This is a genomic window from Pseudarthrobacter sp. TRD_SC_9 (genome assembly GCF_055361265.1).
This window is the reverse complement of sequence record NZ_CM143956.1, coordinates 1248240-1363582: the sequence shown is the minus strand read 5'-3', so window position 1 is coordinate 1363582 and position 115343 is coordinate 1248240. Positions and strand designations below refer to the sequence as shown.

Below are 115343 nucleotides of genomic sequence, written 5' to 3'. Positions count from 1 at the left end.
CGATCTACCAACGGGACGGACCCGCGGCAGCCTGACCAGCTTGGTAAGAGCGCTGCTGATCTGCAGACTTAGACCCATGGGGACAAAGCGCGGTCAACAGTCTGGTTCCATGGTTGCGGGTCTAGGGATCGGTCTCGGCCTGGCGGGAGCAGGCTGGTTTGCCATTGGGCCTGACCACTTGGTCTTCGCATTCGTTGCGCAAGGAGCCTTCCTCTTCATGGCACTGCTCGCAGGGCCCGCCCTGACCGACGTCGGCCGGTCCCGCTACCGGGTCCAACCTTACGAACCACGCATCTACGCAATATTAGGTACCGAGTTGGTTCGCCGCGTACTAAGTTCGCTGGGATGGAATCGGGTCATCAGGCAGATGCGTCACTCGGAGAGCGGCGCTTCGGGACTGTCCCGATTTCTCAGAGGTACTGAGCAGTCAGAAACCGGCCATCTTCTCGGCGTTGCTGCCACGGTGCTGCTAGCCGTTACTGCCGCAGCTACGACCCATCTCCAGGGGGCCGGCCAGATACTGCTTGTCGGACTGGTGCTACATGGGTACCCGGTCATGATCCAACGAGTCGTTCGGTTCAAAATCATCAGCCGCCGAACCGGCATCAACCCAGCGGCTCACTCCCACGTAACGGACCTCTGACTTTAGGCGCCAGCGCTTCTGGCATGGAGCCATCGCAGTCTCAACCCGCGCTTGCAGGTCAGCTGACTTCTCACAGCGGACCGAAGGCGCCGATAGGCAAATGTCACAGCACGTTAACAAACCGGGACCGTCCACGAAACGCCGGCTGCCTACCTTTGAGGAAACAACTTTTCCCCAATCAATCCTCAAAGGAGGGACACCGTGACTGTTGATCGTGCCACTGAGTCAGCTACCGCGCCAGCCACAGGCGCAACCGTAGGCCATGTCCCCGCACTTGAATTCCGGCCGGGACGCTGGATCGCCAACTGGAACGCGGAAAACCACGAACAGTGGGAAAGCGCTGGCCGCTCCATTGCGCGCCGGAACCTGAACTGGTCCATCTTCGCCGAATTCCTGGGTTTTGTCGTTTGGCAACTTTGGTCCATTGTTGTTGTCCAGCTTCCGGCGGCGGGCTTCACTCTGTCCACGTCCGAGATCTTCTGGTTGATCTCCATGCCAAGCCTGGTAGGTGCCACGCTGCGCATTCCCTACACCTTCATGGTGCCCCGCTTCGGCGGCCGGAACTGGACCATCGTTTCGGCGCTCCTGCTGCTGATCCCGTCCATTGGGCTCGCCATTTGCGTTTCCAACCCTGACACCCCCTTTGGCACGCTCCTGCTGGTCGCGGCTCTGGCCGGCTTTGGCGGCGGCAACTTCGCCAGCTCCATGGCCAACATCACCTTCTTCTACCCGGCGCGCGAAAAAGGCTGGGCGCTGGGCCTGAACGCTGCCGGCGGCAACCTTGGTGCCGCCGTCGCACAGCTCGCCGTGCCGATCGTCATCACCCTCCTGGCCGCCGGTACCGTCAACCTGCCAATGGCCGGGCTGATGTGGGTACCGTTCATCCTCCTGGCCGCTTTCGGCGCCTGGAAGTACATGGACAACCTCACCAGCGCCAAGGGTGACGTGGCCGGCTCGGTGGCGGCGCTCAAGGAACCGCATCTATGGATCATGGCCCTGCTTTACATCGGCACCTTCGGTTCGTTCATTGGCTTCGCCGGCGTGTTCCCCAAGCTCATCAAGGACTACTTCCCGGAGTTCTCCACCATCGGAGTGGGCACCGTGGCACTGTCGCTGGCGTTCCTTGGCCCGCTGGTCGGTTCCCTGGCCCGCCCCTACGGCGGCCGGATGGCCGACCGCATGGGCGGCGCCCGGATGACCGTGGCCGCCTTCGCCTCCATGGCAATCATCACGCTTACCATGATCTGGACCCTGCCAGTCAAGAACTTCTGGCTCTTCCTGTTCCTCTTCCTGCTGCTCTTCACCGCCAGCGGCTTCGGAAACGGTGCCACCTACCGCATGATCCCGGTTATCTTTGCCACGTCCAGCCGGGCAGCACGCAACGGTGCCGACTCAGTGGCCACCCAGCGGCTGGCATCATCTGCCCTGGGCCTGATCTCCGCGATCGGCGCCTACGGCGGGTTCGTCATCCCGCAAATGCTCAACGCCTCCAACACCGCCAGCGGTTCGTACACTCCAGCTTTTTACGGATTCGTCGGGGCCTACATCCTGATGCTGACCGTCTGCTGGGCCTGCTACATCCGCAATGCCGGCCGAAACGCGATGGGACACGTCTAACATGACCAAAAGCGCCGCCACGCACTGCCCTTACTGCGCCTTGCAGTGCGCCATGACGCTGACGTCCACCAAGGCGCTGACCCCGGCCGCACAGCCGGGGTCAGCGCCCGTTGCCGGAGTTTCCACCAGCGACGCTGTCCCCGCCGCGCCGCCCGCGCTTCCGGTGTTGCTGGAGGTCACCGGACGCGACTTCCCCACCAACCGTGGCGGCCTCTGCCGCAAGGGCTGGACCTCGGCCAGTCTGTTAAACCATCCCGGCCGGGTCACCGAGCCACTGCTCCGCGGCGCCGACGGCGTCCACCGGCCCATCGGCTGGGACCAGGCTCTGGCCCTGGTCACGGACCAGGTCAAAAGAACCCAGGCCTCCTACGGAGCCGATTCCGTAGGTGTCTTCGGCGGCGGTGGCCTCACCAATGAAAAGGCGTACCTCCTGGGCAAGTTTGCCCGTGTTGCCCTTGGCACCTCAAGGATCGATTACAACGGCCGGTTCTGCATGTCCTCGGCAGCAGCCGCGGGCATGCGCGCCTTCGGGGTGGACAGGGGCCTGCCCTTTCCCCTCGCAGATCTGGGAACTGCCAGTACCATTCTGATCCTTGGCTCCAACGTGGCCGAGACCATGCCGCCCTTCGTCCAGCACCTGCAGGGCGCCCGCGACAACGGCGGCCTGATCGTGGTGGACCCCCGCCGTTCCTCTACAGCCGCCTTCACGGCCGACGGCGGCGGCCTCCACCTGCAACCGCTTCCCGGAACTGACCTCACCCTCCTGCTGGGCATCAGCCACGTGGTGATCCATGAAGGCCTCAGCGACTCCAGCTACCTCCGGGAGCGTACCTCTGGCTATGACGCCGTCGTCCGCAGTGTGAACGCCTTCTGGCCGGAACGGGTGCAGTCTCTCACGGGGGTTCCTGCCGAACTTATCCGCGAGGCCGCGCGCAGGCTGGCCGCCGGCACCCGCCAAGGCGGCAGCTATATCCTCACCGGCCGTGGCGTGGAACAGCATATTGACGGCACCGACACCGCCACCGCCGCCATCAACCTCAGCCTGCTGCTCGGCCTTCCCGGTTCCGCCCGCAGCGGCTACGGCACCCTCACCGGCCAGGGCAATGGCCAAGGTGGCCGAGAACACGGCCAGAAGGCCGACCAGCTTCCCGGCTACCGGAAGATCACCGACCCCGCCGCGCGTGCGCATATGGCTGCCGTCTGGGGTGTTCCGGAGGAGAGCATTCCCGGTCCCGGCCTCCCGGCAGTCCAACTCCTGCAGTCACTGGGAAAGCCCGACGGCGTCCGTTGCCTTTTTGTGCACGCCTCCAATATCGCTGTGGCCGCCCCGGACGCCAATGCCGTAATCGCCGGACTCCGCAGCCTGGACTTCCTGGTGGTGTGTGACTTCTTCATGTCCGAGACTGCCGCTGAAGCCGATCTGGTGCTCCCCGTACTGCAGTGGGCCGAGGAGGAGGGAACCCTGACCAATCTGGAGGGCCGAGTGCTCCGCCGCCGCCGGGCCATCAAGCCACCGTCCGGTGCGCGCAGCGAACTCTGGATCATGGCCCGGCTTGCCGGGGCCCTCCAGGCTCCCTCCACCTTCAGCGAGTACCCCGAGGAAGTCTTCGAAGAGTTGCGCCTGGCTTCCGCCGGCGGGCTGGCTGACTACTCGGGCATCAGCTACGACAAACTTGATCGCGGCGAGGCTGCCTACTGGCCCTACCCCGCCGGAAGCACCGGCACTCCCCGGCTGTTCGTGGACTCCTTCGCCCACGCGGACGGCAGGGCAGTGCTCACTCCAGTGACACCCCGGCGTCGTACTGCCGTTTCCGTTACCACTCCCGAACCTGCCGCGGCTGCCGGAACCGCCTCCGGCACAAAGGCCACCGGCAAGTCCATGACTCTCATCACCGGGCGGCTGCTGGAGCACTACCAGTCGGGCTCGCAGACACGGCGGGTGGCCGATCTGCTGGCCGCGAGGCCCGAAGCCACCGTGCAGATCCATCCGGCTGCCGCAGCGGGGCTCGGCATCACCGAGGGGGCGTACGTCTCCATTGCGAACAAACGCGGCGAAGTCCTGTGCAAGGCCGAACTCAGCACGGCGATCCGCCAGGAAACCGTCTTCCTGCCCTTCCACTTCCCTGAACTGGAAAGCGCCAACCGGCTCACTGAGGCCGCCACGGATCCCATCTCCGGAATGCCGGAGTTCAAATTCAATACCGTCCACGTCAGGCTGGCAACCACTCAGTCAGCCGCACCGGACCGCGTTCCCGCAACAATGGAGGCGTCATGACCGAACAGATTGTGGTGGTGGGCTTTGGGCCTGTGGCCGCCCGGCTCGTGGACGAACTGCTCCCGGGCGTCCGCAACGGCAGCGTCACCCTCACGGTGATTGGTGAAGAACCAGTAGCTGCCTATAACCGGGTCCTGATCGGTTCCGTTGGTGTCGGGCACACCACCGCCGACACTCTGGCCCTTGCCGACGCCAAGGCCTTGGCTGCGGACGGTCTTGACGTTCGGCTGGGCGTCCACGTCCGGCGCATCGACCGTCCCCGGCAGCGGGTACTGCTGATGGATGGTTCAGAAGTACACTTTGACCGGCTGGTCCTTGCCACCGGCTCACGGCCCGTCATTCCGAATCTGACCGGCATCAACCCCGACCCCGCCCACCCGGTGCTCCCCGCCGGCGTTACGGCACTGCGTGATCTCCGCGATGCCGGGCAGCTCCGCCAGGCCGTCGAGGGCCGGAAGCGTGTGGTGGTGCTGGGCGGTGGCGTCCTGGGACTGGAAATTGCCCTGGCCGCCGCCGAGGAAGGCGCCACCGTCACCGTGGTCCACAACGGCCCCCACCCATTGGGCCGCAACATCGACCGCGGCGGCGGTTCCGTGCTGGCCAACAGCCTGCGCCGCTGCGGCGTACGGATGGCCGGCAACGCCCGTTCCACCGGAGTTGAACACAGCGCAGCCGACGGCGGCTTCTCAGCACTGCTGCTCGACGACGGTTCCGCCATCGACGGCGATCTCCTGGTGCTGTCGTGCGGGGTACGGCCCCGGACAGAGCTGGCCGAGGGCGCCGGGTTGAGCACCGGCACCGGCATCCTGGTGGACCACCAGCTCAAGGCCCACCACGAACCGCACATCTTCGCGATCGGAGACTGCGCCGAGGTCCGCTGCACCGACAAGTCCTGTATCGAATGCCGCAGCGCCACCGGGCCGCTGGGGCTTGTGGGCCCGGGGTGGCGGCAGGCCGAATGGCTCGCGGAGCACCTGCTGCTGCTTGCCGGCAGCGATCCGGCGGCGGCCGAGACCCAGCCTCCCCTGCCGCAGGAACTGCCCGGCGTGATCGTCCTGAAGGCCAACGGCATGAACCTCGCCGTCGCAGGCAGCAACAACGCCGAGCCGTGGGACGAGGAGGCACTCACCGCCGGGGTGGGAAATGGCCGCGAACGCCTCCAGGTGGCCCAGTGGGCCGACCCCGAGCACGGCCGCTACGTCAAGATGACCACCCGCGGCGGCGTGCTGGAAGGCCTGGTTGCAGTAGGCATGCCAAGGACTGCCGCAGAACTCGTTGGGTTGTTCGAACGGCGCTCGGAGCTTCCCGCTGACCGGTCCCTGATGCTGCGGCTGGACGGGCCGGACCAGCTTCCGGATAGCGGCCCCCGCGATCCCAACGGTACGGTGTGCCGCTGCGCTGGAGTCAGTGGTGCAAGCATCCGCAACGCCGTTGAAGAAGGTTGTGCCAGCGTTGCAGAAGTATCCAAGGCAACACGCGCCGGAACCGGCTGCGGCGGCTGCCACGACGACATCAAGGCAATGATCGAGCAGCACTTCCAGGCAGCCGTCGCCTGAACCGGCTGCTCAACCACTCGCTACTTCGCCACTCGCTACTGAACCACTCGCTACCGAACCACTTCGTGGTGGTGCGGATCCAACTGGTCGAACAGCGACGAACCGATCATGAAAATGCCCCGCTGCGGGATCCAGAAATCGCCCAGCCGGTCCTGCAGCGGCAGCGGTGCGGGCGTGCCGAGGTCCTTTCCATCAAGCCTTGCCGTCGAGGATGAAACGAACCACATGCGCTGGGGGCGGGCCTGGAACGATTGCCGGTTAGGAACCTTCCCAGTCAGCCCGATCTTTCCCGCGCGCAGCAGGGGCCCGGCCATCAGTCCCATCGCGCTGAGAAATACACTGTTTCGCCAGAGCTTCTCCGGTACGGCGCTGCAGACGGCAGACATCAGCCGCGTGACGGACGTTTCGGAGAGACCAACGTCCCAGGTAAGATCCACAGGACCTTCCGCGCGGACAGTGAACGACGCCGGCCCGTTCCAGCGAATGGACACCTGCGCCGCCGGTGACCGTTCAAGTCCGCTACTGAAATAGCGCGCACAGGAAAGCTCAGGTGCCACAGTGCTGAAAATGGACCATTTGCCTGCCGGGTCCCGGAGCCAGACGGAGGTGTAGGCGGGTCCGACTGAGGAGCGGTCAAAACGGCGCAGTGCCAGGATGTGACCGGTGCTGAAGGTTACGCCCATGATGCCGTAGCCGGCGAACCGCTCCCTGGGCCCTCCCGGCAGAACACCATCGCGCTCAGCAGCACTTACCGACGTTTGGGGACTCTCCATGGCCAACCTCCGCAGTTGGCATCAGTGTAAGCCTGCCAGGGGCTGAAAGAAATGCCCTATACCGGGGCCTTGGGGATCATGATCCACAGCGCGATGTAGACCAACTCGCCGATGCCCACCAAACCAAAGATAATAAAGCCCAGCCGCACCAGGAACTTGGGCAGCCCGAAGCGGGCCGCAAGGGCTGCGCAAACCCCTGCGAGGATCTTGCCGTTGCGGGGCCGTACCAGTGCTGTACTCATGGCCGCCCGCCTCTTTCCAGGCCCTGCTCGTTCCATTTCACATCGTTGAGTTCCATGGTTCCTCCTTGCCTCTTGCCTCAGAAAGACGGGCTGGTTCCGGTTCCCCATTGCCAGCCGGTCCTGCGAGGAGTCTATGCATGCGCGCCCCCGGGGTCCAGACTTTCGCCCTACAAGCGCACGTGCAGGCGCCTGGCCGCTTCCGAAATGGAGCCGGTCAAGGACGGGTAGACGGTGAAGGTGCTGGCGAGGTCGTCCACATGCAGTTTCTGTTTGACGGCGATGGCGATCGGGAAGATCAGCTCGGAGGCGTTGGGTCCCACCACCACGCCGCCGATCACCGTTCCGGAACCCTTACGGGCGATGATCTTGATAAAGCCATCGCGGTGATTGCGCATTTTGGCGCGGGCGTTGCTGCGCAGGGAAAGCTTGATGATGTCGCCCTGGTACCGGTCCGAAAGCACGTCGGCCTCCGAGACCCCCACAGAAGCGATCTCCGGCGACGTGAAAATGTTCGAAGCCACCTGGTGCAGCTTGATAGGGGTGACGGTGTCCCCAAGGATATGGGCGATCGCGATCCGGCCCTGCATGGCGGCCACGGAGGCGAGCTGCAGCACGCCGGTGCAGTCGCCGGCCGCATAGATGTTGGGGGCGGTGGTTCGGGAAACGCCATCCACCTTCACATGCCCGCTCTCGGACAATGCGACGCCCGCCTCTTCCAAGCCAATGCCGGCCGTGTTGGGAATGGAACCGACGCAGACCAGGCAGTGGCTGCCCGTCACGGTGGAGCCATCGCTGAGGGTAACCACAACGCCGTTATCGGTGCGTTCGACGGTCTCCGCGCGGGACTCGGACAGGACCCGCACGCCGCGGCGTTCGAATACTTCCTCCAAAACCTCGGCAGCATCCACGTCCGAGCCAGGCAGCACGCGCTCACGGCTGGAAATCAAGGTGACCTTGGAACCCAATCCGTTATATGCGGAGGCGAATTCGGCCCCGGTGACGCCGGAGCCCACCACGATGAGTTCTTCCGGCAGTTCGTCCAGGTTGTAGATCTGTGCCCAGTTCAGGATGCGGTCGCCGTCCGGCCGCGCGGTGGGCAGTTCACGCGGGTGGGCGCCCATGGTCAAGAGGATGGCGTCCGCCTCCACCGTCTCCACGCCGTCTGCGGTCAGGACCTCGATCGTGTGGTTGTCCAGCAGCTTGCCGGAGCCGATCAGGATGCGGACGTTCTGGAGCACCAACGCATCATGGATGTCGCTGGACTGCTTGCGGGCCAGGTTCAGCAACCGGTGGTTGATGTGCTTGAGGTCTGCCCTCATGACAGGTACAACGTCGCCGCCGTCGACGTCGAACTTCACGCCCAGCTCGCCGGCCTCTGCCACGCGGGTCATCAGGTCTGCCGTGGCAATCAGAGTCTTGGAAGGGACCACGTCAGTCAGGACAGCAGAGCCGCCCAGGCCTGCCCGTTCGATGATGGTGACCTGCGCTCCCAAGGAGGCTGCGACCATGGCTGCTTCGTATCCACCCGGGCCACCGCCCAGGATTGCGATCCGGGATGGGCTGAAATCAGGATGCGTAGTCACAATCATCCATTCTCTCCTATGGCCCGCCCAGCACCAAGAATCCGGGCAAAGGGAGTCAGGCTCCTGCTGGGCACAGCGGCGGCGGCACGGTAGCTTATACCCGTGAGTAATACAGAGTTCCTCAAAACGGATCCTTTCGAAGCCGCCCGTGCCGCTGCCGACCACATCGCCGAGGAAACGGGAGTGGACCGGCACGATGTCGCTTTGGTCCTGGGTTCCGGCTGGAGCGGGGCGGCCGGTCTCATAGGTGAAACCACCGCCACACTGTCCGCCGACGAAGTTCCCGGCTTCCACGCCCCTGCCGTGGCCGGCCACGTTGGCACCATTACTTCCGTGCTCACCCCCGACGGCAAGCGGGCCCTGGTACTGGGCGCGCGCACGCACTACTACGAAGGCAAAGGTGTCCGCGCTGTGGTGCACGGCGTCCGCACCGCAGCAGCTGCCGGTTGCAAGACCCTGGTGCTCACCAATGGCTGTGGCGGCCTGAACGAGCAGTGGGTGCCTGGTACGCCGGTGCTGATCAGTGACCACATCAACCTCACCGCCACGTCGCCGCTGGAAGGCGCCACGTTCGTGGATCTCACGAACCTGTATTCCTCCCGCATCCGCGCACTTGCCCGGGAAGTAGACCCCACCCTGGCCGAGGGTATCTACGCACAGTTCAGCGGTCCGCATTATGAAACACCTGCCGAGGTGCAGTACGCCAAGCGGATCGGGGCTGACCTGGTGGGAATGTCCACAGCGCTGGAGGCAATCGCAGGCCGCCACGCGGGCATGGAAGTTTTTGGAATCTCCCTGGTCACCAACCTTGCTGCGGGGATCAGCCCCGTTCCGCTGAGCCACGAGGAAGTGCTCGACGCCGGCAAGGCTGCAGGTGCGCGGATTTCCAAGCTGCTGGCGGAGATCATCGGCCGGCTCTAGCGTTTTCTTCAGCCAGCAACAGAACATCAGCAGACGGACGTCACCATGTGGCTGCCGGCGGTGGCCGGACGGCTGCCTGTCCCCAACGACGATAGCGTGGTCCCATGACTTCTTCCGATGCCGACTCTCTCCTGATCGGCGCAGCCCGCGACTGGGCTGCCCAGGATCCGGATCCGCAGACCGCCGCGGAGCTCCTTGAACTGATCCCTAGGGCGGAACGCGGTGAGCCGGCCGCCGCCCAGGAACTGGCGGACAGCTTCAACGGCACGCTGGAATTCGGCACAGCCGGACTCCGCGCCGCCTTGGGGCCCGGGCCCAACAGAATGAACCGCGTAGTGGTGCGCCGGGCTGCCGCCGGGCTCGCCGCGTTCCTGACCGATGCAGTTGCCGCCGCTGCACCCGGAAGCCGGCCGCGCGCCGTCGTCGGCTATGACGCCCGGTACAACTCCGACGTTTTCGCCGCGGAGACTGCCGCGATCTTCACGGCCGCCGGTATCGAAACATTCCTGATGCCTTCGGCACTGCCCACTCCCCTGCTGGCGTTCGCGGTACGGGAACTGGACTGCGACGGCGGCGTGATGGTGACCGCAAGCCACAACCCTCCGCAGGACAACGGCTACAAGGTGTACCTGGGCCGCCACGCCGTGGAGGAGAACGGCAGGGGTGCCCAGATCGTCACGCCGTACGACTCCCGGATTGCGTCAAGGATCAGCGCCGTGGGCAGCTTGGAGTCGATCCCGCTCGCCCGCGACGGGTGGACCGTGCTGCACCCCTCCATCGTTGAGGACTACCGGCTGTCGGTCGCCACACTGGCTATGCCATCCGCTTTCCCGGCCCGGGACCTGCGCATCGTGCTCACTCCCATGCACGGAGTAGGCGGCGAAACTGCGGTAGCCACACTGGCCGCGGCGGGTTTCAACGATGTCACCCTGGTGCGGGAGCAGGCCCTGCCGGATCCGGACTTCCCCACCGTAAGCTTCCCCAATCCGGAGGAACCCGGCGCCCTGGACCTGGCACTGGCCGAAGCGGAGCGGCTGGATGCGGACATTGTCCTGGCCAACGACCCCGATGCGGACCGAGCCGCCGTTGCCGCCAAGGACCCGGAGAGCGGCGAATGGCGGATGCTCCGAGGTGACGAGGTAGGCGCACTGCTCGGCGCCCATATTGTTGCGCGACTGGCCGCCCTCCGCGGCGAATCTGGTAATGGCGAGGCAGGCGTCTCTGGTGAGTCCGGGGTATCTGGGGTTTTCGCCAGTTCCATTGTTTCGTCCCGGCTCCTGGCCCGCGTGGCCGCGAATGCCGGCATCGCCCATCAGGAAACCCTTACCGGCTTCAAATGGATTTCCAGAGTTCCCGGACTGCTCTACGGCTACGAGGAAGCCCTTGGTTACTGTGTGGCACCGGATCTGGTGCGGGACAAGGACGGGATTTCGGCCGCTCTGCTGGTCGCGGAACTGGCAGCGGCGGCCAAAGCGGAGGGCCGGACCATGTTCGACACCCTCGACGCCCTATACCTGGTCCACGGCCTGCACGCCAGCGATCAGCTCAGCATCCGTGTGGGAGACCTGGGACTGCTGGATGCCATGATGAACCGCCTGCGGGTGAGCCCCCCGGAGTCCTTCGCCGGATCGGCCGTGGAGGTTTCAGTGGATCTCGCGGAGGGCAGCGGTGATCTGCCGCCCACAGACGGCCTGCTGTATGTGACGCGCGACCTGACCCGCGTCATCATCAGGCCCAGTGGCACCGAGCCCAAGCTCAAGTGCTACCTCGAAGTCATCCAGGGTGTGGAATCGGCCGCGGAGTTGCCAGCTGTGCGGCTAAATGCCAGGGCGTCGTTGGACGCCGTGCTCACCGATGTCCGTGAGGCCCTGGGGCTCTAAAGTCAGTCCCTAAGCCGCTACCTCAACAAAGCCGTCAACAACCCTGGTGCTGAACGTTGCCAGACGCAGGTCCGGCGAGTTGAAGCATTCGCCTGTCTGGAGATCGTAAACCTCTTTGTGCAGTGGCGAGGCGATAGTGGCCCGCTCTCCGCGCGAGCCGAGGATACCGCGGGCCATCACGTGTGCCCCGGTGGCGGGGCAACGCTGGTCAACCGCGTAGACGCTCTCGGAATTGCCGGAGACGATGCGGAACAGCGCCACCTGGCGGCCATCCACAAGGGCAGCTTCACCCCAGGCCGGCTCAAGGTCAGCTACTGCACACACGCGCTGCCACCCCATCGCTGCAACTGCTGCGACTGCTGCATTGGCGGTCAGTTCCCCGTGTTCCAGTGTTGCCGTCATGACGGCTCCTTCCCTGCAAATTCTCGTTAAAGTGCTAAGCCTGGCCGTAATTCCGGCAGTACCACCAAGGTAGGCGCCGGGTGTTTCACACTGATACTGCCAATGTGTCCATTGCGTAAAAGACACCTCACTCGGCCGGAAATGCGTTCGTGATGCAGAAGTTAAGTTCACGAAACAAAAGGGAAACTGAAGCGAAACTGCGGCTGCCTAGTCTGGATTGACAAGCTCGAACAGAGAAGGCTGCGGCGCACCTGCCCGCATCCGTTGCGAAAGGCCCACAGTGACCGAACAGACACCAAGCACAGAGACACCGCGCCGCATCGTCGTCGCCGGCGGCGGCCCCGCGGCCCACCGTTTTGCGGACGCCATGCATGCCCGGGGCCTCGACGGCTGGCATGTCACGGTTCTCACGGAAGAACCGCACCTCCCCTACGACCGCGTGGCATTGAGCAAGGCCTTGACGGACATGGAGTACGACCTCACCCTGGGTGCGGCAGCCATGTGGGACCACGAGGCACTGGAACTTCGCACCGGCGAGCGCGTGGTCAAGATCAATCATGAAGCCAAGTGCGTGGAAACCGCGGCCGGCAACACCTTTGCCTACGATGCCCTGGTAGTCGCAACGGGTTCCAACGCGGCCCGCCTGCCGATCCCGGGTGCCGAGCATACGCACGTCTACCGCACGCTTGAAGACGTCTGGGCAATTAACAAGGCTATTGCCGGCCTTACGGAAAAGCTTGGCCGCAAGGTCAAGGCAGTCACCATCGGCGGTGGCCTCCTGGGCCTCGAGTCCGCTGCCGGCACCGAGCAGCTCGGCGCCACACCGATCGTCATCGACGGCAGCAAGTGGCTGATGGCTACCCAGCTAGACGAAGGCGCGGGCCAGGCAATGGGCCGGCTCATCAAGGCCAAGGGCTTCGAAGTCCACAACGGCGTGTTCCCCTCCGAGGTTCTTTCCGACGACGACGGCCAGGTCACCGGCGTCCTGATGGCTGACGGCCGCGTCATCGACGCCGATATGGTGATCGTTGCGATCGGTGTCAGGCCGCGGGACGAACTCTTCCGCGCTGCTGAGGGCGAGGAGCAGACCTTCTCACTTGGTGCGCGCGGCGGCGTAGTCATCAACGACTTCTGCGAGACCGAAATACCCGGAATCTTCGCCATCGGTGAAGTGGCCAACTTCGGCGGCATGTGCCTGGGCCTGGTAGCCCCGGCCAACGCGATGGCAGAGATCGTGGCGGACCGCCTGCATGGCGGCCAGGCCCAATTCCCCGGCTTCGATACAGCCACCAAGCTCAAGCTCTCCGGCGTGGAGGTGGCCAGCTTCGGTGATGCCTTCGCCAAGACCGAACATGCCTTGGAAATCGTCTACGCGGATCCCGCCCGCGGCGTGTACCAGAAGATCGTCACCACTGACGATGCCAAGACCCTCCTGGGCGGTATCTTCGTCGGCGACGCCGCTCCCTATACGAGCCTCCGCCCGCTGCTGGGCCGCGAACTGTCCGCAGAACCCGGGGCCTACCTCACGGCTGCCGGCGGCGGGGACGCCCCGGACACCGAACTTCCGGATGACGCAACGCTCTGTTCCTGCAACAACGTCACCGCTGGAGCCATCCGTGACGCCGTCAATGGCTGCGGCGCCTGCGAGGGCAACGCCCCGGTCCAGGAACTGGGCGAACTGAAGGCCTGCACGCGCGCCGGAACCCAGTGCGGTTCCTGTGTGCCGATGCTCAAAAAGCTCCTCGAAGGCGAGCTCACCAAGTCCGGCGTCGAGGTTTCCAAGGCCCTCTGCGAGCACATCGCCCTGTCCCGCCAGGAACTGTTCGATGCCATCCGCGTCCTGGGCCTCACCTCCTTCGAAGAGATTATGGCCAAGTACGGCACCGGCCACGGCTGCGACATCTGCAAGCCCACCATCGCCAACATCCTGGCCAGCCAGAACAGCGCCTACGTACTGGACGCCGGCCGGGGAACTCTGCAGGACACCAACGACCGCGCCCTGGCCAACATGCAAAAAGACGGCACCTACTCGGTGGTCCCGCGCATTGCCGGCGGGGAGATCACCCCCAAGAAGCTTGGCGTAATCGCCGCTGTGGCCGAGAAGTACAACCTGTACACCAAGATCACCGGCGGCCAGCGCATCGACATGTTCGGGGCCCGCCTGGAGCAGCTTCCGGAAATCTGGAAGGAACTGGTGGACGCCGGTTTTGAGTCCGGCCAGGCCTACGGCAAGAGCCTGCGCACCGTGAAGTCCTGCGTCGGTTCCACCTGGTGCCGCTATGGCGTCCAGGACTCGGTGGCCATGGCCATCAACCTTGAGCTGCGCTACCGCGGGCTCCGCAGCCCGCACAAACTCAAGATGGGCGTCTCGGGCTGTGCCCGCGAATGCGCCGAAGCCCGTGGCAAGGACGTCGGCGTGATCGCCACCGCTGACGGCTGGAACCTCTACGTTGGCGGCAATGGCGGAGCCACCCCGGCGCATGCCCAGTTGCTGGCCAAAGACCTCGACGATGAAACGCTGATCAAGTACATCGACCGCTACTTCATGTACTACATCCGCACGGCGGACCGCCTGCAACGCACCGCACGCTGGCAGGAAGAGCTCGACGGCGGCATCAAGCACGTTGAAGACGTCGTGGTCAAGGACACCCTCGGTATTGCCGATGAGCTGGAGGCTGCGATGGCCCGGCACGTGGACACCTACGTCGACGAGTGGGCCGACACCCTGAAGGATCCCGAACGGCTCCGCCGCTTCCGGTCCTTCGTCAACGCCCCGGACCAGAAGGACGACTCCATCACCTTTGTCTCCGACGAACGCGGCCAGATGCGTCCGGCCACGCCTGAGGAAAAAGCCCGCATCAGCCAACAGCCGGTCCTGATCGGCGCATCCATCCCGATGCGGCCCAGCACCAACGACGGAACAGAGGCATAACCATGCAGCTCAGCATCGATCTCTCCGGCCGCGACGTCCTGGTCACCGGTTCAGACCTGGCTGCCCGCCAGGCCGTGCGCCGCTATGAGGCTGCCGGGGCGGTCGTCTACCGGCTGAGCTCCCCGAACGGCGGCGAGCACGACGGCCCGTTTCCCGAACGCCCCTTCCTGGTTGCCGCCGTCGACGACGGCCAAACGGGGTGGGAGACGTTGCTGGACCGCTGCCGTACGGCCGGTATCCCGGTCGCCGCGGAACCTGCGGCCGGTTCCGCCGGCCAGGTCACGCTGGTGGGCGGCGGCCCGGGTACTGCGGACCTGCTGACCGTGGCGGCGGTAGCTGCACTACGCGATGCCGACGTCGTTTTCTACGACCGGCTGGCCCCGTACCAGGCACTGTCACGGCTTACGACGGCGGAACTCGTCGACGTGGGCAAGCGCCCCGGCCACCACAAGGTGGGCCAGTCGGACATCGAAAAGCTGATGGTGGAAAGCGCCCTTTCCGGAAATAACGTAGTCCGGCTTAAGGGTGGTGACCCCTATGTCTTCGGTCGCGGCGGCGAGGAAGTGGCAGCTTGTGTCGCCGCCGGCGTCAAGGTCCGGGTTATTTCCGGTGTCACCAGCGCCATTTCGGTTCCCGCCGCCGCAGGCATCCCGGTGACGCACCGCGAAGTCAGCCATATGTTCACGGTGGTGTCCGGCCACGCCCCGCTCACCAAGGACGAGCTCCACCACCTCGCCGGCCTGGGCGGCACCATTGTGGTGCTGATGGGCATTGGTACCCTCCACCAGCTGGCAGCCGGCCTGCGGAAGGCCGGCATGCGCGACAACATGCCGATGGCTGTGGTTGAACGCGGTTACCGGCCGGGCCAGCGGACCACCATTGCCAACCTGGGCACCATCACCTCCGCGGCCGCAGGCTGCTCCAATCCCGCCGTCCTGGTGATCGGCGAGGTAGTACGGGTTGCCGAAGCAAATCGCGAACACGCGGACAGCTCAGCAGACTTAGACAGGCTTGCCGCCTCCTTGCTCGGTGCGTGAATAGATTGGACCCGATGAACGCCATTGCCCCTCTTGACCCCGCTGCCGGATCCCCTGTGTCCGACGCCCCTGCCTCCGCACTCGAGGCCGCGGATGCGCCGCTGGAAGGCTTCCGCATCGGCGTCACGTCCCACCGGCGCTCCCGGGACTTGATCGAAGCACTCGAACGCCGTGGCGCCGAGGTGCTGCATGCTCCGGCCTTGAAAATTGCCCCAGTCCAGGAGGACATCAGCCTCATCGAGGACAGCAAGGCCGTCATCGCTGCCCGCCCGGACATCTGCATCGCCACCACGGCCTACGGGATGCGCCGCTGGTGTGAAGCCGCGGACACCTTCGGAATCGGCGAGGAACTCCTCGAAACCCTGGGCGCCTGCCGGATGTTTGTTCGGGGGCCCAAAGCCCGCGGGGCTGTTCGCGCGGCCGGCCTTGCCGACGTCGGTATCAGCAGCGACGAAACCACCGCCACCCTGGTGGACATGCTGCTGGCGGAAGGTGTCCGGGGAAAGACCGTAGCCGTGCAATTGCATGGCTACACGGACGTCAGGCAGCTCGAGCGGCTGCGGATGTCCGGTGCGAACGTCCTCACCGTCACGCCGTACCGCTGGGTCAAACCCGACGGCGAAGACCGCCTGCCGCGCCTGATCGAGGCCGCATGCAACGGCAGCCTCGACGTCCTGACCTTCACCAGCGCTCCCGCCGTGGACGCGCTCTGGAGCACTGCGCACGAGATGGGCATGTATCAGCAGCTCATCGAGAGCCTGAAGACCACTGTGACCACCGCAGTCGTAGGTCCCGTCACCGCGCAGCCGCTCCTCGGCGTCGGCATCAAGCCGCTGGTTCCGGAACGGTACCGGATGGGCGCGCTGATCCGGCTGGTCTGCGAGCATCTGGCCCTCAACCACGTCCGCCGCCTTGACACCCGGTCCGGCAGCATTGAACTCCGCGGCCGCAGCCTGCGCATTGATGGTGAGCCGGTGGACCTCGCGCCTGCGCCACTACTGCTCCTGCGCGCCCTGCTCGGCGCAGGCGGTTCCGTCCTGTCCCGGGAATCATTGTCGGAACTGCTCGAATTGCGGGGTTCAGTACACGCACTGGACATGACGGTCAGCCGGCTTCGCTCCTCGCTGCCTGACGGCAAACTGGTGGAAACCGTGGTCAAGCGCGGTTACCGGCTCCGCGTCTGAGCCGCTCTGCCGGCGGGCGTCACGCCCAGTGTTACCGGTGGGTAAATACTGGCGAACGCGGCTGCCCAGAGAAGCAACACAAGCGAAACACCCCGGAAAAAGCTGTTCCCTACGCTGGAGCCATCGCGTTCCAAGGCCACACGATGGCTGCACCAGTGAAAGGGCCAACCATGTCCGTCCCAACACCCTCCCGTTCTTCAATTCCTTCGACTCGTGCCACGGTTTCTACTTCTGTTTCTGCTGCCGGAACAAACCCGCGGATCGTGATCGCCGGCGCAGGTCCCGCCGCGCAGGCCCTGGTGAGCCACCTCCACCGGGCACAGTTCACCGGCACCATCACCATCCTCAGTAACCGGGACGACGCGCCGGAGGCGCTGTTGGAGCTTGCGGTGTTCCCCGGCGTCTCCGTCCGGTTCGGGCAGCCGGCAACGCACATCGACCCGGCAACGCAGCGTGTGACCACCGAAGGCGGGCTGGAAGTCGGTTACGACCAACTGGTGATTGCTACCGGTTCCGCACCCGCGCATACCCCAATAGAGGGCGCCGGACGAGGATTGAGCTACTCAACCATTGACGACGCCGCCGCGATCGGCGATGCCGTGAAAGAGGCCACCAGGGTCCTGGGCCGGCGCCCGCTGGGAATCCTCGTCGGAACCGGTGCCGCAGCCGGGCAGGCGGAGGCTGTACTGCGCGCCCGTGGTGTACGTCCGGTGCGCACCAGTGCCCGCCCGGCCGCCGTCGTTGCTTCCCTGGCAGGCTCCCCGCTGGAAGCGGCAGGGATCCGCTTTGATGACGGCAGCACCATGCTCGGTGATTTGGTGATCATCGCGGAGGACCGGCTTCCCCACGATGCGCTGGCGGCGTCCGCCGGACTTGAAACCGCCGCTGATGGCGGTATTGTGATCGGCCACGATTTCCGCACCTCGGTTCCGTGGATCTGGGCCATCGGCGATGCCGCTGCGTTCGACGGCGTCCGGCTGGGACTGCTGGTTGCCGCAGATTCCGCGGCAGGAGCCTGCGCCGCCCAACTGATGGGCACAGTTTCGACGCAGCGGATTCCGGCGGCTGCCTGATTACCCGACTCCCGGGCCCCGTTTAGCGGTGCCTCTGCAGCCTCTGCGGGAAGCCCGGTCCGGAGCGGCCCTATGGCAAGATGGTCAGCGGAACAGCCACGTGACCCGTGGTTTGCAAACCATCCGGCCAATCTGGCCCATCGGAAAGGAAGCCATGAGCGATCCAGGCGCAGCCGCGGGAATTGCCACCTATATTGACCACACCCTCCTCAAGCCGGAGGCCAGCGAGGCCGACGTCCTTAAGGTCTGCGCAGAGGCTGCGGAGTATTCGTTCAAGTCAGTGTGTGTCAATCCGATCTGGGTCAAGACCGTCAAGAATGCCCTGCGGGGCAGCAGCGTACTGACATGCTCCGTGGTGGGCTTTCCGCTGGGTGCCACGCCAACGGACGTCAAGACGTTTGAAGCCCGCGGCGCGGTGCTGGACGGGGCTGACGAGGTGGACATGGTCATCAACATCGCGGCGGCGCGGGCCGGCGACAAGGGCGCCCTGGTGGATGACATCTCCTCCGTGGCGGACGCCGTGCACTCCAGCAACGCAATCCTTAAGGTCATCATCGAGACGGGCCTCCTGACCGACGAGCAGAAGGTCCTCGCGTGTGAGGCGGCAGTGGAGGCCGGGGCGGACTTCGTCAAGACCTCCACGGGCTTCAACGGCGGCGGAGCAACGGTCGACGACGTCGCCCTGATGCGCCGTACGGTAGGGCCGGAGCTGGGCGTCAAGGCGTCCGGCGGAGTGCGGTCCCTGACGGACGCTCAGGCTATGATTGCTGCAGGTGCAACACGTATTGGCGCCAGCTCCGGCATTGCAATCGTCAAGGGTGAACAAGGTACATCCGCGTACTGACAGCAGCCGGTTAGGCCAGATTTTGAGCCCCGCGGGGCCAAGGAGGAAAGCATGTCCCACAACACCACCGTCCAGACCCCTGAGAACGAGAACAAACTGGCGCCCACCGTCGTGTCCTTTGTGATCATGATGGCCCTGTTCCTGGCCGGCATCTACGTGCTGACATTCCTGACGCTGGACAACGTCTGGCCGATGGGCGCCTGCCTGGTCCTGGTGTTCCTGGCCTTCTGGATCCCGCAGACCATCATGGGGCGCTCCGACTCCGCGGGCGAGCACTAAGCCCACAGGCCACGGGTCAGCTCCCATCCGGCCATAGCCATCCCCACCATGGCGTAGGCGCTGACTGGAATGAGCAGCAGCCATTCCCTCCGGGAGCCTGCCCTGCCCAGCACCGGCAGGGACAGCGCGCCATTTGGCCGCCAGACGCGACGCAGCAGCGGAACTTTGCGGAACAGGCGCGGCGGCTTGATGACGATGGGCCACAGCAGCGGGGCGCCGCCGGTGGTAATCAAGTCGCCGATGATGTGCACCCCTACCCCGATCAGCATGGACAGTGGCAACCAGGTCCACTGATCCGGCGCGTACCAGGTGACCAGCCCTGCCATTAGCAGCGCGAAGACCCAGTTGCTGATCCACCCTGATTTGGGAAACAGCTTCAGTGCTTTGGCGGCGATGTTGATCATGAACATGCACAGCAGGCCGGCTCCCACGGAGAGCAATCCCCAGCGGGTGTGCAACTGGAACTGTCCGGCCATGGTTGCCAGGAGGACAAAGCCCGCCGCCCCCAGGATGGAGTGCGTTCCCTGGCGGTGCCCGCCGCTGGCATTCTCGATCCCCACAGCGATCATGTTGGACAACGGCGGCAGCGAATGGGCAACGGTGCTGGAGCGGTGGTCCCAGTCGCAAACCAGAGCCGCTCCGGCGGTGGCCATCGCACCGATCACGATTCCCGTAGCGTCCAGCGGGTACCAGCCCAGCGTGTACGGCCCCGTCGAGGCAACAGCAACCCACGCCGCGGCTCCCGACGCGGCGTGGTGTCCACCCATCACGGGCTAGGACTCGGACTTCGTGCCGGAGGCAGCAGCAGCGGGAGCCGGCGCCCCGCTGAAGATATTGCTGATGACGTTGTTGGCCCACTCCAGGATTTCCGCGTCCTGCAGGTCCCGGCCGCCCACCCGGGCTGTCTTGGGTTTTGGCACCAGCACGGCATCCATCGCCGGCTTGATCTGGGCTCCGGGGTACATCCGGGACAGCCGCATGACCTTCGATTCCGGAAGCTGTGCCGGGGAGAAGCGGACAAAGTTGCCCTGGAGCGCAACGTCCGTGAGGCCGGCTTCACGGGCACCTACCCTGAAGAGCGCGACGGCAAGGAGGTTCTGCACGGGAAGAGGCGGCTCGCCGTACCTGTCCACCAGCTCCGAACGCACTTCCCCGATGGCTTCCAGGGTCAAGGCGGCGGCCAGCTTCCGGTAGGCCTCCAGCCGCAGCCGTTCTCCCGGAACATAGTCGTGCGGCAAATGCGCGTTGACCGGCAGCTCAATCTTCATTTCAGCAGCTTTTTCCTCGGCTTCCCCACGATATTCGGCCACAGCCTCGCCCACCAGCCGGATATACAGGTCAAAGCCGACGCCCTGGATGTGGCCCGACTGTTCGCCGCCCAGCAGGTTGCCGGCCCCACGGATCTCAAGGTCCTTCATGGCCAGTTGCATGCCGGCACCAAGTTCGTTGTGCGCTGCTACGGCCTTGAGCCGTTCCAGCGCCACTTCGCCCAGCGGCTTCTCGGAGGGGTACAGGAAATAGGCGTACGCGCGCTCACGTCCGCGGCCCACTCGGCCGCGCAACTGGTGCAGCTGGGAAAGGCCGTACTTGTCCGCGCCGTCCACGATCAGCGTGTTCGCATTGGAGATGTCCAGTCCGGTCTCAATGATGGTGGTACATACCAGGACGTCAAAGCGTTTCTCCCAGAAGTCCACGATGATCTGCTCCAGTCGGCTCTCGGACATCTGCCCATGGGCAACTTCCACCCGGGCCTCGGGAACCAGTTCGCGGATCTTCGCGGCCGTACGCTCAATGGTGGAGACGCGGTTGTGGACCAGGAACACCTGGCCCTCGCGCATGAGTTCACGTCGGATGGCGGCGGAGGTCTGCTTGTCCGTGTAGGGGCCAACATAGGTCAGCACCGGATGGCGTTCCTCGGGCGGCGTAGCCAGGGTGGAGGTCTCCCGGATGCCGGTCAGGGACATCTCCAGGGTGCGCGGGATGGGCGTGGCGCTCATGGCCAGGACGTCCACATTGGTGCGCATCTTCTTCAGCGCTTCCTTGTGTTCAACACCGAAGCGCTGCTCCTCATCCACAATCACCAGGCCAAGGTCTTTGAACTCGAAGTCCCTGGACAGCAGCCGGTGCGTGCCGATCACCACGTCGACGGACCCGGTCTTGACGCCCTCGGCCGTCTCCTTCGCTTCCTTGGTGCTTTGGAACCGGGACAGGGGACGGACCCGCAGCGGGAAGCCGGAGAACCGCTCGGTGAAGGTCTCATAGTGCTGCTGGGCCAGAAGTGTTGTGGGCACCAGGACCGCTACCTGCTTGCCGTCCTGGACCGCCTTGAATGCCGCCCGGACCGCAATCTCTGTCTTGCCATAGCCGACGTCGCCGGACACCAGGCGGTCCATGGGGATTTCCCGCTCCATGTCCGCCTTGACCTCGTTGATGGTGGTCAACTGGTCAGGGGTTTCGACGTACGGGAAGGCCTCCTCAAGTTCACGCTGCCAGGGCGTGTCCGGGCCAAACGCGTAGCCTCTGGAGGCCATCCGCGCCGAATACAACCGGATCAGTTCCCCGGCGATTTCCTTGACGGCCTTACGGGCCTTGGACTTGGTGCTGGCCCAGTCCGCGCCGCCCATTTTGCTGAGCACCGGTGTATCTCCGCCAACGTAGCGGGACACCTGGTCCAGCTGGTCCGTGGGCACAAAGAGCCTGTCCCCCGGGGCGCCGCGCTTTGACGGCGCGTACTCCAGCACCAGGTATTCGCGGACGCCATCGCCACCACCAGCAACCTTGCGCTGGATCAGTTCCACGAACCGGCCGATGCCGTGCTGCTCATGCACCACGGAGTCCCCCGCCACCAGCTGCAGGGGATCGACGGCGTTGCGCCGCTTTGAAGGCATCCGCCGCATGTCCTTGGTGGAGCCTGAAGACGTCCGGCCCAGCAGGTCCGCTTCAGTGAGCAGACCGGTCTTGAGGCTGTCCAGGACAAAACCGCGTCCGACGGCGGCTGTAGTCACCTCGATGATGCCGGGCTGTGGCTCCTCGGTGAGGGCGTCCACCCGTGCACACGGAATATTCGCATCATGAAAAAGTTCCGCCAGGCGCTGGGCGGGGCCGGGGCCTTCGGTTGCCACCACGATCCGCCATTGGTCCCGGACATGGGACCCGATGAACTCCATCATTTCCGCAACGTCACCCTGGTACCCTCGCGGTTCGCGGGCATGCAGGTTCAGGACGTCAATCTCCGGCAGCAGTTCCTCGTCGCTGGCGAGGCTGGTGATGGACCACCAGGACACACCATGTTCCAAGGCAGTGCCCCGGGTCTCCCCCAGGGTGCGGAAACTGGCGGAGTGCAGCGCCTCTGCGGCGTGGGACCCCAAATCAGTGGAAAGGTCAAGAGGTGCGGTCCCGCCGTCGGACGCTGTTGACCAGGCCGCTTCCAGGAATTCCTCGTTCGTAGCGGAAAGGTCGTGGGCGCGGGTGCGCACCTTCTCCGGCTCGATGACGACGGCGATGGATCCGGCCGGGAGCTGGTCCACCAGGGGCACCATGGCGTCCACCAGGACGGGAGCCAAGGATTCCATGCCTTCGACGGCGATGCCGCCTGCGATTTTGGTCAACATGTCCGCGGCGGCGGGCAGTTGGGTCTTCAAAGCGGCCGCACGGGACATCACCGAAGGCGTGATGAGCAATTCCCGGCAGGGCGGGGCATGCAGCTCCGTGGGATGGACCATACCGGGGCCGGACAGCGAGCGCTGGTCCGCGACGGCGAACCAGCGCAACTGGTCCACTTCGTCGCCGAAGAACTCAACGCGGATGGGATGGTCCTCGGTGGGCGGAAAGACATCGATGATTCCGCCGCGCACCGCGAACTCGCCACGGTGCGTCACCATGTCCACACGTGCATAGGCGGCATCGGCGAGGCTGCGGACCACGTCAGAGAACGGCACCTCCTGCCCGGTCTTCAGGGTGACCGGCTCCAGGTCCCCCAACCCGGCAACGATCGGCTGGACTACGGCGCGCACCGGCGCAACCACCACCCGCAGCGGATCGGTTCCGGCCGACGTCGGGCCTTCCGGATGTGCCAGCCGCCGCAGGACCGCCAGCCGGCGGCCCACCGTGTCCGACCGCGGCGACAGGCGCTCATGCGGGAGGGTTTCCCAGCTGGGGAATTCCGCCACCGAGCCGGACGGAAGGTAGGCGCGGAGTGCGGCGCTGAGATCCTCTGCTTCACGTCCCGTAGCCGTAACGGCCAGAACCACTCCGGGTTCGCCGTCCCGGAGGCCATCGGCCATTTCAGCCAGCAGCGCGGCGCGCAGTCCCGGGGGTGCGCTGATCTGGTAATCCTGTCCGCGGACGTCGAATCCACGGCTGGCCTCTGCGCGGACCCGGGCGAAGGTCCGGTCCGCAGCGAGAACGCGGCGCAGTCCATCCAACGACGGAACGGTTGAGGGCGGGCCGGCAAGGCTCATGGCAAAGCTCCTGGTAAGTCAACTGATCGCAGGCAACGCGAAAACCCGAAATTCTCTTCGAATCCCGGGTCATCCCAGCCTACCCCCGCCCTGCGCGTCGCCGGAACGGTTGCGCCGTGGGCTGACGGACGCTTATTGCTAAGGTTGCCGTACGCGCCTGCCCTAGCGGCATCCGGCGGTAGAAGCGAGGAATTTGCCATGAACACCACCTCCGGTAACGGCACATCCAGCGACGCTGAGTCCGCAGAAAGCGGCCGGACCGTCCTCGTCACCGGCGCCACAGGCTACATAGGCGGCCGGCTGGTGCCGAAACTCCTTGAGGCGGGGTACCGTGTCAAAGTCCTGGTGCGCTCTCCGGACAAAATAGCCGGTGTTCCGTGGCGTCATGACGTAGAGCTCGTCGAAAGCAGCCTGGACGATTCCGATGCCCTGCAGGAAGCACTGAACGGCGTCGACGTGTTCTATTACCTGGTGCACTCGATGGCCACCGGATCAGGTTTTGAAGCCCGTGAAAAGGCCATGGCGCTGACGGCAGCAGAGGCCGCTTCCGCTGCCGGAGTGGCCAGGATCGTTTATCTGGGCGGGCTGCACCCAACCGGTGTGGAACTGTCCACCCACATGCGGTCCCGGGAGGCCGTGGGCACAATCTTCCTCGATGGCCCCGTGGACGCCATCGTTTTCCAGGCCGGAGTGGTCATAGGTTCCGGATCGGCTTCGTTCGAGATGATCCGGCACCTTGCCGAGGCCTTACCGGTAATGCCGGCACCAAGTTGGGTGCGGAACCGCATTGAGGCCATCGCCGTGCGTGACGTGTTGTACTACCTGACGGCGGCTGCCACGGTCCACGGCCCCGTCAACCGCACGTTCGACGTCGGCTGCCGGCAGGTGCTCACCTATGCCGGCATGATGCGCGAGTATGCAGCAGAAGCCGGCCTGCCCCGCCGGATGGTGCTGGCCCTGCCGGTTCCGGCCCCTAAGCTTGCCGGCCTCTGGGTTGCCCTGACCACTCCCATCCCGTTGTCCATGGCCCTGCCGCTGGTCCAGTCCCTGCAACACGACGCCGTCTCCGATGAGCACGACATTGACCGCTACATCCCACAGCCCGACGGCGGCCTGACCCCTTACCGCGAGGCCGTTGCCTTGGCCCTGGACAAGGAACGCGACGCACAAGTGCAGACCACCTGGGCCAACGCCGGTGCTGCCGCAGATCCGCTGCCCAGTGATCCGGACTGGGCAGGGCACAAGGTCTACACCGATGAGCGCACATTCCATGGCGATGTGGACCCTGCCAAAGTCTGGACCGTTATCGAGGGCATCGGCGGGCGGAACGGGTGGTACTCCCTGCCGTTGGCGTGGCATATCCGGGGCTGGCTGGACAAGCTGACGGGCGGCGCCGGCCTCCAGCGCGGTCGCCGTCATCCCGGCACACTGGCCGCCGGTGAAGTCGTCGACTGGTGGCGGGTGGAAAGCATCGACAGGGGAAGACTGCTCCGGCTGCGTGCGGAGATGCGCGCTCCCGGCCGGGCCTGGCTGGAGCTGTCCGTGGAACCGGACGGGAACGGCAGCCGCTACCGTCAACGCGCCATCTTCTTTCCCAAGGGCCTCAGCGGCAGGCTGTACTGGCTGGCGGTCCTGCCGTTCCACAGCCTGATCTTTCCCGCCATGGCGCGCAATATCACGACAGCGGCGCAGCGGCTTCCGGATTCCGGGCAGAGCCCGGACACGCCGTAGGATATGGGGAGCCGAAACCGTTCCCGACGTCCCAGGAGGACTCCATGGCCCTGAGCGCAACCACCAGCATCCCGCACCCCGTCAACGATGTAACGGCAGTGCTGGTGAACGAGGACTTCCAGCGCCATGTCAGTCAACTGGTGGGCGGGGTCCTGGATTCCTTCACTGTCTCCGGTGACACCGCCGGAGCGTTCACCGCCACCATCGTCCGAACCCTGCCTACCACGCGCCTTCCCGAAATGGCCCGGAAGTTTGTGGGCGAGCATCTGAAGGTGACCCAGGCAGAAAACTGGGAGGCCCCTGCTGCCGACGGTTCACGCCAAAGCAGCATCACGGTGAAGATTGCCGGCGCTCCTGTGGACGTCTCGGCAGTTCAGCGGCTCGTGGCCGAGGCCGGCGGTACCCGGGTGGATCTGGAGGGCACCGTGAAGTCATCGGTACCGTTCCTGGGCAGCAAGATTGCTGATGCTGCCGAGCCCATGGTTGCCAAGGCACTGAACCTGCAGGCCAAGCAGGCCCAGGCCTGGCTCGAAAGCCACTAAGCCGTGACTATCCCCGTATTTCCCGCGGTTGTCCTCATCCTGGCAGGACTGTGGTCACTGATCGTCTGGCCCCAGTTCCTGCGCCGGGTGATGAAGGATCCGCGCGCCAGGGATTCGGCCGGCAAGGCCACAAAATTCCTCACTGTGCACCTGGTGCTGGTGAGCGTCTCCATGGTCCTGGCGGCGGCCGTCCTGGCCATCGGAGTGATTGGCCTCCTCTGACGCTAAGAGGCTTGGTTGAGCGCATCCTCTGCGGCGACCCAGGAGATCATGGCGCACTTTACCCGGGCCGCGTAGCGGGCCACACCTTCGAAGGCCGCGGCATCGCCCAGAACCTCCGGATCGGCAGCCATCTTCCCGCGGGATCGCAGCACTTCACGGAATGTTCCGATGACGGACTTCAACTCCTCGACGGTCATTCCTTCAGCCATGTCACTGAGGACCGAAGCCGAGGCCATTGAAATCGAGCATCCGGCACCGTCCCAGGAGACCTGGGACACCACGCCGTCCTTGACCGCCACGCGCAGCGTCACCTCGTCCCCGCAGACGGGATTAAGCTGGTGCGATTGCCCGCTGGAAGTACCGGCGGGGACGTCCACACCCGCCAGGCCGCTGCCGTGACGGGCTTTGGCATGGTCAAGAATTATCTGCTGATACAGCTGGTCCAGGCTCATACAGGGTCCTTACACGCGGAAGTAGGATCGGACGCCGGAAACGGCATCAAGGAAAGCGTCGACGTCGGCAGTGGTGTTGTAAAGGTACGCGCTGGCCCGCGTGGTGGCAGTCAGCCCGAAGCGGCGGTGCAACGGCTGGGCACAGTGGTGCCCCACCCGGACGGCGATACCGCGTGAGTCCAGGAATTGCCCCACGTCGTGTGCGTGAACACCGTCGACGTCGAAGGCGGCCAGGCCGATCCTGTCCTGCCCTGCCGAGGGGCCAAGCACACGGATGCCGGGAATGTCCTGAAGCCCGGCCACCATCCTTTGTCCAAGCTGCGCCTCCCACCGATGGATGCGGTCCAGTCCGGTTTCGTTGAGGTAGTTGGCAGCTGCGGCCAAAGCCACGGCCTGTGAGATCCGCTGGGTGCCGGCCTCAAAGCGCTGTGGGGCGGGAAGATACTCCGCCCGCTCCATGGTGACAGTGGTGATCATTGAGCCGCCGGTCAAGAAGGGCGGCAGGACATCCAGCAGTTCCTGCTTGCCGTAGAGCACGCCGATTCCGGTGGGTGCCAGCATCTTGTGCCCGGAAAACACCGCGAAATCGACATCAAGCGCCTTGACGTCCAGGGGCAGGTGCGGAGCGGACTGGCACGCGTCCAGAACGGAGAGCGCCCCGGCGTCCCGGGCCAGCGATACCAGTTGCCCTACCGGGTTGATGGTACCCAGGACGTTGGACGCGTGGGTGAAGGCCAGGACCTTGGTCCTGGGCCCCACAATGCGGGCGGCCTCATCCATGAGCAGGGCACCGGATTCGTCCACCGGAATGTAGCGGAGCGTTGCCCCGGTCCGGAAAGCCAGTTCCTGCCAGGGAATCAGGTTGGCGTGATGCTCCATTTCCGTCACGACGATCTCGTCCCCGGGGCTGACCGCCAGCGAGCGGAGCCTCTCGTCTCCCCTGCCCTGCGCCGCCCAAAGGGCAGCGTTGGACAAGGCATATGAAATCAGGTTCAAGCCTTCGGTGGCATTGGAAGTCCACACGGTTTCTTCATAACCGGCGGACATGAAATCGGCGAGGGTCTGCCGGGCATCCTCGAATGCGTCCGTTGCTTCCACAGCCAAGTGGTGAGCGCCACGGTGGACGGCAGCGTTTCGCTGTTCGTAGAATTCCTGCTCCGCTTCCATCACGCTGATGGGGTTCTGCGATGTGGCGCCGGAATCCAGGTAGACCAGAGGCTGGCCGTCAATAGTCTGCTGCAGGGCGGGAAAATCGTTTCTGATCCGCAACACCTCGGCGTCGTCAAGATCGGCGGCTGCGTGCGAAAGCGTGACGGGGGTGGTAACGAGGGCCAAAACGAACTCCTTGGTGCCGTTGGAAGACACTCAATTGTCCCACGGGAAGGCAGCGCGGGCTCCGCCGTCGGGCTCGTCGGGAATAGCTGAAGCAAATGATGGTGACTGCAAAGATCAAGGGGCCGACGACGGCTGGGGGGAGAGTCTCGGTCTCAGAAGACTCTGACGCCGCCGGCCCCGTCCAGATCCCGGCCCGCAAAGGCCGGGGAACTAGTGCGCCCGGGTACTCCTGACGTACCGGACGGGTCCGCACCTACCCGTACCACCCCGTGCCTGGGGCACGCGTCGGTGCTCTTCCAGTCTTCCGTGCTGCGGTCCACACGGCACGAGTACCCGGTACTCGTTTTTGGGGTCCGGAGACGACGCAATACTTGGTTTCCTTGGCGCCCGGCGAGGGACCGGACGGTGTGAAACGGTGCACTAGCGGCCGTTCACTGGCAGCACAGACGAAAGTTCGTCGCGGCTCCGCACCCCGAGCTTGACGTAGGCGCGATACAAGTGACCTTCCACCGTTCGGACAGAGACCATCAGGCGGTGCGCAATATCCTTGTCCGACAGCCCCTGGGCGGCGAGTGCGGCAATGTCGCGTTCGCGCCGCGTCAGCCGGATGCGGGGCGCAGGAGCGCCATCGTCCTCACGGAACTTCAGGCCCAAGATGTCGTCGCATTTCTCGCGCAGGCTCACTGCCTGGCGGTACCGGCGGGTGTCACCGGTTCCAAGGAACAGCGTCCCGGCGCGGAGGTAAGACTCGCGGGCCAGGTTAACAAAGCCTGCGGCGGCCAGCCGTTTGGCTCCTTCCAACAACGCGTTGGCATCGTCGCTGACCCATTGCCCGGCCAGCCCGGCTACTGCTGCCGCCCAACGGCCATCCATGCTGGCAGCCACCCCCGCAATCTGTTGCATCACGGACTGATCACCCAGCTCGGTGCACAGGAGCAGGCATTCGAGCAGCACCGCCGGCCGGGCTGAAACCTCCGGCCTGGTGCAGAGTTCGCGTAGTGCGGCGAGCCCCTTGCCGTCACGGTCGAGGTACTCGTTGCCGGCGCTGAGATAGGCCTCCGCCCTAAGCCCTATACCGGGACGGTCCAGATGGCCGATGCCGGCGATGTCTGCGGCCAGGCGGCGTGCCTGGCCTTTGTCCCCCACCCGGGCAGCTGCATAGAAGACAAGCGATGCGGAGAACCGGTACAGCTGCAGGGGATCCGCGTGCCGTAACGACTCCGCCCCAGGCAGGAGCACCTGGCGGCCCTGCTCTATTTTTCCCTGGCGTATGCAGGAGTAGCCGCGGAGGGCATCCATGGTTCCGTCGAAGAGCCCATGCGCGCTGCGGTGGCGGTTGCTATAGCCCTCCAGTTCCCGGTCAACAGCCGCCCACTCGCCCATTCCCAGATAAACAAAGACGGCACGGAACACCACGAATTCTTCAAAAAAGTACAGTGTGTTATCGACCGTCGGCGCAGCAGCCGCAGCCACGACCACGTGCTCCAACGCCTCCTGGAGCCTCCCGCCGTCAGCCAACTGTTCCGCCGCGAGGGCCTGCTCCAGGACGTTTGATGCAGGCTCCTGCCTGGGTTCCTCTTCGGCCGCTACGGCGCGGCCTGAAGCCAGTGCCATGGTGCGGGCCTGGTCGGGGTCCACTCCGACCGGAAGGTCGGTGGCTGGCTGCAAAACCTGTTCGGGGGGCAGGCCACCAGCCATGTACGACGCCGTCCGCAGCATGGCGGCAGCCACAGTCTCCCCGGGTCCCAGGCCGGTCCATGCATGCTCCAGCAACGTCCTCGCCGCCGCATAATCCCCCATATTAAACCGGGCCCTGGCTGAAACGGCGCGGGCCAGCGGGCCCTTATGACCGGTGGTAATCCTGCCCGTCAGCCGCACGGCTACGGAACTCTTGTTCGACTTCAGGGCGATGATGGCTGCCCGCAGGAGGGCAGGGTCCGCGACGGACTGGCCGCATTCAAGGGCCCATTCGACGCTCCTGAGGTGCGCGTCATCACTTCCTTCAGGAATGCCCGGTCCGCGCTGCAGCTTCAGACGCAGGTGCAGGCTTCGGGAGACGTTAACCTGTTTCCGGATTGCCTCGGCAACGATGGGATGGCGGACCTGCAGCTCGGCCGGGTGCCCGCCGTTGTCCGTCACCAGATGCTGGTCGATCAGCTCACGTACCACCTCCGGACCGTAAAGTTCCTCAATCGAGCGCCGGTTCACGGGTCCGGCCAGGGCAATCAGCCGCAGCGCTTCCTGTTCCTCAGCGGAACGCCGGGCCACATCCCTTGCCACATGCGAAGTCAGTTCCGGCCCGTCGGCCGGCAGTGGTCCCTGCAGATGCAAGAGTTCGTTGCGCCTAACGAGGATTCCTGCGCTTCGGGCGTCCTTCAGCAGGCAGCCCGCCAAGAGGGGATTGCCTTCCGTGGCCTGCCAGAATGCTTCAGTGATGGAAGCCGGAACGGTTGCCTCGAGAGCCGCCGCCAATGCCTCACCCAGTTGCTGGTGGTCCAACGGATGAAGGTCTATCCGCTCCGCGAGGCCGTCGTACCACAACTGGTTCAGCGGCTGTGGGAGTCCGGGCCGCGGACGCGCAGCGACCATGACGCTCGACCAGCCGGCCGCTACCATGTCCACCAGTATGGCTGCGCTGGATTCATCGATGTAGTGTGCGTCGTCCACCACAAGGACCAGCGGCCACTCACGTCCGCCTTTCAACTGCTGGAAATGTGCCCACACCGATCGCAGCACAGCCACTGGCGAAGCAGCATCCTCGCCCGTGAGTTCTGAGGTGTAGGGGGCCAGCACTCCGAAGGGAACATGCTTCAATGAGGGGCTGCCATGGATGCGCTCGACGATCGTCGCGGCCCCGATCCGTTCGGTCACGGCGTCAAGGAACATGGACTTGCCGATGCCGGGACCGGCCATCACCAAGACAGCCTGCGGGATGCGTCCTGCCATCAGTCCGCCGGCACGGTCGATTGCCTCCCGCCTGCCTGCTACTGTGCGCCAGGCAGCTCGGGCGGCATCACCGGATGTCCTGCCCCTAGACGAGTCCAGGCAGATCACCCCGTGAAGTCACACCAAGTTTTGTGAAAACCTGGTACAAATGCCCTTCCACGGTCCTGACGGAGACGCCCATTTCCTCGGCAATCTCGCGGTTGGAGGCTCCGTTCATGGCCAGCCGAGCCACCTGCCGTTCCCTGCCGGTGAGCAAAGGATTGCCGCTCCTGGGAACAAAGGGAAGGGCAGCCAGGCTGACGGAAACCTTGTCCAGGCGCGCTTGGGCAGTCCGTGCGGACATCGCGTCCCCTGCCTGCCGTGCAAAATCCAGGGCCAGGGCCACGCAGCGCGCCTCCACCGCGTCCAATTCCAGGCCCGCAGCCAGTTCCGCTGCTTTGAGAAGCATCTTGGCGTCCCGGCTTCGGCTGCCAACCGCAAGAAGCCGGGATACTTCCGCAAGGGGACCTTGCCGGTGGCCGGCGGACTCCTCCATCAGCGCAAACTGCCGCCCGGTTCCGTCAACGCTGGCAGCCAGCAGGCTGATACCGGCGCGTGTAAAGCGTCCTTTTGCCATGTCCTCGCGGGCCGACGCCTCCAGCAGGCTTGCTGCAGAAGGATCGTCAAGCCAGCGCGATGCCACCAATGAGCAGAATTCGATCACGCACAGGGCAATAAACGGGACCGGACCTGAGAGCGTGCCCAGCCTGTCAAGATACGAACGGGACTGGACGGCCTTTCCCTGCTGGGCATACGCAAGGGCAAGCGCCGCATAGGCCTCCCGCAGCGTACAGTTCCCCGGCCGTGGTTCGAGCTGGGCAATGGCGGACAGCAGCGGGTCCAGGGCCGCCGCTCCGCGCCCAGCGTAGACGTACGAGATGCCGGTCAGCAGTTCCGGCAGCGCTTCGTGCTGGGGCAGCACAAAAACAGCCGCCTCGCCGCCCGGATTTGCTACCTCCAGGCAGCGCCGCCAATGGCCGGCACTCAGCAGGACGTGGAAGCGGTGCAACGAGTACAACTCCCGCAAGCCGGGCACATGGCCCAAGTCGCTGAGCTGTCCCCCGATGGTGTCCATTAGTTTGAGGGCATCCATTTCCCGGCCGGTGATGGACAGGGCGGTCATCAGGATCATTGACGAGTGAGTGCGGAACCAGGGATCTGCAGTGATCTGGGGATCGGCTGCACGCTCCAGGTCCGGCACCATCGAGGCGAAGTCCCCAACAAATGCCTTGTATTCAAATTCTGCGTATTTCAGGCGGTTTGCTGCCGCTGCTATGGGGGCTGGCCAGGTGGCGGTGGCAGCACCACCATAACGATGTTCAATACCCAACTGCTGCCTCGCCTGCCGGAGGACGTCCGGCACTTGTCCGCAGCGACCCGGGAGCCAAGCCAACGCCCTACAGCGGACCTCCGTCAGGAGTGCCAGTTCCAGCGGCGGCAGCGCGGCGGACTGCGCGGCAGGGATGGCTTCGAGTTCCGCCCAGGCCCGCTCCGGCAGATCAAGCTGCAGATAGGCGGCAGCTTTGTAGCGCTGGCCGGCAATCCATTCCGGATCTGAGTCTTCAAGATTCTCCAGGCAGGAGAGGGCAAAGCGAGGATCAAAGAGCTGGACGGCGGCCTCCGCTGCGGCGACCGCCAGCCCGGACTCCAGCCCAGCCTCACACTCCCGTGTCCAAGAGGCGAAATCCAGCAGGTCTTCGTGTGACATCGCTGAAATGTCCGGTTCCTGGCCATCCAGCAGGCGGCTCCGCAGTTCCCGCTGTCTGGCGATGCTCAACCAGGATCGGACCACTTCACCAAGGTAGTGTGCCTGCAGCGTCACCCAGCGGGCCTCGCTGGTGCCCACTACGATCTCGCCGGTGTCCTCCATGTCCGCGACAATGTCCGCTCCGAAGAGATCGGTGAGCTTGACCAGCGGAATCCGGCGTGAGCAGGCCAGCATCTCGATGACTTCACGGCACTCCGGCCGTTCGCGGGCCCAACGGGAACGCACAATATCCTCCAGTGCGGTGGCACCGGAGAGGACCACTTTGTCCTGGAGGGTCCAGACGGCGTCCGACAGCACCAGGTTGCCGCACTGGAGCTGTTCAGAAACCAGCGCCCGCAGCAACAGGGGGTTACCGCCGACGAGGGAATGGTAGCTGCGCACCAGCGATGACGCCACACGGTGGCCCAGCAGGGAGGCCAGAACCTGGCGCGTCTGTGGTTCATTGAGGTTCTCCAGCCGGACCTCTGTCAACCTCCGTTCGCTGAGCAGCCAATGGAAATCGGCCGGGAGTGCCCTTACCTCGGGGGCGATAGCGACAATACGGGCGGTGCCGGTCAGCAGAATGTTAAGCAGGACCCCGGAACTCATGTTGTCAATATCGGCGGCGGAATCAAGGGTGATGACGCATTCCCGGCCAGCAGCATCCTGCCGGATCAGGGAAGTGATTCCCTGGAGGATCGCAGTGGGTGAGGCCATGGACGGTGCCGGCAGGCGGGCCAGCAGAAACGACAGGCAACCATACGGAGTCTTGGAGCCTGCAGGATTACTCCGCAGCTGGACAGCATAGGTGTCCGCGCCCAACTCGGCAATCGCCGTTCTGGCCAGCGAGGATTTCCCCATTCCACGCGCACCGGTCAGCGCCACCCCTACGGATCCGGGTTCACGGAGCGCCCGCTGGATTGCCTGGACCTCAGCGCGGCGGGCAGTAACAGACCAGCTCTGGGCATCGTCGTTCAGTGCAGCTGCCGGGGATGGCAGCACGGATCGTTGAGTAGACCCACGTCCCCAGTTGAGTGGTTCGACTGACATACAACTCGTCCCTAAAGGTACTGCCGGAGGACGATGTCATGCTCCCCCCGCCTAGGAGTACACTACCCCCGAAGTGCCCGGAGAGACAGGAGCAGTCACTTCACACCTTGGCGGGATGGAACTTCTGCTGGGCAGCAAGCAGACCTTCGCGCAGCAGAAGTTCGACTGCGTCGGCTGCATCATCGAGCAGGAAGGGCAGTTCCTTCTTCTCCTGGGATCCGAAATCCCGGAGCACGTAGTCAGCTGTCTCCATCCGACCCGGTGGACGCCCTACGCCCACCCGCACCCGAAAATAATCCTTCGTTGCAAGCGCCTTGGAGATATCCCGCAGGCCGTTGTGGCCGCCTTCTCCCCCGCCGATCTTGAGCTTGACGGCCTTAAAGGGAATGTCGATTTCGTCGTGCACGGCCACCACGTGGTCCGGGGCAATGTCATAGAACCTGACCAGCCCTGCGACCGGACCTCCCGAAACATTCATGTAGGTCATGGGCTTGGCCAGCACAACCCGGGGCCCGCCGATCCCCAGCCGCCCCTCGAGTACCTGCGCTCTGGTTTTGTGGCTCTTGAAGCTGCCGCCGACGCGGGTCGCGAGTTCGTCCAGCACCATCTGGCCCACGTTGTGCCGGTTCCCGGAATACTCCGGGCCAGGATTACCGAGTCCCACAATCATCCAGGTGTCAGTCATGGATCCATCCTAAGAGTCGGGAACAAAGCAATCGGGAAAGCCATGGGGACAGGCAAAGCAATGGCCGGGCCCGTGGGACCCGGCCATTGCCGACAGCTCTAACTAGAAGCCGGGCAGGCTACTCGGCTGCTTCGTCAGCTGCGGGCTCTTCCTCGGCCACGTTGGCCTCGGAGATGTTGACAACCAGCGCGTCGGCGTCGGTCAGCAGGACGGTGCCCTTGGGCAGGGGCAGGTCCGAAGCGTGGATATGCTCGCCGGCGGTGCGGCCTTCGATGCTGACCTCGATGTAGGTGGGCAGCTCTGTGGCGTCGGCCTCAACCGAGATGGTGGTGAGCTCCAGGTTGTGGGTGGTGCCCGGAGCCAGCTCGCCCACCAGGTGCACGGCGATTTCGACGGTGACCACTTCGCCCTTACGGACGGTCAAGAGGTCGATGTGCTCGATGATCTGCTTGATCGGATCGCGCTGGATGTCCTTGACCAGGGCCAGGTGCTCTTCGCCGTTGACGTCCAGGGACAGCAGGGCGTTGGCAACGCGGACGGCCAGGGTGGTGGACCGGGCAGGCAGGGTGATGTGGATGGGCGCTTCGCCGTGACCGTAGATGACGGCGGGGATGCGGCCGGCTGCGCGGGCGCGGCGGGCGAAGCCCTTGCCGAACTCGGAACGGACTTCTGCGGCAAGCTTCTGCTCAGACATAATTTCTCCTTGGATGCTTCAGTGGTTAGCCGGGCAAGGGCGGAGGTCTGTTTACGACCTTCAACGCCGGGCCGGAGCGGCCCTACCAGAAGGAGATTCAGACCCAGTCGATAACGGAGACATGCACGCCGGTTTCCCGGGATACTCTCCCTCGCCAAGGTTTCGGGTTAAACCATAGCAGGGTGCGGGCCGGTTGCTGAAACCGGGCGCACCCTGCGGCGGAACTGCCGGGAAATGCTAGGCGTTGCCGTCAAACAGGCTGGTGACGGAACCGTCGTCGAACACTTCACGGATGGCGCGGGCGATCAGCGGTGCGATCGACAGGACGGTGAGCTGCGGGAAGTGCTTGTCAGCCGTGATGGGCAGGGTGTTGGTGACCACCACTTCGCGGGCACCGGACTCTGCCAGCCGACGGGCAGCCGGATCGGAGAACACGGCGTGCGTGGCAGCAATAATGACATCCTTGGCGCCGGCGTTCTTAAGCACCTGGACGGCACCGGAGATGGTTCCGCCGGTGTCGATCATGTCGTCAATCAGGACGCAGGTGCGGCCTTCAATCTGGCCTACAACGGTTTTGGACACGGCCTGGTTGGGAACAGTGAGGTCACGGCTCTTGTGGACGAAGGCCAATGGTGCGCCGCCGAGGCGTTCGGCCCATTGTTCTGCTACCCGGACGCGCCCGGTGTCCGGGGAAACCACCGTGATATTCTCGGCGTCGACGCGGGTTCGGATGTAGTCCGCCAGGAGCGGGATGGCCATCAGGTGGTCCACCGGGCCGTCGAAGAAACCCTGGATCTGCGAGGTGTGCAGGTCCACGCTCATGATGCGGTCAGCGCCGGCAGTCTTGTACAGGTCCGCAACCAGCCGGGCTGAGATGGGTTCGCGGCCGCGGCCCTTCTTGTCCTGGCGGGCGTAGGGGTAGAACGGCGACACCACGGTGATGCGCTTGGCGGAGGCCCGCTTGAGCGAATCAATCATGATGAGCTGTTCCATGAGGTGGTTGTTCAGCGGAGCCGGGTGCGCCTGGATCACGAAAGCATCGGTTCCGCGGACGCTTTCGCCGGCCCGCACATAGATCTCTCCGTTGGCGAAGTCATAAGCGTCCACCGGGAGGAGTTCGGTGTCCAGTTCTTTGGCAATCTCGCGTGCAAGTTCCGGGTGTGCGCGTCCGGCCGCAAGCACCAGCTTCTTTTCGCCGCGCGCCGTAATTTCACTCATTGTTACTTGCCCTGTTCTGTAGATGCCGGGGTGGGGGAATCCTGGGAGGCTGCTGCAGCCAGTTCCGCAGAGCGGCTGCCGGGACGGTTGGCCGCCACCCAGCCTTCAGCGTTGCGCTGCGCTGCAAGGGACAGCGCGAGTGCACCGGCGGGCACGTCCTTCCGGATCACCGTTCCGGCGCCGCTGTACGCGCCGTCGCCAACCGTGACCGGAGCTACGAAGACAGTGTTGGAGCCTGTCCGAACGCCCGAGCCGATCACCGTCCGGTGCTTCTTCTCGCCGTCGTAATTGGCTGTGATATTGCCGCAGCCGATGTTGGTGTCCTCACCGATCTCGGCGTCGCCGGCGTACCCGAGGTGGGACAGCTTTGAGCCCCGGCCGATCGTGACGTTCTTCGTTTCATAGAACGCTCCGATCTTCCCCGTCTCACCCAGCACAGTGCCGGGCCGCAGGTACGTAAACGGCCCGACGGCGGAGTGGTCGCCAATGATCGATCCGGAGCCGTGGGTGCGGACCACCTTCGCCCCTGCTCCGATCTGCACATCCGTGAGCGTAGTGTCAGGACCCACGACGGCGTCACGCGCCACCGTGGTCAGGCCGTGCAGTTGGGTGTTGGGAAGGATCCGGACGTCTTCGTCGAGCACGACGGTGGAATCGATCCAGGTGGTTGCCGGATCCACGATTGTGACGCCTGCGCGCATCCAGGCCTCTACCGTACGGCGGTTGTGTTCGGCGCCGAGCGCGGAAAGCTGCACACGGTCGTTGGCGCCTTCCACCTGCCAGCGGTCCTCGGTCACTACTGCGGCAACCCGGCCGCCGGCTTCGCGGGCAAGCCCCAGGACATCTGTGAGGTATTTCTCACCCTGGCTGTTGTCTGTGGTGATCTTGGGAAGGGCTTCGCGGAGCACCCGGGCATCAAAGGCGTAGATGCCGGAGTTGATTTCCCGGATGGCCCGTTCCTCATCCGTGGCATCCTTGTGCTCGCGGATTCCGGTGACTGTTCCGTCGGCGGCGCGGAGGATACGTCCGTAGCCGGTGGCGTCGTCAAGGACTGCAGTGAGGACGGTGACGGCGTTGTTGCCGGCCTGATGCGCAGAAACCAGCTCGTGCAACAGTGCTCCGGTCAGCAACGGAACATCGCCGTAGGTGACCACGACTGTGCCGGCCACCGCACTGCCGGCCGCTGCACCCTTGGAGGCAGCGGCGTCGAGCGCGTTCAGTGCGACTTCAACGGCACGGCCGGTGCCGGGAATTTCGTCCTGGTCAACAATGAGGGCGTTGGGGTCGAGGCTGCGCAGGTGTTCGGCCACCAGGTCGCGTTCGTGCCGGACCACCAGGGCCAGGTTTTGCGGCTGGAGGCTCCGGGCTGCTGCGAGGGCGTGGCCCACCAGCGAAAGGCCGCCGATTTCGTGGAGGATCTTGGGGGTACGGGATTTCATCCGGGTACCGGCACCTGCAGCTAGAACAATGACGGCGGCTGGGCTGGTGGACTCGAGACTCACGTACAGGCTCTCCTTGCTCGGTTGCGCTGGCGCTGGAAGCATCCGCCATACGGAAGTTGCCCGCCGGGGACGGCGCCGGGTCCATCCTACTGGACGGCCCTCACGCCAGTTCCGCCCATAGGATTCGAACCTATACTCCACGGCTCCAAAGGCCGGGGTGCTGCCATTACACCAGGGCGGACTGCACCTGGAACGCAGATGTTCCGGGCACAAGTACCTATTTTGCCATGCCCCCGGGAGTGCCTGCGACATGGTCGGCGGAAGGGTGCTTTTGTGGGGGATGATGGCAGGGTGGAAACATGACAGAACGGTGTAAATGATGGTTGAAACACCCGGGCGCCGCGTAGCCGCTCCCCTGCGCGCTTCCCGCAGGACAGAAGGTGCGCGCATCCGGATGACGGGGCCGCAGCGCCGGCAGCAACTGGTGGAAGTGGGTCGCGGACTCTTCGCCGCCAAAGGCCTGGACGGCACCACCATCGAGGAGATCGCGGCAACGGCAGGCGTCTCCAAACCAGTGATCTATGAGCACTTCGGTTCCAAGGAAGGGCTCTACACCCAGGTGGTTGAGCACGAATTCATCATCCTGCTGGACTCCATCACCGGCGCCCTCTCAACCGAAGCCAAACCCCGCGTCCTGGTGGAAAGGGCAGCACTGGCGCTTCTTGGCTACATCGAAGAGCGCACGGACGGCTTCCGCATTCTCATGCGGGATGCTCCCCCGTCACAACCCGAAGGTGCGTTTTCGACGTTGTTGTCCCACGTCACCGCCAAGGTGGAGCACATCCTGTCGGATGAGTTTGCGCGGCGCGGGCTCAGCGCCCAGGACGGGGCGATGTACGCACAGATGCTCGTCGGAATGGTGGCCATGACCGGCCAATGGTGGCAGGACAGCCGCCAACCCGACAAACACACAGTCGCCGCCCACCTCGTCAACCTCGCCTGGAACGGCCTCACGGGCCTCAAGAAGGACCCGGAGCTGCTGAGCGGGAACTGAGCGCAGACTCCACCGTGCTGGAGCCGGTGGCATCCGGAAGCGTGCGGCAAAGCGACGAAGGAGCAGCACGCGGAGGATGTCAGCGGCTCCAGCATCCGGACGTTCTACTCGCCCAGGACCTCCAGGGCTCCGAGCCATTCGAGTTCCAGGGCTTCGCGTTCTCCGGCAAGGTCCTTGAGCTTCTTGTTTTGTTCGGCCAGGGCGTCGAAGTCGGAGTCGTTGGTGCTTTTGACCATTTGGTCGTGAAGCTTCTTCTCCTGCTGTTCGAGTTTGCCCAGCTGGCGTTCGATGCGGTTCTTGGCCTTGCGGGCGTCGCGCTTTTCCGCCTCGGAGGAACCCGAGGTCTTGGCGGACGCGCTGCCGCTGGAGCCCATGACCGGGTTGCCGCCGCCGGCAACCGTGGAACCGGCCAGGGCTGATTCGCGGAGTTCCAGGTACTGGTCCACGCCGCGCGGGAGGGCGCGGATCTTGCCGTCGCCCAGGAGCGCCATCTGGTGGTCGGTGACGCGCTCCAGCAGGTAGCGGTCGTGGCTCACCACAACAAGGGTGCCCGGCCAGCCGTCCAGGACGTCTTCGACGGCGGCGAGGGTGTCGGTGTCGAGGTCGTTGGTGGGCTCATCGAGCATCAGGACGTTGGGTTCGCCCACCAGCAGGCGCAGGAGCTGCAGGCGTCGTCGCTCGCCGCCGGACAGGTCCCTGACGGGAGTCCACTGTTTTTCCTTGGTGAAACCAAGCTGCTCCACCATTTGGCCGGCGGTGAATTCCTTGCCCCCGACGTTGAAGGAGCGCTTTTCGCGTTCGATCACTTCAATAACTCGCAGGTCCGAGACGTCGTCGAGCTCTTTGACTTCTTGGGTGAGGACAGCGGTGACCACTGTCTTGCCGCGCTTGACCTTGCCGGATGTCGGCTCGATCTGGCCGTTGAGGAGCTTCAGCAGCGTGGTCTTGCCGGCGCCGTTGACGCCCACCAGGCCCAGCCGCTCTCCCGGGGCAAGGCGCAGGGTGATGTTGTCGAACAGCTTCTGCCCGGACTCGCCCCCAAGGAGGTCCAGCGAAACGTTTTCCAGGTCCAGGACGTCCTTGCCCAGGCGCGCGGTGGCCATCTTGCTCAGCGCCATGGAATCGCGCGGCTCCGGGACGTCGGCGATCAGGGCGTTTGCCGCCTCGATGCGGAACTTGGGCTTGGCGGTGCGGGCCGGGGCGCCGCGGCGCAGCCAGGCGAGTTCCTTCTTCACCAGCTGCTGGCGCTTGCTTTCCATAACGGTCGCCGAGCGGTCACGCTCGGCGCGGGCCAGCACGTACGCCGCGTAACCGCCGTCGAACGGGTCCATGATGCCGTCATGGATTTCCCAGGTCTTGGTGCACACTTCGTCCAGGAACCAGCGGTCGTGGGTGACCACCAGGAACGCGCCCTGGTTGGCGCGCCAGCGGGTCTTCAGGTGCCGGGAGAGCCACGCCACGCCTTCGACGTCGAGGTGGTTGGTGGGCTCATCGAGCATGATGACGTCGTGGTCCTCAATCAGGAGCTTGGCCAGCGCCACGCGACGCTTCTGCCCACCGGAGAGGGCATGGACGTTGGCGTGCCAATCGACGTCGGACACCAGTCCGCCCATCACTTCGCGGATCTGGGGATTGCGTGCCCATTCGTAGTCGGCCTGGTCGCCCACGATCGCGGCACCTACTGTAAGGTCGCCGTCGAGCACGTCGCTTTGGTCCAGGTAGCCGATGTTGACCTCGCTGCGCTTGGTCACCCGGCCGGAGTCCGGGGTGGACCGCATCGCCAGCAGACGCATCAGCGTCGACTTGCCGTCACCGTTCCGGCCCACCATGCCGATCCGGTCACCCTCCTCGAGGCCGAGGGTGATGCCGTCCAGGACGGTGCGCGTTGCGTACGAAACCGTGAGGTTCTCGCCGCCAAGAAGGTGTGCCAAAGGGGACTGCTTTCTGCTGATATCAGTAATTGCGGAGCGGGGATGGTCCGGGTGGTTCGGGAACTGCCGTGTCCGGAGCAGGTTATTCCAGCGGGGCCCGTCTATAAAAGGGTATCGGAGATGATCCTGGCACCTGGCACCGGGCCGTGTACGGCAATGGCGCTCAGCCCGTAGTGACCAAGGTCTTCAGCGAGTGCCTCAGCCGCCGCAGGATCGGTGGTGAGGAAGGCGACAGTGGGCCCCGAGCCGGAGACCATTCCCGCCACCGCCCCGTGCGACTCGCCCATTCCCAGCGTTTTCCGCAGGTCAGGGGCCAGTTCAATCGCCGCCCGCTGCAGATCGTTGACCAGGACGGTGCCCAGCCGTTCCGCATCGCCGTCGCGCAGCGCCTGCAGGACCTGGGGATCAACGGCCATGGGCTCCTCGATGCCGAGGCCTTCGGCATCACGCAACCGGTCCAGGGTCTGGAACACCGACGGTGTGGACAGCCCGTAATCGGCCGCCACCAGCACCCAGTCAGTCTGGGCGCGGGCAAGGGCCGGGGAGAGTTCATCACCCACGCCAAGGCCGACGGCGGTACCGCCCAGGAGGGCGAACGGCACGTCCGCACCGAGCTCGGCAGCCAGCCTGGCAAGCTCGTCCCTGGACAGGCCGCTGTTCCACAGGGCGTCACAGGCCAGCAAGGTGGCCGCGGCGTCGGCAGAGCCGCCCCCCATTCCACCGGCGACCGGCACCCGCTTGGTAATCTCCAGGTGCACGCCGGTGGGGTTTTCCGATACCTCGGCCATCATCGCTGCCGCCTGGTAGGCGAGGTTCCCGGAGTCCAGCGGAATGTCCACGCCGTCGAGGTCAAGGGTGCTGGCCGGGCTGATGCTCACGGTGATCCCGGGGGTCTCCGTACTGAAGGCAGCCACCTCCTCATACAGTGACACTGCCAGGTACACACTGGCCACGGAGTGGTAGCCGTCCGGCCGCAGCGGCCCTACATCCAGGGAAACGTTAATCTTGCCGGGCGCCTTGACCCGCACCATGCGTGGGGCAAAGCTGCCCCGGAGTGCGCTCACCCGGCGTCCCCGTTGCGGGCTTCGGCGATCCGGGCGAAGGCGGAGATGTCAATCACTTCACCACGGGCCGTCGGATCCACGCCCGCAGCCAGCAGGCAGCGCTCAGCCTCGGCGGCGCTTCCGGCCCAGCCGGCGAGTGCAGCCCGCAAGGTCTTCCGGCGCTGGGCAAACGCAGCATCGATCACCGCGAAGACCTGTTCACGCGATGCAGTAGTGACCGGCGGTTCACGTCGCGTGAAAGCCACCAGGCCGGAGTGGATCTTCGGCGCGGGCCAAAAAACGTTCATCCCAATAACCCCGGCCTTGCGCATGGAGCTGTACCAGGCGGCTTTGACCGACGGCACCCCGTACGTCTTTGAGCCAGGCCCGGCAGCCAGGCGGTCTGCCACTTCGTCCTGGACCATGACCAATCCGTGCTGGAGCCCCGGGAAGTGCTGGAGCAGGTGCAGGACCACCGGAACAGCCACGTTGTAGGGCAGGTTGGCCACAATGGCGCTCGGTTCCACCGGCAATTCGGTGACGCGCATGGCGTCCGACTGCACCAGGTGGAAGCGGTCGACGGCGTCCGGCCGCCATTCCTGCACCGTGGCCGGAAGCCTGGCCGCGAGCACAGGATCTATTTCGACGGCGACCACCTCGCGGGCCGCATCCAGCAGCCCGAGCGTCAGGGAGCCAAGGCCGGGGCCCACTTCGAGCACCGTTTCATCCGGGCCGATGTTTGCGGCGGCCACAATCCGCCGGATCGTGTTGCCGTCGATCACGAAGTTCTGGCCGAGTGTCTTGGTGGGACGGATGCCGATTTCCTCCGCCAGCCTGCGAATATCGGTTGCACCAAACAGGGGTGCGGGCGCGGCGGGGATCGGTTCAGTCACTTAGGTATCCTATCCCGCCCTCAGCGTGGGGCATGGCCTGCGCCGGCCCGCGGGAGCTGCATTAATGCAACCAGGGACCGGTCCGTTGCCGGATCGGTCCCTGGTTGCATGCGGGAATTATCCCCTTGCCGCCCAACCGCAACCCCAGGGCTGGAGGCCGCGCTGGGCGTACACGCGGTTGGCGATGTCAATCTGCTGGGCCTTGGTGGCCAGGCTGGCGTTGGGGGCGTAAGCGCCGCCACCTGCACCGAGCCAGGTCTGGATGTCAAACTGCAGGCCGCCGTAGTAGCCGTTGCCGGTGTTGATGGACCAGTTGCCGGTGGATTCGCACATGGCGATGGCGTCCCACATGGCCTCGTTCATCATGGCGGGTGCGGCCGCCCCGGTGTTGCTGGCGGGTGCAGCAGCCCCGGTGTTGGCGGCCGGAGCCTTCGCTGCCACTGGCTTGGCCTTGGTACCCACGGTGATTTGTTTCGTCACGGGCTGGACAGTCACGGTTTCAGAGACCAGGGTGCGGGAGGCTTCACGGCCGTCTACCATCACCAGGCTGAACTTCTTGTCCACCTTGCCGGTGACGCCTTCCTGCGTAACCTTTTCCTCGCCGACGAAGAGCTCGGCGCTGTCCGTCTTTAGCGTCTCGAAGGGGATGTCCTCGGTAGTTCCTGCCGTTTGGCTGGTATCCACCCGGGAAACCTTGACCACCATGTTGTTCACAACAGGGGCGTTTGCGGGCTGCGAAGTGCGGTCATTGTCGCCAAGGACCAGACCGGCGTCTTCGAGGACGTCGCCGACTGAGACTGCGGTGGTGGTGAGGGCGGCTGATGCACCGTCTGCAACCAGGGTGATGTTCTTGGGGGTAGAGATGGAAATGAAGGAACCCTGGACAGTGAGCTGCGATTCGGCAGGGACCGAAACTTCAGAGCTGCTGGCCACGCCGAGCTCGCTGACAAGTCCGGCAACGTCCGGCGAAGTGGTGTTTACGGTTTTCCTGGAACCATCCAGATTGACCGTCACCACCTTGGCCAGGTTGACGTTGATGACCTGTCCGTCCCGGATTGATACATCGGCGGCCGGGGAAACCCGGTCTGCGGGCTGCAGTTCGACGTCAGCGCTCTTGACCACCTGGCCAACAGTGCCGCCAAAGGTCTGGATCGAGCTGACCTTGCCGTCGACGTTCAGCGTCACTGTCTTGTTGTTCCCGACAAAGGCCACCAGGCCCACCACAAGGGCCAGGAGCACTACCAGCTGGGTACCGACTTTGAGGGCGCTGAACTTTCCGTCCGATGTAAATAGCTTGACCACGATTGTCCGTAACTTTAGGACCATCCGGGCACGGGGAAAACGCGCAAAAGTTTCCGGCACACGCACCCAAAGAAGGGATGTCCGGGGCACCAGTGCGCCGCCACACAGCACCCGGGCAGAGTCAGCTAAAGCCCATTTTTTGTGGGCCACGGGTGAAGTGAATTATCCGAAGGCCTTCCCCGACCCCGGCTAATAGTTACTCACTGTAACCGAAGCGTTATAAAGCGACCAAGAAAACGCTATACCGGGTATTTATAACGGTCAGGTTTCACTGGCAGGGCCTTATACCCACGATCCGTACGCCCGCACGGAATTCTCGCCAATCCGTGTACACAGGTCGGACAGCTCGATTCCTGTCAATTCGGCCATGGACCGTACTGTATACGGGACCAGATAGCTGGCGTTGGGCCGGCCGCGGAACGGGTGTGGCGTGAGGAACGGGGCGTCAGTCTCCACGAGCAGCAGCCCGGGCTCCGCGATTCCGACGGCGGCGTGCAGGTTGGCGGCGTTCCGGAAGGTCAGCGTTCCGGCGAAAGACATGTACCAGCCTTCGTCATTGCAGGTCCTGGCCAGGGATTCGCCGCCGGAGAAACAGTGGAAGACCACCCGTTCGGGTGCACCTTCCTCACGCAAAACCTGCACGACGTCGTCATGGGCATCGCGATCGTGGATCTGCAGGGTAAGTCCGAGCCGCTTGGCGATGTCGATGTGGCGGCGGAACGAATAGCGCTGGTCAGCGAGCCGTTCGCCTGTGGTCCTGAAGAAATCCAGCCCGGTTTCGCCGATGGCCCTGATCCGGGGGTGGCGGGCCAGCTCCTCGATTTCCGCGAGCGCGGATTCCAGTTCACCGCGGGCCGCGTAGTCAGGAGCATCATTGGGATGGAGGGCAACGGCGCCCAGCAGCCGGCGGTCCTGGTCGACGGCCTGGACAGTAAAGCGGGAGGATTCCAGATCACAACCGACCTGCACGGCGCCCTGGACTCCCACGGCAGCGGCCGCATCCAGGGCTTCCGCCACCGCTACCGTGAAGTGCCCCCGGCCTTCCTGCGGCGTACCGAAATCAAGGTGGGTGTGATTATCCATCACGGGTACCGGCAACGGCTCGGGCGCCGGCGGGTAGCCGCTCTTCTGTTTTTTGCTTCCGTTTTCTCCGTTTTCCCCGTCCTGCCCGGATTCCTGGCCAGCCCCGGCTGTCAGCTGGCGGTACGGAACGGGAACGCTGGAATCACACATGGGACCAAACTACCTGTTGACCCGGCGGAATCCGGAACCGGAATTCCGGAACTACCTGTCAGCCGGGGCAGTTGTGTTAGTAGTCTGGTATCAGGAATGGCGTGTGCCCACCGATGGGCATCGGCTGGCTCATAGCCGCGTCCCAGGCGCTTGCAGGGATGAAAGGTTACGGATGGACGCGCACCAAGGAATCACGGTCGAATCTTCCCCGGCAGAGGAACGCGCGCGCAGCAACGGCCACCAGGCCCGGGCGCCGCAGGCAACAGTGGCGCACGCCCCTGTCCAGGCCATGGAAGCCGAAGCGTTCCACGATGCGAGCCAACGGATCCTTACAGCCATCGGCACCGTGATTGATGGCAAAGCGGACGCAGCCCGCCTGGCGCTGACAGTCCTCCTGGCACAGGGCCACCTGTTGGTGGAGGACGTGCCCGGAGTCGGTAAGACTTTGCTGGCCAAGACCCTCGCCCGCACCATCGATTGTTCGGTAAGCCGCATCCAGTTCACCCCGGACCTCCTTCCCTCGGACGTTACGGGTGTGTCCATCTACAACCAGTCGTCCCGCGCGTTCGAGTTCCGGCCAGGCGCTGTCTTCGCGAACATCGTCATAGGTGACGAAATCAACCGCGCCTCTGCCAAGACCCAGTCCGCCCTGCTCGAGTGCATGGAGGAGCACCAGGTCACCGTGGACGGCCACTCCTTCAAACTTGACGAGCCATTCATGGTAGTGGCCACCCAGAATCCAATCGAGATGGAAGGCACCTACCCTCTGCCTGAAGCACAGCGGGACCGTTTTATGGCCCGGATCTCGATGGGCTACCCGGATATGGCGGCCGAGATCGAAATGCTGGAGACCCATCAGTCCACTTCCCCGCTGACTGGCATCAGTCCTGTCGTCAGCGCCGCCGATGTCGCCGCCATGATCGTGGCCGTCCAGCACGTCTACGTCTCGCAGGCGGTTAAGGAGTACACAGTCGCGTTGGGCCAGGCCACCCGAACCTCGCCGTTGCTGCGCCTGGGCGCCTCTCCCCGATCCCTGCTTCAGCTGCTGCGCGCGGCGAAGGCAACGGCCGCCCTGGACGGCCGGAGCTTCGTGCTCCCCGACGACGTGGTTTCCGTTGCCGCGTCCGTGCTCTCACACCGCATCATCCTTGACCGCAAGGCGGCGAGCGCAGGCGATACCCCTGCCGGCGTGATCCGCGACATCATTGCCCGGCTGCCGGTAGATCAGGAGGCCCAGCGTGCTCCCAATGGCGCGGGAGCCGTGGCCGGCCGGGGCCGCTAGGAGGGCCCATCATGCGACGCCATTTGTTTACGCGGCGGGGTTGGGGGTTGCTGCTGGCCGGCGCCACCTGCCTGCTCGCGGCCGGCATCATGGGCCGCCGGGACCTGCTGACACTTGCTGTGCTGCTGGTGGTGCTTCCGCTCATCTCGCTGGCCGGTGTCCGGCTCCTGAAGCCCTCTTTCAGTGTGTACCGTGAATTCGATCCGGAGAGTGTGGAGACAGGCGCCACCACCACTGTGAAGCTCGCTGTGGCCAAGTCCGGCAACGGATCCGGTCACACGCTGATGGAGGAGAAACTGCCGCCCCGCTTCGGCCAGTCACCGGCGTTCCGTTTCCCTGCCCGGTCCGCTTCCGGCGGCAGCAGCCGCTACGAGTACCACCTCCGGTCCACACGGCGGGGGCAGTATGTGATCGGCCCGGTGACCGCCGAGTTCACGGACCCCTTCGGCTTATCGCTGCACCGCCACGCCATTGACGACGGCGACACCCTCACCGTAACGCCCGCCGCCGTCGAACTTCCGCCCACGGGGTTGGCGGGGGCCCGCGGGAACGACGGCGTGACGGCCACCAGGATCCGGGCCAATCCCAGCGAAGACGACGTCATGACCAGGGAGTACCGCCATGGTGACGCCATGCGCCGGGTTCACTGGGCAGCAACAGCGCGGCACGGAACGCTGATGGTGCGGCAGGAGGAGTCGGTTACCACCCCGGAGGCCACCATTATCCTGGACCAGCGGCTGGCAGCGTTTCCCGACGGTCCGGCCGCAGGCCTGTCAGAACCGGACCAGCCCGTAAGCAGCCGCTGCTTCGAGTGGGTTGTCGTGGCCGCCATGTCCATCTCCGCCCACTTGATGGATAGGAGCTATGCCCTGCGTTGCCTGGATCCCGTCGGAGAGCCAGCGTTCCGCCGCTCGCCGTCGGCTCCCGAGCCGGAGCTTGAAGAGTTTTCCGGCGTCGCGGGGCTGCAGAGCATCGCAGAAAGCCTTGCTGCCATCGGGCTTAGCGGTCATCACCGGCCCGGCCTCGCCGGTCATCACCGGCCAGGCCTGCGGGAAGCCCCGGCCGGCCACGAGCACGGGCCCGCCGCCTTCACCGATCAGCTGATGGACAAGCTCTCCGCTCACCGCATGAGGGGACCACTCGTTGCCATTCTGGGCAGGATTTCGCTCGCCGAGGCACGGTCGTTGGCCGCCGGAGCGGGCTATGGGGCCAACGCATTTGCCATGCTCATCACGGAAAACCCCGACGACTGCGAAGAAGCCCTGGAAGCGCTCCGGCTGGGCGGCTGGAAGGCAGTAGCCCTCCAGCCCTCCACCCAGGTCCAGGACGCGTGGAGGAATTTCGACGACGACGTACCCGGCAGTTCCGCGGCTCCCGCTGCCGTGGACGTCCGCCGTGGTGCGGAGGTGACCAGATGACCCTCGCCCCGGAACGTTCCCGGAACTCGCCAGCGGCCCCGCAGGAGCCGCAAAAAACGGTGGGGCCCGCACGGCCTGCCGGGCCCCGTGTCGGGTACCAGCCATGGATTATGGCGGCCGGCATTGTGGTGGCCACGGCAGGGGCGTCTCTTTCCCTCAATGGCGTGATGCGGGGCTGGGCCTGGTATCTGCCATTGCTGACCACTATCCTGGTCGTCAGCGTGGCCATGGCCACCCTGCGATCACTGCGGGCCCGCCCGCTCGTGGTCACAGCCGGCGGTGTCGCTGCCCTCATTGCCGTCCTGACCCTCACGTTCTTCCGCGGCACGGCCTTCGCGGGATTTGTCCCTACCGGCGGGACCCTGTCGGCATTGGATAGCTTCCTGCAGCGTGCCAGCGAGACCATCTTGTCCGAGAGCGCACCGGTGGCACCCAACGCCGGCATAGTGATGCTTGCATGTGCCGCCGTCGGCATCCTGGTAATCCTGATCGACGCCCTTGCCGTCCCGCTGGGCATGCCCGCCACCAGCGGAATCGCACTGCTGGCCATCCTGGTAGTGCCCGCCATGCTTAAACCGCAGAGCGTGGGCTGGCCGGCTTTCCTGCTGGCCACGGTTGGCTACCTCGTGATCCTGTCCTGCAGCCAGTGGTTCGACGCCGGTGCCCGGGGGGCGGTGGACACCACCCGAAATCCCGGGCAGTCACGGCGGGCGGTGCTTACCGGAGCTGCAGCGCTGGCAGCAACGCTCGTCCTGCCGATCGCCATTCCCGGCTTCGACCGAGGTACCTTCCCGCAAGGCTCACGGATGAATGCCTGGGGCACCGGCAACGGCCTCAATCCGATGATCACCCTCGGCAACAGCCTCCGCGCTCCCAGCGGCAGCGGCCGGATCACTTATGGGACCACGGCCTCAAGTCCGCCGTACCTGCGCTCAGTAACGATCGACAATTTTTCCGGCGAATCCTGGGGGCCTGACGACCGTACCGCCGCCAGGCAGCCCGGTACCTCGCAGATCCGGCAAAGGACTGCCGTGCCGGAGGAGCTTCAGCGCAACGTCACCGAGATTAATCCCGGCAACTTCTCCAGCCCCTACCTTCCGGTTCCCTATGCACCGGAGTCGGTTGAAGGACTCACCGGGCAGTGGGGCTGGGACCCGACGACGCTGAGCATCAGGAGTTCCGACACCACTACCCGCGGCCAGGAATACACGGTGGTCTCATCTGTCCCGCAGATTACGGCCGAGCTGCTGGCGCGCTCCACCCGACCGCAGGAAGGCATCTCCCCGGATTTCACGAACGTCCCGGCCGAGGTCCCGGACATCGTACGCTCCACTGCCGATTTAGTGGCCGGCTCCACCGCCAATCCATATGCCAAGGCCCTTGCCATCCAGAGCTATCTGAGGTCGGGCGACTTCACCTATTCGCTGGACACCCCGGCACGGGCGGGATATGACGGCAACGGCCTGTCCGTACTCGCGGACTTCCTCGGCCAAAAAAGCGGCTACTGCGTCCACTTTTCCTCGGCCATGGCAGTGATGGCCCGCGTCCAGGGCATCCCGAGCCGGATCGCGGTAGGTTACGCCCCCGGTCGGTTGACCGGCGAAACCATGACGGTGGCAGGACTGGAGGGCATTGCACAATATGAGGTAGACGCCCGCGACGCCCATGCCTGGCCGGAGTTGTACTTCGAGGGCCTGGGCTGGGTGCCGTTCGAGCCCACCCCGTCCCGCGGGGTCCTGCCTCCCTATGCCTCGTCCAGCTCCGCCGCGCCGGGCTCTCCCCAGTCGCTGGAGGACGACGAAGCCCTGGTGGCCCCCACGCCCGCAGTCCCTGTCCCCGCCCCGGGCGCCTCAGCTCTTCCGCTCCCCGGTGGCGGCGGTTCCGTGGCTGACGAAGGTCCTGGCATCAGGCCGTGGCTCGCGGCACTGGCCGGCACCATGGGTATCCTGCTCCTCGCAGCCGCACCACGGGCAGCACGCGGGGCACTGCGTTCATCGCGGCTGCGCGCGGGTCGTTACGGTCCCGCGGCCGGGACCACCGCTGCCTGGTCCGAACTTGAGGACCTCGGCACGGACTATGGCGTGCCACCGCAATCCAGCGAAACGCCCCGGAACTACTCCGCCAGGCTCCGCAGCTCCGGTGCACTGGGCGAACCAGGCGGATTGGATGACGCCGGGCACCAGGCCGTGCTTGCCCTCACCAGCGCGTATGAGGCAACCATCTATGGCCGGCCCGCATCTGATCCCGACGGGACCGCCAGCCAGGGGACGGGTCTTTCTGCCGGGGAGGCCGCGGCCAGGCGGACAGCAGGAACAATCGCGGCCGTCCAGGACACCATGCGTGCCAACGCCCGCAAGGCGGCCCGGCTGCGTGCCGAGTGGGTGCCGCCGTCGATCATGGGCAGGCTGGGGCAGTTCGCCGCCGCCCCGTTGCACGGCACTGCAGCCCTGGTCCGCCTGACGGCAAAGGCCGCCGTGCGTTCCTGGGAAGGAACGCGCGACGGCCTGCGGCGCCTGCGTCAGGGCTAGCCGGCGTAGGGGTCGGCAATGCCGATGTACTGGGTGTAGAGGTATTCCTCGATGCCTTCGAGGCCGCCTTCGCGCCCCAGTCCGGACTGCTTGACGCCGCCGAAGGGCGCCGCGGCGTTGGAAATGACGCCGGCGTTCAGGCCCATCATGCCCGTTTCCAGCCGTTCACCCATCCGGATACCCCTGTTGAGGTCCTTGGTGAAGACGTAGGCCACCAGGCCGTATTCGGTGTTGTTGGCCAGGCGCACCGCCTCATCCTCGGTGCCGAACGTGATCACCGGCGCAACCGGCCCGAAGATTTCTTCGGACAGGATCCGGGTGCCTTCGGTGACGCCCTTGAGCACTGTGGGCTGATAGAAATATCCGGGGCCGTCCACGGGTCCGCCGCCGGTGACCGCCACGGCACCGTTGGCAATCGCGTCACTGACCAGTTCGTGGACCTTGTTACGGCTCTTGGCATCGATCAGCGGGCCCACCTTGGACTCGGGCTCGGTGCCGCGGGCGGTGGTCATGTCCTTCATCTTCGCAGCGAATTTCTCCGCGAATTCGGCCGCTATGGACTCGTGGACAATGAACCGGTTGGCGGCGGTGCAGGCCTCTCCCATGTTGCGCAGCTTGGCCAGCATCGCACCGGCAACGGCGGCATCAAGATCGGCGTCCTCGAACACCACGAACGGCGCGTTTCCACCGAGCTCCATCGATGTCCGCAGCACCGTCTCTGCGGCGTCTGCGATCAGCCGCCGGCCCACTTCGGTGGAACCGGTGAAGGACAGCTTCCGAAGCCGGGTGTCCTTGATCAGCGGCCCGGTGGTGGCGCCTGCGGTGGAGGTGGGAATCAGGTTCAGGACACCGGCCGGCAAACCCGCTTCCTGCATCACGGCAGCGAACAGCTGCGAGGTGAGCGGGGTGAGGTTCGCAGACTTCAGCACCATGGTGCAGCCTGCGGCAACGGCGGGGGCCACCTTGCGGGTGGCCATGGCCAGCGGAAAGTTCCAGGGTGTGATCAGCAGGCACGGGCCCACCGGCTTCTTGGTGACCAACAGGCGGGACTTGCCATCCGGCGAGACCGAGTACCGGCCAAAGGCACGCACGGCTTCTTCGGAGAACCAGCGCAGGAATTCCGCACCGTATGTCACTTCACCGCGGGCCTCTGCCAGCGGCTTGCCCATCTCCAGGGTCATCAGCAGGGCGAAGTCCTCAGCCCTGGCGGTAATCATCTCAAAGGCGCGGCGCAGGATTTCACCGCGCTCGCGGGACGGTACCTTCGCCCAGGACTCCTGCGCGGCAGCGGCGGCATCCAGTGCCGCGGCACCGTCTTCGGGACCGGCGTCGGCAATGCTGAGCAGTACCTTGCCAGTGGAGGGATCCTCGACGTCGAACGTCTTGCCTGACGCCGCGGGCCGCCACTTGCCATCGATAAGAAGGCCGGTGGGCACGGAGGCAAGCAGCTCGCTTTCGCGGTCCGCACTGACAGTAGGGGTGGCAGTCTCGGTCACGGTTACTCCCTCATTGGAATCGACTGGCTACCCGGCTTCTTCACGCTGTGCCGGGTGGATTTAGTGCCACAGTACTGCGGCCGTTCCAGCAGGGTCTACGCCTGCACGCACCATGGGTGACCCCAACGACTGTGCAATCGCACAGCAGGTCAGCGCGCGGCGAGGACTGCCGAATAGAGCTCCCGCTTGCTGACCCGGACGTCCTCGGCGATGGTGGCTACGGCTTCCTTGAGCCGTACGCCCTTCGCTACCAGCTCGTTGACGGCAGCCACATGGTCCTCCGGAGTTCCGGGTTCCCGTTCTGGGGCGCCGCCTACCACAACAGCTATTTCACCGCGGACTTCATTGTTCTCGGCCCAGTCCAGGAGTTCGGCCAAAGTGCCGCGCAGTACTTCTTCGTAGGTCTTGGTCAGTTCACGGCAGACGGCAATCCTGCGGTCCGGTCCGAAGCGTTCACGGAGGGCGCGCAGCATGGGCTCCAGCCGGTGCGGAGCCTCAAAGAACACCATAGTGCGGCGTTCTGCATCAAGCTCAGCCAGCCGGCCTGCGCGCTCGCCGGCCTTGCGGGGCAGGAATCCTTCGAAGCAGAACCGGTCGGTGGGAAGCCCGGAAAGTGCCAACGCTGTCAACACCGCCGAGGGGCCAGGCACTGCGGTGACTTTCAGCCCGGCCGCCACGGCACCTTCCACGAGCCGGAAGCCCGGATCCGACACGGCTGGCATTCCGGCGTCGGTCACCATCACCAGTGTTTTGCCCTCGCGGACCTGATCCAGCAGTTCACCGGTCTTGGCGGCTTCGTTGTGTTCGTGGTAACTCACAATCCGGCCGGCCACCGTCACGCCCAGGGTTTGGACCAACCGGTGCAGGCGCCGGGTGTCCTCGGCCGCAACAATGTCCGCCGTGGCCAGCAGTTCTACCAGGCGGGCTGAGGCGTCCCCTGTGTTGCCGATGGGGGTGGCGGCCAGCACGATCCGGCCAGGTCCGCCTTGAACGGCCGTCTGCGGAACTGCGTGGGCGTCGTCTTCGCGCTGGACGTCGTGTTCGCGCTGGAGGCCGTCTTCGGGGGTGGCCGGAGCGGAATCAGGGCCGGCATGTTCTGAGTTGGAGTTGCGGTGCACACGTCCACACTAGTCCTGCCGGGGCAACAGGTCCGCAAAAGGTAGCATGGGCGGGTGACCCAGACCTCGGAGGCGAATGCGCCCGGCAGTGCCGGCGGTGGGAAGTCCACCGCCGGCACGGCTGCCGGCGGTCCTGCAGTTCCGGACACCTCAGCGGCCGTAAACCATCCCGCTGGCTCAGGGCCCCAGGCCGGCGGTACCGGGCCGGCCTCAGGATGGATCCTGGACCCCGGTACGGCCTTCACCGCCGGGGCCCTGCTCGAGCGGCTGAGCGGCAGTATCCGGAGCTGGCGGGACTACCCGCCGTCGTTGCGCCTGTGGTATTGGCTGGCACCGGCCCTTACCGCCGCGTTGGCCGGCGTCCTGCGATTCGTCAGGCTGGGTGAACCTAACACCCTGGTGTTCGACGAGACCTACTACGTCAAAGACGGATACTCCTACCTGGTGGCCGGCTATGAGCGGAACTGGCCGGAGAAGGCCAACGATGCCTTCAATGCCGGCAACCCCGGCGTGCTGCTGGACACGCCCGAGTACGTGGTTCATCCGCCGGTTGGCAAATGGATGATCGCTGCCGGAATGTGGCTCTTCGGCGCAGACAATGCCTTCGGCTGGCGTTTTGCAGCCGCGCTCACCGGGACATTGTCGGTGCTGTTGGTGGCGTTGATCGCGCAGAAGCTGTTCTCTTCCATAACCCTCGGCGCTGTGGCGGGCCTGCTGCTGGCCGTGGACGGCCACCACCTGGTGCTGTCCCGCACCTCGCTGTTGGATATTTTCCTGATGTTCTGGGTGCTGGCCGCCTTCGGCGCCCTCCTGCTGGACCGTGACGACGGCAGGGACCGCCTGGCGGACCGGCTCGCGCGGCAGGGCCTTGCCTCTCCTACCGGATTACCGACTCCCCTGCAGTTGCTTACCGGCCCCTGGCTGGGCATCCGCTGGTGGCGGGTCCTCGCCGGCGTATGCCTGGGGCTCGCCGTGGGAACCAAGTGGTCGGCACTGTTCTTCCTTGCGGTTTTCGGCATCCTTACAGTCTGCTGGGACCTCAGTGCCCGCCGGGTTGCCGGCATCCGGAACTGGTTCATTGGAGCGGTCATCAAGGATGGGCTGCCGGCCTTCATGTCCGTGGTTCCGGTGGCCGCACTGGCATATACCGCTGGATGGGCGGGCTGGTTCCGATCCACCGACGCCTATTACCGCAACTGGGCTCAAACCAACCCGTCCGGGGAATGGGGCTGGTTGCCGGACTCCCTGCGGTCCTGGTTCCACTACCACCTTGAGGCCTTCAACTTTCATCAGGGCCTGAGCTCAGACCATCCCTATGAAGCCACCGCTTGGACGTGGCTGGTCATGGGCAGGCCCACCTCTTTCTACTACCAGTCGCCCAAGGAGGGAACGCCCGGCTGCACGCTGTCCGACTGCACGTCGGCCATTCTCTCGGTGGGAAACCCTCTGATCTGGTGGAGCGGGACCATCGCGCTGATAGTTCTGCTCTTTTGGTGGGCTGGCCGGCGGGACTGGCGTGCGGGGGCCGTTCTTGCAGGCATGGCTGCCGGGTACCTGCCATGGTTTATGTATCCGGAGCGGACCACCTTCTTCTTCTACGCCGTTTCCTTCGAACCATTCCTGATCCTTGCCCTGACGTACTGTGTGGGCCTGATACTTGGCCCGCAGGACAGCCCCGGCTGGCGGTGGCGTTCCGGCCTGTACCTGGTGGCCGTCTTCCTTGCCGGGGTACTGCTGCTGAGTGCGTTCTTCTATCCAATCTGGACCGCGGAGGTCATCAGCTATACGGACTGGCGTCTCCGGATCTGGATGCCCTCCTGGATCTAGGGCAGGATTGCCCTAAGCCTTGACGACCAAGCCAGGCCGGACGGCGTGGCTGCGGAATGGAGAACCGCGTGAGAGAAGCAAGCACGGAACTGCTGGTTGAGCTGGACCCCGGATCCAACGTGACCGGGCTGCTCCTGGAACAGCTGGATCGAAACCCCGCGCACGCGCTCTACTCACGCAAGGGAACTACCGGCTGGACTGACGTTTCCGCCCGGCAGTTTGTCCTGGAGGTCAACGCCCTGGCCAAGGGCCTCATCGCCGGCGGGATCAGCCCCGGTGATCCCGTGGCCATCCTGTCAGCCAGCAGTTATCAGCGCACATTGGTGGACTTTGCCGTGTGGTTTGCCGGCGGTGTCACCGTCCCACTGGAGCCGGAACCGCGGGATCCGGAACCGCGGGCCGCGCAGCTCGAGAGGATCCTGCAGGACTCCGGCGCACGCCGGATCTTCGTGGAGGACGCCGCCACGGCAGGACTGGTCGCAGAGGTGCTCAGGACGGCCGATCTGCCGGTTGAGCGGATTGTCAGTACCGTCCGGATGGATTACGACGGCGATGCGCCCAATTTAGCCAGCCTCGCCGCTGCAGGGACCGGCATTTCCGACGCCGAGCTGGAGCGCTACCGCAGCACCGCAACGCTGGCCGACGTTGCATCGATTGTTTACGGTGCTGTGCACGGTGTCTCGCCGAAGCCTCTGTCAGGCGGTGTCCCGGGTTGTCGGATCACCCACGGAAATCTTTCCTTACTGGCGAAAAACACGGCGCCGCTGCTGCCGGAAATCCTGCTTGACCCCCGCGGCCGTGCACTGATCTTCCTGCCTGCCGCCAATACGCTGGCAATGTCCGCGCAACTGACTTTCCTCAATGCCGGCATCACGGTGGGGCACAGCACCGCCAATGAATTGCAGGCCGACCTGCAATCCTATAAGCCGGGCTTGCTGGCTGCGGGTCCTGGTCTTGTTGAGGCAATTTATGCCGAGGCCGCCCGGCAGGCAGAAACAGCGGGCCGGAGCCGGCTGTTCGACTCTGCCGCACGCACCGCCGTCGAATACTCACTCGCTGCCGGGGCGCCAGGCAACGGTGCCGGCAGTCCTGGTAAGTTGCTCACGCTTCGTCACGCCGTCTATGAAAGGCCGGTCTACCGGCGGCTGCGCTCGGCTCTCGGGGGACATCTGGCCTATCTTTTTGCAGCGGGCGGAAGGTTGCCCGCGGACACAGCCCGCTTCTTCGACGGGGCCGGAATTCCGGTGCTGGAAGGCTACGGCCGCAATGAAACCACCGGGCCCTGCACCGTTAATACCCTGGTCCGGAAACGCTCTGGAACCGTCGGGCTGCCAGTTCCGGGAACCACTGTGCGGGTGACCGCCAGCGGCGAGATCCTGGTCAAAGGCATTGGCGTCTTCGGCGGGTACCATGACAACGCGGCGGCGACTGCTGCGGCGTTTGCGGACGGCTTCTTCCGCACCGGCGAGCTGGGGAGCCTCGACGGCGACGGCTACCTCACCGTCACAGGACTAAAGCCCGCAGTTCCCCCGAACTAGGACTCGCTGCGAACGGCCGTTATTACCCGGCCTCACGGGCTTCGGTTTCGTCTGCAGCAGTACCAGCGGCATCTGCGGCCTTCTTATCCTTTCTACTCTGGCGCGGCGGCAGGCCCCGTCGCCGGCGCGTGGGCCAGGTGAGAACCAGGGTGACCGCGCTGGTGACCAGCACCAAGGCAGCGATGACTATGCCGGCGTCAATCCAGAACTGGCCGGGGAACAGCCTGATGAGCGTGTCCTCAAGGGCGAAGGTCCAGGTTCCACTGGCGAAGAACAGCCGGTGGAATTCAGTGAAGAACTGCTGCCACCCCAGCACCGCCAGGGTGCCAAGACCCAGGATCAGGACCAATGTGATGATCGATCCGGCGAACAGGCCACGCCGGACTCCCCCCGTACTGCGGCGCTTGAGGTAACCGATGGCCACGATGCTGAGCAGGAGAAGCAGGAATCCGGCGGCCAAGGCAGCCAGGAACACGAGTTTGACGTCTGCCATATGGCTGACTTCCTCTGGCTGGAACAGAGGCTCACCGCTTCGAGTTACCAGCTCGCCCAGGTAGCGCGGGCCTGCCCAGTTGCTGAGGTAGTCAACGACGTACGACCCGTAGGTGATGCGGTCATCAGTGTTGAAGCCGTAGCCGTCACCCGGGAAGCCCGGGCGGTAGTACTCCACCCAGAGGAACAGTGGCGTGGCCACGGCACGCACGGCCAGGACCAGCAGGATTACGGGGAAGGAAATGGCCAACAGGACCTGCATCAAGCGGGGCAGGACGGGCTTGGCGTTTGCCGCGCTCTCGCGCTCCGCATTGCGCCGTTCCACTTCTGCCTCCGGCGGCCGGATTTGCAGGGCCGAGGTGGGCAGTGGCTCACTGAAGTGGGCACCAGCGGGAGCTGTGGGCGGAACGCTTGTTGCGCCGTCGGACTTCACAGCGTTGGGCAGTGCCGGGTCGGACGTGGTGCGGCCTGGCTCTGCGGCGTCAGAATTTCCGGCGGCGGCTTCCGAAGCTTTGCGGTCGGCGCGGGTGGGAGCGGGATCGACGGCGGCCGGCCCGGTTTTCACGGACGTGTCCACTTTTGGCTTCATCCAGTCAAACGCGACGTCGTCGTGATCGGACGAGGCGTCCAGGACCGGTTCCGGCTGTTTGCCTGGCGGCTGGGATTTGTCGTTCACTGCAGCGTCTCTTCCGTCGGGCTTTTTGCGTTGCTGCACAGGCAGGCAACGCCACTTTTTCTCCCTTAGAGCCTACCGTTGATGCCCGGACAGGACAGGGATGCCATGCCGTCACCTGCCGCCGGGTGGCTGCCGCTTTCAGGCGACGAGCTCCCGTGCCCCGGCATCGACGTCGGAAAGGCCTCCGGTAGCGCCAGCCAGGAAGGCCCTGCGTCCCGGCACAAGGACGTACAGCCAGTAGGACGCCAGAACCAGGGAGCCAATGGCAATTTTTGCCCACACCGGAAGCGCCGACGGAGTCACGAAGCCCTCCACCAGCCCCGAGACGAGCAGGATCAGCACCAGTCCAAGTGCCACGGTGATCAGGGCTCTACTTTCCTCCGCGATGGCCTGGCCACGGGTCTTCAGTCCCGGGGAGACCATTGCCCAGAAGATCCGCAGCCCGGCCGCGCACGCGATGAAAACGGCTGTCAACTCCATCAGTCCGTGAGGCAGGATGTAACTGTAGAAAACGTCGCTTTTCCCCGCGGCGGCGAAAACCCCGGCGGCGATTCCCACGCCCTGGGCGTTGCTGAACAGGATCATCGGCACCCAGATCCCGGTGATTCCCAGCGCGACTGCCTGGGCGCTGATCCACGCGTTGTTGGTCCATACGGCGCCGGCGAATGATGCTGCCGGATTCTCCGAGTAGTAGTTGATGAAATCTTCCTCGACGTACTGCTGCAGCATGTCAGCCGGGGCCAACGCCCTCAGGACATCAGGGGAACCCGCCACCCAGGAGGCATAACCTGCGGCAATTGCACAGAATGCCAGTCCACAGGCGACGGTCAGCCATCGCAGCCGGTAGAGCGCCGCCGGAAGCGCGATAGCGAAGAACCCCGCCACGTCCTCCATGAAATTGGACCTGGCCCCGGTGAAGCGCGTGCGCGCCTGGGCGAGGGTGGCTGATAACGACGCCGACAAGCCGCTTTCGGGGGCGAGCGAACGGACCAGGGATAAGTGCGCCGAGGTGGCCTGATAGAGGTGCAGCAGTTCGTCAGCCTCAGCACCGCTGAGCCGGCGCTGGTAGGCCAGGGTATGCAGTCTGGCCCACGTGCCGGAGTTCACGGCTGAGAAGGCATCCATATCCACGGCTCCAGCCTAGACCCGAATACCGGCACTCCCATAGGAATGGTGCCGTAGATTGGATTCGGGCCTCTCAACAGGCCCCACAGCAGGGAATGGGGAGAACGTGAGCGCAATTATTACCGGTGAGGCGGTTGCCCTTGAACTCCGCCCGGCGTCCTTTGGTGCCCGGGCTCTGGGACTCTTGATTGACGTCGTCCTCAACGTCGTCCTGCTGGTCGCTGCCATCCTGACGGTGGTGTCTGCCGGCCAGGAGCTGGACCCTGCGGCAATCCAGGCACTGATGCTCCTGGCCGTGGTGTTCTTCCTGGTTATTGTCCCCGTGGCAGTGGAGACGCTGACCCGGGGCCTGTCCCTGGGGAAACTCGCGGTGGGCCTCCGGATCGTCAGGGACGACGGCGGGGCCATCCGGTTCCGTCACGTGCTGATCCGCGGGCTCACCGGATTCCTCGAGATCTATGCCACCTTCGGAGGACTGGCCATCGCGGTTGCGCTCTTCAGTGACAAGTCCCGACGGCTGGGAGACGTTATGGCCGGGACGTATTCCCTGCGCCGGCGGGTCCCCGTCGAAGCGCCTGTCCTGGCTACGGTACCGACGCACCTGCGGCAATGGGCCGCTGTGGCGGACATTGGCAGGGTGCCAGACGGGACCGCCCGGCGTGCGGCGATGTTCGTCCGCCAGGCAAGCAGGATGTCGCCGCTCTCCCGCGAGGAGACTGTCCGCTCGCTGGCCACCGAGCTTTCACACTATGTTGCGCCGCTCCCCCCGCCCGGAACCAATCCGCACGACTTCCTGGCAGCAGTGCTGGCCGAACGGCGGCGGCGGGAAACGGCCAGGCTCTTTCGGGACCACGAGCGGAGCGAAGAACTGGGCGCCAGGCTGCGGCGGCTGCCTTTCACTGATTAATTGTCAGTTGTCGTACTCGGCCCAGGGGATGTTCCAGTCGCCAAAGCCGTCCTCGAAGGCAGCGAAGTCACCTTCGGTGTTGATCACTTCCACCACGTCCCCGGTGGTCATGCGGTCAAAGACCCAGGCGGCTCCTTCAGGGGAAAAGCCGATGCAACCGTGGGAGACGTTCTTGTTCCCGATGTAGGGAAACGCCGACTCCAGCGCCTGGTGGATGTAGGCACCGCTAAGCGACAGGCGGATGGTGTATTCGACGTCCACCTCACCGTAGTGGGCGGGGTCGTCACGCGACAGACCGATGCTGTCCGCCCGGAAGTGGTCGTAGCGGCGCTTTTCCATCAACACGGCAAAGCCCTTGGCGGACGGGAAGCGTTCGTCGCCCATGCTGACCGGAAGGGTCCTGACCACCTGGTCATTGATGCTGAGCGTAAAGGTGTGGGCTCCGGCGTCGGCTACTGCAGAAACCTTGTCGCCAATGTTCACGGTATGCACCTTGTTGAAGTTGGCGATCTGGCCGTTACCCAGGTCCACGCCAAACAACTGCATCTCCATAGTGATGGTGGAGTTAGCGGCCCAGAAGGTCTCCGGACGGTACCGGACCATCGTGTCGCTGTACCAGTGGAAGGCGCCGGTCTGGCCGGCTGTGGTGGTGATTTTGATGGCCGCTTCGACGGCGTCACGGTTCAGGACGGGTTCGCTGAACGTGATCTGCAGTGGCTGGGCCACGCCGACCTTCATCCCGTCCAGCGGATAGATGATGGCATCCGCTTCGTGGGTAGACGCCACGGTGCTGAAGGAATGGGTGGCGCTGGTTTCCCGGCCGGCGCCGTCCTTGACCACGTAGCTGTAGCTGTATTCGGCGTCGAACTTCAGGGGATCGACGGTCTTCCAGCTGCTGCCGCCATCAGCGAATTCACCCTTGACTGTCTCGCCCGCCGTGCTGGTGAGCGTCACTTTCTCGATGCTGCCTGCACCTACTTTGAGGGTGACGGGTGCAGCGGGATTGACCTGCCGGGCACCGTTCGCCGGTTCAACGTCCAGCTTCAGCGGTGGCACCACAGGAGCGGCCTTGCCGGGCTCGGACCGGACCGGGGAAGAAGCCTCTGATTCAATCGCGGCACCGGCAAATCCGGGGGCTACGGCGGCGAAAACGCCGCCACCGGCAGCCAGGAGGCACAGCGCTACGATCAGCGCGATCTTCCCTGCGGGACCGGAACGGCGTGGTTTTGAATCAGACGTCATTGAACAATGTTAAGCCTTGTACCCGTTCCGGTCCGCCAGGCCAGCGGCGGTCCCCGTCACACCTCAGTAACGATACTGCTCCGACTTGTAGGGTCCGGCGACGTCGACGTCCAGGTACTCAGCCTGGTCCTTGGTCAGTTCTGTCAGCTCCACGCCGAGGGCGTCGAGGTGCAGCCGCGCCACTTTTTCGTCCAGGATCTTGGGCAGGACGTAGACCTGGTTGCGGTATTCCCGCTCTTCCTCCGTCTGCCCGTGCTTGGTCCAGAGTTCAATCTGGGCAATGGTCTGGTTGGCGAACGAGTTGCTCATCACGAAGGACGGGTGACCCGTGGCGTTGCCCAGGTTCAGCAGGCGGCCCTCGGAAAGCACGATGATGGAGCGGGCCTCTTCGCCGTCGGCGGTGTCCCATTCGAAGACCCACTCGTGGACCTGCGGCTTGATCTCCACTTTGCGGATCCCCGGAATCCGGGCCAGGCCTGCCATGTCGATCTCATTGTCGAAGTGGCCGATGTTGCCCACGATCGCCTTATTCTTCATCCCGGCCATGTGTTCGGCCATGATGACGTCTTTGTTGCCCGTGGTGGTGATGAAGATGTCTCCGGTGGCCAGGACGGTCTCCAGCTTGGCCACCTGGTAGCCGTCCATCGCAGCCTGCAGGGCGCAGATGGGGTCGATCTCGGTGACGATCACCCGGGAACCCTGGCCGCGCAGGGCCTCGGCGGCACCCTTGCCGACGTCGCCGTAACCGCAGACGACGGCGACCTTGCCGCCCATCAGGACGTCCGTGGCCCGGTTGATGCCGTCCGGCAACGAGTGCCGGATGCCGTACTTGTTGTCGAACTTGCTCTTGGTGACGGAGTCATTGACGTTGATGGCGGGGAAAAGCAGCTTGCCCTGCGCGGCAAGCTGGTACAGGCGCAGTACGCCTGTAGTCGTTTCCTCGCTGATGCCCTTGATTCCAGCCGCAACGCGCGTCCACTTCTGCGGATCGGACGCCAGCGAACGGCGCAGCAGTTCCAAAAAGACTCCGTACTCCTCGGAGTCGGTAGCGTCAACGGCAGGAACAGCGCCGGCAGCTTCAAATTCAACACCCTTGTGTACCAGCATGGTGGCATCGCCGCCGTCATCAAGGATCATGTTGGGGCCGAGCTCAGGGTTGGCGTCGGCACCCGGCCAGGTCAGGATCTGCTCAGCCGTCCACCAGTATTCTTCCAGCGACTCGCCCTTCCAGGCGAAGACGGGAACGCCCAGCGGGTTCTCCACGGTGCCCGCTCCCACGACGACTGCTGCAGCGGCTTCGTCCTGGGTGGAGAAAATGTTGCAGGAAGCCCAGCGGACCTCAGCGCCCAGGGCGGTAAGCGTCTCGATGAGGACCGCGGTCTGCACAGTCATGTGCAACGATCCTGCAATCCGAGCGCCCTTGAGGGGCTGTTCCGCACCATATTCAGCGCGCAGCGACATCAGGCCCGGCATCTCGTGCTCGGCCAGCCGGATCTGGTGCCTGCCGGCCTCCGCGAGGCTGATGTCGGCAACTTTATAATCGAAAGTCATGGAGTTCCTTTGCTGAATGAATTCAAGTACGCGCGGATGGGCAGAGGCTAGCTGCCCTGGCCCGTGGCGGGATCATGCTGGTCCGACGCCGCAGCAGTGGCGGCGGGGAGAAGTTCGGGCCGGAGGAGAAGGGGGATGCCGTCCTCGATCCGGTACTGCGGAACACTTCCGTCTGCAGCAGCCTTCGTTGCGACCAGGACGTCGCCTTCCTGCTTCAGCGGCGAAGCAGTGACCGGGCATCGAAGGACGGACAACAGTTCAGGGCTGATCTTTGGCATGCTTGCTGCTCCTGCGGGGACCATCGTGCCGTGGTCTGGCTGATGGCCGTTGGGGACTGGTGTGCAGCTACCAGCGTACCGCGATCCGGCGCTCAGGAGGGTTCGCGCAGGGCCCGCAGATGGCCTCGGCGGACGCCTTCCGTGGGGGCAGGGGCTTCGAGGGGCGACGGTCCCGTGCGGCGCTCAGCGGACGTGGAAGAGGGCTTGGATGCAGCTTCACGTACGGCGTCGGCAAGCGCCAGCAGATCATCGGGGCCCGGCTGCTGGGGGGTGTTCGGCATGGCCAGGCGGAGCACTTCCCAACCACGGGGCACTGTCAGTGATTCCGAGTGCCGCGAGCACAAATCGTAACAATGCGGCTCGGCGTAAGTTGCCAGTGGACCAAGTACGGCTGTTGAGTCCGCGTAGACGTACGTCAAAGTCGCTACCGCCGCTTCGCGGCAGGCTGATCTGGAACACTGACGAATGGCACCCACGACATCCCAGAGTACCCTCCCCTGCCGCAATAGCTGCCATGGCACACCGACGGCGCAGCAACCGAAGTGCCCGGGAGTGTCGCGGAATCCCCTTCCCAGGATTAGAGTCGGTATATGCAGTCATCGAACCATGATTCAGGTTTTACGGTCCGGTTGGCTGACGAGCGGTCAGGGCAACAGGATCCGCTTTCGGGCACGTCGGCCAGAAGTTTCCGCACCAGGCGGAGAAACCGCCATGGCCGCGGGCTGCGCGGCGAACTGATGTTGCCCACCCTGCCCGGTTTCCGCACCCGGGCGGAACGTTTCGACGAGCTTGTGATGGATTCAGCCCAGCGCCTGCACGACATCTGGGGTAAGACCCTCGATGGCGTCCGCTTTGCGGTGGATGAAATCCCGACCAACCTGGAGGAGCTGGTGGCAGCCGGCCAACCGGCGCCAATGGGCGCCTACATCCCTGCCGGCCAGGCCGACGGCCCGCTGATCACCGTTTACCGCCGGGTGGTGGAGCAGGCCTGCGATACCCGGGAGGAACTCCAGGACCTGGTGCACGACGTCGTCATTGAGCACACAGCGGAAATGCTGGGCGTGGCGCCCGAGACACTGGATCCGGTCTACCGCCGCCGCTACTGAACAGCCACAGCGGAGCGCCGGTATCAGTCAGTACCCGAGCCGGACCGGAACGTGTTCCTGCCCTTCGGCGCCGGGGGTGAGTGCAACGGTGGAAACGCCATTGCCGTCCTGCAGCACCAACGCCCCGTATGCGGCGTCGCCTGTTGCGGACACAATATAGGCCGTCACTGCCGATCCGGCCACCTCTCCCGGAATGGTGATACTGGCAGTGGTACCGGCTGCGATGTCTGCGGTGGCTGCTTCCTGGATGCGGCCATCCGCCGTGACCGGGGTGTACGTTACCGCGGCCCGGCCATCCAGCCCGCCGAAAACCAGATGCCGCTCCCCCGAGGAAGGGACCGGAATCAGATGCTGGCTGCCCAGTCGCAGGCTCGACGGCGACCATGACACGTCCGAGGGCTCATCAGGGTTGGTGCCGCGGGTCACCCGGCTGGAGGCCACGAAGGATACGTCTGAAGAAGCCGCCACCGTGTAGTGCCCTGCGGGGACGCCGGCCAGCGGTACTTCGGTGACGGAACCGGCCTTGGCGGTGACCACGCCGCCCCCCTGGAGAGCCTGCTGGCCGTCTTTTCCGAACACTTTAACTTCGACGACGGCGTCCGTGGAGCCGGGAACGGTCAGATACAGTACCGGGCCGGCATCGGAGAATCCCGGCTTTGCGGTCATGGCGGAAATTCCCGCCGCATCCTGGATGTCCACCCCGGTCATGACCTGGCGGGCGCCTTGTCCCGCACCAGGGGAGATATAGTCCACGCCGCCCGGCTGCAGGCCACGCAGCACGCTTTGCTGGATAACAGCGGCAACCGGGCCACCGGAACTGCGTACATGGACGCTCAGCGCTTCCTCTCCGGGCGCCAGGCCAGCCAGGACTATCGAACGACTGGATCCGGGAGCAACCAGCAGCCCCCGGCTGCCGGGGGCCTGGATCTGGCCCTCCGCTCCGAACAGTTCCAGATTCACGGTTGCCGGGTTGCTGGAAGCATTGGTAAGAGTAAGGACTGCTGTGCGTCCAAGGCTGGTGTTGGCGCCCACCAGCCACAAGTCATTGGCCGGCTGCTGGCAGTTGGCGGCTGCGATGCCGCGCAGGTCTCCATCAGTGGCACCGTAGCGCAACAGGGCTGCCGCGGACGCGCCGTTGTTATCAACGGCCTGGGCGTCCAGCACGCTGATACCGGACACCTCCCGGCCTGCCAGTACACCGGCCGAGACTGCTGCTGCCGCAGGCGCCGCGGCCGCTGGCCCCTGGCTGATGTCTACAGCAGCGCTTCCGTCCAGCCCGGCAACCCGCCCGGCTGGCAGGGCAGCGCCCGGTGCGCTCACCACCACGGCATCCACGGCGCTCGCCGCAGTGCCTGATTCGGGGCTGAACTGCGGATCAGTGGCGTCGGCTGATCCCTCAAGAAGCCGGGCCGGTCCCGGGCAAACGGCTTGGGTTATTCCGGCGGGCACAGGCGCCAATGCTGCTTCCAGTGGACGTGTCCCCATAGTGGGCGCCGCCACTGTAGTTCCTGCTACCACCGCACCGCCGGCCGCAACAATAGCAATGGCGGAGAGCACACCGGTGAGGACCCCGCGCGATGCGGCCTTCTGGCGGCGGGACCGCCGGGCCGGCTTTGCAGCGGGAACAACTTCCAGCTTCGCCTCGGAAGCGACGCCGGTCTCTTCCCGGGACCCAGCGCTTTCCGCGGCGGTGCCCGCAGTGCCCGGGGCCTTCACATTGGTGCCCTCAGTGCCCGGGGCCTTCACATTGGTGCTCTCAGGGGCAGCAGGCTCAGCGGCAGCGCGGCGATGGGCAGTGCCCGGGTCTGCGGATTGGTCCTTATGCATTCTGACGTTCCTTACGCAGTGAGCCCTCGTCGCGCGAGAGCCCGGTGTTGGGGCGCCGGGCAGGCATGGGAATCGCGAGGAGGATGGTCAGCCCGATGACGGTGAACTGGACCACCGCGCTGACTGTCGCCCACGGGTTCTGGTACCTGACAATCAGTTCTCCCGCTGCCGCCGGCAGGGTGAACGCCTGGGCCCAGCCGGAATTGGTGGAGGTGAGCTTCTGCCCGTCCAACCAGGCTGTCCAGCCGGGATCGGCACGTTCGGCAAGGACCACCAGCCTGCCCTCACTTCCTTCCGGAACTGCTGCCTCGACGTCCTCCAAAGCGGAGGGCAGCAGCGTGACCGTCGAGCCCCCAGCGTCGATAATCCGAGCACGATGCGCGACGTCGGCAGGCTGCAGGGCAGCGGCATTCAGGGGTGTGACGCGCCAGAGCCAGCCTGCTTCCGTTTCGCCCACTGCCACCAAACCCGGCACTGCATCAATCCTGCTGGCGGTCAGCTGGGCTGCGGTGTCGTCGGATTTGAGGACCACAAATCCCGCCCCCAGGGTCTCCAGGACGGGGCGCGGATCAACGCTCTGGCCTGCCACGATGGTGGCAACGACACCGCGCAACGCCGCCGTCACCTGATCATCTTCCCGGATACTTTCGCTGCCGGGCTCGCCCATGATAACGGCCGAGGACGCCACCGTGGACAGTGCGTCGACAGTGGTGCCCGAACCCCGCATCAGGCTGACACCGTAGCTGCCCTCCTCGGAAGTGCTGATCACAAGGGTCCGCGTCTGTTCGGGGCCTTCCCCCCGGTCCGAGGCCGTGGCCGGAAGGGCGCTGCCGCGGGATGCCTCAAGCAGGCTCTGGGTCCCCAGGTTGAGCTGCCCCGGCGCGGCTGCCGCTTCGGCGGATGGTTCCAGGATGTTTCGGGCGGTCCAGGCGGTAAGGCCCACCAGCGGCCCGGCCAGGGCAACGACCAACGTGACCGCCGCAATGGTCCTGGGCACACCGGAAGACGCTGCTGGCGTCGTACCCTTGACGCTGTTGGCAAACAAGGCGAGCAACCGCTCGCCTCCCAGGACAGCAGCCCCCAGCAGTGCGAACGTTGCGGCAGATACAGCCGGTCCCGGGAAAGGGGTAACCAGGCTGGAGGCATTAACTGCGGTGGCCACGTGGCCGGCGGCCCAGCCGCCCGCGAGCAGGATCAGTGCTGCCACCCAGAATGCACGGACCAGGCGCGTGCGCTTGCCTGGGACAAACAGCGCCACGACGGCGAGCACCAGAATCGGGGCACCGATCATCAGGGCCAGCACCAAGCCCCAGGGTCCACTCTCAAAGGAGGGAAGCCCGGCAAGGCCTCCGGCGAGGTCAAAGCGCACGGGTTGCGCCAGGATCTGCTGCCATAGCGGCGCAGGGTCGAAACCGAGCGGGAGGCCCGGATCTCCGAGCAGGGCGCGGGGCCGGTCCAGCACCGACAGTGCGAACGGGACAAAAAGTGCTGCTGCTGGCAGCAGCGCCCACCACACAGTGCGGCCGCGACGCCCCAGCAAAAGGCCCGCCAGCACGACAATCAGGATCATCGGGCCCAGCAGCGACGGGGCCCCTGCCGCGATCACGGCCAGGACCAGGCCGGCGGCGGCGGCGGCTGTCCATGACGGAGTGCCGTTGATACCGGCCTTGATGGGCGGCATCTCCACAAAGCGGCGCTCGCCGGGGGCCGGCAACGCGAACCGGCCATGCCCCACCGCGCTTCCGGTCGCGCGAAGGAGCGCCAGGGCAAGGAGCGGCATCAAGACATGCGCCACCAAAGCACCCAGCCGGCCGTGGTCAAGCGAGACCTGCAGGGCCGGGGCGGCAGACCAGATCAGGGCAACAGCAAACCGGAAACTTCGGCGCCTTGTCAGGGCTCCGGCGGCAAACCAGGCTCCCAGCGCGGCCAGTGGCATGGCTAGGAACAGGAGCCAGACGACGGCGCCATTGGCGTCCCCGGCCCCCAGGAGGCCCAGCACCCAAAGGACGTAACCAAAGGGATCACCATGGCCCGGCAGCCCGGCCCCCAGGCCAATCCACCAACTCGACGCGTGGTGCCAGACCTCGGCCAGATTGCTGGAAACGGGCAACAGCGCGCCGCCGGTTACCGAATCCGCCCGGAAGAGCCCTGAAAGGCCGGCGAACGAAGCGGCGGCAGTAACACCAACGGCCAGCACCGCTCCCGTGCCCACCCAGCCCTTGTCCGTGGTGGTCAGGGCCGCGAAGTCGTCGGCAGAGTCACCGCTGGGCTGGTCTGAGAGGAGGTCGGTTCCATACCGCTCGGCGGGCGAACCTTCAGCACCTATCGCTTCCATCAGGGAGCGCCGGTGGTTCCATACTTCACGTCGGGGCGTCTGCAGCTTGCGGATGACGGAACGGTGGATACGCCGGGTCTTCGCTGCACTGCGACGGCTCCGGGCAATGGCACCGGGACGGCCGAGCGCGGCAAAAGTTGCCAGCAGTTGCGAGAATCCGTGGCCCGGATCCTTCACTGCGATGCTGAGCACGAGCTTAAAGAGGCTGCCAAGGAGGGCACCCATGGCGTGGATGGGAAGCTTCCACAGCGCAGTGTGCTTGAGCCTGAGGTGGACCTGGGCTCTTCGCGCGGCAGCCGGCGTACCCAGGCCATGCGGACGGTGGCTGACGTGGTGGATCTTGGCGCTGGGGACCACCACCACCCGGTGGCCGGCCAGACGGTTACGCCAGCAGAAATCGACGTCGTCGCCAGGACCCGGAAGTGCGGAATCAAAGCCTCCCAGGTGCTCCCAGACGTCCCGCCGGATCAACATTCCTGCCGAATTTACCGCAAAGGTATCGCTGCGGACGTCGTACTGGCCTTGGTCCAGTTCGTCTGCCTCAATGAGGGTGAGGCGTTCCGCCCAGCGGCTGGTGGAGAGGCCGACGTCGATCAGGCGACGCGGAGCGTCCCAGTCCAGCTGCTTGCAGCCGGCAACAGTTACTGAAGGAGCACGCTCGACGGCGGCCAGCAACTCAGCGAGTGCTTCCGGTGCCGGGGCGGCGTCGTCATGCAGGAGCCAGATCCACTCGTTGTCATGGTGGCTGCCAGTGTCGTGGGAGTCTTCGCGGCGCCTCGGCGATAACGCCTGAAGTCCGGCCTGGACCGATGCCCCGAATCCTGGCTTCCCGCCATAGCTCACCACGCGCGCAGCGCCGAAGGCCCTTTCAAGGAGTGATGCCGAATTGTCCCGGGAAGCGGCATCGACGCCGATCGCCGAATCAACTGGCCGGGTCTGGCCCGCCAGGGCAGACAGGGTTCTGGGGAGATAGTCGCCGCCATTGTGGGCTACCACAATGGCGGTGACGTGGACTTCCTGAAGAATTAGACCGCTCTCTTCCTTAGCCGACGGCGCTCGCGCTCGGAAAGGCCACCCCAAATGCCGAACCGTTCATCGTTTGCCAATGCGTATTCCAGGCACTGCGAGCGGACGTTGCATGAACCGCACACCTTCTTCGCATCCCTGGTGGATCCTCCCTTTTCGGGGAAGAACGCTTCCGGATCGGTCTGCGCACACAGCGCGTCAGTCTGCCAGCCGAGTTCGCCTTCGTCGTCGAACTCCTGGCCGGACGGCAGACCTATCCACACGGGTTGGGCTATGGGCCGAGGCGTGGCCTGCAATTCCATCGGGGGGTCCAGCGGATCCGCCTCGCCGTTGCCGTCCAGCAGGGCCTCATGGGCGGCGAGGAAGGCAGTGGCCTGGTCCTCTACCGAATCCCTGGTACTGCTGCTGTAACGCTCTGCCGCGCCCGGATCTGCCGGATCCACGTACCAATCACTCGGTACGCCACGGGAATGGTACTTAGCCGCGGCCTGGCCTGCGACGACGGCTTCATCCTGGATACGCTCTGCTTGCCCCATGGCGACCCTCCTGGTATTGCAGCCCCAAAACTGGATACATGGACACTCGGTTGTGTGCCGGTAGTTACGTCAGGGTGTTCTGTACCTAATTACACGCGTGTAACTAGATGGGAGTCAAGCCGCGCCGGGATAATAAACACGACATGCCGATTATCCCGGCGCGCCACGCCATGGATATTTTCAGGCCAGCTACCCGGCGCGCAACATCATGACCGCCCGGGAGCGCCCGATTGCCCCGCAACCCCCCAAACGGCGCGCACTCCGGACCGCGAAGGGTACGTTAATGAAGTGACGAGAAGAAATTGACGGTGATGGAGATCACAGGCAGGTCCGTGGCGTTAGCCGGGTCAGGCCGGAATATGAAGCACGTGCAGGGCCTGCGTGGCAGGATAAAACCATGAGCATCCCCGACGCCGCCCTCCCGGCTGCTGCCCTGCTGGCCAGCCTTCGTTCCGGAAACTCGTCCTCCCCCAGGCTCACCTGGTACGGCCCCGACAGTGAGCGCGTTGAACTGTCCGGCCGGGTCCTGGACAACTGGGTGGCCAAGACCAGTAACCTGCTCCAGGACGAGCTCGACGCTGAACCGGGAACGCGGCTGCTGCTGGACATGCCCGCCCATTGGAAATCGCTTGTCTGGTGCCTCGCCGGCTGGCAGTTGGGTATGGAAATCATGCTGGGCACCGCCGGCGAAGAGCCGGCTGCTGAGGTTGCAGTCACAGCCGACCCCGTATCGGCCCCCGAGGCCCCGGCCGTCGTCGCCGTTGCCCTGCCTGCACTCGCCATGAAGTGGCCGGGTGAACTGCCTCGCGGTGTGATCGATTTCTCGTCGCAGGTGCGTTCCCACGGCGACGTGTTTATGCCCCACGTAGATGGGGACCCAGCGGCAGCGGCAGTCAACTCCGGCGGCGTGGTGTACCCGCACTCTGCCCTGCTGTCCGGATTCGCCGCTCCCCAGCCTGAAGGAGTTCGACTACTGGTGCGCGCGGCAGACGGCTTGGAGGAGGCCCTCGCGAAGACGTTGGGGGCCTGGGCTGCCGATGGCTCGGTGATCCTGGTCCACCCGGACGTCGCCGTCACCGAAAACCTGCTGGCGGCCGAACGGGTTACCGGCGCAAAAGCCGGCTAGGCCTGCTCGGGACCTTTGACCGGCCTCCCCGGGGAGCCTGCCATGCCCTCGGCAGCGCGCTCGGCTTCCTCTGCCTTTTCTTCGTGGTCGTCATGGTGGAGTTCGATAAGTTCGTGGTCATGCGAGAACTCCGGCTCCTGGTCGAGTTCATTGTTGAACACCCAGAACCGGTAAGCGAAAAAACGGAAGATGGTTCCCAGAACCAGGCCCACAACACTTCCGGCGATGAAGAGCGAAGGTTTGTCGTTGAGTTCCAGAACATACTTTGCGAACCAGACGCACCCGGAGGCTATCAACAGTCCCACGATGTTCATCACCGCAAACAAGAGTGCCTCACGCGCGACGTTAGCCTGCTTGCGGTGCCGGAAAGTCCAGAATCGGTTGGCAATCCAGGAGAAAATGCTTGCCACAACGGTGGCCAGCGCCTTGGCCCAGACTTCGCTGCCATGCATGGGGCCGGTGAAGAGCCAGATGAAGACAGCCGAGTCTATGACGAACGCCACACCGCCGACGGCGCCGAATTTGGCGACTTCACGCCAAAAAAGCGAGGCAAGTCCGCGAATTCGATCTGCAAATGAATTGATCATGACCCTCCATGGCCTTCTGTGCTGTGGGCCATCGGGCCAAAAACCTCATTTTAGCCCCTCTTCCTGTATTTGCACTGTAAAGATGCGGTCCCTGCATGCCGGAAGACGGGATCAGCGTCTCTTTTCTGTAGGCTGAACCTTGTGACTTTTCCAGTAATAGGTGTTGTTGGCGGCGGCCAGTTGGCCCGCATGATGGCCCCCGCGGCTACCGCCCTGGGTTTCGAGCTCCGGGTGCTGGCAGAGGGCCCGGATGTTTCCGCTGTTTCCGCAGTGTCCCAGGCTCCCCTTGGCGACTACAAGGACCTGGCGACCTTGAAGGAATTCGCGGACGGCGTGGACGTGCTCACTTTTGACCACGAACACGTCCCCGGCGGGCATCTTCGCGAACTGCTTGCGGGAGGAGTTAACGTCCAGCCCGGACCCGATGCCCTGATCCATGCCCAGGACAAGCTGGTCATGCGGGCCGCCATCGACCGGCTGGGCCTCCCCAACCCTGCCTGGGCTGAAGTCGCCGATGTAGCCGCCCTCGTTGACTTTGGCGAGCGGAACGGCTGGCCCGTGGTGCTGAAGATGCCCCGCGGCGGCTACGACGGCAAGGGCGTAAGGATCGTTGACTCCGCCGCTGCTGCTGCCCTGGCACAGGACTGGTTTGATGCCATGAGCCCGCTCCTGGCTGAAGCCAAGGTCGAATTCAGCCGCGAACTGTCAGCATTGGTGGCCAGGACTCCGGACGGCGAGGCCAGGGCCTGGCCCGTGGTGCACACCATCCAGGTGGATGGCGTCTGCGATGAAGTCATTGCCCCGGCGCTGCATATCCCCGTTGAGGTGGCCGCGGCCGCCGAGGAAGCTGCCCTTCGGATCTCCCACGAACTCAACGTCACCGGCGTGATGGCAGTGGAACTGTTCGAGACTCCCGGTGTTGGTCACGGCTTCCTGATCAACGAGCTTGCCATGCGCCCGCACAACACCGGCCATTGGACGCAGGACGGTTCCGTAACCAGCCAGTTCGAACAACACCTCCGCGCCGTCCTGAACCTGCCGCTCGGTGCCACGGACATCCTGGGCCCGATTGTTGTGATGAAGAACTTCCTCGGCGGCGAAAACCAGGATCTCTTTTCCGCTTTCCCGACGGCTCTGGCTGAAGAGCCGGCCGCCAAGGTCCATTGCTATGGCAAATCAGTGCGCGCCGGCAGAAAAATCGGCCACGTAAACCTGGTGGGCCGTTCCCCTGACGACGTCGATGACGTCCGCCGTCGGGCCGGCCGGGTTGCAGCCATCATTCGTGATGGCCGCGCGGCATCCGTCGAATCACAGCAGAATCCGAACACCGAGGAGAAACCATGACGTCAGGCTCCGGCAGCGCAGGCATCCCGAATGCGCCCCTGGTGGGCCTTGTTATGGGCTCCGACTCGGACTGGCCCGTGATGGAGGCAGCCGCCGACGCCCTGGCCGAGTTCGGCATCCCGTTTGAAGCCGACGTCGTGTCCGCCCACCGAATGCCGGTGGAAATGATCCGTTACGGACAAACCGCGCACGAACGCGGAATCCGGGTGATCATCGCCGGTGCCGGTGGTGCTGCCCACCTGCCCGGGATGCTGGCTTCAGTGACGCCGCTGCCGGTCATCGGTGTACCGGTACCGCTGAAGACCCTTGACGGTATGGACTCCTTGTTGTCCATCGTGCAGATGCCTGCGGGAGTTCCGGTGGCCACTGTCTCGATCGCGGGCGCCCGGAATGCCGGCCTGCTGGCGGTGCGGATGCTCGCGTCAGGAACTGATGAACTCGCAGCAGAACTTCGCGCTTCGCTGCTGGAGTTCGCCCGGGAACTCAATGACGTGGCTTCCCGCAAGGGCGCCAGCCTTAGGCAAAAGGTCAGCGAGGTTTTCGGCGATGCTGCCAATGACGCCGAGCCTGGCGGCCGGGAAAATTCCTAGGGAGCAGGCATGACGATCAGCGAGCACCGCTCCGGCGGCAGTACCGGCGGTAACCGCGTGCCCGGCGCCATGACGGATCCCGTCCGTTACCCCGCCGGCGCCTCAAGCCCGGTCAGAACCAAGCGGGCGTTCGTGCTGCTGCTCCTGACGCTGCTGGTTCCGGGCAGTGCCCAGATTGTTGCCGGAGACCGGAAATTGGGCCGACTGGCGCTGAAGGTCATGTTCTCCGTTTGGGCAGTGGCCATCCTGGCTTTGCTGCTGGCAGTGATGAACCGTACGGCGTTCATCAACATCATTACCAATCCTTTCTCTTCGCTCCTCATCATTCTGGTGCTGGTGGCACTGGCCATCGGGTGGCTGCTGCTCTTCATCAATACCCTGCGCATCATTCGGCCAGTCCTTTTGGCCCCTGGCATGCGTCCCATCGTCGGGGTTTCGCTCCTGGTTGCCATGCTCATCAGCAGCGGAACCCTGGGCTACTCGGCATACCTGCTCAATGTCAGCCGTAACGCGATCGGCAGCATCTTCAGTGCGGGCGGACCGGCCATCGATCCCGTTGATGGCCGCTACAACTTCCTGATGATGGGCGGAGACGCCGGCGATGACCGCACCGGCAGGCGGCCTGACAGTCTCTCCGTGCTCAGTGTCGACGCTGAAACCGGCGGTACCGCCATCATTTCGGTTCCCCGCAACCTGCAGAACGCCCGGTTCTCAGAGGATTCACCGATGCGCGGGATTTATCCCGACGGTTATAACTGCGGCGACGAATGCCTGATCAACGCCATCAACACCGAGGTCACCGAACAATACGCAGACCTCTATCCCGGGGCGCCGGATCCCGGAGCGCAAGCCACCATGGAGGCAGTCTCCGGCACTCTCGGCATTACCGTTCAGGCGTACGTCCTGGTGGACATGGACGGCTTCGCCCAGCTCATAGACGCAATGGGCGGAATCCGCATCAAGGCCGGCGGATGGGTTCCCATGAGCGGTTACAAGGATGATGCCACCAACACCTACGGTATGCCCGAGGGCTGGATCGCCGCCGGCGAAACCCATCTCAACGGCCATCAAGCGCTCTGGTACGGCCGCTCCCGCGAGTATGTCGACGACTTCGCCCGCATCTCCCGGCAGCAGTGCGTCCAGCAGGCGATGTTGGGGCAACTGGATCCGGCCACTCTGCTGTCCAAGTTCGAGGACATTGCTGGCGCCGGGACCAAGGTTGTTGACTCCAACATCTCCTCCGGGCAGCTGGGCAGCTTTGTGGACCTAGCCATGAAGGCCAAGAACCACGAAGCCAAGCGTCTCACCATCGGCCCGCCTGACTTTGAACCCTACTTTTCCACCGTGCCGGACTTCGACGTCATCCACGAGCGTGTCAGCCAGTTGCTGGCGGAAAGTTCCGGAACGCCCGCGGCAGCAGCTCCGGATGGAACTGCCGCAGATGACGCGATCGTCGCATACCCGGGTTCAACCGGGCCGCTGTCAGCCCAGGCGGTCCAAGCACCCTTGGACGCACCGCTCAACGCTCCGTTCACCACCCGGCCGGAAGACTTCACACCCGTCACCCACACCCCCGATGGCGAGTTGATCACGGCTGAAATGCTGAACGAGCTGAAACGCCAGGGTAACGAGCAGGCCATCCAGGAGCTTGTAGCCAGCAACGGCCAGTGCGCCCCGCTCTGACCCACTCCGCTGCAACCGTAAGGAAGTCAGTTTTGTACAAGATCGAAAACGTCCTGCGCGACTACGCCTGGGGATCAACAAGCGCTATCGCCGATTTCCTGGGCCGTCCAGCTTCCGGCGGCCCTGAAGCGGAGCTGTGGATCGGGGCGCATCCGGATTCGCCCTCGGTGGTGCACCTGGGCGATGGTTACACCGAACCGTTGGACACGCTGATCTCCCGCGAACCTGGACACTTCCTGGGGGAGGCGTCCATACAACAGTTCGGCCCCAGGCTTCCCTTTTTGACCAAAATCCTGGCTGCTGACGCCCCGCTGTCCCTGCAGGTCCATCCGAGCCTTGAGCAGGCCCGCGAAGGATTCAAGATGGAGAACGACGCCGGTGTTCCCGCCGATGCGCCTGACCGCAACTACCGCGATGACAACCACAAGCCGGAAATGATCTTCGCCCTGACGGACTTTGAAGCACTCTGCGGTTTCCGCCCGGCGGCGGAAAGCCGGGAGATCTTCGCCGGCGTTGCGGCACATTTTGATCTGGTTGAAGCAGAAGTCCCGCCCCTGTTGATCGATCTGCTCGATGACCTCGCCGCTCCGGCTGAGACCGACGGTCTCAGGAGCGCTTTCGAAAGACTGATCAACGGTGGCGAAGCCGTCTCACACGCTACGTCTATGGTTGCGGCAGCCCTGCTCTCCGGCGCTCCGATGGCACCTTACGAGGCGGAATTGTCCACGGTGGTGGATCTCAACGGGAAGTATCCTGGCGATCCAGGCGTCCTGATTTCCCTTCTGCTCAACCGTGTCTCGCTGGCGCCGGGCCAGGCCATTTACCTCCCCGCTGGAAACGTCCACGCCTACCTGCGTGGCGTCGGCGTGGAGGTGATGGCGGCGTCGGACAACGTCCTGCGCGGCGGCCTGACTCCCAAGCACATCGATGTGCCTGAGCTGTTGAAGACTATCCGTTTCGAGTCCGTGGCGGTCCCCCGGCTGGAGCCTGTCGCCACTGCGCTGGGCCAGGAACTTTACCAGCCGCCGTTCCATGAATTTCAGCTGCAGCGCATTGAGCTGAAGCCGGGAGACAAGCCTGTCCCGCTGGTTCAGGCCGGAGCCGGAGTGGTGATAGTCGCCCAAGGTTCCATGTACCTTGATTCGCCCACGGGAGACCTGTTTCTGGGCCGGGGCGAAAGCGCGTTTGTCGGCGCAGCGGAAGCACCTGTGAATGCCCATCCCGTGTCTGATTCAACCGGGCCTGCAGTTGCTTTCTCGGTCACCACGGGTTTGCCCCGGAACGCTTAGCTCCGCTTCAGTGCTCCAGCGGCCACGCCGCCCAGCCTTTGGACGGCGGGCCGGATCCGGCCCCCTGCGGTACGCAGCAGGCGGCGCGCGGTCTGCAGGCCTCGCCGTGCGGCAGGCATTGCCTTGGTGTAAGCGGGGTACAGCGGGGAGAGCGGCTTCTCCCAGGTGCCCATCAGCAGGTTTTCGTGCTTGGCGAACTGCTTCTTGAAGTCGGAGATGCCGTCATTGAGCAGTCCGTTGAAGTCGTAGCGCCGGCAGCCGTCCTCACGCATGGACTGCATCGCAGCCCATTTCACGCCGTAGTTCACCCGCTGCTTCTGGCCTTCGGAGCTCACGCCGCCATAAAGTTCAAAAGCGGTAGTGCCACTTCGCGACAGCCACACAAAAGCGAGCAGCTGATCGCCGTCAAAGGCTCCGATGATGGGTGAGCCGTCTCCCATATTCCGGAAAATGTCGCGATAGTACTGGTCCTCGTGGATCCCGAAGCCGGCCCGGTCCGCGGTTTCGTGATAGACGGCAAGCACCTGCTCCAATTCGTCGTCGTTGGCCACCTTGCGGAACTGGACCTCACTGCGCATTGCCTTGCGGATATTGGCACGCGTGGACTTGGACATGTCCGCCATCAGCTCGTCGTCTGACTTGGTGAGGTCCAGGATCAGTGTCCGCGGGATCAGGATGGTGTTTGCCGAGGCCCTAAAACCCGCGGCGGCAACGGCATCGGCATAGGCCGATTCAGCATCCCAGTCCGGCTCGATGCTCAGGGCAACAGCTCCATGGCGTGAGGAGGCATAACCGGCTAGACGCCCCAGCACCGCCGCGGCGTTCTCCGCCGAACACATGGGACCGCGGGCGATATAAACCAGAGAGCGGAACGGAAACGGCAGCCTCCGAACCAGCAGTTGCGCAGCTCCGAGGGCCTGACCGCCGTCATTGACCTGCACCCGGTCCACCGACCAGCCATGCATGGCCTTGGTCTCGCCCCAGCCCCACAGTTGCTGCGGGTGCCCCTCGAACCGGTCGACAATTTCGTCCCACAGGACGCGGTCAGTACAGGGCACAACGGCAAGACTCATGGCTTCAACCCTATACCAACGGCCCCACGCGAAAGGGGCGCGGTGCCTGCGCTGAACAGGTACCGCGCCCCTTATGGGCGGAGCCACAAAACTAGCTCCGGCGGGCGTAGCCTTCCCACTTGCTGGCCTGGTGCTCGCCGTCCACAAAACGGATGGTGCCGGACTTGGAGCGCATCACGATGGACTGTGTGAGGACCTTGTCCTTGGAATACCGCACTCCCTTGAGAAGATCGCCATCGGTGATGCCGGTGGCTGCGAAGTAGCAGTTGTCGCTCGTCACGAGGTCGTTGGTGGACAGAACCCGGTCAAGGTCGTGGCCGGCGTCGAGGGCCTTCTGCTTCTCGTCATCGCTCGTGGGCCACAGACGGCCCTGAATGACCCCGCCCAGCGACTTGATCGCGCAGGCAGCAACGATGCCCTCAGGCGTTCCGCCAATGCCCATCAAGGCGTCCACTCCGGTACCGGACCTGGCGGCCGCGATGGCTCCCGCGACGTCGCCGTCCATGATGAACTTGGTGCGCGCACCAGCCTCCCGGATCTCCTCCACCAGCGGGCGGTGCCGGTCACGGTCCAGGATCATCACGTTAAGCTGGTTGACCTTGACGCCTTTGGCCTTGGCGATGAGGTGCAGGTTCTGCTTGACGGGGAGACGGAGGTCCACCATGTCAGCGGCTTCGGGACCGGTGACCAGCTTCTCCATGTAGAACACTGCGGACGGATCGAACATGGAGCCGCGCTCTGCCACCGCCAGTACGGCCAGGGCGTTGTTGATACCAAGGGCGGTGAGGCGTGTGCCGTCAATGGGGTCCACTGCCACGTCGCACTCAGGACCCGTGCCGTCGCCCACGCGTTCGCCGTTGAACAACATGGGGGCTTCGTCTTTTTCGCCTTCACCGATGACCACAATGCCGTTGAAGTGCACGGTCTGAAGGAAGGAGCGCATGGCGTCAACGGCAGCACCATCAGCCGTGTTCTTGTCGCCAAAGCCCACCCAGTGGCCGCCGGCAATAGCGGCAGCTTCCGTGACGCGGACGAGTTCGAGCGCAAGGTTGCGGTCCGGCTCATCGATACCCACCGCCAGTGACGGGGAAATGGTGGAATACTGCTGGTCAAATTGCGCAGGTGACACGGAAACCTCTTCTTCGAGTGGCGATCATTGAGCCCGCGCCTGCCGGGTTTTGGTGGACGCGGTGATTCCTCTGCTACTGATCATAGTCGCGGGCGGGAACAGGCAGCGTTGAATGACGCCGGAGCGAAATGTGGGATCAGCCTCTGGATAGGGGATCATGGAAGGGTGAGTGAATTGCAGGAATCGTCCCCCAGTCAGCCGGCAGCACAGCAGCCACCTGCGCAGCAGGAACAGCAGACTAAACCCGTCATCCCGGCGGCTGCTGCCAAGCGCGCCAACGCCTCGGTGATTGGGATGATCCTCGCTCTTGCCGTCAGCATCCTGGCCTTCCTGCCCGTGGTCCTGATGAACCCTGCCCCGGATCCGGACGGGTTCGTCTCCACCGTGGACGTCGAAGGCACTGCCGCGAATGCCACCGATGTGGCAGGATTCACACCCGCTACTCCGGACACAAACGGTTCGTACCGGCCCAACTACGCGCGTTGGGAAACCGGAACTGCTGACGGCGTGCCCACCTGGGAGGTCGGCTACCTGACGCCAGCCGGTTCCTTCATCGGGCTGGTCCAGACGCGTGCCTCCAATCCCACCTGGTTGGCACAGGTAACAGCGAACGCACCCGTGACGGGAACCCGTGAAGCCGGCGGCAAAACCTGGGAACTGCGCGACTCCGGCAAGGGTGAGAAGAACCTGATCCTGGACCACAACGGCACCACCGTTGTGCTGTCCGGCCCCGCCAGTCTTGACGAAATTGCCACCCTGGCTGCCGCCGTCGTGGTTTCCATGGATGCTTCCCCTGCCGTAACGGTTTCCCCCTCCGCTCCGTCAGCATCGTAAGGTAGGCGGGTGGCTACCTACCTGACTCCCGCCCTCGCCTGGCGGCGCATGCGTGAAGGCAATGAACGCTTCGTCGCCGGAGCGTCCTCGCACCCCAACCAGGACGCTTCACGGCGTTCTTCGTTGGTGGAAAACCAGAATCCTTTTGCCGTGATTTTTGGCTGCTCTGATTCACGGCTTGCTGCGGAAATCATCTTTGACCTCGGCCTCGGCGACGCCTTCGTGGTGCGGACAGCCGGGCAGGTTATTGACGACGCCGTTCTGGGCTCCCTCGAGTACAGCATCGGTGTGCTTGAGGTGCCGCTGCTCGTTGTGCTGGGTCATGACAGCTGTGGTGCCGTCAGTGCTACCAAGAGCGCGGTGGAGACCGGGCACATGCCGGCAGGTTTCATCCGTGACCTCGTGGAGCGGATCACGCCATCCGTCCTCACCTCCCTGCGGAATGAACAGCACGAAGTCAATGACATGGTGGTGGAGCACGTGAAACAGACGTCCCACCGCCTGGTGGACAGCTCCCGTGTGATTTCCGACGCAATCGACAGCGGCCGGGCCGCCGTCCTGGGCCTGTCCTACAGCCTCGCAGAGGGCCGCGCCAACGTGGTTTCGGGAATCGGCGAGCTCTAAAACAGCTGTCCCGCCGGAGGTGTAGTTTGCCGTTCACGGTTTTCGATGGAATGCCGGATCGCCCTAAGCTAGCTCCATGACTTCCACTGAAGAGTTCCGCATTGAACATGACACGATGGGCGAAGTCCGCGTCCCCGTGAACGCCCTGTACCGCGCGCAGACGCAACGTGCAGTCGAGAACTTCCCCATCTCCGGAAAGACCCTGGAGCGTGCGCACATTGAAGCGCTGGCGCGGGTCAAGAAGGCTGCGGCCCAGGCCAACGCAGAACTTGGGGTGCTCGACGGCGAGCTTGCCAAGGCCATTGCAGACGCAGCCGATGAGGTAGCCGCCGGAAAGTACGACGGCGACTTCCCGATCGACGTCTTCCAGACCGGCTCCGGCACCTCCTCCAACATGAACACCAACGAGGTCATCGCAGAGCTTGCCACGCGTGCCCTCAAGGCCTCCGGCAGTGACAAGGTGGTCCACCCGAACGACCACGTCAACGCCTCGCAGTCTTCCAACGACGTCTTTCCCACCTCTGTCCACGTCGCTGCAACGTCCGCGCTCATCAATGACCTCATCCCCGCCCTTGCCTACCTGGCAGAATCGCTGGAACGCAAGGAAGTTGAATTCAAAGACGTCGTCAAGTCCGGCCGTACCCACCTCATGGACGCAACGCCGGTCACGCTGGGCCAGGAGTTCGGCGGTTATGCAGCGCAGGTCCGCTTCGGCATCGAGCGCATCAACGCCTCACTTCCCCGTGTTGCCGAGGTACCGCTGGGCGGAACCGCAGTGGGCACCGGCATCAATACGCCTGCAGGCTTTCCCGAGCGCGTCATCGAACTGCTGGCTACCGACACGGGCCTGCCGCTGACCGAAGCACGGAACCACTTTGAGGCCCAGGCCAACCGGGATGGCCTGATCGAAGCGTCCAGCCAGCTGCGCAACATCGCGATCTCCTTTATGAAGATCAACAACGACCTCCGTTGGATGGGCTCCGGCCCCAACACCGGCTTAGGCGAAATTGCCATTCCGGACCTGCAGCCGGGCTCCTCCATCATGCCCGGCAAGGTCAACCCTGTGATCTGCGAGGCATCCATCATGGTCGCCGCCCAGGTTATCGGCAACGACACCGCCATTGCCTGGTCCGGAACCAACGGCGCCTTCGAGCTGAATGTGGGCATCCCCGTGATGGCTGCGAACCTGCTCGAGTCCATTCGCCTGCTGGCCAACACCAGCCGCGTGATGGCCGACAAGATGATTGACGGCATCACCGCCAACGTCGAACGTGCCCGCTTCCTGGCCGAGGCGTCACCGTCGATCGTGACCCCGCTTAACAAGTACATCGGTTACGAGAACGCTGCGAAGATCGCCAAGAAGGCAGTGGCCGAGGGCCTCACCATCCGTGAGACGGTGGTAGCCATGGGCTTCCTGGAACGTGGCGAAGTCACCGAAGAGCAGCTGGACACCGCGCTGGACGTTATGTCCATGACGCGTCCGCCGCACAAGGCGTAATTCCGCACCGCCCCCTTATATTCGACGGCGGCCGGCACCTTCCCCGGGGAGGTACCGGCCGCCGTCTGGGTCTCCTGACAGACGTGACAGATGCTATGGGTGCCGGACTCGGCCTAATCATGCAGGTAATCGTCGGGGTGTGCAGAATGCGGTACCGGTAGACCGATTGGCACCGCCACTGGGCAGCGATGGTCAGGCGGGGCTTCTCAGGCCGGCAGGAGCATAGCCAGGGCGGCACCCAGGAGCATAAAGGGCCCAAAGGGAATAGCGGATTGCAGGGTCCCCCGTCGGGCCAGGATGATGGCGACTCCCCACAGCCCGCCCAGCAGAAACGCGCCGAATGTCGCGTATAGGACGTGCTGCCAACCGAGGTAGCCCAGGTACATGCCCAGGACCCCAGCGAGCTTCACGTCCCCGAAACCCATCCCGGGCGGATAGATGACGCGCAGCACGAAATAGAAGAGCCACAGCGCCGCTCCCCCGGCCACTATCCCCAGCGAGGGCACGCCGAGAAGGGCTGCGCCACCGTCGGGAACAGTCCCGGAACCGGTTGCGCCGCCGAGCCCGCCGCCCGAAGCCGTGAGGAGCGCGGCGGTCACCAGAAGCGCCCCGGCCACACCATAGGAAGGGAACACGATGCGGTTGGGGAGGCGATGGCTTCGGATATCGATCACGGTCAGCCGTGCGGCCATCACGAGGAAATACAGGCATGCCGCAAGTACCAGCCAGAATGCCGGAGGGCAGGATTCCCAGAGGGCCACGAGTCGTCGGATCACTCTCGCGATGCTACCGGGCTTCACATGTTGCGCGTTGGTTCCCCGCGTAAGCTGTGGATATGGGGCGATTCAGCGCAGCGGAACAGGCCGATTCCGGCGGTAACACCCAAGCCGGTCTGGCTGGGGCCTTCAGGAACCTGTGCCGTTCCTCGCCGTGGAAATGGACCAGCCTGCGATTCGAATACCTCGACTTGCCGGGCAGCGGCGACAACCTGGTTCGCGGATGGCTGCGCCGGCCTGGAGCGCTGCGGTTGGAAAGCCGGGACGGGCTCCTGTTGCACAGCACCACCGGCATCAACGATTCCCGGGATGACTTCTACGTCAGCTCCACGCGGAGGTCCTGGCTTCTGCCTGCCCACCTCGTCGCACCCGTCTACGACGACGCCGGGCTGGTCCGCCGCAGGCCGGCAGCCGCCTATGGCGAGCCATCCTTCGGCAACGGCAGGCTGGCGGCAGCGCTGGATCCCGTAGAGCTCGCCGGCAACGCTCCCGCGCCACTGGAATTTCCGCATTTAAACCCGGTGGGGTTGGAAGCCCTGAGGGAAGTCGATGATGACGGGCGGCCCTCACTGGAGGCCGTGGTCACCGCCGGCCGGAACTATTCCCCCGCCGATCCTGCGGCGCCATTGGCGCACCCTGGTCGCACACTGATCAGGATCGACGCCGGAACGGGAGTCTGCGTCGCCAGCCGGTCGTTGGACGGTGACACGGCCGGCGTCGGACACTGGCTGAAGATCCTGGCCGTCGACGAATACATGTTGGATGACCTCTTCCTGACAGAGTCGATGAACCTGACCGATGTCCGGCGCCATATCCCGTGGGACATCGGGCCGGTGGGGTAGGCCGGCGTCCGGCCTTAACGCGAAACCGCAGGCCGGAGGAACGGTTAGGCTTCACGGATGAGCACGTTGACGTCCATTTGGCCGCTTCACGGCCTCACCCTGACCACGCCCCGGCTGCTACTGAGGCCGATAACTGATGACGACATTCCGGCCTCCGTGGAGGCTGCGCTGAGTGGGATTCACGACGCCGGGAAGAGTCCTTTCAGCGTGCCGTGGGCCGAACTTCCGGCCGGGGAACTGGGACCGGCAATGGCCCGGTGGTATTGGCGGTGCCGGGCGGAGTCCGCACCCGAATCCTGGACTCTGCTGCTGGGGATCTGGCATAACGGCGAATTCGCCGGCCAGGACATCGCAGCCAAGAACTTCGCTACCCTAAAAACCGTCACCACTGGTTCCTGGCTGAAAAAGTCCGCGCAGGGCCAGGGCCTGGGCAAAGAGATGCGCGCCGCCGTCGTACTTTATGCCTTCGACTGGCTGGGGGCAGAGGTGGCTGAGTCTGATGCGGCAGTGTGGAATACTGCTTCACTTGGCGTTTCGCGGTCGCTTGGCTACGAGCTGAACGGCATCCACCGCCACTCCTGGGGCGGCGTTGCCCGCGATGTCCAGCGCGTCCGCGTAACCCCTGCCCTTCTGAAGCGGCCGGACTGGAACCTGGAGGTCTCGGGCCACCAGGCTGCTGCCCGGCTTCTTGGCGCAGGCGCCGAAGGTCCGCTCGCCGGCGCACTGGAGAACGGACCTTCAGGCGACGCCTAGATCTCAGCACCCTCCAGCAATTCCGTCACGAGGGCGGCGATCGGTGAGCGCTCGGACCGGGTCAGGGTGATGTGGCCGAACAGCGGGTGTCCCTTAAGCGTCTCCACCACTGCGGCGACACCGTCATGCCGGCCCACACGCAGGTTGTCGCGCTGGGCGACGTCGTGGGTGAGCACGATCTTCGAGTTCTGGCCAATACGGCTCATCACCGTCAGCAGGACGTTCTTCTCCAGTGACTGGGCTTCGTCCACAATCACAAAGGCGTCGTGCAGTGAGCGGCCGCGGATGTGCGTTAGCGGCATCACCTCGAGCATTCCGCGGTCCATGACTTCCTCCACCACTTCCTGGCTGACCAACGCGCCCAGGGTGTCAAACACAGCCTGCGCCCATGGGTTCATCTTCTCGGCTTCGGAACCCGGCAGGTAGCCAAGCTCCTGGCCGCCCACGGCGTAGAGCGGACGGAACACAATCACCTTGCGGTGCTCCCGCCGCTCCAGGACCGCTTCCAGGCCGGCACACAATGCCAGTGCCGACTTTCCGGTACCGGCGCGGCCGCCGATGGAGACAATGCCGACGCCCGGATCCATCAGCATGTCGATGGCGAGCCGCTGTTCGGCGGACCTCCCATGCAGGCCGAAGACATCCCTGTCCCCCTTGACCAGGCGGACCTGTTTGTCTGCTCCCACCCGGCCAAGGGCCGATCCGCGGTTGGACAGCAGCACCAGGCCTGTGTTGACCGGCAACTCGGCCGCTGCCGGGATAAAGACCGGTTCGTGGCCGTACAGCGTGCCCACCTCGTCCTCTGTGGCGTCCAGTTCGGCAATGCCGGTCCAGCCGGAGTCCTGCACCAGTTCGTTCCGGTACTCATCGGCGGTGAGCCCCATGGCGGAGGCCTTGACGCGCATGGGCAGATCCTTGGAAACCACAGTGACAGAACGGCCTTCGTTGGCGAGGTTCTTAGCCACGGCCAGGATCCTGCTGTCGTTGTCGCCGCTGCGGAATCCGGCAGGGAGCACCTCGGAGGAGATATGGTTCAGTTCCACCATGAGGGTGCCGCCCTCGGAGCCGATGGGCAACGGTTTGTTCAGGCCACCGTGCTGGACACGCAGATCGTCCAGGAGCCGGAGTGCCTTACGGGCGAAATAGCCAAGCTCGGGATCATGCCGCTTGGACTCCAGTTCCGTGATGACCACGATCGGGACAATCACCTCATGTTCGGCGAAGCGCAGCAGCGCCCGCGGATCGGACAGGAGCACGGAGGTATCGATCACGAAGCTTTGGACGCCCGGGTCCCGACCGGAAACAGAAAGACCGGCCGCAGCATCATCTTGTGCTGCACCGGTCCTGGTGGTGGCTCGCTTGGCGCGAGAGGTAGCTTTCTTGCCGCCGTCGGTAGAAACGGTGGGACGCTCTTCAGAAGTAGCCACATCGACTCCAGCCCCGGGCTTCCGCCCGGCTTTGTTATTGGTGAGGCGGCTCGGCCTGGAGGCCGGACGCGGCCTCCCCAACATGAGGTGCGTGAATACGCTCCATGTAGTGGCCTCCCCGATCAGCCGGCGTTAGTGCCTGCTGACGAATACAACGTAAATCCAACGGCCCTAATTTCCGGTTTCATCCCCCGGCGATTCTTGCTGCCGCCGTGTGAATTCGAGGTAAACGCAACCGCCGGGCTTCAGGATCCGAAGCGGCGCTGCCGGCCGGCGTAATCCCGGAGGGCGCGGAGGAAATCGACCTTGCGGAAGGCCGGCCACAGGGCCTCACAGAAATAGAACTCGCTGTACGCGCTCTGCCACATCAGGAACCCGGAGAGCCGCTGCTCACCAGAGGTCCTGATCACCAGGTCCGGATCCGGTTGGCCCCGGGTGTAGAGGAAACGCGAAATGTCCTCCACCGTCAGGGAATCGGCAACATCCCGAAGCCCCACCCCGCGGTCCGCAGCGTCGCGCAGGAGTTCACTGACGGCGTCAACAATTTCCCTGCGTCCGCCGTAGCCCACGGCGACGTTTACGTGGATCTTCTCCTGGACCGGCGTGCGCGCCGTCAGTTTGTTGAGGCGTTCAGCCAGGTAATCGGGCAGCAGTTCCGGGGCACCCATGGCGTGGACCGAGATGTCCGCATCCTCGTCCAGCCGGTCCAGCGTATTTGCGATGATTCCCATCAGCAGGTCCAGCTCTTCGCTGGAGCGGCTCATGTTGTCAGTGGACAGCATGTACAGCGTCACCACTTCAACGCCGAGTTCCTGGCACCAGCCAAGGAACTCGTGAATCTTGTCCGCTCCGGCCTGGTGCCCCTGGCTGGTGGGAGCGTTGAATTGCTTGGCCCAGCGCCGGTTCCCGTCCACCATTACACCGATATGTTTCGGAATCCGATCCCTGGAAAGGCTGCGGAGAAGCCTGCGCTCGTAAAAGCCATAGAGGAGCCCGGGCAGTTCCACGCGGCGGTTCACCTGACTTCCTGGTGTGATGGGCAGTTCCTTCTAGGCTACCGTTTGCTTCCGGCCCGCTGTTCCTACCCACCAGTAACTTACCCGCGCGTAAGTTAGGCTTAATGCATGACGAGCATTCCGCCCAACTTACCTCCCGGAGCCGGCCACGGGCCCCGGGAACCGGAGCGGTCGGGAGCCGTGGACGATGCCGCGGTCCGGATCGCAGAACTCCTCACTATCAAACCCAAATGGCGTGGCTGGATTCACGCTGTCTCCGCGCCGCTGGCCCTGGTTGCAGGCGTGGTGCTGGTGGCTTTGGCGCCCAATGCGGAGCTCCGGGTCGCCAGTGCCGTGTACGCCTTCACCGGCATCCTGTTGTTCGGCGTCAGCGCCGTCTACCACCGGGGCAACTGGTCCCCCGGGGTAAGAATGGTGCTCAAGCGGCTGGACCACACGAACATCATGCTGGTCATCGCGGGAAGCTACACGCCCCTGGCCTGGGCACTCCTGGATCGGCCCAAGGCGGTACTGCTGCTCTGGGTCATCTGGAGCGGAGCGATCCTGGGCGCCCTGTTCCGCGTTCTTTGGACCCATGCGCCGCGATGGCTGTACGTGCCCATCTACATCGCCCTCGGCTGCGGGGCATTGTTCTATTTGCCGGAACTCTTCCAGGCGAACCCCGCCTCAGCCGTCCTTATTTGCGTCGGCGGCGCCCTGTACATCGCCGGTGCCATTTTTTATGCCCTCAAGAAACCCAACTTCAGCTTCGAGCATTTTGGCTTCCATGAGCTCTTCCATGCCTTCACCGTTATAGCCTTCGCCGCGCACTTCGTAGCGATCGCGCTTGCGGTGCTGGGGCAGTCCGGGGCATAGATCCGCAGGGTGCGGCAGGGTTCCACCTGCGGCGCGGCCTGGCTCCGCTGGCGGTTACACGAGCCTGCTAGCGGGAGCCGGGTTCTCCGGGACGGTCTTCGTTCAGATTCCCCATACCCGATTGCGTGCGGTCAACCGGACCTTCGTCGGTGCTCGTACTGTCAATGGCAGCACCCGAGTCTGCCGCCTCCTCGGCTGCGACATCTGCCGCAGCTGCAGCGGCCAGACGCTCCTCCTCCACCTGTGCCCGGTACCTGACGCGGCGCACGCGGCGCACCATATCCACAAGGAGAAGCGTGGTTGCCACCACGAAGAATGCCGTCATGATGAAGCCCAGGGTTCCGGGCGTGATGTCATTCTGGTTGAGACCCGGCCGCAACGTCGGTGATGGCGAGGGCGTGGTGGTGAGGAACACGATCATGTGGTGCAAGGGAAACCTTCTGGAGGATGGACGTCACAGGCCTGCGAACGCAACCCGGAAACCGGGCTGCAACTTCTACGCAGCATAGAAAAGCTGTGTCTATCTTAGCCCGGCGAACAGGTCCTTCTCCGGCAGTTCCGTTTCCACCCGCGACTGGATCAGGGAATAGTCCTCCCAGGGCCAGGCACGGCGCTGCATGTCAGGCGAGACGGCGAAGAAGAACCCCAGGGGGTCAACTTGCGTGGCGTGGGCCCGCAAGGCGTCATCGCGGGCCTCGAAGAAATCTCCGCAGTCGACCTGTGTAGTGGTCGGGTGTGCTGGGGGCGGGGGCATGTGACCTTCGGCGTCGCTTTCCAGCCACGCGGCCAGCCGCTCAGCGTAGGGCGACTGCAGCCCGGCCTCTTCAAGGGCAAAATGCAGGGCGCGGAACCGCTCCGGGCTGAACGCCCTGTCGTAATACAGCTTCGCAGGCTCCCAGGGCTCGCCCACGCCGGGATAGCGCGCACGATCCCCGGCAGCTTCAAACGCTTCAACTGCAACCTTGTGCGCCATGATGTGGTCCGGGTGCGGGTAGCCGCCATTCTCATCATAGGAAAGGATCACGTGCGGCTTGAAGCTGCGGACCAGGCGGACCAGTGGAGCAGCGGCCCGTTCCAAGGGCTGCATGGCGAAGCACCCGGCGGGCAACGGCGGCAGCGGGTCTCCCTCAGGCAGGCCGGAATCCACGAAGCCCAGCCATTGCTGGCGGATTCCCAGGACGCGGGCCGCGTGCGCCATCTCCAGGCGCCGGGCACCCGCCATGTCGCGCTTGGGATGCGGCGCATCTTCCACTGCCGGGTTTTGGATGTCTCCCCGCGAACCATCGGTGCAGGTCGCGACCATAACCTCGACGCCGTTGGCCGCATACATGGCCATCGTTGCTGCGCCCTTGCTCGATTCATCATCGGGGTGGGCATGGACCGCCAGGAGGCGCAGCGGCGCCGGCGTGGAACTGGACGCGGTCATAGGGACGCTTCCTCTTTCTGGTGCCGGAGCCACAAAGGCCGGCGTTCTGTCTGGATGCATGTTTGAGTGGTGGGATTTCAGGCCGATTGATCCCTACTAAACTGGACTGGTGACTTCCCAGGATCGCCCGGCATCATCGTCCGCAAGCACTAGCCTAGCCAATCGTTATGGCCGTCAAAAGCGCGGCCTCAGCGCCAAGGGCAAAAAGGTGGTGGCCGCCGTCGCCCTCGCTATGGGGGTGGGCTTCATGGCATGGATCGCCACGTCAAACGCTACGGACTCCATAACGTTCAAGGACATCAGCTACAGCACGATCGATGCCACGCAAACTGAGGTTGATTTTCAGGTAACCCGGGACTCCAGTACAGCAGTGAAATGCGCCGTGAAAGCCCTGGACTCCAAGTACGCGATTGTGGGCTGGAAGGTTGTGGACGTCCCTGCAGGTGTCGTTGAAGGCAGCACAGACTCCGGCCGGACTGTTGCGCAGCGTGCAGTGGTCCGCACGGAATCGCTGGCGGCCACCGGCGTCGTCGACAACTGCTGGGTGCCTGACACCGCCCCCTGATGTGACAGGTGCCGCCTGGATATTGGGATTCATCCACAGTGTTGACTACAATGGTCTAATACCTTCACCCCGCTGAGCTGGTTACTGAGTTCCACAAGTGGCCACCGTGGCGGGGTGTCTTGCATGTAAGACCATTAGAGGAGAAGTCCGTGTCTACCACCAACAGTCCGTCCGCAGCCTGGCTCACCCAGGAAGCTTTCGACCGTCTGAAGGCAGAGCTGGACCACCTTTCCGGCGCTGGCCGGGCGGAAATCGTTCAGAAGATCGAAGCCGCGCGCCAGGAGGGAGACCTCAAGGAGAACGGTGGCTACCACGCAGCCAAGGAAGAGCAGGGCAAGATCGAAGCCCGCATCCGCCAACTGACTGCCCTGCTCCGCGACGCCCAGGTCGGGGCTGCTCCGGCTGACGACGGCGTGGTGGAACCAGGCATGATAGTCGTCGCCAAGATTGCCGGAGACGAAGAGACGTTCCTGCTCGGCTCCCGTGAAATCGCCGGCGATTCCGATCTCAATGTTTTTAGCGACAAGTCGCCGTTGGGTGCCGCCATCATTGGCCATAAGGAGGGCGACCAGATCTCCTACACCGCCCCTAACGGCAAGGACATCCCCGTGCAGATCATTTCTGCCAAGCCGTACACAGGCTAGCAGCACCAATTTCCATCAGCACAAAAGTCCGGCAGCCCCTCGTTTGGGCTGCCGGACTTTGGTGCTTAAGTTAGCGGCCTGCCGGCGCTCCCCCGGATGCGGCACCCTCCGGCGGATCAGTCAGGATCAGGCGCGTGGCGATGCCGCCACTGGGCTGGCGGGCTTCAACAGCAGTGCAGCAAGCACGCCACCAATGGCACCGCCAAGATGCGCCTGCCAGGAGACATAACCGGCCACTATGGGGAGCGCGCCCAGGAGGATGCCTCCGTAAGTCAGGAACAGGACTGCCGAGAGCAGTATCTGCCACCAGCTCCGGTTGAGGAAGCCGCGGACCAGGAGGAATGCGAACAATCCGAAGACCAAGCCGGAGGCGCCTATCGTCACGCCGCCGCCCAGCAGCCAGACCGCTGTTCCGGAACCAAGCCAGCTCAACCCCAGCGTTGTGACAAATACCCTTGCCCCGGACAGAAAAACCAGGAAGCCGAAGATGATCAGTGGCAGGGCGTTGGAGGTCAGGTGACCAAGATTTGCGTGCAGCAGCGGAAAGGTCAGGATGTCCAGCAAGCCGTCCGGGGTGCGAGGCCGCAGACCGAAGATCAAGTTGAGGCTGCGAAGCGTCAGGAAGTTGATCAGCTCCACGATAAACAACAACGCCACAAAAGATCCCACCACCAGCAAACCCGTTCTTGCGCGCCCTGCCGTATCGGCGGCCGCGCGCGGCCCGCTGGGCCCTGGTCCCGACAACTTCATGGCAGGCCCTAGTGCACCACGATGGGCTGGAAGCCTTCGGCCCGCAGTGCACCGAGCACCTGTTCGCCGTGCTCGTGGCCCTTGGTCTCCAGGTTCACCGTGATGGAGACGTCGCCCATGCTGATGGCACCGCCAACACGGGTGTGGTCCAGCCCGGTTACGTTGGCGTCGTTCTCCGCAATAATCCGGGCAATCGTGGCTAGGGAGCCGGGACGGTCGTCCAGCATCATGCGCACGGTCATGTAGCGGCCGGCGGCGGAAAGGCCCCGCTGGATGACCTTGAGCATCAGCATGGGGTCGATGTTGCCGCCGGACAGGATCACGGCAGTAGTACCGGGGTTTTCGATCTTTCCGTCCATCAGAGCCGCCACGCCAACGGCGCCGGCAGGTTCAACCACCATCTTGGCGCGTTCCAGGAGGAAGATCAGGGCACGGGCAAGTGAGTCTTCGCTGACAGTGACCACGTCGTCCACCAGTTCGCGGATGATGCTGAACGGCAACTGACCGGGGCGGCCTACGGCTATGCCGTCCGCCATGGTGGAAACCTTCTTAAGCGGCACCAGGGCGTCAGCAGCCAGTGACGGCGGGTAGGCAGCTGCGTTCTCAGCCTGGACGCCGATGATCCGGATATCGCGGCCCAATTCCTTCGCCCGGCTCTTGATGGCGATGGCCACGCCGGCCAGCAGGCCTCCGCCGCCGACGCCCATCAGGATGGTATCGACTGTGGGGATCTGCTCAAGGATTTCCAGGCCGACGGTGCCCTGTCCTGCCACCACGTCCACGTTGTCAAAGGGGTGCACGAAAACAGCCCGGGACTCGTTGGCATATCTCTGTGCCTCGGCAAGGGCTTCGTCCACGTTGTGGCCGTGCAGGATCACTTCTGCGCCATGGCTGCGGGTGGCAGCAAGTTTAGGAAGTGCAACGCCCAGGGGCATATAGATCCGGGCCTTGATGCCGAGGCTCTTGGCTGCCACGGCAACGCCCTGGGCGTGGTTGCCTGCCGAAGCCGCCACCACTCCACGCTTTTTCTCTTCCGGAGACAATTTTGCCATCCGGACATAGGCGCCGCGGACCTTGAAGGAGCCGGCACGTTGCAGGTTTTCACACTTGAAGAAGACGTCGCCACCCACCAGCGTGCCCAGCGCGCGCGATGTCTCCACCGGCGTACGGGTAATAATGCCTTCGAGCAGCTTCTGCGCCTCCAGGACATCGTCCAGTGTGACCGGCAGGCTCTCGAGGTTATTCACTAACTATTCTCCTTTGGTGGATGAGTCTCCGGCGGCCTGGCCATCGCCGGGGCCTTCGGTTTCCCGAATGGTGCCCAGGGTTGCCTCCGCTGGCGGATCCTCCGGGTTTGCCGGCACCAGTTCATGTTCCCATGTTCTGGCGGAGATATATCGAATTGAGGTGTTTGCTACGGCGAGGATCGGTACTGAGAACAAGGCGCCGGGAATCCCCGCGAGGTAGGACCCCGCAGCGACGGACAGGATGACGGCCACAGGATGCAGCGAAACTGCCTTACCCATGACGAGAGGCTGCAGGATGTGGCTTTCCAGCTGCTGGACTGCCAGGACGATGGCCAGCATAATCAGCGCGTTCACAGGGCCGTTGGCCACCAGGGCCAAGAGGACGGCAATGGCACCCGTGACCAGTGCACCCACCACCGGAATGAAGGAGCCCAGGAACACCAGGACGGAAAGCGGCAGCGCGAGCGGTACTCCGATGATGGCGGCTCCGGCGCCGATGCCCACGGCATCAACGAAGGCCACGAACATCTGGATCCGCACGTAACTGACCATGGAGGCCCAGCCCCGCCGCCCGGCCCCATAACCCGCCGCCCGCGCCTTACGGGGCAGCATTCGGACCAGGAACGCCCAGATCCGCTCCCCCTCAAGGAGGAAGAAAATCAGGATAAAGAGCGAAAGCACCAGCCCGGCGGCAAAGTGCCCGGCTGTACTGCCGAACGACAACGCACCACTGAGGATGCTGCTGCTGTTGTTCTGCAAGGCGTCGACAGCTTCTTCAATGTAGGTGTCTATTTGCGCGGTGGTGAGATGCAGCGGGCCGTCCGCCATCCACCCCTGGATCTGCTGGATGCCGGCCAGTGCCTCGGACCACAGCTCCCCGAAGCCTGTAACAAGCTGGCGGCCCACCAGCGTCAGGGCACCGGCAATGATGCCCAGGAAGCTGAGGATCGTGATGGCCACGGCCAGTCCCTTGGGGACCCGCTGCTTGGCCAGCCAGTTCACCACCGGCGCCAGCAGTCCCGCCAACAGGGCCGCCACCATCACGGGGATGATAAGGAAGCTGATCTTGCTCAACAGCCAGACCAGGGCGCCTATCATCAGCAAGATCAGCCCAAGTCGCCAGGCCCAGGCAGCTGCAATGCGGATGCCGTAGGGAATGTCCTGTTCAAGTTGCCTGTCGGTGACTACCCGAAGCGGTCCTGCCGGCCCGAACTTCGGCGCAGCTCCCGATGTGGCCCCTGGCATGGGTTTTGAAGCATTTTCCGGAGTCATAGCCCTATCCTTGCGCAGGCTGGTCCCTTTGCGAAACGGCGTCAATGCCCCACGCCATGGTGAATTTCGCGCCGGGCTCCAGCCAGCGGAGGCCCGCGCCGCTGTTGAAGGCATTCGCGGGCCCCGTCATTGGCTCGACAGCCACCACCAGTTCCCGGCCCGGATACTCTGTGGAAACAAAGACATGGACGTAGGCGCAGCTTTCGTCCTGCCAAAGGCTCACGCTGCGCCCATCGTCAGCAACCAGGGTGTGCCGGGCAATACCGCCTTCGAAGGTCAGGCCGGTAAAAGCCGCGTCAAGGCGGATGTTGCGGATGCGCCTGCCCGCGCGGAAATCAAGATCTCCGCTGACCGGCTCTTCCCCGCGCGGAATGAGCCTGCCATCTACGGACAGTGTGGTGCCGGCGTCCACCGTCAACACCAGGTCGGCCACGGGCACGTCGCCGATCCGCAGGTACGGATGGGCGCCCAGGACGAAGGGCGCACGCTTCGCGGAGTCGTTGATCAGGGTCTGGCGCACCACGAGTCCGCCGTCGGACGCCAATGCATACTCCACCTGGTGGCGGACCAGGAACGGGTACCCGTGCTGCGGAAAGATAATGGCCTCAAGCGTCACAGAATCGCTTTGCTGCGCCACAGCGGTATAAGCCGCATTCCTCAAGAGTCCGTGGATGGCGTTGTTCCGGGCCACATCGGTGATATCCAGCTGCTGCTTGCGGCCATCGAGGTACCAGAGGCCGTCCTGGATCCGGTTGGCCCAGGGAGCCAGTGTAATGCCGCAGGCACGAGGCGGAATCTGGTCGTCGCCGTAGGTCTCCGTGAAGAGCGTGCCCGCGACGGTGTACGAACGGAGCCCGGCGGCCAGCTCAGCGATGACGGCGCTGGCCTGGCCGCGCTCCAGCTCAAACTGCCGCCCGGTGGCGGGGCGGTTTACCGCAGGAGTCGCCACGGCGGGGGCTTCAGCATTGGAGGTCGCAGGGGTTTCAGGGGTCATGGGTACAAGCTACAGCGCGTTGCCGTTCCGCTCCAGCTTGACAGGCCTAGAGCCAGCAGTGACTTCTTGGCGTTAAATGTTAGCTTTTGGTAGAAAATATGTTCCCTGTGGTGCCTTATGGCACAATTGTAGTGCTGCCAGTTCCCCGGCCACGCCTCTAAAGGACAAGCACCATGATCAATATCACCGCCACCAGCCTCGCCGACGGCCGGGAACTCATTTACTACGATGACCCCGGAACCCGGACCCCCCGGACTCCTGACTCCGTCGCCGATCTACGGACCCTTCCGCCACGCGGCGAACCCGGCGAGGTCAGGTACGACGCCCTGACCCGGGAATGGGTCGCGGTTGCAGCCCACCGGCAAAGCCGGACCCACCTGCCTCCGGCGGATCAGTGCCCCATTTGCCCCACCACTGCCGGAAATCCGTCCGAGATTCCAGCAGCCAGCTACGACGTTGTGGTTTTCGAAAACCGGTTCCCGTCACTTGGCCCTGCCGTGGGCCATATTCCCCAGGATCCTGCGTGGGGAACTACGGGACCGGCTTTCGGCCGCTGTGAGGTTGTGGCCTTCACTCCGGAGCACACCGGCTCGTTCAGCGGACTCAGTGAAACCCGTGCGCGTACGGTCATTGAGGCGTGGGCGCACCGCACTGAGGTCCTGAGCGCCCTGCCCGGTATCAAGCAGGTCTTCCCGTTCGAGAACCGCGGCGCCGACATCGGCGTCACCCTGCACCACCCGCACGGGCAGATCTATGCCTATCCCTACGTCACTCCCCGCGCCGAAGTGATGGCAGCAGCTGCCCAAAAATTCCATGATGAGGCCAGAGGCCGCTCCACCCTGACCGGTTCGCTCCTCGGCTCAGAACGTGCAGACGGCAGCCGCATGGTCCTCGAAGGCACCAACTTCAGCGCCTACGTTCCCTTCGCCGCCCGCTGGCCACTGGAAGTTCATCTGGTCCCGCACCGCCAGGTCGCCGATCTTGCCGCGCTGACGGGCGAGGAAAAGGATGAACTGGCGGTTGTCTACCTGGAACTGCTCAAGCGCTTCGACGCCCTCTACCCCACCCCCACGCCCTACATCTCAGCATGGCACCAGGCCCCGACGGACGCGGCCTTGCGGCGGTCCGGCTACCTTCATCTCCAGATCACCTCGCCCAGGCGGGCGGCGGACAAGCTGAAGTTCCTGGCAGGCTCAGAAGCCGCCATGGGAGCCTTCATTAACGACACCACTCCCGAAGCCGTGGCTGAGCGGCTTCGAACCGTCCACGTTCCGGCAGGAGCCCCTGCCAATCCCCCGGTTGTGGCCACAGAATCCCCAGAAGGAGCCCTGACATGAGTCATGAAAACAAGCCGGGTGCAATACCTGCGCCGCTGGAGACGGATGCTCTGATCCACCGTTTTGAGGAGACTTTCGGTCGGCTCCCCGACGGGGTCTGGCAGGCACCGGGGCGGGTGAACCTGATTGGCGAACACACCGATTACAACGAAGGTTTTGTCCTGCCCTTCGCCATCGATAAAACGGCACGGGTTGCCGTGGCCGCCAGGACCGATTCGACCATCAGGCTGCTGTCCACCTACGGCGGCCAGGGACTGACGACGGCCGACGCTGCCTCCCTGGACAGCACTTCGGCCAAGGGGTGGACCAGGTACCCGCTGGGCGTCATGTGGGCCCTGCGGCAACGCGGCATCAAAGTACCCGGCATTGACCTGTTGCTGGACTCAGATGTTCCCCTGGGCGCAGGGCTGTCTTCATCGCACGCCATTGAGTGTGCCGTTATTTCGGCACTGAACGATCTTACTGGCGCCGGCCTGCAGGCCGAAGAGATGGTCCTGGCCACGCAGAAGGCGGAGAACGACTTCGTTGGTGCCCCCACGGGCATCATGGACCAGTCGGCGTCCCTGAGGGGCGCCAAAGGGCACGCCGTTTTCCTGGACTGCCGCAACCAGAGGGTCGAGCTGGTGCCGTTCGAGGTTGAACCGGCAAACCTGGTCATGCTGGTCATCGACACCAAAGTGCAGCATTCACACGCCGACGGCGGTTATGCCTCTCGCCGCGCCTCCTGCGAACTGGGCGCCGAGGTAATGGGGGTCCCGGCGCTCCGGGACGTCAGCGTGGAAGACCTGGAGGAGGCGTCCGGACTGCTGGACGAGGTCACTTTCCGCCGGGTGCGCCATGTGGTGATGGAAAACGATCGGGTCCTGCAGACCGTAGAGCTGCTGGCAAACCAAGGCCCCGGCGCCATCGGCGCCCTCCTTGATGCCAGCCATGTTTCAATGCGGGACGATTTTGAGATTTCCTGCCCTGAACTGGACCTTGCGGTAGACGTCTCCCGTGGCCATGGTGCAATCGGCGCCCGAATGACCGGTGGGGGTTTCGGTGGCGCGGCTATCGCCCTCACTCCCGTGGCGGCAGAAGCGGAAGTCCGGACCGCCGTCGTACGTGCTTTCGCTGATGCAGGCTACAGGGAACCGGATATTTTCACCGTTACTCCCGCTGCGGGAGCGCACCGGGTCAGCTAAGTGACGTGGTTCCGGCCAGCAGCACGGCAACAGATACAAGAATGGCCCCGCCGGGGAGGCGGGGCCATTGCTGTTACTGGAGAAAAGTACTACTCGTCGCCGCGCAGAATAGCCAGGAGGCGAATGATCTCCACGTAGAGCCAAACCAGCGTGACCGTCAGGCCGAACGCAGCCGTCCAGGAGAACCGCTCGGGCGCTCCGCTTTTGACTGCGGCTTCAATCGACGTGAAGTCCATGATCAGCGAGAAGGCTGCAAGGCCGATCGCAAAGACGCCAATGAGGATACCGAAAATGCCGCTGCGCAGGCCGAACGGGTTATCCGTTAGGCCTGTCATCATCATGACCAGGTTGAGTACGGAAAACACTGCGTAGCCGATCATGGCGATCATGAAGAAGCGCATGGCCTTGGGCGTAGCGCGGACCTTGCCGCTCCTGAAGAGAATCAGGGTAACGACGAAGACGGACAGGGTGCCAAGAACCGCCTGCAACCCAATACCGCCGTATTGAGCATCGAGGATACGGGTAAGGCCGCCCAGGAAGAGGCCCTCAAGTCCGGCGTAGGCCAGAATCAGCGCCGGTGACGGCTGCTTCTTGAAGGTGTTCACCATGGCCAGCACGAAGCCGCCCAACGCGCCGACGATCATCAGCAGGCTGGCGAGGCCCATGCCCACCACGAAGGTGACGGCTGCACCGGCGAGAACCGCGCCGAGGCACAGAAACGTCTTCATGATGACGTCGTCATAGCTCATCCGGCCGGTGTCCAGCGGACCCGCGGCGGGACGGTTGTACATATCCTGCAGCTGCTCCTGGCTCATGGCCTGGGGCGGCATACCGTACTGGGTCTGGGTGCCGTAGCCGCCCTGGTTGCCATACGGAGCCTGCGGGACAGGCGGTGCCTGGGTGGCTCCACGGAAATTCTTTCCGTTGAAGATCGGGTTTCCGCCAAGTGCCATTGCGGTTTTCCTCCATATAGGTGACGTAGAGAGCGTAAGTACCGTACTTAAGCGAACGTATAGTTCACGGTACCAATTCCCACGCCCTGCCGGGCCCATTGGTTCCCGGGAATTGTGAGCGCAACCCAAATGTGACTCTTCCACGGCCATGCACCAGTTCGCCGGGCATCTGCTAACGCGTATTGGAACAACAAAAGTTTCGCCGGCGTCTCCCCGCAGGATCCGGTCCGCCAGCTTCCAGTTGTTACCCGATCGCGATCTATCAGCAGTTTTTCGGCGCTTTTTTCATCGTTTGCGGCTGTAACATGAGCCAACGGGGTGATGATTCTCACATTTGCATGCGGGAGTCGCCCCCTCTCCGTGCCGTCCGTTCGCAGCGTCCCAACCGGCGCACCCGTTCCACCCCATGTGGAGGTTAACAACTTGAGAAGCGCACCCCAAGGCCCGCCCCGCCGGCGGCCCCGCGGATTGCTTAAGGTGCTGGTAGCCCTTCCGGCCTCGGTCATCGCAATCCTGCTGGTCCTCGCCCCGGCATCGCAGGCGACGTCTCCTGCCCCGTCACCATCCCCCGCGGAGCAGACATTCCAGAACGCCATCAGCGGATTCCTCCGGGATGACACCCGGGCACCGCTCGCTGGCGTAACGATCACTGCCAAAAGCGGCGACTTCACCGGAACAACCGAATCTGCCGAGAATGGCTCCTGGCGGATCGGTGTTCCCACCCAGGGAACATACGAGGTGGAACTGGACGAGTCCACCCTCCCTGAGGGCATCAAACTGGCCGAGGGCCAGGAAAATCCCCGCACCGTGACCTTCAGCCAGACGTCCAACCTCTCAGTAATCTTCGCCTTTGGCGAGGGCATCGTGATGCAGGATAAGAACTTTGGCCAGAACCTGCTCAACCGCCTGGTGGCAGGACTGAGCTTCGGTCTCCTGCTGGCCCTGGCCGCCGTCGGGCTTTCACTGATCTTCGGTACCACCGGGCTCACAAACTTCGCCCATGGCGAGATGGTGACGCTGGGCGCCGTCCTGGTGTTCGCGCTCAATGCCATCGGGCTGCCGTTCTGGCTCACCATTATTCTGGCCATGGTGGGCGGTGGCCTCTTCGGCTACGCCCAGGATGCCGGACTATGGCGCCCGCTGCGGCGCCGGGGCATGAGCCTGGTCCCCATGATGATCGTCAGCATCGGCCTTGCCCTTGCCGTCCGCTACGTCATCCAGCTGTACTTCGGCGGGGCCACCCAGCAGCTGCCTTACGCCCAAAGTGCTGAAGTCCAGATCGGCCCGATCTCCATATCACCGAACAACCTCTGGTCCCTGTTGATCAGCTCTGTTGTCATCACCATCCTGGGCATAGTGCTCCTCAAGACGCGCCTCGGCAAGGCAACGCGTGCGGTGGCGGACAACCCCGCACTGGCTGCCGCCTCCGGTATTGACGTCGACGGCGTCATCCGGCTCGTGTGGATCGTGGGCGGTGTCCTCGCATCCCTGGGCGGCATCCTCTGGGCCTACTACCGCCCCGGCGTTACCTTCGACATGGGCTCCCAAATCCTGCTCCTCATCTTCGCGGGCGTCACCCTTGGCGGCCTCGGCACCGTATTCGGGGCGCTGATCGGCTCCGTAGTGGTGGGCATCTTCGTGGAGCTGACCACGGTCGTCGGACTCGCCGCCGACCTCAAGTACGTCGGTGCCCTTGTCATCATGATCGTTGTCCTCCTCTTCCGGCCCCAGGGAATCCTGGGTCGCCGTGAGCGTGTTGGTTAGGAGACCGCCATGGATTATGGATTTATTTTTTCCAGTGCTTTCGGTGAATTGTTCAGTCCCACGACGGCGGCGTACGCTCTCGCGGCGCTTGGCCTCGCCGTCCACTTCGGCTACTCGGGCCTCCTGAACTTCGGTCAGGCCGGGTTTATGGCCGTGGGCGCCTATGGCTTCGCCATCTCGACGCTGACGTTCGGTGTCCCGTTCTTCGTCGGACTGCTGGTCGCGGTCATTTGTGCCGTCATCTTCGCCCTCATCCTGGGTATCCCCACGCTCCGCCTGCGGGCGGACTACCTGGCCATCGTCACCATCGCGTCCGCAGAAATTGTCCGGTACGTCGTGACCACCAACCAGCTGACGTCGGTCACCGGTTCAGCTAACGGCCTGGCCGCGTTCGAGGGCGACTTCTACCTGCTCAACCCTTTCCCTGAGGGCCTCTATATGGGCATGAACAACCGAGATTTCTTCATCAGGGTGGTGGGATGGTCCCTCGTGGCCGTCTGCTGCGTCCTGGTATGGCTCCTGATGCGCAGTCCCTGGGGCCGCGTACTCAAGGGCATCCGCGAAGACGAAAACGCCGTGCGGTCTCTCGGCAAGAATGTCTACGCCTACAAGATGCAGGCCCTGATCATCGGTGGCGTGCTGGGTGCCCTGGCCGGGATGATTTTCACCCTTCCCCGCGGCGCCGTACAGCCGGCCAACTACGGCACGGAACTGACCTTCTTCCTGTGGACCTGCCTGTTGCTTGGCGGCATGGCTACAGTCCTTGGCCCGGTCGTCGGAGCCATGATCTTCTGGGTGGTCCTGTCCCTGACCCAGAGTTTCCTCTACGGACTCATCGAGTCCGGCGCAATAACCTGGCTGACCACCGTCCAGGCCGGCCAGTTACGGTACATCCTGGTGGGCGTCGCGCTGATGCTCCTGATGATATTCAGGCCGCAAGGCGTCTTTGGCAATAAGAAGGAGTTGGCATTCGCATGAGCACCAGCGGCGAAAACGCCACACACGGTTTCACCGATGAGACGGTCGATTACATGACCGATCCGCGGCCGATCGCGGCCGGAGCCAACACTCCGGGCTGCAAGAAACGCGATCCCATCCTCGTGGCGGAGAACGTCACCCGGACCTTCGGCGGCATTAACGCCGTCGACGTCGAATACCTCGAAATTCCGCGGCACAAGATCACGGCACTGATCGGCCCCAACGGTGCCGGCAAGACCACGCTCTTCAACCTGCTGACGGGTTTCGACGCGCCGAACAGTGGAAAGTGGCAGTTTGAAGGCAACAGCCTCGCTGGCGTTTCCTCCTACAAGGTGGCTCGCATGGGCATGGTGCGCACGTTCCAGCTGACCAAGGTCATGGGCAAGCTCACCGTCATGGAGAACATGCGGCTGGGCGCGTCGAAACAGGCCGGCGAGAGGCTGTCAAAGGCCCTGTTCAAGGGCATCTGGGGCAGCCAGGAAAAGCAGATCACGGCCCAGGCCGATGTCCTGCTGGAGAAGTTCAAGCTGGATGACAAGAAGGACGATTACGCTGCTTCCCTCTCCGGCGGGCAGCGCAAGCTGCTCGAGATGGCACGCTCTTTGATGGTCAGGCCCAAACTGGTGATGCTGGACGAGCCCATGGCCGGTGTGAACCCGGCCCTGACCCAGTCCCTCCTGGACCACATCAAGAACCTCAAATCCGAGGGCATGACCGTACTTTTCGTTGAGCACGACATGCACATGGTCCGTCACATTGCGGACTGGGTGGTGGTGATGGCGGAAGGCAAGATCGTTGCGGAAGGACCGCCCGGCGAGGTCATGAAGGATCCTGCCGTCATTGACGCGTACCTGGGTGCCCACCACGACGTCGACCTCGGCGACGCCGAAGGCATCAAGGAACTCGAGGCCGAACTGGAAGCGGACCAAGAATCGATTGTCGGCACCGACAACGCCGGAATCATAGCCGTGGACACCGTTGTGCAGGGCCACAAGACCGGGCCCAACCGTGCGGATCCGGAACAACCGGGCCGCCACAGCAAGGAGGCAGAATGAGCGCCACCAGCCCGGCAGCGGCCGCCGCTGCGGCACCTGCTGACGACTCAGTCGTCAAAGTCACCAACCTGGTGGCGGGATACCTCCCGGGTGTGAACATCCTGAACGGCTGCAGCATTGAAGCCCGCAAGGGTGAGTTGATCGGAATCATCGGGCCCAACGGAGCGGGCAAGTCCACCCTGCTCAAGGCAATGTTCGGTCTCGTCAAGGTGCACTCCGGTACCGTAGTGGTCCGCGGGAAAGACCTGACCGGTCTGAAGGCCAACAAGCTGGTTACCCAGGGCGTGGGCTTCGTGCCGCAGAATAACAACGTGTTCGCCTCGTTGACCATCGAAGAGAACCTGCAGATGGGCATGTTCCAACGGCCCAAGGACTTTGCCGAACGGTTCGATTTTGTGGCCGGGCTCTTCCCGGAGCTCGCCAAGCGGCGGGCGCAGCGGGCCGGTTCCCTGTCCGGCGGCGAGCGCCAGATGGTTGCCATGGGCCGCGCCCTGATGATGGATCCGGCGGTACTGCTTCTTGATGAGCCCTCGGCCGGTCTCTCCCCTGTCAAACAGGACGAGACCTTCCTGCGGGTCCATGAGATCAACCGTGCAGGCGTATCGGTGATCATGGTGGAACAGAACGCGCGCCGCTGCCTGCAGATCTGCGACCGTGGCTACGTTCTGGACCAGGGCCGCGACGCCTACACCGGTACTGGCCGCGAGCTGATGAAGGATCCGAAGGTCATCCAGCTGTACCTGGGAACACTGGCCGACGATAACTAGGGTTCCGCCAGCAACGCCGTTACTGGCGCAGGTACCGGCAGACCAGACAGGCCCATCGAGACCAGAAAGGGCCGCTCCCATCGACTGATCGGAGCGGCCCTTCCTTTGCCTCCTGCTGGCGATGAGCGGCAAGACAGCGCGGGCCCTGAGAAAACGAACGAGCAAAGCAGGAACCCCCGTCCGGATTGCTCCGAACGGGGGTTCCTGAGAGTCAGAACGCGGTGTTACAGCTTGCCGAATTCTTCCTTGACGGGCTTGTAGGTGTTGTCTTCCTGGTACTCATAGATGCCAATGAAGGCCTCCGTGGGGTCACCGGCGTCCGAGAAGGTGATGGGACCGGACTGTCCGTCGTAGTCAATGTCCTCACCGTTGCGCAGCAGCGTCACGCAGGAGGCGAAGTTATTGCACTTCTCCCCGCCCTCCGAGACTTCCTTGAGCTTCGCGGCGATGTCAACGCCGTTGGTGCTCGCAGCGGCCTCTGAGGCCAGTGCGACCAGGTTGACGGCATCGTAGGACTCACCGGCGTAGCTGAAGTCCTTCAGGGCCGGATCAATAGCCAGCAGGGACTGCTTGAAAGCATCCTTGGCAAACGTACCGGGAATGGTGCCCTGCGCGCCCTTCAGCGTTCCGGGATCGAAATCCTTGCTGTAGTCCGAGGTGTTGCCGTCAACGAGGAACAGCTGAGTAGGATCAATGCCCTTGCCCACCAGCAACGGAACAATGCTCTTGGCCTGGTCGAAGGTGATCAGGGCAATCGCATCCGGCTTAGCCGAAATAACGGCATCCACCTGGCTGCTGAACTGCGAGTCGCCTTCGTTGAAGAGCTCCTCAGCGACGATCTGGCCGCCGGCCGACTCAACGGCCGACTTGATGTTGGTGGCGAGGCCGGTGCCATAAGCGTCATTGAGGACGATCATGCCGACAGTCTGCGCACCACAGGTTGCCATGTAGTTGCCCAGGACCTTGCCCTGGAGGACATCAGAGGGGGCAGTACGCCAGTACAGCCCTTTGTCGTCCCAGGTGGTGAAGTCCGGGGAAGTGTTCGCCGGGGAGAACTGGATGACACCTGCGCCGGTGATCTGGTTGATCACGGTCTTGGAAACACCCGAAGAAGCCGCACCAATAATGGCGCTCACTCCCGAGCCCAGGAGGGCGGTGGTTGACTGCGTGGCGATGTCGGTCTTCGTATCGCCGGAATCGCGGTGAATTACTTCTACCGGACTGCCGAGGACACCGCCGGCGTCATTGACCTCCTTGATGCCGAGGTTAACGCCGGCGATTTCGGGCGGGCCGAGGAATGCCAGGGAACCTGTGGTAGGCAGCAGTGACCCGAGCTTCAGCGGAACCGGGGCAGTGGTGGAAGAAGGCGGAACGGCTTCGGACCCGCCGGCTGTTGCGGTCGCCGACCCGCCTGCAGTCTCACCCGGAGCCGGGCAGGAGATACCTGATTCGGACGGTGGGGTGGAGGTGTCAGTGGCGCTGGGGGTGGTGGTGCCACCACAGGCAGTAGCCAAAAGGGCGAAACCGATGCCAAGCGCTGTGAGCTTGGCTGCTCGGGGTGCCCCCGGGTGGAGTGAAATCATTGAGAATCTCCTCGATCGAAAGGTGCGAACGGCCTTTGATGCGGTGGGTCAGGTGTTCCTGATTTAACTCAAGCTAATGCAATTCTCCCCCGAACATAAGTGACTACGGTCACATCCTTATAACAGTCGTTGCCTAGGGGAAATCAGGGGGCGGCGCACGGAGGACACATTTGTACCCCAGGTGGGACTCGAACCCACAACACGCGGATTTTAAGTCCGCTGCCTCTGCCAATTGGGCTACTGGGGCGCCGCGTCCATGGTATCCCGTCAGAGGCCGTCAAATGGCAGCGCGTACTGGAAGGTGCCGTGCACTCCCCCGGGCCAGAGGGCAAGCGGAAGCAACTGGAAGTAGCGGCCCCAGGATTTATCCGGCGCATCGATGCCGAAGGAATCCGCTGGTACAAAGCCGAACCTCGCGTAGTAGTCGGGGCTGCCCAGCAGGGCAATCCCCTGTTCCCCTGCAGCATTCGCCCTCCGGATCGTCTCCGTCATCAATGCGGAGCCGATTCCGTGCTGCTGCAACCTGGGAACAACGCCGATCGGTCCAAGGCCCAGCAATGGCAGATCGCCCACCCTGGCACGGGTACTGATGACGTACCCGACTATCTCGTCGCCCGACTCAGCCACAATGCTGAGCTCGGGAAGGTACTCCTCAGCATCAAACAATTGCTTCAGCAGGCCCACCTCCGCTGGGGTCCCTTCAACGGCTTCGCCGGTCACGGGTGAAACCGCAAATGCCTTGCCCATCAGTTCAAGAATCGCCGGACGGTCTGCCGGCACCTCGCTTCGGACCACGAGTGACGCCTCAGCCGGTGCGGGCTGCTGTCCCGAATGCGCTGCGGACAGTTCACGGAGCGTCTCAACGGCCCTGGCGGCGTCCGCAGCGGGCACCAGGAGATGATCGTGATGGAGTCCTGCCAGGATGTTGCAGCTGATATGCGCGGCCGTCAGCGCACTGCTAACGGCCGCTGTCAGGCCAACATCGTCCAGGGCGGACTGCACCTCCAGGGTGATCCACGCTGCAACAAAGGAATAGTCCAGGCCAAGCTGGTCTGCCCGCTCCCTGGCAAGGACCGCCGTCGTTCCTTCTGCTTCCCGGACAACAGCGTCCAGGCCTTCTGCGAGAGGTCTGCCCTCCGGCCACTGGACATAGACATACTCCTCTGCGCGAAGTGCCGGTCTGAGGGATGACAACAAGGAGGCGAGTCGTTTCTGGTCGATCATGAAGCCAGTCTAGGCACCTGCGGTACTGCACCCTGTGAAGGACCAATAGTGAAAAGCAGAAAAAACGGCGGCCGCCCCCCAATGGGAGCGGCCGCCGTCGTAAATCAGTGGCTGATGCTATTTTACGTTGGCAGGTACGCTCTGCTGTGCGTCCACCTTGGTGGCTCCGGCAGAACCGGGCGCCCCGGCTGCCGGCGCTTCGGCGGACTTCTCAGGCGTGGCCGCGGCCGGCTTGGGTGCAGGCGTGGCAGCGGCGACGAAGGCAGCGCGCGGGCGGTCCAAGTCAAGGAGCTGCGTGGTGTCGCGGCCCATGAAGAAGGACAGAATCCAGCCGAAGACTACGCGGAACTTACGCTCGAAGGTGGGCATTGCCATGCCGTGGTAGCCACGGTGCGCAAGCCAGGCAAGTCCGCCCTTAAGCCCAATGCGGCCCAGCAGGTTGATGTTGGCAACACCCTTCCACTCACCAAAACCTGCGACAGCGCCGAGGTTCTTGTGCTTGTAGTCGTGGAGCGGCTTCTCCCAGCGGGAGGCCCACAGGTTCTTTGCGAGGCGCTTGGCCTGGCGCAGTGCATGCTGGGCGTTGGGGACGCAGGTGCCATCCGGGAGGCCGCTGCCCGTGAGGTCCGGCACGGCGGCGATGTCGCCGGCGGCCCAGGCATTCTCGATGATGCCTTCATCACCGGCAATGCGGAGGTCAGGCAGGACGCGGACACGGCCGCGGGGCTCCAGCGGGAAGTCAGTAGAGCGGACCACCGGGTTGGCCTGCACACCGGCAGTCCAGACGAGGGTGTCCGCTTCGAACTCCTGGGCAGGCGACTTGTCTGCCATGTTGATCAGCTTGATGGAAGTCTCTGCGTTATCCAGGGAGGTGTTCAGCAGCACTTCGATATTGCGGCTGCGGAGGTGCTCCACAACCCATTCGGCCTGCTTCTGGGTGACCTCAGGCATGATGCGGCCCATGGCTTCAACCAGGACGAAGCGGACTTCCTCCTGCCTGATGCGCGGGTTGTTCCGAACGGCAGCGCGGGCGAGGTCTTCCATCTCGGTGATGCACTCGATGCCGGCGAAGCCGCCGCCGACAACCACGAAGGTCAGAGCCTTGGCGCGGGCCGCAGGGTCGGTCATGACGGAGGCGACCTCGATGCGGTCAAGCACCTTGTTGCGCAATGCCACGGCCTCTTCGATGGTCTTCAGGCCGATGCCCTTGTCCGCGAGGCCCTTGATCGGGAAGGTGCGGGTGATGGCTCCTGCCGCCAGGACAACGTCGAAATAAGGGATCTCGAAGTTGGCGCCGCCGTCCGCCGGAGAAATCACGGCAGTGCGGTTGGCGTGATCGATGGAGGCAACCCGGCCCTGGATCAACTCCGTCTGCTTGAGGTGCTGGCGGTGCGAGACCACAGCGTGGCGCGCTTCGATGTTGCCACCTGCTACTTCGGGGAGGAAGGGCTGGTAGGTCATGTAGGGCAGTGGATCCACGAGGGTGACAATGCCACCTGCATTCGCGATCTTCTTCTGCAGTTTGAGTGCTACGTACAGGCCGACGTATCCGCCGCCGACGACGAGTACCCGGGGACGGTCCTGGAGCTCTGGGGTGGTTGCCATGATTTAAGGGTACAACACTTTGTGAAAATCTTCACTAGCTACGTTTGCCTCACGTTTTCCACCTTCTCCACCACGCCGGTGTCAGCTTCTTCCCGGAGCAGTGCGGGGTTCCGGTAAGCCCGCCGCAACTGGAAAACGGCCACAGCGATCATCACCACGAACAGTGCCGCAAAACCGATGACGACGGCGCCGGCGACCATGGAATCGCGAGCGGAGGGCGGCACTGCGGCCGGGACAGTCGCGGCCGGCAAGGTGGGCTGGGCAGGTGCGGCATCGGCGGTCGGCAGCGGCAGCGCACTGGGGGACTGGCCCCGACGGTGCACCTGGATCCACGCTGCAATGGTCCCCAACGGGTTCTGGCTGACCCTTGGTACGTCCGCTTTCAGTGCCGCCTCAGCATCAAGGACGCCGAAGCCGTACAGCGGATCCTTGCCGGGCGCGCCGGCGTCCTTGGCAGTGCTGACGATCCTGTTGATGACATCCCTGGCGGGCATATCCGGCCACTTCGACCGGATCAGCGCGGCGACCCCGGCAACAATCGGGGTAGCTCCGGAGGTTCCTTCCCATTGCGCATACTGGCCGCCCGGGAGTCCGCCCACCAGGTCCTCGGCCGGGGCTGCAACTCCAATGGCGATGCCCTGGGAGGACGAGTCGACGCTTGCGACGCCGGCCCTGTCCAGTCCGGCTACGGTCAGCACTCCGGGGATAGTTGCAGGGGCGCCCACCTGGACGTTGCCGCCCACGCGGTTGCCTGCAGCGGCGACGACGACGACATCATTCTGCTCGGCATACAGGAAAGCCGCGTCCCAGCTCTGCGGCCACTGCGGAGAGGTGCTGCCAAGGGAAATATTGATGATGTCCGCGCCGTTGTCCACGGCCCAGCGAACGGCGTCGGGAATCTGGTCCAGATCGCTCTTGCCGCCCGGATTCTGTGAACCCAGCCACGTGGACACAGCCAGGATCTGTGCCTCCGGTGCCACGCCGATTACGCCGTCCGGCCCGCCAGGACCGGGGGCGGGAGGGGGCGAGGGACTGGCACTGGGGCTGGGGCTTTCCGTGCTGGGGGCCGGCTGGTGCCCGCGACCGACCAGCATGGTTGCCACCAAGGTGCCATGCTCTGGCTTGATGCCGATGCTCTTGAGGCCGTCAGGGCTGCCCGCACCGGAGGCATCGTAGCCACCGGCAACAGCTCCCTTGAGGTCCGGGTGGGAACCATCCACACCACTGTCGATGACGGCAATTTTAACGCCCGCGCCTTTGGAAACCTCCCAGGCCTTGGTGATACCGGAACCGGCCAGCCAGTGTTCCTTGTCGCGTATTGCGTCTGCGGCCGCGGGCAGGGCGTTGCCGATCAGCAATCCGCCGCTCGCCAGAACAGCTGCCAGCAGTGACGCTGTGGTCCGTCGAAGCCGGCCTGGTGCTCTGGTCATTCAATTCCAATGCTCGTGCGGTGAACCCGGCCGGTTGACGTGCAGTTAGCCGATGCTCAGGGCAATCCCGTCAAGAATATCGTGCTCGCTCGCTGTCGCTGAATCGATCCTGCCATCGGTCAGGCCGGCCAGTCGTTCCAGGATGCGCCGCCATACCAAGGCGCCGGCGCCGATGACGTCCACCCTGCCCGGGTGCATGTACGGCAACGCCGCCCGTTCGTCCCTGCTGGAGGCCAGCAGGTCATCAGCTGCGGAACGCAGTTCCTTGATGCTCAGCTCCGCGCCATGGATGGCCGATGGCAGGTACTCCGGCAGCTTCAAGGCATGCGCTGTGATCGTGGTGATGGAGCCGGCAACACCGACGACGGCGGTGGCATTCTCCAGCGGCACCACCTGCCTAACCGAATCGATGGCAGCGTCTACATCTTTTTCTGCTGCGGCAATTTCTGCTGGAGTGGGGGGATCGCTGCGCAGGTGCCGTTCGGTCATCCGGACACAGCCGACGTCGACAGACAACGCGGCGGTAACCCCGGCGGCGGTGCCCAGCACGAATTCGGTACTGCCGCCGCCCAGGTCCACGACCAGGACGTGGTCGCCGTCGGCGATGGGCAGCACGCTGCTGGCACCGGCGAAGGAAAGGGCGGCTTCCTCGTCACCGGAGATTACCTGCGGTTCCACACCGAGGAGTTCCCGGACGCCGTCAATAAAGACGTCCCTGTTGCGCGCATCGCGGGTGGCGGAAGTGGCTACAAAGCGGATCGCTGTGGCCTGGTGCTCCCTGATGAGCTCAGCGTAATCCGCCGTTGCTGCGAGGGTGCGCTCGAGCGCTTCTGCGGCAAACTCCCCCGTTGCGTCCACGCCCTGGCCCAGCCGGACCACGCGCATCTCGCGGACCACATCCGTCAGTGTGGGTGCCTGGTTTCCATCGGCGTGTTCGATGTCCGCAATCAGCAGGCGGATGGAGTTGGTGCCGCAATCGATGGCCGCAACGCGCTTCATTGGGCAGTCCCTTCAGTGGCGGATTTACGTACAGGTGCTGGACGGCCCACAATTTCCGGGAGTCCCTGCGGGCCATGCCTGCTCAGGTCACGGTCAGGAACCTCACCCGTGGTGTCCCAGGCGCCGGTGCAGTAGCAGCGGTCCGCCGTCCACCAGTCCGTGATGAGGGCTAGCGCTTCGTCACCGAGCGGGTTCACGCCGGGACCTGCTGCCAAGGAGTGTCCAACCAGGACGTGCAGGCATTTGACCCGGGTGGGCATGCCTCCAGCGGAAATGCCGTCGATCTCGGGGACGGCACCAATGCCGGATCGTTGTCCTATTTCTGACCTGGCCTGCAGGTATTCCTCATGGGCGGCCCGGTACCGGGCGGCCAAGGGGTCGCCCGCTTCGAGGCGCTCGTTCATGGCGTTCATGGTGCCACCGGCCTCAAGCCTGGAAACCGCAGCTGTGATCACCGGATGGGTCAGATAGAACGTCGTTGGAAACGGGGTTCCATTGCTAAGCCGGGGGGCGGTGGCAGCCACCAGCGGATTGCCGCAGACACAGCGGGCAGGTATTTCAACGACGTCGCGGACCGGCCGCCCCAATTGGCGGCTGAGCACCTCGAGATCGCGCGGCGTGGGGCGGCGGGATTCCTCTGCTGCTGGTACCGGGTTCCGTGCCATGACTGTCCTTCCTGCCCGGGATTATCCGGCGGTTTGCCGCAGGACACGCGGCGGGCGCCGCGGAATGATGGTGAAGCAGTGCCGGTCAGTCCGTGCCGGAGCGCCTGACAGATTCCCACAGGGCGTCCACCCACGGGACATCTATGGCACTTCCGGCAGCTGCGCCGGCCGATGCATCCGGGAGGGTGTCTGCTGTAACGTCGCTGCCAAACACCCAGTAACTGGTCTCACCAGGCATAACCATGTTAATGCGGTCGCGGGCCTGCTGCTTGACGTAGTTGGGATCCTGCCACCGCGAAATCTGCTGGTTGAGCTCCGCCTGCTCCGCCTGCTTACTGGCAATGTCGGCATTCAGGGCGGATATTTCAGCGCGCTTATCGAGGTAAATCTTGACGGTGGGTGCCAGCATGACGGTGATGGCGATCATCACGACGGCCAGTGCCAGCATCCTGCCGGAGAACGCTTTCGCAGGAACCGGGTCCTGGTCCTCAGGGGGCGGCGCAGTGTCTGTGACCGACGCTTCCTGTTTCTTGGAGCCGCCGTTCCGGGATTCGCTTTCCTGCGCTGTACCGTCCCGGCCCACCCTCTCCCCGGCTCCCGATATCCGGGAATCTGCCGCGGTACCATCGGTCTTCCCGGCAGCACCCCGCGCACCAGCACCAAAATCAGCGCGGATAACATCAGCACCTTGGTCTGCGCCCTCTTCGGCATCAGGTGCCCGGGCCGCTTGGGAAACCCTGGGAACGTTGGGACGGCGGGTAGCCATGACACTCCTGTAACGTGGTCCAGCCGGCGGCCGGGATGTCGATCCAACAACAAGACCGGCAGCCATGGTCATTCCACCATAGCTACCGGCCTGTCGATTGAGCCGGTATTAGCCCTTGAAACGCGGGAATGCGCTGCGGCCTGCGTAGCGGGCGGCATCATCGAGTTCTTCTTCGATGCGCAGCAGCTGGTTGTACTTGGCTACGCGCTCGGAGCGGGCCGGAGCGCCGGTCTTGATCTGCCCGGCGTTGGTTGCCACCGAGATGTCAGCGATGGTAGTGTCCTCGGTCTCGCCGGAGCGGTGTGAGGTGATGGTGGTGTAACCAGCGCGCTGCGCCAGGCTGACAGCGTCAAGCGTCTCGGTCAGGGAACCGATCTGGTTGACCTTCACCAGCAACGAGTTGGCGGTCTTGGTGTCGAGGCCCTGCTGCAGGCGGACCGGGTTGGTGACGAAGAGGTCGTCGCCTACCAGCTGCACCTTGTCACCGATGGTGTCCGTGAGGGTCTTCCAGCCGTCCCAGTCGTTCTCATCCAGCGGGTCCTCGATGGAGACCAGCGGGTAGTCTGCAACCAGCTCGGCGTAGTAGGCGCTCATGTCATTCGCGCTCAGTGCCTTACCTTCAAACTGGTAGGCGCCATCCTTGAAGAACTCGGAGGAGGCAACGTCCAAGGCAAGGGCGATGTCCGCGCCCGGGGTGTAGCCGGCATTCTTGATGGCTTCCTGGATCAGGTCCAGGGCGGCACGGTTGGACGGCAGGTTCGGAGCGAAGCCACCCTCGTCACCCAGGCCGGTGGACAGGCCCTTGGCCTGCAGCACTGCCTTGAGGGCGTGGTACACCTCAACACCCCAGCGAAGGCCCTCGGAGAAGGTTTCGGCGCCGATCGGGACAACCATGAATTCCTGGATGTCGACGTCGGAATCGGCGTGCGAGCCGCCGTTGAGGATGTTCATCAGCGGAACGGGCAGTACATGGGCGTTAGGGCCGCCGAGGTACTTGTAGAGCGGCAGGTCCGCCGAGGCGGCAGCGGCGTTGGCCACCGCAAGCGAAACACCCAAGATGGCGTTGGCGCCGAGCTTGCTCTTGTTCGGCGTGCCGTCGAGGTCGATCATGGCCTGGTCGATGCTGCGCTGGTCCGTTGCGTCGAATCCGGACAGGGCGGGGGCAATCTGGTCGATGACAGCGTCAACGGCCTTCTGTACGCCCTTGCCCAGGTAGCGTCCCTTGTCTCCATCGCGGAGTTCAACGGCTTCGTGCTCACCGGTGGAAGCGCCCGAAGGAACAGCCGCACGGCCGATCTGGCCATCGGAAAGCAGTACTTCAACTTCTACGGTCGGGTTGCCGCGGGAATCGAGGATCTCGCGGGCGTGGATGGCATCGATAAGCGCCATGAATTTGCTCCTTATGGTGGAAGCGATCTACTGGGAAACTTGGGAGAGGTGGACCACCTCGTCAGGGACTAGCCTAGTCCAGAGTGTCCAGCGTTACGGCAAAACTAATCTAGACTGCCCAGCGTTACACGCCTGATGGCGGCGCGCAGGGCACGCTCTGCATCGAGACCTTTACTACGCGCGGAAGCGACGACGGCGAGCAGGTAGTCACCCAGTTCTTCTTCCGTATCTGCGGTGGGCACCTCGGCCAGGTCCATCGGGGCCCCGGACCGCTCCGCGCGGTCCAGAGTCTTCTGTGCTTTCGACAGTGCCGGCAGTGACTCAGGGATTCCTTCGAAAGCGCTAGCGCGCCCGGGCATCTCTTCCCTCTTGACGGCGTCCCATTTGAGTTCGATCTCCTGGACCGTGGCCGGGAAGGAATCCTGAAGGGTTCCGTCCGAGCGGAACACGTGCGGATTGCGCCGGACCATCTTCGCCGTCAGCGCCCGGGCCACGTCCGCGAGATCGAATGCACCGCGCTCCTCGGCGAGCCGCGCGTGGAGGACCACCTGCAGCAGCACATCGCCCAATTCACCGCGCAATTCGGTATCAGGGCCGCCGGTTTCGATGGTCTCGGCTGTTTCGTAGGCTTCCTCGATCAGGTACTCCACCAGTGAAGCGTGGGTGAGGGCACCCATCCAGGGACAGTGTTCGCGCAAAGCTGCGATCTTTTCCACCAGGTCAGCCACGGCCCCGGAAGGGGAGGGAGCCGCGGCTGAACCGGACGTGCCAGCGAAGTCGTCAGCCAAGGCTGCCGTAAGCGTCGTTGATGTACTCCACCAGCGCCTCTTTTTCCTCCAATGGCAGGAAGGCGGCTTCGGCGGCATTCAGGGTCAGCTCGAGCAGATCATCAAGATCGTAGTCGAAGGTCTCTACCAGGAGTTCGAACTCGTCAGTAAGGGTGACGCCGCTCATCAGCCGGTTGTCCGTGTTGATAGTGACGTTGAAACCCAGCTGGTAGAGCATATCCACCGGGTGGCTGTCGATTCCTTCACCAAACCCGGCAATGGCTCCCGTTTGCAGGTTTGAGGACGGGCAGATTTCCAGTGCGATGCCGCGGTCGCGGATCCAGCTGGACAGGTCTCCGAGGGTCACCAGGCCGATGTCCTCTTCGTCGTGGCCGCGGTCTGCCGCCTCATCATCATCGTCGCCGAATTCCACCAGGATGTCCTCGGCAATCCGGACACCATGGCCCAAGCGGAGGGCGCGTCCGTCAACCAGAGCGGACTGGATGCTTTCGAGTCCGGCGGCCTCGCCTGCGTGGACGGTGGCCGGGAAGTTGTTCTGGGCAAGGTAGGTGAACGCGTCACGGAACCGGGAGGGCAGGAATCCGTCCTCGGCGCCGGCGATGTCGAAGCCAACCGCTCCCCTGTTGCGGTGCCGGACAGCAAGTTCGGCGATCTCCTGGCCGCGGTCGGCATGGCGCATGGCGGTGATGAGCTGGCCCACCTGGATCTCGCGCCCGGTTTCGGCTACGGAGTCGGTGCCGGCCTCAAGCCCCGCCTGCACCGCCTCGACTGCTTCGTCGAGGGTGAGGCCCTGCTGGAGGTGCTGTTCGGGGGCCCAACGCACCTCACCGTACACAACGCCGTCGTCTGCCAGGTCCTCCACGAACTCCTTGGCCACACGGAAGAGACCTTCTTTGGTCTGCATCACGGCGACTGTGTGGTCGAAGGTCTCCAGGTAGCGGACCAGAGACCCTGAGTTTGCGGACTCACGGAACCACTCACCCAGCGCAACAGGGTCAGTGGAGGGCAGCTGGTGTCCTATTGCCTCCGCCAGCTCAATGATGGTTGCGGGGCGCAGCCCACCGTCCAGGTGGTCGTGCAGGGAAACCTTCGGAAGGCTCTTCAAATCGAAATCGATGGCAGGGGCAGTGTCAGCTATTGGCTCAGTCACGTTCCAACCTTAGGGTTGGCGGGCAACTAACGCCAGCCGCTACTTGGCGCCAGGCTTCGGTTCCGTTGTTGCGGCGGCTAAAAGGGTTGGCGACGCGACGGTGGGCTGGGCGGAGGCGTGACCGCCGTCGAGCCATTCGTCCACCACCTCGGCGTCCTTCCGGGCAAGATGCTTGTGCCACCAGCGCAGGGAGTGATCCAGGGCGATTCCCAGCACAATAGCGAAAACGACGGCGATCCCGGCACTGAGGAGCGGGTTGTGGTGCAGCCAGGGGAAGGAACTGGCCAGCAGGCCGATTCCTATCGAGTACCCCACCCAGGTGATGCAGGCAAAGGCGTCCAGCAGGAAAAACCGCCGGTGGGAGAACCCGGTGCTGCCTGCCACGTAGTTGACCGCCACACGGCCCCAGGGAATGTAGCGTGCCGTAAAGATGAGGACTGCACCGCGTTTGTCCAGTTCATACCGTGCCCAGCCGAGCACTTTGCGGACCTTTGCCCGGCGCATCCATTTCCAGCGTTCCAGCCCTATCTTGCGGCCGAGCATAAAGGCCATGTTGTCGCCCGCGATGGCGCCAATCAGTGCAGTTGTTCCAAGGATCCACAGGTTGGGCTCGCCGCTGACCCGGGCGAACGCCGCGAGGGCAACGATGAGGGTCTCGCTGGGTACCACCATGGCAAAGCCGTCAACAAAGAAAAACAGCAGGAGGATGGGATATATCCACCATTGTCCTGCTGCATGGAGCACTGCCTCATTGATAAACTCCACGCGGTCTCGCTCCTAGCGAAAAGTGATGCTGCCATAGGTACTTAACGGGATACTCAGTGTCCCACGGCCGGGGCGTCGTTCGCTACGCTCCGGCCGCGGGATACTGCCTCTAAAGCTATCGGCTCAGGGTCGTGAAACCGTCGGCCCGGAGGCTGATTTACAGGGCTGAGGGATCCTCCCAGGGGTGGACACGCGGGTGGATTGCCGCCTGGAAACCAGGGTCGGCTCAGGGTCGCATCAGGGTCCGAATCAGGGTCCCGTATCTCGGATGCGGTCCACCACCGGATCCTTCCCTCGAATCTTGTTGATCACAATGTCTACGACGATGCCCAGCGCCACTGCACAGATGATGGCAACGACCGCAGCCACCAGGTGGTTGTCCTTGAACCAGTTGCCAAAGAACAAGCCGATGGAAACGGAATAGGCTGCCCACAGCACCGCCGAAAGCAGCGTCAGGAAAACAAACCGCAGGTGTGTGAAGCCGGTGGCGCCCGCCGTGAGGTTCACGGCTACGCGGCCGATGGGAATGAACCGGGCCACCATAATCAGGGAGGCGGGCCGCTTGCGCAGCTCTCCCCCCGCCCAGCGAAATGCCGTCTGCATCCGGGGCCCGCGCATCCAGCGCCACCGCTTGGTACCGACTCTCCGCCCCAGCAGGTAGGCGATGTTGTCGCCGCTGAAAGCCCCCACCGCTGCCACGAGCATCAGCAGGCCGGCGTTGGGCTGGCCGGCGCTGGCTGCTACGGCGGCCAAGCCCACCACTACGGATTCACTGGGAACAGGAGGGAAGAAGCCGTCGATGATGCAGCAGGCCAGGACCAGCAGAAGAACCCATGGCTGCGATGCTCCTGCGAGGATGAAGTCGTTGACGGCCTGCACTGGAGTCAGGCGATCCGGTCGATGATGAGCTGCTGGGCAGGCCTGGCACCCTCCGGGGCGATAATAACGGCGTTCTCCAGGGCTTGCCGGGCACGGCCGAACCGTTCAGGTGTATCCGTCAGCAAGGTCATGAGGGGCTCACCCGCGCGC

The 115343-nt window shown here is 64.3% G+C and carries 99 protein-coding genes and 2 tRNA genes (2 of these 101 cut by a window edge); 43 read left to right on the top strand and 58 right to left on the bottom strand.

The genetic code is table 11. The features are described 5' to 3' along the window. From ACWA13_RS06450 to ACWA13_RS06430, 5 genes are all read left to right on the top strand, one after another. Nucleotides 1-72, top strand: partial view of a TetR/AcrR family transcriptional regulator gene (locus ACWA13_RS06450; RefSeq protein WP_463937321.1) — the end only. Its footprint begins 552 nt before the window's first position; the window shows 72 of its 624 coding nt (coding positions 553-624); its start codon lies off the left edge, out of view; it ends in the stop codon at nt 70-72. A gap of 4 nt (nt 73-76) precedes the next feature. Next, nucleotides 77-643 (top strand): glycosyl-4,4'-diaponeurosporenoate acyltransferase CrtO family protein, encoded by a 567-nt coding sequence (locus ACWA13_RS06445; protein ID WP_463937320.1) that lies wholly within the window; start codon nt 77-79, stop codon nt 641-643. A 201-nt stretch (nt 644-844) separates the two neighbouring features. Beyond that, nucleotides 845-2260 carry an MFS transporter gene (locus ACWA13_RS06440; RefSeq protein ID WP_463937319.1) on the top strand — a complete coding sequence of 472 codons (1416 nt, stop codon included), beginning with the start codon at nt 845-847 and terminating at the stop codon, nt 2258-2260. Between the two features lies 1 nt (nt 2261). Next, nucleotides 2262-4535 (top strand): molybdopterin oxidoreductase family protein, encoded by a 2274-nt coding sequence (locus ACWA13_RS06435; RefSeq protein WP_463937318.1) that lies wholly within the window; start codon nt 2262-2264, stop codon nt 4533-4535. Continuing rightward, entirely contained in the window at nt 4532-6091 is a 1560-nt protein-coding gene (locus ACWA13_RS06430; RefSeq protein ID WP_463937317.1) for an FAD-dependent oxidoreductase, read from the top strand. The genes ACWA13_RS06435 and ACWA13_RS06430 overlap by 4 nt, the downstream gene beginning before the upstream one ends. A 50-nt stretch (nt 6092-6141) precedes the next feature. On the opposite strand, the gene ACWA13_RS06425 is transcribed toward ACWA13_RS06430, so the two are convergent. The 3 genes from ACWA13_RS06425 to ACWA13_RS06415 all read right to left on the bottom strand — a co-directional run bounded on the left by ACWA13_RS06425 (nt 6142) and on the right by ACWA13_RS06415 (nt 8689). Next, nucleotides 6142-6864, bottom strand: a complete 723-nt coding sequence (locus ACWA13_RS06425) for a hypothetical protein (protein WP_463937316.1) — start codon at nt 6862-6864, stop codon at nt 6142-6144. A 56-nt stretch (nt 6865-6920) separates the two neighbouring features. Beyond that, the gene (locus ACWA13_RS06420; RefSeq protein ID WP_463937315.1) at nt 6921-7106 is read right to left on the bottom strand and encodes a PspC domain-containing protein; all 186 of its coding nucleotides are present in this window, start codon (nt 7104-7106) and stop codon (nt 6921-6923) included. A 167-nt stretch (nt 7107-7273) separates the two neighbouring features. After that, nucleotides 7274-8689 carry an NAD(P)H-quinone dehydrogenase gene (locus tag ACWA13_RS06415; RefSeq protein WP_463937853.1) on the bottom strand — a complete coding sequence of 472 codons (1416 nt, stop codon included), beginning with the start codon at nt 8687-8689 and terminating at the stop codon, nt 7274-7276. A 102-nt stretch (nt 8690-8791) separates the two neighbouring features. On the opposite strand from ACWA13_RS06415, the gene ACWA13_RS06410 reads away from it, so the two are divergent. Together ACWA13_RS06410 and ACWA13_RS06405 are read left to right on the top strand one after the other, a co-directional pair. After that, on the top strand, nt 8792-9610 hold the full coding sequence (locus tag ACWA13_RS06410) for a purine-nucleoside phosphorylase (RefSeq protein ID WP_463937314.1): 819 nt from the start codon (nt 8792-8794) through the stop codon (nt 9608-9610). 104 nt (nt 9611-9714) lie between these two features. Further along, nucleotides 9715-11490 carry a phospho-sugar mutase gene (locus tag ACWA13_RS06405; RefSeq protein WP_463937313.1) on the top strand — a complete coding sequence of 592 codons (1776 nt, stop codon included), beginning with the start codon at nt 9715-9717 and terminating at the stop codon, nt 11488-11490. Nucleotides 11491-11499: 9 nt separating this feature from the next. Here the strand turns inward: ACWA13_RS06405 and nirD are convergent, their stop codons facing one another. Further along, entirely contained in the window at nt 11500-11892 is a 393-nt protein-coding gene (gene nirD / locus ACWA13_RS06400; protein ID WP_463937312.1) for a nitrite reductase small subunit NirD, read from the bottom strand. Nucleotides 11893-12172: 280 nt separating this feature from the next. Here nirD and nirB point away from each other — a divergent pair, with 280 nt between their 5' ends. The 6 genes from nirB (at nt 12173) to ACWA13_RS06370 (ending at nt 19241) form a co-directional block, all read left to right on the top strand. After that, entirely contained in the window at nt 12173-14824 is a 2652-nt protein-coding gene (gene nirB, locus ACWA13_RS06395; protein WP_463937311.1) for a nitrite reductase large subunit NirB, read from the top strand. 2 nt (nt 14825-14826) lie between these two features. After that, the gene (gene cobA / locus ACWA13_RS06390) at nt 14827-15861 is read left to right on the top strand and encodes a uroporphyrinogen-III C-methyltransferase (RefSeq protein WP_463937310.1); all 1035 of its coding nucleotides are present in this window, start codon (nt 14827-14829) and stop codon (nt 15859-15861) included. A gap of 14 nt (nt 15862-15875) precedes the next feature. Continuing rightward, nucleotides 15876-17045 carry a uroporphyrinogen-III synthase gene (locus ACWA13_RS06385; RefSeq protein WP_463937309.1) on the top strand — a complete coding sequence of 390 codons (1170 nt, stop codon included), beginning with the start codon at nt 15876-15878 and terminating at the stop codon, nt 17043-17045. Nucleotides 17046-17215: 170 nt separating this feature from the next. Beyond that, nucleotides 17216-18118 carry an FAD-dependent oxidoreductase gene (locus ACWA13_RS06380; RefSeq protein ID WP_463937308.1) on the top strand — a complete coding sequence of 301 codons (903 nt, stop codon included), beginning with the start codon at nt 17216-17218 and terminating at the stop codon, nt 18116-18118. Between the two features lie 154 nt (nt 18119-18272). Beyond that, complete coding sequence (deoC, locus tag ACWA13_RS06375; protein WP_463937307.1) at nt 18273-18962, top strand: deoxyribose-phosphate aldolase; 690 nt, start codon at nt 18273-18275, stop codon at nt 18960-18962. Nucleotides 18963-19013: 51 nt separating this feature from the next. Then, nucleotides 19014-19241: a hypothetical protein gene (locus ACWA13_RS06370; RefSeq protein WP_463937306.1), complete on the top strand. Its 228-nt coding sequence runs from the start codon at nt 19014-19016 to the stop codon at nt 19239-19241. Here the strand turns inward: ACWA13_RS06370 and ACWA13_RS06365 are convergent. After that, the gene (locus ACWA13_RS06365; RefSeq protein ID WP_463937852.1) at nt 19238-20008 is read right to left on the bottom strand and encodes a metal-dependent hydrolase; all 771 of its coding nucleotides are present in this window, start codon (nt 20006-20008) and stop codon (nt 19238-19240) included. The genes ACWA13_RS06370 and ACWA13_RS06365 overlap by 4 nt on opposite strands. Nucleotides 20009-20014: 6 nt before the next feature. Then, a complete protein-coding gene (gene mfd, locus ACWA13_RS06360) occupies nt 20015-23701 on the bottom strand; it encodes a transcription-repair coupling factor (RefSeq protein WP_463937305.1) in 3687 nt (1228 codons plus the stop codon). 198 nt (nt 23702-23899) lie between these two features. On the opposite strand from mfd, the gene ACWA13_RS06355 reads away from it, so the two are divergent. Genes ACWA13_RS06355 through ACWA13_RS06345 form a run of 3 tightly spaced genes read left to right on the top strand, consistent with a single transcriptional unit; the run spans nt 23900 to nt 26196 of the window. Beyond that, nucleotides 23900-25432 (top strand): SDR family oxidoreductase, encoded by a 1533-nt coding sequence (locus ACWA13_RS06355; RefSeq protein WP_463937304.1) that lies wholly within the window; start codon nt 23900-23902, stop codon nt 25430-25432. 44 nt (nt 25433-25476) lie between these two features. Next, nucleotides 25477-25974 (top strand): DUF2505 domain-containing protein, encoded by a 498-nt coding sequence (locus tag ACWA13_RS06350; protein WP_463937303.1) that lies wholly within the window; start codon nt 25477-25479, stop codon nt 25972-25974. A gap of 3 nt (nt 25975-25977) precedes the next feature. Continuing rightward, nucleotides 25978-26196, top strand: coding sequence for an SCO4848 family membrane protein (locus ACWA13_RS06345; protein WP_463937302.1), 219 nt, complete (start codon nt 25978-25980; stop codon nt 26194-26196). 2 nt (nt 26197-26198) lie between these two features. On the opposite strand, the gene sufU is transcribed toward ACWA13_RS06345, so the two are convergent. The 9 genes from sufU to ACWA13_RS06300 all read right to left on the bottom strand — a co-directional run bounded on the left by sufU (nt 26199) and on the right by ACWA13_RS06300 (nt 38045). Next, complete coding sequence (gene sufU, locus ACWA13_RS06340) at nt 26199-26648, bottom strand: Fe-S cluster assembly sulfur transfer protein SufU (RefSeq protein ID WP_463937301.1); 450 nt, start codon at nt 26646-26648, stop codon at nt 26199-26201. A 9-nt stretch (nt 26649-26657) separates the two neighbouring features. Further along, nucleotides 26658-27983, bottom strand: coding sequence for a SufS family cysteine desulfurase (locus tag ACWA13_RS06335; RefSeq protein ID WP_463937851.1), 1326 nt, complete (start codon nt 27981-27983; stop codon nt 26658-26660). Nucleotides 27984-28403: 420 nt separating this feature from the next. Continuing rightward, nucleotides 28404-30929: a LuxR C-terminal-related transcriptional regulator gene (locus ACWA13_RS06330; RefSeq protein WP_463937300.1), complete on the bottom strand. Its 2526-nt coding sequence runs from the start codon at nt 30927-30929 to the stop codon at nt 28404-28406. Nucleotides 30930-31014: 85 nt separating this feature from the next. Beyond that, the gene (locus ACWA13_RS06325; RefSeq protein WP_463937299.1) at nt 31015-33765 is read right to left on the bottom strand and encodes a LuxR C-terminal-related transcriptional regulator; all 2751 of its coding nucleotides are present in this window, start codon (nt 33763-33765) and stop codon (nt 31015-31017) included. Nucleotides 33766-33865: 100 nt separating this feature from the next. Continuing rightward, entirely contained in the window at nt 33866-34450 is a 585-nt protein-coding gene (gene pth, locus ACWA13_RS06320) for an aminoacyl-tRNA hydrolase (protein ID WP_463937298.1), read from the bottom strand. Nucleotides 34451-34568: 118 nt separating this feature from the next. Next, the gene (locus tag ACWA13_RS06315) at nt 34569-35144 is read right to left on the bottom strand and encodes a 50S ribosomal protein L25/general stress protein Ctc (protein WP_463937297.1); all 576 of its coding nucleotides are present in this window, start codon (nt 35142-35144) and stop codon (nt 34569-34571) included. A 237-nt stretch (nt 35145-35381) separates the two neighbouring features. Then, nucleotides 35382-36362, bottom strand: a complete 981-nt coding sequence (locus tag ACWA13_RS06310) for a ribose-phosphate diphosphokinase (protein WP_463937296.1) — start codon at nt 36360-36362, stop codon at nt 35382-35384. Nucleotides 36363-36364: 2 nt separating this feature from the next. Further along, a complete protein-coding gene (gene glmU / locus ACWA13_RS06305) occupies nt 36365-37906 on the bottom strand; it encodes a bifunctional UDP-N-acetylglucosamine diphosphorylase/glucosamine-1-phosphate N-acetyltransferase GlmU (protein ID WP_463937295.1) in 1542 nt (513 codons plus the stop codon). Nucleotides 37907-37973: 67 nt separating this feature from the next. Then, nucleotides 37974-38045: transfer RNA gene (locus ACWA13_RS06300), tRNA-Gln, on the bottom strand. Nucleotides 38046-38258: 213 nt separating this feature from the next. Between ACWA13_RS06300 and ACWA13_RS06295 the strand changes: the two genes are divergently transcribed. Continuing rightward, nucleotides 38259-38858 carry a TetR/AcrR family transcriptional regulator gene (locus ACWA13_RS06295; protein ID WP_463937850.1) on the top strand — a complete coding sequence of 200 codons (600 nt, stop codon included), beginning with the start codon at nt 38259-38261 and terminating at the stop codon, nt 38856-38858. Between the two features lie 104 nt (nt 38859-38962). On the opposite strand, the gene ACWA13_RS06290 is transcribed toward ACWA13_RS06295, so the two are convergent. The 5 genes from ACWA13_RS06290 to ACWA13_RS06270 all read right to left on the bottom strand — a co-directional run bounded on the left by ACWA13_RS06290 (nt 38963) and on the right by ACWA13_RS06270 (nt 45260). Next, nucleotides 38963-40789: an ABC-F family ATP-binding cassette domain-containing protein gene (locus tag ACWA13_RS06290; protein WP_463937294.1), complete on the bottom strand. Its 1827-nt coding sequence runs from the start codon at nt 40787-40789 to the stop codon at nt 38963-38965. A 101-nt stretch (nt 40790-40890) separates the two neighbouring features. Next, complete coding sequence (locus ACWA13_RS06285) at nt 40891-41820, bottom strand: 4-(cytidine 5'-diphospho)-2-C-methyl-D-erythritol kinase (RefSeq protein ID WP_463937849.1); 930 nt, start codon at nt 41818-41820, stop codon at nt 40891-40893. Nucleotides 41821-41849: 29 nt separating this feature from the next. Continuing rightward, nucleotides 41850-42725 carry a 16S rRNA (adenine(1518)-N(6)/adenine(1519)-N(6))-dimethyltransferase RsmA gene (rsmA, locus tag ACWA13_RS06280; RefSeq protein WP_463937293.1) on the bottom strand — a complete coding sequence of 292 codons (876 nt, stop codon included), beginning with the start codon at nt 42723-42725 and terminating at the stop codon, nt 41850-41852. A gap of 117 nt (nt 42726-42842) precedes the next feature. Then, entirely contained in the window at nt 42843-44027 is a 1185-nt protein-coding gene (locus tag ACWA13_RS06275) for a transglycosylase family protein (protein ID WP_463937292.1), read from the bottom strand. 282 nt (nt 44028-44309) lie between these two features. After that, nucleotides 44310-45260, bottom strand: a complete 951-nt coding sequence (locus tag ACWA13_RS06270) for a TatD family hydrolase (RefSeq protein ID WP_463937291.1) — start codon at nt 45258-45260, stop codon at nt 44310-44312. Nucleotides 45261-45432: 172 nt separating this feature from the next. Here ACWA13_RS06270 and ACWA13_RS06265 point away from each other — a divergent pair, with 172 nt between their 5' ends. From ACWA13_RS06265 to ACWA13_RS06255, 3 genes are read left to right on the top strand one after another with little or no spacing between them, the layout of a single operon-like run. Continuing rightward, nucleotides 45433-46542: an AAA family ATPase gene (locus ACWA13_RS06265; protein WP_463937290.1), complete on the top strand. Its 1110-nt coding sequence runs from the start codon at nt 45433-45435 to the stop codon at nt 46540-46542. An 11-nt stretch (nt 46543-46553) separates the two neighbouring features. Next, nucleotides 46554-47960, top strand: a complete 1407-nt coding sequence (locus ACWA13_RS06260; protein WP_463937289.1) for a DUF58 domain-containing protein — start codon at nt 46554-46556, stop codon at nt 47958-47960. Further along, a complete protein-coding gene (locus tag ACWA13_RS06255; protein WP_463937288.1) occupies nt 47957-50488 on the top strand; it encodes a transglutaminase TgpA family protein in 2532 nt (843 codons plus the stop codon). The genes ACWA13_RS06260 and ACWA13_RS06255 overlap by 4 nt, the downstream gene beginning before the upstream one ends. Here the strand turns inward: ACWA13_RS06255 and ACWA13_RS06250 are convergent. Together ACWA13_RS06250 and rsmI are read right to left on the bottom strand one after the other, a co-directional pair. Beyond that, nucleotides 50485-51984, bottom strand: a complete 1500-nt coding sequence (locus tag ACWA13_RS06250) for an NAD-dependent succinate-semialdehyde dehydrogenase (protein WP_463937287.1) — start codon at nt 51982-51984, stop codon at nt 50485-50487. The two genes, ACWA13_RS06255 and ACWA13_RS06250, sit on opposite strands and share 4 nt — an antisense overlap. A gap of 149 nt (nt 51985-52133) precedes the next feature. Beyond that, complete coding sequence (rsmI, locus tag ACWA13_RS06245; protein ID WP_463937848.1) at nt 52134-52955, bottom strand: 16S rRNA (cytidine(1402)-2'-O)-methyltransferase; 822 nt, start codon at nt 52953-52955, stop codon at nt 52134-52136. Between the two features lie 201 nt (nt 52956-53156). Here rsmI and ACWA13_RS06240 point away from each other — a divergent pair, with 201 nt between their 5' ends. Further along, entirely contained in the window at nt 53157-54929 is a 1773-nt protein-coding gene (locus tag ACWA13_RS06240; RefSeq protein WP_463937286.1) for a dolichyl-phosphate-mannose--protein mannosyltransferase, read from the top strand. Nucleotides 54930-54997: 68 nt separating this feature from the next. After that, nucleotides 54998-56467, top strand: a complete 1470-nt coding sequence (locus ACWA13_RS06235) for an AMP-binding protein (protein ID WP_463937285.1) — start codon at nt 54998-55000, stop codon at nt 56465-56467. A gap of 22 nt (nt 56468-56489) precedes the next feature. On the opposite strand, the gene ACWA13_RS06230 is transcribed toward ACWA13_RS06235, so the two are convergent. Both ACWA13_RS06230 and ACWA13_RS06225 read right to left on the bottom strand, forming a co-directional pair. Continuing rightward, nucleotides 56490-57635 carry a TIGR01906 family membrane protein gene (locus ACWA13_RS06230; protein ID WP_463937284.1) on the bottom strand — a complete coding sequence of 382 codons (1146 nt, stop codon included), beginning with the start codon at nt 57633-57635 and terminating at the stop codon, nt 56490-56492. Nucleotides 57636-57773: 138 nt separating this feature from the next. Then, nucleotides 57774-58766 carry a stage II sporulation protein M gene (locus ACWA13_RS06225; protein WP_463937283.1) on the bottom strand — a complete coding sequence of 331 codons (993 nt, stop codon included), beginning with the start codon at nt 58764-58766 and terminating at the stop codon, nt 57774-57776. A 100-nt stretch (nt 58767-58866) separates the two neighbouring features. On the opposite strand from ACWA13_RS06225, the gene ACWA13_RS06220 reads away from it, so the two are divergent. Continuing rightward, nucleotides 58867-59667, top strand: a complete 801-nt coding sequence (locus ACWA13_RS06220) for an RDD family protein (protein WP_463937282.1) — start codon at nt 58867-58869, stop codon at nt 59665-59667. 3 nt (nt 59668-59670) lie between these two features. Here the strand turns inward: ACWA13_RS06220 and ACWA13_RS06215 are convergent, their stop codons facing one another. The 4 genes from ACWA13_RS06215 to ACWA13_RS06200 all read right to left on the bottom strand — a co-directional run bounded on the left by ACWA13_RS06215 (nt 59671) and on the right by ACWA13_RS06200 (nt 63214). Continuing rightward, complete coding sequence (locus tag ACWA13_RS06215; protein WP_463937281.1) at nt 59671-60909, bottom strand: L,D-transpeptidase; 1239 nt, start codon at nt 60907-60909, stop codon at nt 59671-59673. A gap of 63 nt (nt 60910-60972) precedes the next feature. Then, nucleotides 60973-62460: an adenosylhomocysteinase gene (gene ahcY / locus ACWA13_RS06210; protein WP_463937280.1), complete on the bottom strand. Its 1488-nt coding sequence runs from the start codon at nt 62458-62460 to the stop codon at nt 60973-60975. A gap of 47 nt (nt 62461-62507) precedes the next feature. After that, complete coding sequence (locus ACWA13_RS06205; protein ID WP_463937279.1) at nt 62508-62738, bottom strand: Trm112 family protein; 231 nt, start codon at nt 62736-62738, stop codon at nt 62508-62510. A gap of 92 nt (nt 62739-62830) precedes the next feature. Beyond that, the gene (locus ACWA13_RS06200; RefSeq protein ID WP_463937278.1) at nt 62831-63214 is read right to left on the bottom strand and encodes a DUF3499 domain-containing protein; all 384 of its coding nucleotides are present in this window, start codon (nt 63212-63214) and stop codon (nt 62831-62833) included. Nucleotides 63215-63328: 114 nt separating this feature from the next. Between ACWA13_RS06200 and ACWA13_RS06195 the strand changes: the two genes are divergently transcribed. Further along, nucleotides 63329-63844, top strand: a complete 516-nt coding sequence (locus ACWA13_RS06195; protein ID WP_463937277.1) for a metallopeptidase family protein — start codon at nt 63329-63331, stop codon at nt 63842-63844. Between the two features lie 27 nt (nt 63845-63871). Here the strand turns inward: ACWA13_RS06195 and ACWA13_RS06190 are convergent, their stop codons facing one another. The 3 genes from ACWA13_RS06190 to ACWA13_RS06180 are packed head-to-tail and all read right to left on the bottom strand — an operon-like array spanning nt 63872 to nt 69568. Further along, a complete protein-coding gene (locus tag ACWA13_RS06190) occupies nt 63872-65671 on the bottom strand; it encodes a DUF5719 family protein (RefSeq protein WP_463937276.1) in 1800 nt (599 codons plus the stop codon). Continuing rightward, nucleotides 65664-69002, bottom strand: a complete 3339-nt coding sequence (locus tag ACWA13_RS06185) for a glycosyltransferase family 2 protein (RefSeq protein WP_463937275.1) — start codon at nt 69000-69002, stop codon at nt 65664-65666. The genes ACWA13_RS06190 and ACWA13_RS06185 overlap by 8 nt, the downstream gene beginning before the upstream one ends. 29 nt (nt 69003-69031) lie before the next feature. Further along, nucleotides 69032-69568 carry a WhiB family transcriptional regulator gene (locus tag ACWA13_RS06180; protein ID WP_463937274.1) on the bottom strand — a complete coding sequence of 179 codons (537 nt, stop codon included), beginning with the start codon at nt 69566-69568 and terminating at the stop codon, nt 69032-69034. 397 nt (nt 69569-69965) lie between these two features. On the opposite strand from ACWA13_RS06180, the gene ACWA13_RS06175 reads away from it, so the two are divergent. Next, nucleotides 69966-70694, top strand: a complete 729-nt coding sequence (locus ACWA13_RS06175) for a TIGR03089 family protein (protein WP_463937273.1) — start codon at nt 69966-69968, stop codon at nt 70692-70694. Here the strand turns inward: ACWA13_RS06175 and ACWA13_RS06170 are convergent. Then, nucleotides 70691-71281, bottom strand: coding sequence for a GtrA family protein (locus tag ACWA13_RS06170; RefSeq protein WP_463937272.1), 591 nt, complete (start codon nt 71279-71281; stop codon nt 70691-70693). The two genes, ACWA13_RS06175 and ACWA13_RS06170, sit on opposite strands and share 4 nt — an antisense overlap. Before the next feature lie 189 nt (nt 71282-71470). Between ACWA13_RS06170 and ACWA13_RS06165 the strand changes: the two genes are divergently transcribed. Genes ACWA13_RS06165 through manA form a run of 4 tightly spaced genes read left to right on the top strand, consistent with a single transcriptional unit; the run spans nt 71471 to nt 76187 of the window. Further along, the gene (locus ACWA13_RS06165; RefSeq protein WP_463937847.1) at nt 71471-72625 is read left to right on the top strand and encodes a 5-(carboxyamino)imidazole ribonucleotide synthase; all 1155 of its coding nucleotides are present in this window, start codon (nt 71471-71473) and stop codon (nt 72623-72625) included. Further along, nucleotides 72622-73215, top strand: coding sequence for a 5-(carboxyamino)imidazole ribonucleotide mutase (purE, locus tag ACWA13_RS06160; RefSeq protein ID WP_463937271.1), 594 nt, complete (start codon nt 72622-72624; stop codon nt 73213-73215). Before ACWA13_RS06165 ends, purE begins: the two co-directional genes overlap by 4 nt. A 9-nt stretch (nt 73216-73224) precedes the next feature. Further along, nucleotides 73225-74898, top strand: coding sequence for an LCP family protein (locus ACWA13_RS06155; RefSeq protein WP_463937270.1), 1674 nt, complete (start codon nt 73225-73227; stop codon nt 74896-74898). A 32-nt stretch (nt 74899-74930) separates the two neighbouring features. Beyond that, nucleotides 74931-76187 (top strand): mannose-6-phosphate isomerase, class I, encoded by a 1257-nt coding sequence (gene manA / locus ACWA13_RS06150; RefSeq protein WP_463937269.1) that lies wholly within the window; start codon nt 74931-74933, stop codon nt 76185-76187. Here manA and ACWA13_RS06145 read toward each other — a convergent pair. Both ACWA13_RS06145 and glpX read right to left on the bottom strand, forming a co-directional pair. Continuing rightward, nucleotides 76184-77260, bottom strand: coding sequence for a lipid II:glycine glycyltransferase FemX (locus tag ACWA13_RS06145; protein ID WP_463937268.1), 1077 nt, complete (start codon nt 77258-77260; stop codon nt 76184-76186). The two genes, manA and ACWA13_RS06145, sit on opposite strands and share 4 nt — an antisense overlap. Before the next feature lie 91 nt (nt 77261-77351). Continuing rightward, the gene (gene glpX, locus ACWA13_RS06140; protein ID WP_463937267.1) at nt 77352-78389 is read right to left on the bottom strand and encodes a class II fructose-bisphosphatase; all 1038 of its coding nucleotides are present in this window, start codon (nt 78387-78389) and stop codon (nt 77352-77354) included. 165 nt (nt 78390-78554) lie between these two features. Between glpX and ACWA13_RS06135 the strand changes: the two genes are divergently transcribed. The 3 genes from ACWA13_RS06135 to ACWA13_RS06125 all read left to right on the top strand — a co-directional run bounded on the left by ACWA13_RS06135 (nt 78555) and on the right by ACWA13_RS06125 (nt 81345). After that, nucleotides 78555-79223 (top strand): DUF4245 domain-containing protein, encoded by a 669-nt coding sequence (locus ACWA13_RS06135; protein WP_463937266.1) that lies wholly within the window; start codon nt 78555-78557, stop codon nt 79221-79223. A gap of 9 nt (nt 79224-79232) precedes the next feature. Beyond that, a complete protein-coding gene (locus tag ACWA13_RS06130; RefSeq protein ID WP_463937265.1) occupies nt 79233-79847 on the top strand; it encodes a carbonic anhydrase in 615 nt (204 codons plus the stop codon). Between the two features lie 76 nt (nt 79848-79923). Further along, nucleotides 79924-81345 carry a class II fumarate hydratase gene (locus ACWA13_RS06125; RefSeq protein ID WP_463937264.1) on the top strand — a complete coding sequence of 474 codons (1422 nt, stop codon included), beginning with the start codon at nt 79924-79926 and terminating at the stop codon, nt 81343-81345. Nucleotides 81346-81551: 206 nt separating this feature from the next. On the opposite strand, the gene ACWA13_RS06120 is transcribed toward ACWA13_RS06125, so the two are convergent. Continuing rightward, a complete protein-coding gene (locus ACWA13_RS06120; protein WP_463937263.1) occupies nt 81552-82121 on the bottom strand; it encodes a prepilin peptidase in 570 nt (189 codons plus the stop codon). Nucleotides 82122-82180: 59 nt separating this feature from the next. On the opposite strand from ACWA13_RS06120, the gene ACWA13_RS06115 reads away from it, so the two are divergent. Continuing rightward, nucleotides 82181-82963, top strand: coding sequence for a hypothetical protein (locus ACWA13_RS06115; RefSeq protein ID WP_463937262.1), 783 nt, complete (start codon nt 82181-82183; stop codon nt 82961-82963). 57 nt (nt 82964-83020) lie between these two features. Beyond that, nucleotides 83021-83716 carry a GNAT family N-acetyltransferase gene (locus ACWA13_RS06110; protein WP_463937261.1) on the top strand — a complete coding sequence of 232 codons (696 nt, stop codon included), beginning with the start codon at nt 83021-83023 and terminating at the stop codon, nt 83714-83716. Here ACWA13_RS06110 and ACWA13_RS06105 read toward each other — a convergent pair. Both ACWA13_RS06105 and ACWA13_RS06100 read right to left on the bottom strand, forming a co-directional pair. After that, complete coding sequence (locus tag ACWA13_RS06105; protein WP_463937260.1) at nt 83713-85143, bottom strand: PhoH family protein; 1431 nt, start codon at nt 85141-85143, stop codon at nt 83713-83715. The genes ACWA13_RS06110 and ACWA13_RS06105 overlap by 4 nt on opposite strands. Before the next feature lie 245 nt (nt 85144-85388). Next, nucleotides 85389-86150: an isoprenyl transferase gene (locus tag ACWA13_RS06100; RefSeq protein WP_463937846.1), complete on the bottom strand. Its 762-nt coding sequence runs from the start codon at nt 86148-86150 to the stop codon at nt 85389-85391. Nucleotides 86151-86360: 210 nt separating this feature from the next. Between ACWA13_RS06100 and trhA the strand changes: the two genes are divergently transcribed. Then, nucleotides 86361-87014, top strand: coding sequence for a PAQR family membrane homeostasis protein TrhA (gene trhA / locus ACWA13_RS06095; protein ID WP_463937845.1), 654 nt, complete (start codon nt 86361-86363; stop codon nt 87012-87014). Between the two features lie 67 nt (nt 87015-87081). Here trhA and ACWA13_RS06090 read toward each other — a convergent pair whose 3' ends face one another. Next, a complete protein-coding gene (locus ACWA13_RS06090; protein ID WP_463937844.1) occupies nt 87082-87435 on the bottom strand; it encodes a hypothetical protein in 354 nt (117 codons plus the stop codon). Between the two features lie 99 nt (nt 87436-87534). Continuing rightward, complete coding sequence (gene mca / locus ACWA13_RS06085; RefSeq protein ID WP_463937259.1) at nt 87535-88440, bottom strand: mycothiol conjugate amidase Mca; 906 nt, start codon at nt 88438-88440, stop codon at nt 87535-87537. Nucleotides 88441-88549: 109 nt separating this feature from the next. Here mca and ACWA13_RS06080 point away from each other — a divergent pair, with 109 nt between their 5' ends. Both ACWA13_RS06080 and greA read left to right on the top strand, forming a co-directional pair. After that, the gene (locus tag ACWA13_RS06080; protein ID WP_463937258.1) at nt 88550-89005 is read left to right on the top strand and encodes a DUF4307 domain-containing protein; all 456 of its coding nucleotides are present in this window, start codon (nt 88550-88552) and stop codon (nt 89003-89005) included. Nucleotides 89006-89154: 149 nt separating this feature from the next. After that, nucleotides 89155-89649, top strand: a complete 495-nt coding sequence (gene greA, locus ACWA13_RS06075) for a transcription elongation factor GreA (RefSeq protein ID WP_463937257.1) — start codon at nt 89155-89157, stop codon at nt 89647-89649. Nucleotides 89650-89775: 126 nt separating this feature from the next. Here the strand turns inward: greA and ACWA13_RS06070 are convergent, their stop codons facing one another. The 4 genes from ACWA13_RS06070 to ACWA13_RS06055 are packed head-to-tail and all read right to left on the bottom strand — an operon-like array spanning nt 89776 to nt 93912. Then, the gene (locus tag ACWA13_RS06070) at nt 89776-90399 is read right to left on the bottom strand and encodes a rhomboid family intramembrane serine protease (protein WP_463937256.1); all 624 of its coding nucleotides are present in this window, start codon (nt 90397-90399) and stop codon (nt 89776-89778) included. Between the two features lie 8 nt (nt 90400-90407). After that, nucleotides 90408-91646: a threonine ammonia-lyase gene (gene ilvA / locus ACWA13_RS06065; protein ID WP_463937255.1), complete on the bottom strand. Its 1239-nt coding sequence runs from the start codon at nt 91644-91646 to the stop codon at nt 90408-90410. A 3-nt stretch (nt 91647-91649) separates the two neighbouring features. Beyond that, entirely contained in the window at nt 91650-92918 is a 1269-nt protein-coding gene (locus ACWA13_RS06060) for an AI-2E family transporter (protein WP_463937254.1), read from the bottom strand. Nucleotides 92919-92922: 4 nt separating this feature from the next. Next, complete coding sequence (locus ACWA13_RS06055; RefSeq protein WP_463937253.1) at nt 92923-93912, bottom strand: aldose 1-epimerase family protein; 990 nt, start codon at nt 93910-93912, stop codon at nt 92923-92925. 173 nt (nt 93913-94085) lie between these two features. Here ACWA13_RS06055 and galT point away from each other — a divergent pair, with 173 nt between their 5' ends. After that, nucleotides 94086-95249 carry a galactose-1-phosphate uridylyltransferase gene (galT, locus tag ACWA13_RS06050; RefSeq protein WP_463937252.1) on the top strand — a complete coding sequence of 388 codons (1164 nt, stop codon included), beginning with the start codon at nt 94086-94088 and terminating at the stop codon, nt 95247-95249. Beyond that, nucleotides 95246-96433 carry a galactokinase gene (galK, locus tag ACWA13_RS06045; protein WP_463937251.1) on the top strand — a complete coding sequence of 396 codons (1188 nt, stop codon included), beginning with the start codon at nt 95246-95248 and terminating at the stop codon, nt 96431-96433. The genes galT and galK overlap by 4 nt, the downstream gene beginning before the upstream one ends. A gap of 89 nt (nt 96434-96522) precedes the next feature. Here the strand turns inward: galK and ACWA13_RS06040 are convergent, their stop codons facing one another. After that, entirely contained in the window at nt 96523-97386 is an 864-nt protein-coding gene (locus ACWA13_RS06040) for a Bax inhibitor-1/YccA family protein (RefSeq protein ID WP_463937250.1), read from the bottom strand. Nucleotides 97387-97809: 423 nt separating this feature from the next. Between ACWA13_RS06040 and ACWA13_RS06035 the strand changes: the two genes are divergently transcribed. Genes ACWA13_RS06035 through ACWA13_RS06020 form a run of 4 tightly spaced genes read left to right on the top strand, consistent with a single transcriptional unit; the run spans nt 97810 to nt 101950 of the window. After that, the gene (locus ACWA13_RS06035) at nt 97810-99150 is read left to right on the top strand and encodes a branched-chain amino acid ABC transporter permease (protein ID WP_463937249.1); all 1341 of its coding nucleotides are present in this window, start codon (nt 97810-97812) and stop codon (nt 99148-99150) included. Between the two features lie 9 nt (nt 99151-99159). Then, nucleotides 99160-100128, top strand: coding sequence for a branched-chain amino acid ABC transporter permease (locus ACWA13_RS06030; protein WP_463937248.1), 969 nt, complete (start codon nt 99160-99162; stop codon nt 100126-100128). Beyond that, on the top strand, nt 100125-101183 hold the full coding sequence (locus ACWA13_RS06025) for an ABC transporter ATP-binding protein (protein ID WP_463937247.1): 1059 nt from the start codon (nt 100125-100127) through the stop codon (nt 101181-101183). The genes ACWA13_RS06030 and ACWA13_RS06025 overlap by 4 nt, the downstream gene beginning before the upstream one ends. After that, nucleotides 101180-101950: an ABC transporter ATP-binding protein gene (locus tag ACWA13_RS06020; protein ID WP_463937246.1), complete on the top strand. Its 771-nt coding sequence runs from the start codon at nt 101180-101182 to the stop codon at nt 101948-101950. The genes ACWA13_RS06025 and ACWA13_RS06020 overlap by 4 nt, the downstream gene beginning before the upstream one ends. Nucleotides 101951-102174: 224 nt before the next feature. Here ACWA13_RS06020 and ACWA13_RS06015 read toward each other — a convergent pair whose 3' ends face one another. The 14 genes from ACWA13_RS06015 to ACWA13_RS05950 all read right to left on the bottom strand — a co-directional run. Beyond that, on the bottom strand, nt 102175-103533 hold the full coding sequence (locus tag ACWA13_RS06015) for an ABC transporter substrate-binding protein (protein ID WP_463937245.1): 1359 nt from the start codon (nt 103531-103533) through the stop codon (nt 102175-102177). A gap of 173 nt (nt 103534-103706) precedes the next feature. Beyond that, nucleotides 103707-103780: transfer RNA gene (locus ACWA13_RS06010), tRNA-Leu, on the bottom strand. A 20-nt stretch (nt 103781-103800) separates the two neighbouring features. Then, nucleotides 103801-104757, bottom strand: a complete 957-nt coding sequence (locus tag ACWA13_RS06005) for an N-acetyltransferase (RefSeq protein WP_463937244.1) — start codon at nt 104755-104757, stop codon at nt 103801-103803. Nucleotides 104758-104874: 117 nt separating this feature from the next. Beyond that, the gene (locus tag ACWA13_RS06000) at nt 104875-106362 is read right to left on the bottom strand and encodes an NAD(P)/FAD-dependent oxidoreductase (protein WP_463937243.1); all 1488 of its coding nucleotides are present in this window, start codon (nt 106360-106362) and stop codon (nt 104875-104877) included. A 38-nt stretch (nt 106363-106400) separates the two neighbouring features. Beyond that, the gene (locus tag ACWA13_RS05995) at nt 106401-107792 is read right to left on the bottom strand and encodes a S8 family serine peptidase (protein WP_463937242.1); all 1392 of its coding nucleotides are present in this window, start codon (nt 107790-107792) and stop codon (nt 106401-106403) included. 45 nt (nt 107793-107837) lie between these two features. Continuing rightward, on the bottom strand, nt 107838-108791 hold the full coding sequence (locus ACWA13_RS05990; RefSeq protein ID WP_463937241.1) for a Ppx/GppA phosphatase family protein: 954 nt from the start codon (nt 108789-108791) through the stop codon (nt 107838-107840). Next, nucleotides 108788-109456 carry a DUF501 domain-containing protein gene (locus tag ACWA13_RS05985; protein WP_463937240.1) on the bottom strand — a complete coding sequence of 223 codons (669 nt, stop codon included), beginning with the start codon at nt 109454-109456 and terminating at the stop codon, nt 108788-108790. The genes ACWA13_RS05990 and ACWA13_RS05985 overlap by 4 nt, the downstream gene beginning before the upstream one ends. 85 nt (nt 109457-109541) lie before the next feature. Further along, nucleotides 109542-110222, bottom strand: a complete 681-nt coding sequence (locus ACWA13_RS05980) for an FtsB family cell division protein (protein WP_463937239.1) — start codon at nt 110220-110222, stop codon at nt 109542-109544. A 108-nt stretch (nt 110223-110330) separates the two neighbouring features. Next, nucleotides 110331-111611: a phosphopyruvate hydratase gene (gene eno / locus ACWA13_RS05975; protein ID WP_463937238.1), complete on the bottom strand. Its 1281-nt coding sequence runs from the start codon at nt 111609-111611 to the stop codon at nt 110331-110333. Nucleotides 111612-111715: 104 nt separating this feature from the next. Then, the gene (locus ACWA13_RS05970; protein ID WP_463937843.1) at nt 111716-112288 is read right to left on the bottom strand and encodes a MazG nucleotide pyrophosphohydrolase domain-containing protein; all 573 of its coding nucleotides are present in this window, start codon (nt 112286-112288) and stop codon (nt 111716-111718) included. Between the two features lie 103 nt (nt 112289-112391). After that, complete coding sequence (locus tag ACWA13_RS05965) at nt 112392-113549, bottom strand: adenosine deaminase (RefSeq protein WP_463937237.1); 1158 nt, start codon at nt 113547-113549, stop codon at nt 112392-112394. A gap of 39 nt (nt 113550-113588) precedes the next feature. Further along, entirely contained in the window at nt 113589-114314 is a 726-nt protein-coding gene (locus ACWA13_RS05960) for a DedA family protein (RefSeq protein WP_463937236.1), read from the bottom strand. A 249-nt stretch (nt 114315-114563) separates the two neighbouring features. After that, the gene (locus ACWA13_RS05955; protein ID WP_463937235.1) at nt 114564-115193 is read right to left on the bottom strand and encodes a DedA family protein; all 630 of its coding nucleotides are present in this window, start codon (nt 115191-115193) and stop codon (nt 114564-114566) included. A 5-nt stretch (nt 115194-115198) separates the two neighbouring features. Next, nucleotides 115199-115343, bottom strand: the 3' end of a protein-coding gene (locus tag ACWA13_RS05950; RefSeq protein ID WP_463937234.1) for a thymidine phosphorylase. Its footprint extends 1202 nt past the window's final position; 145 of the gene's 1347 nt are visible here — the last part of the coding sequence; its start codon lies off the right edge, out of view — the gene reads right to left on this strand; its stop codon occupies nt 115199-115201.

What these genes read in the sequence shown, in the direction of transcription:
- ACWA13_RS06445 (WP_463937320.1), top strand. Translation starts at nt 77, where the DNA reads ATGGGGACAAAGCGCGGTCAACAGTCTGGTTCCATGGTTGCGGGTCTA.
- ACWA13_RS06435 (WP_463937318.1), top strand. Translation starts at nt 2,262, where the DNA reads ATGACCAAAAGCGCCGCCACGCACTGCCCTTACTGCGCCTTGCAGTGC.
- ACWA13_RS06430 (WP_463937317.1), top strand. Translation starts at nt 4,532, where the DNA reads ATGACCGAACAGATTGTGGTGGTGGGCTTTGGGCCTGTGGCCGCCCGG.
- ACWA13_RS06425 (WP_463937316.1), bottom strand. Translation starts at nt 6,864, where the DNA reads ATGGAGAGTCCCCAAACGTCGGTAAGTGCTGCTGAGCGCGATGGTGTT.
- ACWA13_RS06420 (WP_463937315.1), bottom strand. Translation starts at nt 7,106, where the DNA reads ATGAGTACAGCACTGGTACGGCCCCGCAACGGCAAGATCCTCGCAGGG.
- ACWA13_RS06405 (WP_463937313.1), top strand. Translation starts at nt 9,715, where the DNA reads ATGACTTCTTCCGATGCCGACTCTCTCCTGATCGGCGCAGCCCGCGAC.
- nirD (WP_463937312.1), bottom strand. Translation starts at nt 11,892, where the DNA reads ATGACGGCAACACTGGAACACGGGGAACTGACCGCCAATGCAGCAGTC.
- cobA (WP_463937310.1), top strand. Translation starts at nt 14,827, where the DNA reads ATGCAGCTCAGCATCGATCTCTCCGGCCGCGACGTCCTGGTCACCGGT.
- ACWA13_RS06385 (WP_463937309.1), top strand. Translation starts at nt 15,876, where the DNA reads ATGAACGCCATTGCCCCTCTTGACCCCGCTGCCGGATCCCCTGTGTCC.
- ACWA13_RS06380 (WP_463937308.1), top strand. Translation starts at nt 17,216, where the DNA reads ATGTCCGTCCCAACACCCTCCCGTTCTTCAATTCCTTCGACTCGTGCC.
- deoC (WP_463937307.1), top strand. Translation starts at nt 18,273, where the DNA reads ATGAGCGATCCAGGCGCAGCCGCGGGAATTGCCACCTATATTGACCAC.
- ACWA13_RS06370 (WP_463937306.1), top strand. Translation starts at nt 19,014, where the DNA reads ATGTCCCACAACACCACCGTCCAGACCCCTGAGAACGAGAACAAACTG.
- ACWA13_RS06365 (WP_463937852.1), bottom strand. Translation starts at nt 20,008, where the DNA reads ATGGGTGGACACCACGCCGCGTCGGGAGCCGCGGCGTGGGTTGCTGTT.
- mfd (WP_463937305.1), bottom strand. Translation starts at nt 23,701, where the DNA reads ATGAGCCTTGCCGGCCCGCCCTCAACCGTTCCGTCGTTGGATGGACTG.
- ACWA13_RS06355 (WP_463937304.1), top strand. Translation starts at nt 23,900, where the DNA reads ATGAACACCACCTCCGGTAACGGCACATCCAGCGACGCTGAGTCCGCA.
- ACWA13_RS06350 (WP_463937303.1), top strand. Translation starts at nt 25,477, where the DNA reads ATGGCCCTGAGCGCAACCACCAGCATCCCGCACCCCGTCAACGATGTA.
- sufU (WP_463937301.1), bottom strand. Translation starts at nt 26,648, where the DNA reads ATGAGCCTGGACCAGCTGTATCAGCAGATAATTCTTGACCATGCCAAA.
- ACWA13_RS06330 (WP_463937300.1), bottom strand. Translation starts at nt 30,929, where the DNA reads ATGGCAGGACGCATCCCGCAGGCTGTCTTGGTGATGGCCGGTCCCGGC.
- ACWA13_RS06325 (WP_463937299.1), bottom strand. Translation starts at nt 33,765, where the DNA reads ATGTCAGTCGAACCACTCAACTGGGGACGTGGGTCTACTCAACGATCC.
- pth (WP_463937298.1), bottom strand. Translation starts at nt 34,450, where the DNA reads ATGACTGACACCTGGATGATTGTGGGACTCGGTAATCCTGGCCCGGAG.
- ACWA13_RS06315 (WP_463937297.1), bottom strand. Translation starts at nt 35,144, where the DNA reads ATGTCTGAGCAGAAGCTTGCCGCAGAAGTCCGTTCCGAGTTCGGCAAG.
- ACWA13_RS06310 (WP_463937296.1), bottom strand. Translation starts at nt 36,362, where the DNA reads ATGAGTGAAATTACGGCGCGCGGCGAAAAGAAGCTGGTGCTTGCGGCC.
- glmU (WP_463937295.1), bottom strand. Translation starts at nt 37,906, where the DNA reads ATGCTTCCAGCGCCAGCGCAACCGAGCAAGGAGAGCCTGTACGTGAGT.
- ACWA13_RS06295 (WP_463937850.1), top strand. Translation starts at nt 38,259, where the DNA reads ATGACGGGGCCGCAGCGCCGGCAGCAACTGGTGGAAGTGGGTCGCGGA.
- ACWA13_RS06285 (WP_463937849.1), bottom strand. Translation starts at nt 41,820, where the DNA reads ATGGTGCGGGTCAAGGCGCCCGGCAAGATTAACGTTTCCCTGGATGTA.
- ACWA13_RS06270 (WP_463937291.1), bottom strand. Translation starts at nt 45,260, where the DNA reads ATGTGTGATTCCAGCGTTCCCGTTCCGTACCGCCAGCTGACAGCCGGG.
- ACWA13_RS06265 (WP_463937290.1), top strand. Translation starts at nt 45,433, where the DNA reads ATGGACGCGCACCAAGGAATCACGGTCGAATCTTCCCCGGCAGAGGAA.
- ACWA13_RS06260 (WP_463937289.1), top strand. Translation starts at nt 46,554, where the DNA reads ATGCGACGCCATTTGTTTACGCGGCGGGGTTGGGGGTTGCTGCTGGCC.
- ACWA13_RS06255 (WP_463937288.1), top strand. Translation starts at nt 47,957, where the DNA reads ATGACCCTCGCCCCGGAACGTTCCCGGAACTCGCCAGCGGCCCCGCAG.
- ACWA13_RS06215 (WP_463937281.1), bottom strand. Translation starts at nt 60,909, where the DNA reads ATGACGTCTGATTCAAAACCACGCCGTTCCGGTCCCGCAGGGAAGATC.
- ahcY (WP_463937280.1), bottom strand. Translation starts at nt 62,460, where the DNA reads ATGACTTTCGATTATAAAGTTGCCGACATCAGCCTCGCGGAGGCCGGC.
- ACWA13_RS06205 (WP_463937279.1), bottom strand. Translation starts at nt 62,738, where the DNA reads ATGCCAAAGATCAGCCCTGAACTGTTGTCCGTCCTTCGATGCCCGGTC.
- ACWA13_RS06195 (WP_463937277.1), top strand. Translation starts at nt 63,329, where the DNA reads ATGCAGTCATCGAACCATGATTCAGGTTTTACGGTCCGGTTGGCTGAC.
- ACWA13_RS06190 (WP_463937276.1), bottom strand. Translation starts at nt 65,671, where the DNA reads ATGCATAAGGACCAATCCGCAGACCCGGGCACTGCCCATCGCCGCGCT.
- ACWA13_RS06180 (WP_463937274.1), bottom strand. Translation starts at nt 69,568, where the DNA reads ATGGGGCAAGCAGAGCGTATCCAGGATGAAGCCGTCGTCGCAGGCCAG.
- ACWA13_RS06175 (WP_463937273.1), top strand. Translation starts at nt 69,966, where the DNA reads ATGAGCATCCCCGACGCCGCCCTCCCGGCTGCTGCCCTGCTGGCCAGC.
- ACWA13_RS06170 (WP_463937272.1), bottom strand. Translation starts at nt 71,281, where the DNA reads ATGATCAATTCATTTGCAGATCGAATTCGCGGACTTGCCTCGCTTTTT.
- ACWA13_RS06165 (WP_463937847.1), top strand. Translation starts at nt 71,471, where the DNA reads ATGATGGCCCCCGCGGCTACCGCCCTGGGTTTCGAGCTCCGGGTGCTG.
- purE (WP_463937271.1), top strand. Translation starts at nt 72,622, where the DNA reads ATGACGTCAGGCTCCGGCAGCGCAGGCATCCCGAATGCGCCCCTGGTG.
- ACWA13_RS06155 (WP_463937270.1), top strand. Translation starts at nt 73,225, where the DNA reads ATGACGATCAGCGAGCACCGCTCCGGCGGCAGTACCGGCGGTAACCGC.
- ACWA13_RS06145 (WP_463937268.1), bottom strand. Translation starts at nt 77,260, where the DNA reads ATGAGTCTTGCCGTTGTGCCCTGTACTGACCGCGTCCTGTGGGACGAA.
- ACWA13_RS06125 (WP_463937264.1), top strand. Translation starts at nt 79,924, where the DNA reads ATGACTTCCACTGAAGAGTTCCGCATTGAACATGACACGATGGGCGAA.
- ACWA13_RS06115 (WP_463937262.1), top strand. Translation starts at nt 82,181, where the DNA reads ATGGGGCGATTCAGCGCAGCGGAACAGGCCGATTCCGGCGGTAACACC.
- ACWA13_RS06110 (WP_463937261.1), top strand. Translation starts at nt 83,021, where the DNA reads ATGAGCACGTTGACGTCCATTTGGCCGCTTCACGGCCTCACCCTGACC.
- ACWA13_RS06090 (WP_463937844.1), bottom strand. Translation starts at nt 87,435, where the DNA reads ATGATCGTGTTCCTCACCACCACGCCCTCGCCATCACCGACGTTGCGG.
- mca (WP_463937259.1), bottom strand. Translation starts at nt 88,440, where the DNA reads ATGACCGCGTCCAGTTCCACGCCGGCGCCGCTGCGCCTCCTGGCGGTC.
- ACWA13_RS06070 (WP_463937256.1), bottom strand. Translation starts at nt 90,399, where the DNA reads ATGAAGTTGTCGGGACCAGGGCCCAGCGGGCCGCGCGCGGCCGCCGAT.
- ACWA13_RS06060 (WP_463937254.1), bottom strand. Translation starts at nt 92,918, where the DNA reads ATGACTCCGGAAAATGCTTCAAAACCCATGCCAGGGGCCACATCGGGA.
- ACWA13_RS06055 (WP_463937253.1), bottom strand. Translation starts at nt 93,912, where the DNA reads ATGACCCCTGAAACCCCTGCGACCTCCAATGCTGAAGCCCCCGCCGTG.
- galT (WP_463937252.1), top strand. Translation starts at nt 94,086, where the DNA reads ATGATCAATATCACCGCCACCAGCCTCGCCGACGGCCGGGAACTCATT.
- galK (WP_463937251.1), top strand. Translation starts at nt 95,246, where the DNA reads ATGAGTCATGAAAACAAGCCGGGTGCAATACCTGCGCCGCTGGAGACG.
- ACWA13_RS06040 (WP_463937250.1), bottom strand. Translation starts at nt 97,386, where the DNA reads ATGGCACTTGGCGGAAACCCGATCTTCAACGGAAAGAATTTCCGTGGA.
- ACWA13_RS06030 (WP_463937248.1), top strand. Translation starts at nt 99,160, where the DNA reads ATGGATTATGGATTTATTTTTTCCAGTGCTTTCGGTGAATTGTTCAGT.
- ACWA13_RS06025 (WP_463937247.1), top strand. Translation starts at nt 100,125, where the DNA reads ATGAGCACCAGCGGCGAAAACGCCACACACGGTTTCACCGATGAGACG.
- ACWA13_RS06020 (WP_463937246.1), top strand. Translation starts at nt 101,180, where the DNA reads ATGAGCGCCACCAGCCCGGCAGCGGCCGCCGCTGCGGCACCTGCTGAC.
- ACWA13_RS06015 (WP_463937245.1), bottom strand. Translation starts at nt 103,533, where the DNA reads ATGATTTCACTCCACCCGGGGGCACCCCGAGCAGCCAAGCTCACAGCG.
- ACWA13_RS06005 (WP_463937244.1), bottom strand. Translation starts at nt 104,757, where the DNA reads ATGATCGACCAGAAACGACTCGCCTCCTTGTTGTCATCCCTCAGACCG.
- ACWA13_RS06000 (WP_463937243.1), bottom strand. Translation starts at nt 106,362, where the DNA reads ATGGCAACCACCCCAGAGCTCCAGGACCGTCCCCGGGTACTCGTCGTC.
- ACWA13_RS05995 (WP_463937242.1), bottom strand. Translation starts at nt 107,792, where the DNA reads ATGACCAGAGCACCAGGCCGGCTTCGACGGACCACAGCGTCACTGCTG.
- ACWA13_RS05990 (WP_463937241.1), bottom strand. Translation starts at nt 108,791, where the DNA reads ATGAAGCGCGTTGCGGCCATCGATTGCGGCACCAACTCCATCCGCCTG.
- ACWA13_RS05985 (WP_463937240.1), bottom strand. Translation starts at nt 109,456, where the DNA reads ATGGCACGGAACCCGGTACCAGCAGCAGAGGAATCCCGCCGCCCCACG.
- ACWA13_RS05980 (WP_463937239.1), bottom strand. Translation starts at nt 110,222, where the DNA reads ATGGCTACCCGCCGTCCCAACGTTCCCAGGGTTTCCCAAGCGGCCCGG.
- eno (WP_463937238.1), bottom strand. Translation starts at nt 111,611, where the DNA reads ATGGCGCTTATCGATGCCATCCACGCCCGCGAGATCCTCGATTCCCGC.
- ACWA13_RS05970 (WP_463937843.1), bottom strand. Translation starts at nt 112,288, where the DNA reads ATGGGTGCCCTCACCCACGCTTCACTGGTGGAGTACCTGATCGAGGAA.